This is a genomic window from Streptomyces sp. A012304, assembly GCF_026008495.1.
In the GTDB taxonomy this organism is placed as follows: Bacteria; Actinomycetota; Actinomycetes; order Streptomycetales; family Streptomycetaceae; genus Streptomyces.
The window spans coordinates 56,659-164,735 of sequence record NZ_BQUN01000001.1 but is presented as its reverse complement, the minus strand read 5'-3'; the positions used below and the strand labels follow the sequence as shown (position 1 = coordinate 164,735).

93 protein-coding genes, 1 tRNA gene and 1 pseudogene are annotated in these 108,077 nt (G+C 69.4%); 40 read left to right on the top strand and 55 right to left on the bottom strand.

All coding sequences use genetic code 11. The features are described 5' to 3' along the window. Positions 1-2 precede the first annotated feature (2 nt). Positions 3-76, bottom strand: a tRNA-Met gene (locus tag ALMP_RS00755). Positions 77-288: 212 nt separating this feature from the next. On the opposite strand from ALMP_RS00755, the gene ALMP_RS00750 reads away from it, so the two are divergent. The 5 genes from ALMP_RS00750 to ALMP_RS00730 all read left to right on the top strand — a co-directional run bounded on the left by ALMP_RS00750 (position 289) and on the right by ALMP_RS00730 (position 3,571). After that, entirely contained in the window at positions 289-1,449 is a 1,161-nt protein-coding gene (locus tag ALMP_RS00750; RefSeq protein ID WP_264923886.1) for a hypothetical protein, read from the top strand. Between the two features lie 187 nt (positions 1,450-1,636). After that, entirely contained in the window at positions 1,637-1,792 is a 156-nt protein-coding gene (locus ALMP_RS00745) for a hypothetical protein (protein WP_264923885.1), read from the top strand. Positions 1,793-1,804: 12 nt separating this feature from the next. Then, positions 1,805-2,608: a hypothetical protein gene (locus tag ALMP_RS00740; RefSeq protein ID WP_264923884.1), complete on the top strand. Its 804-nt coding sequence runs from the start codon at positions 1,805-1,807 to the stop codon at positions 2,606-2,608. Positions 2,609-2,703: 95 nt separating this feature from the next. Further along, the gene (locus ALMP_RS00735; protein ID WP_264923883.1) at positions 2,704-3,267 is read left to right on the top strand and encodes a hypothetical protein; all 564 of its coding nucleotides are present in this window, start codon (positions 2,704-2,706) and stop codon (positions 3,265-3,267) included. Positions 3,268-3,331: 64 nt separating this feature from the next. Then, positions 3,332-3,571: a hypothetical protein gene (locus ALMP_RS00730; RefSeq protein ID WP_264923881.1), complete on the top strand. Its 240-nt coding sequence runs from the start codon at positions 3,332-3,334 to the stop codon at positions 3,569-3,571. Between the two features lie 96 nt (positions 3,572-3,667). On the opposite strand, the gene ALMP_RS00725 is transcribed toward ALMP_RS00730, so the two are convergent. The 8 genes from ALMP_RS00725 to ALMP_RS00690 all read right to left on the bottom strand — a co-directional run bounded on the left by ALMP_RS00725 (position 3,668) and on the right by ALMP_RS00690 (position 9,611). Beyond that, positions 3,668-4,651 (bottom strand): hypothetical protein, encoded by a 984-nt coding sequence (locus ALMP_RS00725; protein WP_264923880.1) that lies wholly within the window; start codon positions 4,649-4,651, stop codon positions 3,668-3,670. Positions 4,652-4,848: 197 nt separating this feature from the next. Beyond that, positions 4,849-5,367, bottom strand: coding sequence for a hypothetical protein (locus tag ALMP_RS00720; RefSeq protein ID WP_264923878.1), 519 nt, complete (start codon positions 5,365-5,367; stop codon positions 4,849-4,851). A gap of 352 nt (positions 5,368-5,719) precedes the next feature. After that, complete coding sequence (locus ALMP_RS00715; protein ID WP_264923877.1) at positions 5,720-6,445, bottom strand: hypothetical protein; 726 nt, start codon at positions 6,443-6,445, stop codon at positions 5,720-5,722. A 42-nt stretch (positions 6,446-6,487) separates the two neighbouring features. Further along, complete coding sequence (locus tag ALMP_RS00710; RefSeq protein WP_264923876.1) at positions 6,488-7,486, bottom strand: hypothetical protein; 999 nt, start codon at positions 7,484-7,486, stop codon at positions 6,488-6,490. 226 nt (positions 7,487-7,712) lie between these two features. After that, the gene (locus ALMP_RS00705; RefSeq protein ID WP_264923875.1) at positions 7,713-8,051 is read right to left on the bottom strand and encodes an SH3 domain-containing protein; all 339 of its coding nucleotides are present in this window, start codon (positions 8,049-8,051) and stop codon (positions 7,713-7,715) included. Positions 8,052-8,183: 132 nt separating this feature from the next. Beyond that, positions 8,184-8,663: an OmpA family protein gene (locus ALMP_RS00700; RefSeq protein WP_264923892.1), complete on the bottom strand. Its 480-nt coding sequence runs from the start codon at positions 8,661-8,663 to the stop codon at positions 8,184-8,186. A gap of 51 nt (positions 8,664-8,714) precedes the next feature. Next, complete coding sequence (locus ALMP_RS00695; protein ID WP_264923874.1) at positions 8,715-9,254, bottom strand: hypothetical protein; 540 nt, start codon at positions 9,252-9,254, stop codon at positions 8,715-8,717. Between the two features lie 111 nt (positions 9,255-9,365). Then, a complete protein-coding gene (locus ALMP_RS00690) occupies positions 9,366-9,611 on the bottom strand; it encodes a hypothetical protein (protein ID WP_264923873.1) in 246 nt (81 codons plus the stop codon). Positions 9,612-10,118: 507 nt separating this feature from the next. On the opposite strand from ALMP_RS00690, the gene ALMP_RS00685 reads away from it, so the two are divergent. Continuing rightward, complete coding sequence (locus ALMP_RS00685; RefSeq protein ID WP_264923872.1) at positions 10,119-11,321, top strand: IS110 family transposase; 1,203 nt, start codon at positions 10,119-10,121, stop codon at positions 11,319-11,321. Here the strand turns inward: ALMP_RS00685 and ALMP_RS00680 are convergent. The 18 genes from ALMP_RS00680 to ALMP_RS00595 all read right to left on the bottom strand — a co-directional run bounded on the left by ALMP_RS00680 (position 11,305) and on the right by ALMP_RS00595 (position 25,939). Continuing rightward, positions 11,305-11,676, bottom strand: coding sequence for a hypothetical protein (locus ALMP_RS00680; protein WP_264923871.1), 372 nt, complete (start codon positions 11,674-11,676; stop codon positions 11,305-11,307). The genes ALMP_RS00685 and ALMP_RS00680 overlap by 17 nt on opposite strands. 138 nt (positions 11,677-11,814) lie before the next feature. After that, a complete protein-coding gene (locus ALMP_RS00675) occupies positions 11,815-12,423 on the bottom strand; it encodes a hypothetical protein (RefSeq protein ID WP_264923870.1) in 609 nt (202 codons plus the stop codon). Positions 12,424-12,464: 41 nt separating this feature from the next. After that, positions 12,465-13,304 (bottom strand): tryptophan synthase subunit alpha, encoded by an 840-nt coding sequence (trpA, locus tag ALMP_RS00670; protein WP_264923869.1) that lies wholly within the window; start codon positions 13,302-13,304, stop codon positions 12,465-12,467. Then, on the bottom strand, positions 13,301-14,572 hold the full coding sequence (locus ALMP_RS00665; RefSeq protein WP_264923868.1) for an MFS transporter: 1,272 nt from the start codon (positions 14,570-14,572) through the stop codon (positions 13,301-13,303). The genes trpA and ALMP_RS00665 overlap by 4 nt, the downstream gene beginning before the upstream one ends. Further along, positions 14,569-14,778, bottom strand: a complete 210-nt coding sequence (locus tag ALMP_RS00660) for a hypothetical protein (RefSeq protein WP_264923867.1) — start codon at positions 14,776-14,778, stop codon at positions 14,569-14,571. Before ALMP_RS00660 ends, ALMP_RS00665 begins: the two co-directional genes overlap by 4 nt. 132 nt (positions 14,779-14,910) lie before the next feature. Further along, positions 14,911-15,288, bottom strand: a complete 378-nt coding sequence (locus ALMP_RS00655) for a hypothetical protein (RefSeq protein ID WP_264923866.1) — start codon at positions 15,286-15,288, stop codon at positions 14,911-14,913. 212 nt (positions 15,289-15,500) lie between these two features. Then, entirely contained in the window at positions 15,501-15,758 is a 258-nt protein-coding gene (locus ALMP_RS00650; protein WP_264923865.1) for a hypothetical protein, read from the bottom strand. A gap of 137 nt (positions 15,759-15,895) precedes the next feature. Further along, positions 15,896-17,128 (bottom strand): glutathione synthetase, encoded by a 1,233-nt coding sequence (locus ALMP_RS00645; protein ID WP_264923863.1) that lies wholly within the window; start codon positions 17,126-17,128, stop codon positions 15,896-15,898. A 39-nt stretch (positions 17,129-17,167) separates the two neighbouring features. Beyond that, entirely contained in the window at positions 17,168-18,439 is a 1,272-nt protein-coding gene (locus ALMP_RS00640) for an acetyl-CoA carboxylase biotin carboxylase subunit family protein (RefSeq protein WP_264923861.1), read from the bottom strand. A gap of 54 nt (positions 18,440-18,493) precedes the next feature. Then, on the bottom strand, positions 18,494-19,603 hold the full coding sequence (locus ALMP_RS00635) for a GNAT family N-acetyltransferase (protein ID WP_264923859.1): 1,110 nt from the start codon (positions 19,601-19,603) through the stop codon (positions 18,494-18,496). 70 nt (positions 19,604-19,673) lie between these two features. After that, on the bottom strand, positions 19,674-20,366 hold the full coding sequence (locus tag ALMP_RS00630) for an HAD-IA family hydrolase (protein WP_264923858.1): 693 nt from the start codon (positions 20,364-20,366) through the stop codon (positions 19,674-19,676). Then, the gene (locus ALMP_RS00625) at positions 20,363-21,532 is read right to left on the bottom strand and encodes an MFS transporter (RefSeq protein ID WP_264923856.1); all 1,170 of its coding nucleotides are present in this window, start codon (positions 21,530-21,532) and stop codon (positions 20,363-20,365) included. The genes ALMP_RS00630 and ALMP_RS00625 overlap by 4 nt, the downstream gene beginning before the upstream one ends. A 116-nt stretch (positions 21,533-21,648) precedes the next feature. Next, on the bottom strand, positions 21,649-22,911 hold the full coding sequence (locus ALMP_RS00620; RefSeq protein ID WP_264923855.1) for an MFS transporter: 1,263 nt from the start codon (positions 22,909-22,911) through the stop codon (positions 21,649-21,651). 245 nt (positions 22,912-23,156) lie between these two features. Continuing rightward, the gene (locus ALMP_RS00615; protein ID WP_264923854.1) at positions 23,157-23,696 is read right to left on the bottom strand and encodes a hypothetical protein; all 540 of its coding nucleotides are present in this window, start codon (positions 23,694-23,696) and stop codon (positions 23,157-23,159) included. Positions 23,697-24,023: 327 nt separating this feature from the next. After that, positions 24,024-24,365 carry an SH3 domain-containing protein gene (locus ALMP_RS00610; protein WP_264923852.1) on the bottom strand — a complete coding sequence of 114 codons (342 nt, stop codon included), beginning with the start codon at positions 24,363-24,365 and terminating at the stop codon, positions 24,024-24,026. Positions 24,366-24,459: 94 nt separating this feature from the next. After that, positions 24,460-24,816: an SH3 domain-containing protein gene (locus tag ALMP_RS00605; protein WP_264923851.1), complete on the bottom strand. Its 357-nt coding sequence runs from the start codon at positions 24,814-24,816 to the stop codon at positions 24,460-24,462. A gap of 226 nt (positions 24,817-25,042) precedes the next feature. Further along, positions 25,043-25,402: a hypothetical protein gene (locus ALMP_RS00600; protein ID WP_264923850.1), complete on the bottom strand. Its 360-nt coding sequence runs from the start codon at positions 25,400-25,402 to the stop codon at positions 25,043-25,045. Positions 25,403-25,585: 183 nt separating this feature from the next. Continuing rightward, complete coding sequence (locus ALMP_RS00595) at positions 25,586-25,939, bottom strand: SH3 domain-containing protein (protein ID WP_264923849.1); 354 nt, start codon at positions 25,937-25,939, stop codon at positions 25,586-25,588. A gap of 1,279 nt (positions 25,940-27,218) precedes the next feature. Between ALMP_RS00595 and ALMP_RS00590 the strand changes: the two genes are divergently transcribed. After that, entirely contained in the window at positions 27,219-28,205 is a 987-nt protein-coding gene (locus ALMP_RS00590) for an ATP-dependent DNA ligase (RefSeq protein ID WP_264923848.1), read from the top strand. Positions 28,206-28,251: 46 nt separating this feature from the next. Here ALMP_RS00590 and ALMP_RS00585 read toward each other — a convergent pair whose 3' ends face one another. Further along, positions 28,252-30,165 (bottom strand): helix-turn-helix domain-containing protein, encoded by a 1,914-nt coding sequence (locus ALMP_RS00585; RefSeq protein WP_264923847.1) that lies wholly within the window; start codon positions 30,163-30,165, stop codon positions 28,252-28,254. An 869-nt stretch (positions 30,166-31,034) separates the two neighbouring features. On the opposite strand from ALMP_RS00585, the gene ALMP_RS00580 reads away from it, so the two are divergent. Together ALMP_RS00580 and ALMP_RS00575 are read left to right on the top strand one after the other, a co-directional pair. After that, the gene (locus tag ALMP_RS00580; protein WP_264923846.1) at positions 31,035-31,427 is read left to right on the top strand and encodes a hypothetical protein; all 393 of its coding nucleotides are present in this window, start codon (positions 31,035-31,037) and stop codon (positions 31,425-31,427) included. Positions 31,428-31,502: 75 nt separating this feature from the next. Beyond that, positions 31,503-32,192, top strand: coding sequence for a hypothetical protein (locus tag ALMP_RS00575; protein WP_264923845.1), 690 nt, complete (start codon positions 31,503-31,505; stop codon positions 32,190-32,192). 55 nt (positions 32,193-32,247) lie between these two features. Here ALMP_RS00575 and ALMP_RS00570 read toward each other — a convergent pair whose 3' ends face one another. Beyond that, the gene (locus ALMP_RS00570; RefSeq protein ID WP_264923844.1) at positions 32,248-33,438 is read right to left on the bottom strand and encodes a cytochrome P450; all 1,191 of its coding nucleotides are present in this window, start codon (positions 33,436-33,438) and stop codon (positions 32,248-32,250) included. 717 nt (positions 33,439-34,155) lie between these two features. On the opposite strand from ALMP_RS00570, the gene ALMP_RS00565 reads away from it, so the two are divergent. Next, the gene (locus ALMP_RS00565) at positions 34,156-35,688 is read left to right on the top strand and encodes a serine/threonine-protein kinase (RefSeq protein ID WP_264923843.1); all 1,533 of its coding nucleotides are present in this window, start codon (positions 34,156-34,158) and stop codon (positions 35,686-35,688) included. Between the two features lie 175 nt (positions 35,689-35,863). Here the strand turns inward: ALMP_RS00565 and ALMP_RS00560 are convergent, their stop codons facing one another. Further along, positions 35,864-36,820 (bottom strand): transcriptional regulator, encoded by a 957-nt coding sequence (locus ALMP_RS00560; RefSeq protein WP_264923842.1) that lies wholly within the window; start codon positions 36,818-36,820, stop codon positions 35,864-35,866. A gap of 413 nt (positions 36,821-37,233) precedes the next feature. Between ALMP_RS00560 and ALMP_RS00555 the strand changes: the two genes are divergently transcribed. Continuing rightward, a complete protein-coding gene (locus ALMP_RS00555; protein WP_264923840.1) occupies positions 37,234-37,509 on the top strand; it encodes a hypothetical protein in 276 nt (91 codons plus the stop codon). Between the two features lie 696 nt (positions 37,510-38,205). Next, a complete protein-coding gene (locus ALMP_RS00550; protein ID WP_264923838.1) occupies positions 38,206-39,858 on the top strand; it encodes a hypothetical protein in 1,653 nt (550 codons plus the stop codon). 43 nt (positions 39,859-39,901) lie between these two features. Here ALMP_RS00550 and ALMP_RS00545 read toward each other — a convergent pair whose 3' ends face one another. The 6 genes from ALMP_RS00545 to ALMP_RS00520 form a co-directional block, all read right to left on the bottom strand. Next, positions 39,902-40,033 (bottom strand): hypothetical protein, encoded by a 132-nt coding sequence (locus tag ALMP_RS00545; protein ID WP_264923837.1) that lies wholly within the window; start codon positions 40,031-40,033, stop codon positions 39,902-39,904. Positions 40,034-40,093: 60 nt separating this feature from the next. After that, positions 40,094-43,705 (bottom strand): DEAD/DEAH box helicase, encoded by a 3,612-nt coding sequence (locus ALMP_RS00540; RefSeq protein WP_264923836.1) that lies wholly within the window; start codon positions 43,703-43,705, stop codon positions 40,094-40,096. Continuing rightward, positions 43,702-44,508: a DUF1837 domain-containing protein gene (locus tag ALMP_RS00535; RefSeq protein ID WP_264923835.1), complete on the bottom strand. Its 807-nt coding sequence runs from the start codon at positions 44,506-44,508 to the stop codon at positions 43,702-43,704. The genes ALMP_RS00540 and ALMP_RS00535 overlap by 4 nt, the downstream gene beginning before the upstream one ends. A 272-nt stretch (positions 44,509-44,780) precedes the next feature. Then, positions 44,781-46,064, bottom strand: coding sequence for an SWIM zinc finger family protein (locus ALMP_RS00530; RefSeq protein ID WP_264923834.1), 1,284 nt, complete (start codon positions 46,062-46,064; stop codon positions 44,781-44,783). Continuing rightward, positions 46,061-48,934, bottom strand: coding sequence for a DEAD/DEAH box helicase (locus tag ALMP_RS00525; RefSeq protein ID WP_264923833.1), 2,874 nt, complete (start codon positions 48,932-48,934; stop codon positions 46,061-46,063). The genes ALMP_RS00530 and ALMP_RS00525 overlap by 4 nt, the downstream gene beginning before the upstream one ends. A gap of 327 nt (positions 48,935-49,261) precedes the next feature. Then, positions 49,262-50,251: a TnsA-like heteromeric transposase endonuclease subunit gene (locus ALMP_RS00520; RefSeq protein WP_264923832.1), complete on the bottom strand. Its 990-nt coding sequence runs from the start codon at positions 50,249-50,251 to the stop codon at positions 49,262-49,264. Between the two features lie 123 nt (positions 50,252-50,374). Here ALMP_RS00520 and ALMP_RS00515 point away from each other — a divergent pair, with 123 nt between their 5' ends. Next, entirely contained in the window at positions 50,375-51,040 is a 666-nt protein-coding gene (locus tag ALMP_RS00515; protein ID WP_264923831.1) for a hypothetical protein, read from the top strand. Positions 51,041-51,390: 350 nt separating this feature from the next. Continuing rightward, a complete protein-coding gene (locus ALMP_RS00510) occupies positions 51,391-53,208 on the top strand; it encodes a helix-turn-helix domain-containing protein (protein WP_264923830.1) in 1,818 nt (605 codons plus the stop codon). Between the two features lie 53 nt (positions 53,209-53,261). Here ALMP_RS00510 and ALMP_RS00505 read toward each other — a convergent pair whose 3' ends face one another. Next, entirely contained in the window at positions 53,262-54,182 is a 921-nt protein-coding gene (locus tag ALMP_RS00505; protein ID WP_264923829.1) for a hypothetical protein, read from the bottom strand. A gap of 161 nt (positions 54,183-54,343) precedes the next feature. On the opposite strand from ALMP_RS00505, the gene ALMP_RS00500 reads away from it, so the two are divergent. The 3 genes from ALMP_RS00500 (at position 54,344) to ALMP_RS00490 (ending at position 55,830) form a co-directional block, all read left to right on the top strand. After that, on the top strand, positions 54,344-54,859 hold the full coding sequence (locus ALMP_RS00500; protein WP_264923828.1) for a hypothetical protein: 516 nt from the start codon (positions 54,344-54,346) through the stop codon (positions 54,857-54,859). Between the two features lie 9 nt (positions 54,860-54,868). Continuing rightward, positions 54,869-55,123, top strand: a complete 255-nt coding sequence (locus tag ALMP_RS00495) for a hypothetical protein (protein ID WP_264923827.1) — start codon at positions 54,869-54,871, stop codon at positions 55,121-55,123. A 248-nt stretch (positions 55,124-55,371) separates the two neighbouring features. Beyond that, a complete protein-coding gene (locus ALMP_RS00490) occupies positions 55,372-55,830 on the top strand; it encodes a hypothetical protein (RefSeq protein ID WP_264923826.1) in 459 nt (152 codons plus the stop codon). A 388-nt stretch (positions 55,831-56,218) separates the two neighbouring features. Here ALMP_RS00490 and ALMP_RS00485 read toward each other — a convergent pair whose 3' ends face one another. Genes ALMP_RS00485 through ALMP_RS00475 form a run of 3 tightly spaced genes read right to left on the bottom strand, consistent with a single transcriptional unit; the run spans position 56,219 to position 57,524 of the window. Further along, positions 56,219-56,689 (bottom strand): hypothetical protein, encoded by a 471-nt coding sequence (locus ALMP_RS00485; protein ID WP_264923825.1) that lies wholly within the window; start codon positions 56,687-56,689, stop codon positions 56,219-56,221. Beyond that, a complete protein-coding gene (locus ALMP_RS00480; RefSeq protein ID WP_264923891.1) occupies positions 56,686-57,087 on the bottom strand; it encodes an ATP-binding protein in 402 nt (133 codons plus the stop codon). Before ALMP_RS00480 ends, ALMP_RS00485 begins: the two co-directional genes overlap by 4 nt. 8 nt (positions 57,088-57,095) lie before the next feature. Further along, a complete protein-coding gene (locus ALMP_RS00475) occupies positions 57,096-57,524 on the bottom strand; it encodes a hypothetical protein (RefSeq protein ID WP_264923823.1) in 429 nt (142 codons plus the stop codon). Between the two features lie 159 nt (positions 57,525-57,683). On the opposite strand from ALMP_RS00475, the gene ALMP_RS00470 reads away from it, so the two are divergent. From ALMP_RS00470 to ALMP_RS00460, 3 genes are read left to right on the top strand one after another with little or no spacing between them, the layout of a single operon-like run. Next, a complete protein-coding gene (locus tag ALMP_RS00470) occupies positions 57,684-58,787 on the top strand; it encodes a DNA-binding transcriptional regulator (RefSeq protein ID WP_264923822.1) in 1,104 nt (367 codons plus the stop codon). A gap of 17 nt (positions 58,788-58,804) precedes the next feature. Then, the gene (locus ALMP_RS00465; protein ID WP_264923821.1) at positions 58,805-59,470 is read left to right on the top strand and encodes a YdcF family protein; all 666 of its coding nucleotides are present in this window, start codon (positions 58,805-58,807) and stop codon (positions 59,468-59,470) included. A 19-nt stretch (positions 59,471-59,489) separates the two neighbouring features. Further along, positions 59,490-60,203 carry a WbqC family protein gene (locus ALMP_RS00460; protein ID WP_375803407.1) on the top strand — a complete coding sequence of 238 codons (714 nt, stop codon included), beginning with the start codon at positions 59,490-59,492 and terminating at the stop codon, positions 60,201-60,203. 90 nt (positions 60,204-60,293) lie between these two features. Here ALMP_RS00460 and ALMP_RS00455 read toward each other — a convergent pair whose 3' ends face one another. Next, entirely contained in the window at positions 60,294-61,121 is an 828-nt protein-coding gene (locus ALMP_RS00455) for a sugar nucleotide-binding protein (RefSeq protein ID WP_264923819.1), read from the bottom strand. Between the two features lie 607 nt (positions 61,122-61,728). Between ALMP_RS00455 and ALMP_RS00450 the strand changes: the two genes are divergently transcribed. Further along, complete coding sequence (locus ALMP_RS00450; protein WP_007490505.1) at positions 61,729-62,871, top strand: ParA family protein; 1,143 nt, start codon at positions 61,729-61,731, stop codon at positions 62,869-62,871. Then, on the top strand, positions 62,868-64,085 hold the full coding sequence (locus ALMP_RS00445; RefSeq protein WP_264923818.1) for a hypothetical protein: 1,218 nt from the start codon (positions 62,868-62,870) through the stop codon (positions 64,083-64,085). The genes ALMP_RS00450 and ALMP_RS00445 overlap by 4 nt, the downstream gene beginning before the upstream one ends. A 503-nt stretch (positions 64,086-64,588) precedes the next feature. On the opposite strand, the gene ALMP_RS00440 is transcribed toward ALMP_RS00445, so the two are convergent. Next, entirely contained in the window at positions 64,589-65,899 is a 1,311-nt protein-coding gene (locus ALMP_RS00440) for a Fic family protein (RefSeq protein WP_264923817.1), read from the bottom strand. 918 nt (positions 65,900-66,817) lie between these two features. Here ALMP_RS00440 and ALMP_RS00435 point away from each other — a divergent pair. The 4 genes from ALMP_RS00435 to ALMP_RS00420 all read left to right on the top strand — a co-directional run bounded on the left by ALMP_RS00435 (position 66,818) and on the right by ALMP_RS00420 (position 72,699). Continuing rightward, positions 66,818-69,106 carry a hypothetical protein gene (locus ALMP_RS00435; RefSeq protein WP_264923816.1) on the top strand — a complete coding sequence of 763 codons (2,289 nt, stop codon included), beginning with the start codon at positions 66,818-66,820 and terminating at the stop codon, positions 69,104-69,106. Positions 69,107-69,263: 157 nt separating this feature from the next. Continuing rightward, the gene (locus tag ALMP_RS00430; RefSeq protein ID WP_264923814.1) at positions 69,264-70,373 is read left to right on the top strand and encodes a bifunctional DNA primase/polymerase; all 1,110 of its coding nucleotides are present in this window, start codon (positions 69,264-69,266) and stop codon (positions 70,371-70,373) included. Further along, positions 70,370-71,884 (top strand): phage/plasmid primase, P4 family, encoded by a 1,515-nt coding sequence (locus tag ALMP_RS00425; protein ID WP_264923813.1) that lies wholly within the window; start codon positions 70,370-70,372, stop codon positions 71,882-71,884. Before ALMP_RS00430 ends, ALMP_RS00425 begins: the two co-directional genes overlap by 4 nt. After that, positions 71,881-72,699: a DUF6009 family protein gene (locus tag ALMP_RS00420; RefSeq protein WP_264923812.1), complete on the top strand. Its 819-nt coding sequence runs from the start codon at positions 71,881-71,883 to the stop codon at positions 72,697-72,699. Before ALMP_RS00425 ends, ALMP_RS00420 begins: the two co-directional genes overlap by 4 nt. A gap of 437 nt (positions 72,700-73,136) precedes the next feature. Here ALMP_RS00420 and ALMP_RS00415 read toward each other — a convergent pair whose 3' ends face one another. From ALMP_RS00415 to ALMP_RS00370, 10 genes are all read right to left on the bottom strand, one after another. Next, on the bottom strand, positions 73,137-73,577 hold the full coding sequence (locus ALMP_RS00415) for a GFA family protein (RefSeq protein WP_264923811.1): 441 nt from the start codon (positions 73,575-73,577) through the stop codon (positions 73,137-73,139). Positions 73,578-73,605: 28 nt separating this feature from the next. Further along, a complete protein-coding gene (locus ALMP_RS00410) occupies positions 73,606-74,703 on the bottom strand; it encodes an NUDIX hydrolase (RefSeq protein WP_264923810.1) in 1,098 nt (365 codons plus the stop codon). A gap of 10 nt (positions 74,704-74,713) precedes the next feature. Then, positions 74,714-75,529, bottom strand: coding sequence for a PIG-L deacetylase family protein (locus ALMP_RS00405; RefSeq protein ID WP_264923809.1), 816 nt, complete (start codon positions 75,527-75,529; stop codon positions 74,714-74,716). Continuing rightward, positions 75,526-75,690 (bottom strand): hypothetical protein, encoded by a 165-nt coding sequence (locus tag ALMP_RS00400; RefSeq protein WP_264923808.1) that lies wholly within the window; start codon positions 75,688-75,690, stop codon positions 75,526-75,528. The genes ALMP_RS00405 and ALMP_RS00400 overlap by 4 nt, the downstream gene beginning before the upstream one ends. A gap of 126 nt (positions 75,691-75,816) precedes the next feature. Continuing rightward, entirely contained in the window at positions 75,817-76,479 is a 663-nt protein-coding gene (locus tag ALMP_RS00395; protein ID WP_264923807.1) for a 3'-5' exonuclease, read from the bottom strand. A 185-nt stretch (positions 76,480-76,664) separates the two neighbouring features. After that, positions 76,665-76,832 carry a hypothetical protein gene (locus ALMP_RS00390; RefSeq protein WP_375803406.1) on the bottom strand — a complete coding sequence of 56 codons (168 nt, stop codon included), beginning with the start codon at positions 76,830-76,832 and terminating at the stop codon, positions 76,665-76,667. A 127-nt stretch (positions 76,833-76,959) separates the two neighbouring features. Further along, positions 76,960-77,223: a GNAT family N-acetyltransferase gene (locus ALMP_RS44280; RefSeq protein ID WP_375803405.1), complete on the bottom strand. Its 264-nt coding sequence runs from the start codon at positions 77,221-77,223 to the stop codon at positions 76,960-76,962. 251 nt (positions 77,224-77,474) lie between these two features. Beyond that, the gene (locus ALMP_RS00380) at positions 77,475-77,753 is read right to left on the bottom strand and encodes a hypothetical protein (RefSeq protein ID WP_264923804.1); all 279 of its coding nucleotides are present in this window, start codon (positions 77,751-77,753) and stop codon (positions 77,475-77,477) included. A gap of 37 nt (positions 77,754-77,790) precedes the next feature. Next, the gene (locus ALMP_RS00375) at positions 77,791-78,024 is read right to left on the bottom strand and encodes a hypothetical protein (RefSeq protein WP_264923803.1); all 234 of its coding nucleotides are present in this window, start codon (positions 78,022-78,024) and stop codon (positions 77,791-77,793) included. 92 nt (positions 78,025-78,116) lie between these two features. Further along, entirely contained in the window at positions 78,117-79,538 is a 1,422-nt protein-coding gene (locus ALMP_RS00370; protein WP_264923802.1) for a hypothetical protein, read from the bottom strand. A 288-nt stretch (positions 79,539-79,826) separates the two neighbouring features. Here ALMP_RS00370 and ALMP_RS00365 point away from each other — a divergent pair, with 288 nt between their 5' ends. The 12 genes from ALMP_RS00365 (at position 79,827) to ALMP_RS00310 (ending at position 101,323) form a co-directional block, all read left to right on the top strand. Then, complete coding sequence (locus ALMP_RS00365) at positions 79,827-81,821, top strand: carbamoyltransferase C-terminal domain-containing protein (protein ID WP_264923801.1); 1,995 nt, start codon at positions 79,827-79,829, stop codon at positions 81,819-81,821. Between the two features lies 1 nt (position 81,822). Further along, entirely contained in the window at positions 81,823-83,010 is a 1,188-nt protein-coding gene (locus ALMP_RS00360) for a cytochrome P450 (protein WP_264923800.1), read from the top strand. Between the two features lie 32 nt (positions 83,011-83,042). After that, a complete protein-coding gene (locus ALMP_RS00355; protein WP_264923799.1) occupies positions 83,043-86,138 on the top strand; it encodes an amino acid adenylation domain-containing protein in 3,096 nt (1,031 codons plus the stop codon). Beyond that, on the top strand, positions 86,138-87,385 hold the full coding sequence (locus tag ALMP_RS00350) for a Zn-dependent hydrolase (protein WP_264923798.1): 1,248 nt from the start codon (positions 86,138-86,140) through the stop codon (positions 87,383-87,385). The genes ALMP_RS00355 and ALMP_RS00350 overlap by 1 nt, the downstream gene beginning before the upstream one ends. Then, a complete protein-coding gene (locus ALMP_RS00345; protein WP_264923797.1) occupies positions 87,382-88,338 on the top strand; it encodes a TauD/TfdA family dioxygenase in 957 nt (318 codons plus the stop codon). The genes ALMP_RS00350 and ALMP_RS00345 overlap by 4 nt, the downstream gene beginning before the upstream one ends. Continuing rightward, entirely contained in the window at positions 88,331-90,907 is a 2,577-nt protein-coding gene (locus tag ALMP_RS00340) for an FkbM family methyltransferase (protein ID WP_264923796.1), read from the top strand. The genes ALMP_RS00345 and ALMP_RS00340 overlap by 8 nt, the downstream gene beginning before the upstream one ends. Beyond that, positions 90,904-92,553 (top strand): condensation domain-containing protein, encoded by a 1,650-nt coding sequence (locus ALMP_RS00335; protein WP_264923795.1) that lies wholly within the window; start codon positions 90,904-90,906, stop codon positions 92,551-92,553. The genes ALMP_RS00340 and ALMP_RS00335 overlap by 4 nt, the downstream gene beginning before the upstream one ends. A 13-nt stretch (positions 92,554-92,566) precedes the next feature. After that, a complete protein-coding gene (locus ALMP_RS00330) occupies positions 92,567-93,382 on the top strand; it encodes a hypothetical protein (protein ID WP_264923794.1) in 816 nt (271 codons plus the stop codon). Positions 93,383-93,473: 91 nt separating this feature from the next. Then, positions 93,474-94,727: a hypothetical protein gene (locus tag ALMP_RS00325; protein ID WP_264923793.1), complete on the top strand. Its 1,254-nt coding sequence runs from the start codon at positions 93,474-93,476 to the stop codon at positions 94,725-94,727. Positions 94,728-94,737: 10 nt separating this feature from the next. Further along, complete coding sequence (locus tag ALMP_RS00320; protein ID WP_264923792.1) at positions 94,738-95,001, top strand: acyl carrier protein; 264 nt, start codon at positions 94,738-94,740, stop codon at positions 94,999-95,001. After that, positions 94,994-100,351, top strand: coding sequence for a condensation domain-containing protein (locus ALMP_RS00315; protein ID WP_264923791.1), 5,358 nt, complete (start codon positions 94,994-94,996; stop codon positions 100,349-100,351). The genes ALMP_RS00320 and ALMP_RS00315 overlap by 8 nt, the downstream gene beginning before the upstream one ends. 141 nt (positions 100,352-100,492) lie before the next feature. Further along, positions 100,493-101,323: a class I SAM-dependent methyltransferase gene (locus tag ALMP_RS00310; RefSeq protein WP_264923790.1), complete on the top strand. Its 831-nt coding sequence runs from the start codon at positions 100,493-100,495 to the stop codon at positions 101,321-101,323. A 295-nt stretch (positions 101,324-101,618) separates the two neighbouring features. On the opposite strand, the gene ALMP_RS00305 is transcribed toward ALMP_RS00310, so the two are convergent. Then, the gene (locus tag ALMP_RS00305; RefSeq protein ID WP_264923789.1) at positions 101,619-102,563 is read right to left on the bottom strand and encodes a carbon-nitrogen hydrolase family protein; all 945 of its coding nucleotides are present in this window, start codon (positions 102,561-102,563) and stop codon (positions 101,619-101,621) included. Positions 102,564-102,840: 277 nt separating this feature from the next. Here ALMP_RS00305 and dnaE point away from each other — a divergent pair, with 277 nt between their 5' ends. Next, the gene (gene dnaE, locus ALMP_RS00300) at positions 102,841-106,443 is read left to right on the top strand and encodes a DNA polymerase III subunit alpha (protein WP_264923788.1); all 3,603 of its coding nucleotides are present in this window, start codon (positions 102,841-102,843) and stop codon (positions 106,441-106,443) included. Beyond that, positions 106,440-106,823: a DUF6300 family protein gene (locus tag ALMP_RS00295; RefSeq protein WP_309299406.1), complete on the top strand. Its 384-nt coding sequence runs from the start codon at positions 106,440-106,442 to the stop codon at positions 106,821-106,823. The genes dnaE and ALMP_RS00295 overlap by 4 nt, the downstream gene beginning before the upstream one ends. Positions 106,824-107,030: 207 nt before the next feature. On the opposite strand, the gene ALMP_RS00290 is transcribed toward ALMP_RS00295, so the two are convergent. Together ALMP_RS00290 and ALMP_RS00285 are read right to left on the bottom strand one after the other, a co-directional pair. After that, positions 107,031-107,726, bottom strand: a complete 696-nt coding sequence (locus ALMP_RS00290) for a M15 family metallopeptidase (RefSeq protein WP_264923787.1) — start codon at positions 107,724-107,726, stop codon at positions 107,031-107,033. A 64-nt stretch (positions 107,727-107,790) separates the two neighbouring features. Then, positions 107,791-107,940 (bottom strand): annotated as a pseudogene (locus ALMP_RS00285) (hypothetical protein); the annotation flags it as partial. Positions 107,941-108,077 lie beyond the last annotated feature (137 nt).

The following is a 108,077-nucleotide window of genomic DNA, read 5'->3' as shown; positions in this document are numbered from 1 at the left end:
AGTAGCGGGGACAGGATTTGAACCTGCGACCTCTGGGTTATGAGCCCAGCGAGCTACCGAGCTGCTCCACCCCGCGTCGGTGCCCCTGACTATACGGGAAAGCCGAGACCCTCAAACTGAATATTGCTTAATTGGTTTTACTATGGTAGACTTGAGATCGCTCGGGCGGACAGCGCGCCACGCCGGCTACGGCCCTACACAGTCCGAGGGAAACCGCCGATCCAGGAGAACCTCTTGTCCTTCCACTCACCTACCGAGCTACGGCTCGTTCTCCGCCAGGACGTTACCGTGCCCGCCGTCGGGATGTTCGACCGATTCACCGGGCATGCCCGCTATCAGGTCACCGGTGACGAGATCCGCGGCACGTTCATCGTCGTCCCCGAAACCGCCCCCGGAAGCGACACCTGTCTCGTTCGGGTCGTCTACGGCGATCATCCCGAGACGCCGCAGCGCGAGCGGGTGGACGAACCCCGCATCCGCCGGACCCGCGTGCGCGGCGAGTGCGGGCCGCTCGCGGTCGATGCGCTTCCTGATGCGTCCCGGCTGGACGCGCGCGGCCAGTGGGTCAGGTCGGACGGGACACTGCGACCCGTTCCGCGCAGCACAGCGCGGTCGCTGGCCGAAGTCGTGCGCGCCGTGGTCGCGCACTGGGCCACCCGGCCCAACCGACTCGGGCTTGTCAGGGCCGCCGCGCGCCATGCCCAGCAGCAGCCCGACACCCCGAGCCAGGCGGCACGGGAGGCGGTGGAGCGGGAGTTGGAGAGCATCCGCGCCCAGATCAGGCAGCACTGGTCCGTCCTCCAGGAGCTGGAGGCGGTCGCTCAGGCCGACACCCCGACGCTGCCGGTTCTGCCGCCGCTCCTCCACATCAACTACCTCGACCCCATCAGCGGCAGCACCGGTATCCTCTCAGCCCGCCCCCGGCTCAACCCTTGCGACGGGACGATCACCTACACCGTGACGGGGGGTGCACGGGTGCGCGGAGACTTCACGGTCGGCCCGGTGCGCCTCAGCCGCGACCCTCTCCCCGGCGGGGTGAGCGTCCAGCTCGGAGCCGGTCTGCTCCCCGACGGAACGGGCCGGGAGGACGAGCCGGTGGTCAACGGCATCCGGCTGCGAGGCTCGTGGAACTGCACCGACGCCGGGGCGTTCACGCTGGCGCTGCCCGAGTCGATTCCGGGTGTCCGGCGGGCCGACCGCCCCGACCGTCCGCTGCCCGCCCACACGGCCGCGTGGATCAGCAGCGTGATCCGGGCGCTCGCGGTCGCTTACCGCGACCGCAACGACGTGGACGTGCTGCGCCTGGTCGCCGGGAAGAGCCGGGTGGACCAGCTGCGCCAGGCTCCTGCGCAGGCAGTCGCCGAACTCCGTCGGCACGAGGCGGCCGCAGAGGCACGCCTCACCGCCGCCCGAGAGGCCGAAGCCGCCTTCGCTTCTCTGTCCGCCTGACGCCGGGCGGGGCCGCCGCGCTCCGGGGAACGGGACAACGCGGCCCCATCAATTGTTTAATTGGATTTATTGCGGTAGCATTGTTGTAGCGGGCGTGAGACGCCTCATCTCCCTCACGTGACCGCAGACCCGCGCTCCGCACTCACCCAGCTGATCAGCCGGCCCACACCGAAGCCAGGAACATCTCGTGAGCGCACCCATGACCATCATCGTGGTCACCGCCGATGACCTCTGGGCAGCAGCCGCAGAGATCGAGCAGCACGGCCGAGTCGAATGGGCAGACCAGGGTGGCAACACCGTCCGCCTGGAACTCCCCCGCATGACAACGGCCGCCGACTCGTAACAAGGAAGAACCATGCACACACCCGATGCGGCGGAAGCCACGTCACTCTCCGCCGAGGTCGCCGCACTGCTCCCCGAGCGCCACAACACCGGCTGGACCGTCAGCCCGGCCTCGGTTGCCGCCTGTCCGGCCGCGCGCCTGAGCGACGGCCCCCGCCACTTCCTCCTAACGACGGACAGCGGTCGTACCACGCTGCTCACGGGGACGCCGCACACGGCCGAGGTGTCGCTCACCGTCGCGGGCAGCGCTCCGGCTGCGGTGGCGAGCGCGGCACTGCGTTCCCTGCTCCCCCGCATCGACGGTGCCGTCGATGCGCCCCCGTCCAAGCAGCCGCACCGTCTCGCGTACCTCGCCGAAGTCGATACTCGGCTCCGCGAACTCGGCACCCTGGCCCAGCAGTTCGACCGCGCCGACAACACCACTGGGCTGGCCTGGCAGTGCCACGACGCGACCGTGAGCTTCACCCTGCACGGCGCGTGCGCCACAGGGGCGGTGAGCTTCGCCGGAGGACTGGAAGCCCTGGAGCGGTTCCTTGCCCCGTTCCTCCCGCCACATCCCGGGCCGGGCCGTGTCCGCGCCGCTGTGCAGCGCAGCTGCGGCGGCGTCGCCCGGCGCGTCGTGGCCGCGTACCCGCATGCCGTCGAATGCGATGCAGACGGCTTCGTCCGGTTCGCGGACGCAGACGGCGGGCCGCTCCAGGGCTGGGTGATGCCGCGCGACGTGAACGGGCTGGTCGGACCGAGGACACCGGTCAGGGCCGGAATCATCGGTGTCGGCGTCGACCTCGTACTTTCCGCGCTGCCCACGATCACCTGAGCCACGTCCTCGCGCGCAAGCAGGGCCGGTCCGTCACCACCCGGTCCGTCGTCCACACAGCAGCACCGCACCACTCGATCCGAGGAACCCCCGAAGTGAGCACCGCAGTCGTCACGAGCACGTTCACTCATCCCGACGTCGTGGCAGCGATCGACGCCGGAACGAAAATGGCCGCCGACGAGTCCGGCCGTTCCCTCACCTCCGAACGCTTCACCTGGGCCACCGCAGCCGCCCTGACCTACCTCGACAACACCGAGGCGCCGTGGGCAGACGTACAGGCCCGGCACCTGGAGATCACGGCCGCGCAGGCCGCCGCCGGCCGGGGCGACGAGGTCGAGGACACGTCGGACCTGTACGAAGGCATGCGCTACAGCCGGGGGCAAGTCTCGGCTGCCGTGAACGCGGGAGTCGACGCCGCCGCCGAAACGATCCGCGAGCAGTGCGCGGACGACATCGACAACCTGACGGTGAACGCCATCCTGACGCTTCTGGACCACCCCGACGCCTCCTTCGCCGACGTCGTGGCCGAGTGCTACGACGGCGAAGGCGCCGATGACGTCAGCGGCTGGCTCACCGATGTCCCGGCCGACAGCGACGCCGACTTCGAGGCCCTCCAGGCGGCCCGGATCGACGCCTATCTCCGATCCGTCGGCCTGTGACCATTCCGCGCATCCCTGGCGCCGGGCGGCAGCCCGCCCGGCCCGCCGAAGGAAGGAATCTGTCGTGTCCGTAGTCCTGATCGGCCGGTGGGACGCCGAAACCCTGGAGATCGAGGAGTCCCACACGGTCGGCGACGGAGACCAGGAAGCGATCGACGCCCTGCTCAGCGGGCGCACCGGCGACTGGTGGTCATGCGAGTACCTGGTCGACCGTCACCGTGACGCCGTTCAGCTCGCTTACGAGGGCCTTGCCCCCGGGCAGGCTCTCGTCGACGAGGCCGAGGGCTTCGATCCCTCGCCTTGAGTCCGGCCTGCCTGCGCTATGGGGCGCCGCGCGGCGGCCCCGTCTTCTGCCGGTTCACGTTGTCCACGGGGAGCGTGCAGTGCTGCTGCCGCGCCTTCAGGCCGCCTCGATAGCGGGCGGCAGAGCGATGGCGGCGGCCTCCTTCGCGGTTTCCAGCGCGGCGGTGAACGTGGCCGCGACGGCCGCCGCCTGGGCGTTCATGCCATCGATCTCCGCTACAGCGTGATCATGGCGAGCAGTGCGGGCCAGGAGTTCGAGAACAGCTGCGCTGCCCTCGGTGAGCTGCTGGATCTGCTTCAGTTCCTGGAAACGGTCGTCGGCCCGGCGGACTTCGTCGGCGTACGCCTCCAGGGCAACGACCCGGCGTTGGATGCCTTGGAGACTGGTGGCGAGGGACTTGCGGCGTACGTCGATCACTGCGGCGACCATGCTGCCCCTGGGCTTGTCGGGTTCTGCCTTCATCAGACGGCTGTACTCACGCAGGGCCTCGGCGATCTCCCACTCCTGGTGGGGGAGGGCCACCTCGTTGCGCTGTCGGTCGATCAGGTCGCAGCGGTGCACGGACGAGCCGAGTACGGTCCTTCTCGCCTGCTGGGCACGGGCCAGGAGCGTTCGGGCCTCGTCCGTCAATTGCGATGGCTGTACGTACCGTGCTCGGGACTCGTCCAGTTCCCGCAGCGCCGCGTTGTAGGCGGCCGTCTCCATCACCCTGAAGACAATGAGGACCGCGAGCCCGGTGACCGCGAGCGGCCAGAGCCGCTCGATGCCGCTGTGCAGCGCCTCGAGCGTGTTCCCCACCGTCTCGTGGAGGGCGTCGGAGAGGCTGGCCGTCGGCAGGTCGTCTGGAGGCTTCTGCGTCCGGTCGGCGCCGGTGGCCCGCCACATCAGTGCGGCACCCGCCGCTACGACGCCCCCGCGTACGACCTCGGGCGCCGCCGCCCGCCACAGGCTTCTCCGGCGGCCGCTGTAGCGGTGCGGGTGTTTCTCCGCCTCGCGCAGCAGCTGGCGGGCCGACTCGGGCAGTTGCGGATCGGCGACCGGTTCAGCCGCCTTGCCCGGCGGCGGCACGGCCTTCGTCACGGCCCTGATCTTTCGCTCGAACGCCTTCGCCGGCGCATGCGTCCGTGTTCCCCGCAGGAGGGGGCGCGCTCGTCTGACCGTCCGCCCGCTGTCGCCTGCGCCTCCTTCCGCAGCGGCGGGCCGGGGCGCACCCGGCTTCCGCACGATGACCTTCGGCAGAGGCCGGGTGCGCCTGGCCGTCCGGCGGGCCCCGCCCTTCATGCGTGGGTGATCATTTCGGTGACGAACCACACCGCCCAGATCAGGGGCAGGACCGCGACGTACGCCATCGGCCGCTGGTGGACGGGCTTCCCCTCCTGGATGCAGGAGACACCGTGGGCCGGCGGACCGGGCGTCGGCAGGGCGGCGAGCTTGCGGCTGGCCAGGAGGTTCCAGACCAGAGTGAACGGGCTGAAGAACACCAGCGAGAACGGAGACCACCAGCCCTGCCACAGGGTCTTGGTCGTCAGCTCGCGGACCAGCGCCGTGCCGCACGACCGGCAGAAGGGTCCGTCGATCTTATGGAAGCGCATCATCAGCAGCAGACCCTGGTGCGCGCGCACGGTGACGGCTGCGGCCGGCTGGGCGCCGCAGATGCGGCAGGCCAGTACACCGCTGTGCCAGCCGGGGTGGGCGGATGACGCGGAGGCCTGCGCTGCGTCGGGGGCGGGCATCGTCCACGGCGGGGGCGTGTAGGCGGGGGCGTGGGAGTTCGGCTGCGCGGCCGGGGTGCTCATCAGACGGTCTCCTGGAATTGGGGCGGTTCGGAAGGGACAGAGCCGGTCCACCTGTACCGGGTGGCCGGTGGGCGGAAGGGGCTGCTGAGCCAGTCGCTGCCCGTCGGTCTCGCCACGGCGGTGAGCGCGGCCACGGGAGTGGTGACGGGCTCGGTGAACGGGGAGGAGCTGGGGCGGGGAGCCTGCAGAACGAGGCGAGGCGGTGGCGCGGCGGCGTGTGAGAAGCGCGGCTTCAAGGCGTCGGACGGGGTGCGCGGGGCCTGCCGAGCAGGCCGCGCCTGATATGCGCGGCTGCGGCCGGTGAGGTTGCGGTACCGCGGTTGGACGGCGGGGCGCGGCGGGGAGAGCATCGTCATGCGCGATCCCTGGTCAGTCGTTGCAGCAGGCCTGCGAGGGTGGCGTGGTCATAGGGGGTGATGCGGATCAACGCGTGAGCGGCCGCGAAGCCGGCCCCGCCGGGGCTGGTGTCGCGGTCGGAGTGGAGCCAGGCGGCGACGGCGTTGTTCAGGCTGCGACGGCTCTGCTCTTGAGGCCCGCCGAGCCGGTGGGTCGCGACGGCGGCCTCCGCGTAGAGAGAGGCCGCGGCAGCATTGTCTCGGGCCATCGCTGCGAAGTGCGCCTGTAGTTCGGTACCCATCGCCACGTACGGGTGATCGCGGCCGTGCTGGGTGATGAGGTGCTGGGTGGCGCGGCGGGCGGCCTGCTGCGCGGCACGCCACTGCCCGGCGCGCTGGGCTGCTCGGACGGTGGCCAGCAGACCGGTTTCCTCGGGGATGCCCTGGTTCCAGAGCGGGTCGACGGCGGGTGCGTCGGTGGGCGGGTCCTGGTCGGCGTGGACCGTGCCGCCGGCGGTTATCTGCTGGCGCTCGACGTGCCCGTTGGAGTGCCCGATGGACAGCCGGATCGGTCGGTTGTGCCGTGCGGCGGCGGCACGCAGCGGTCCGCGCACACGTTCGATGAGGGCCTCGAGCTGGTCGGGCGGGCCGTCGTGCAGGAGCCCTTGGGCATGGATGCCGCCGCGGGGCAGGACGATGAGGGTCTCGTGGATGTCGGGGGTGGGTGACAGGCCCAGGTGCATGGTGCGGCTTCCTCGGTAGGGGGCTGGCGGGGGCTTGGGCCGTCAGCGTGAGTCGACGAGGGCGTAGCGGTAGTCGAGGATCTCCGGCTTGCCCTGGCGGGGCAGGTGGACGACGGCTTCACCTTGGAAGCTGTCCACCACCAGGGAACGCGGCGTCTTGTTGTAGACCGACTCCCTCTTGCCGGGGGAGATCTGCAGGCCGGCGTTCGTGACGAGGGACTCCTCCTTGTGGGCGAGAGCGGTGATCGCCAGGACCCCGGAGGAGGTGGTCAGGGTGTAGGTCTTGTTGTGGGTCGGCGTGATCGGGAAGAAGTTCACCGTGGCCTTGGACCCGAGGTGGTCGCGGCGTTCCTTGTACGTCTTGAGGATGGCCTTGGCGTTGTCGTTGGCGTGGGAGAGTTTGCTGCCGTCCTTGGTGCCGCCGGTGGTGAAGAGGTCTTCGATGGCGTTGGTGACGCCGCTGGGCACGAGGTTGCCGACCGGGGCGTCCTGGTCGGCGGGGACGGCCAGGCCACCCTTGATCTGCGGAGCCGGAAGCGGTTGCTGCGGGAACAAGGAGATGACCTTCTTCCAGGTGCCGCCGGTGTCGGCGGACTTCTCGAAGATCATGAATGTGTGATTCGTGCCGTTAGTGGAGGCCGCGGCCGCGAACCAGTTGCCGGTGGGCGGAATGTAGAAGGTGCGCCGGGTGAAGTAGAAGGGGACGCTGTATTCCTTCTTCTCCTTCGCGCTCAGGGTGTCGAACTGCTCGTAGTCGGCCTTGCTGCGGGCGTAGAGCTGGCCGGCCTCCACCGTGGCGAGGAGGCCCGCGTCGCGGGTCTTGTTCGCCTTGTTGTTGATCTCTTGGTAGTGGTCGAGGATCTGGTCGGCCTCGGCGCGGGTCACCGTGCCGTTGGGAGTGCTCGTGGGCGATGGCTTGGCCGGGGTCTCGTGGGTATTCGTGCCGCCGCCGGCGCAGCCGCTCAGTACTGCTGCGGCTACCGCGGCGAGCACCGGCACCGTGCGCAGGGATCGGCGAGGTGCCGTGGAGGGGTGGGCCATGGTCGGGATTCCTTCCGCGGGTCGTGAGGGTGGGAGCTGCGCTGCCCGCGTGATCGTCGGCACGCCGGTGAACTCCTTCGGGTGTCGGCAGCGGCGCAATGAGCGGTGTGGAGGGCGGCTGGGGCCGCGTGGCCGGGGCTGGTGGTGTGTGCCCGGGCACGCGTGAGGAGCCATCCGGCGGATGTTCAGTGAGGCGCGCGGGGGCCGCTCACAAAGGGCGATCCGGTCAGCTGGCGAAGCCCCAGAAGTAGGCACCCCACATCCAGCCGGTTCGGCCGGCGTTGGCGCCGCTGGTGACCTTGACCCGGTACCACTGGTACTGGGACTTGCCGTCGTACCAGAGGCAGTTGGAGGTGACGCGGGTGCCCTTGCTCAAGACGCCGAGGGCCGCCGAGCCGGTGGAGTGGTTCGACCGGAGTTTCACGGCGGTGGTCGTCTTGCCCTTCTGCGTCCAGGGGGTGCAGGAGGCTGCCGACGCCGCCGGGGCGGTTGTCAGTGCCCCTCCCAACAGGGCAGCGGTGACTGCTGCTGCGGCGACAGCACTGCGGATCTTGGTCTTCGCCATCGGGTGAGCTCCTTCTTGCATGCGATGGGGGTGGGTGGCGGGGGCTGTGAAGATGACTGCGACAGGCAGGCCGCGGCCGGCGGGTCCTGGCATAGGTGACCCGCGATCGGGTTGCTGTGGCGGACCTACTGGTCAGGTTCGGGAGATGACGATCTCCACCCGCCGGTTCTTGGCGCGCCCGCTCTCGTTGTCGTTGTCGCCGATCGGGTTCGTCTCGCCGTAACCGGTGGCCGTGAAGCGGAGCTGCGCTATCCGCGGGTCCTTCTTGAGGACCTTCAAAACCGCCTCGGCCCGTGCACGGGACAAGGCCAGCCCGTGGGCCGCGCTGCCGAGGTTGTCGGTGTAGCCGTTGATCCTTACCGGGCTGCTGGTTCCCGAGTGGAAGATCTTTGTGGCGAGGTCGTACAGGCGGTCCTGGGCCTGGGCGGAGAGGCGGGCGCTGTCCTTGGCGAACAGGACCTTCGACTGCAGGGCGTAGGTGGTGCGTTGGTCCTGGACGATGGTCCTCTCGGTGCCGTCCAGGTTCTCAACGCGCGAGATGATGTCCGAGTGCCGGCCGGGGATGTCGGCCACGCTCGTGCGTTCGTCCGCGTGTGCGTTAGCCGAGGTCATCACGAGCACAGCGGAGAGAGTGAAGGCGGCGGCGATCCGGCGGTGCACCGTTCAGCCCTCCTGCAGCGGCACGGTGACTACGCTCAGGTTGCCCAGCGCCAGATCGACCTGCTTCACGTCACTCGGTGGCGCTTCGAACTGCGCGTACAGCTGTTTGGTCTGGCCCTTGTCAATGGAGCCGGTGTGTTCGCTGCACAGGCACCGACCGCTTGAGTCGATCAGCGCCATGTAGCGCTTCTTGTGGGTTCGGTCGACGATCGAGGAGCCCGCCAGCGTGTACACATCGCTGCCGTCGCGCCAGTCGACGGTGAGGTAGTTCTTGCTGCCGCGGTTGGTGACCTCGAACCTCACCAGCACCATGCCGTCCTTGCGCTGGACGCTCTGGATCTTCGCGTCGATGCCGTTGTCGCCCTTGAGCCGGGCCACGGCCGCGGGGGCAGCCTGCGACTCAGTGCTAGCCGGTGTGCCGATGGTTGCGGCGGACTGGATGGGCCGGGAGGTGCCGCTGTCGTTATCGGAGCAGGCGGCAACGGCTAGGAGTGAGGATCCGGCCATCAGCGTCGCGACGACGCTGTGGAGGGCTCTGTTCACGAGGGTGGTCCCTTCGTGTCACGGTTGCGGGCAAGGGGCCGGCGCCGGAGAGTGGCAGCCCGGCACGGGATGAGCTTTGTCGCGGTCAGGCACGCGGCGATGCCGTCTCTCTCAGCGAGTCAGGGCGCTGACGATGAGACAGGCGGCCCCGAGAATGGGGATGAGCGCGAGATACGACAGCGGACGGTGCAGGACCGGCTTGCCAAGCGAGGGCTGACGCATGCCGGCTATGGGGACGGCTGGCTGGAGCCGGCGCAGTTTGCGGTATGCGGCCCAGTTGGACATCAGGGCGTACGGGGCTCCGACGATCAGGGAGCCGACTCCCCACCAACCCTGGCAGAGCGTCTGAGAGGTCATCTCTCGCACCAGGGCGATACCGCATATGGCGCATAGAGGGCCATCGATCTTGTGCCATCGCATGACGAAGATGAGGCCCTGGTGGGCGCGGATCGTTACAGGGGCAACAGGGGTAACCCGGCACACTCTGCACCCAATCGGGGGAGCCGGCGCGAATGCCGGCGCTGCCGGCGGGCTCTCCGCGTTTGTGCTCCGCGGCGCCTGGTGGGCGTTGTACCAGGCTGGCACCTGATAGTCGGGGACGAACTGAGAATCGGTACCGAAGCGCGGGCCCGGCTGAGGAGGCGTGGTCATGCGTGGGTCCTTAAGAATGTTGGGCGGTCCGGGAGGACCGGGTGTGGCTGATGCGTGGTTGCCCGCGATGGCTTCAGGAGAATGGCCGCCCGGTCCTCCGGGACGCTCCGACTGCTGATTGAGAGCTGCGAAGCATCGCTGGTTAAGGACCTGTTGGCGGAGTGTTCCCCGGGCCGTGAAGGCACTGGTCGCGAGGGAACGGAGCGGACGGGCTTGAGCGCGTCTCACACGGGGATATGGGTCGGCATAGACGCCGGCAAGGGGCACCACTGGGCGGTCGCGGTCGATGGCGACGGCGAGACGCTGTTCTCGACGAAGGTGATCAACGACGAAGCCCAGATCCTGACGCTGATCGACACGGCCCGGGAGAAGGCTGACGAGGTGCGGTGGGCGGTGGACATCTCCGGCCGGGCCTCCGCCCTGCTGCTGGCCCTGCTGATCGCGCACGGTCAGCAGGTCGTCTACGTGCCCGGCCGCACCGTCAACCGGATGACCGGCGCCTACCGGGGCGAGGGAAAGACCGACGCCAAGGACGCCCTGGTCATCGCCGACCAGGCTCGCATGCGCCGGGACTTCACCCCGATCGAGACTCCGCCGGAACTGGTCTCCACGCTCCAGCTGCTGACCGGTTACCGGCGCGACCTGATCGCGGACCGGGTCCGGCTCATCAACCGACTCCGCGACCTGCTGGTCGGCATCTGCCCCGCGCTGGAGCGGGCCTTCGACTACTCCGCGGCCAAGGGCCCGGTGGTCGTGCTGACCGAGTACCAGACCCCAGCCGCTCTGCGCCGGATCGGCGTCAAGCGGCTGACCACCTGGCTGGAACGCCGGAAGGTCCGCGGCACCGACGCCGTCGCGGCCAAGGCCGTCGAGGCCGCCCAGTCTCAGACCACTGCCCTGCCCGGGGAGGCCCGGGCGGCCAAGCTGGTGCGCGACCTGGCCCACCAACTCCTGGCCCTGGACGAGCGGATCAAGGACAACGACCGGGAGATCCGCGAAACCTTCCGGACCGACGACCGCGCCGAGATCATCGAGTCCATGCCCGGCATGGGCCCGATCCTGGGCGCTGAGTTCGTCGCCATCGTCGGCGACCTGTCCGGCTACAAGGACGCCGGCCGCCTGGCCTCGCACGCCGGCCTGGCACCGGTGCCCCGCGATTCCGGCCGCCGCACCGGCAACTACCACCGGCCCAAACGTTACAACCGGCGCCTGCGCTGGCTGTTCTACATGTCCGCGCAGTCGTCGATGATGCGGCCGGGCCCCTCCCGGGACTACTACCTCAAGAAGCGGGCCGAGGGCTTGATCCACACCCAGGCGCTTCTCGCGCTCGCCCGACGCCGGGTGAACGTGCTCTGGGCGATGCTGCGTGACAAGAGGCTCTTCACCTCCGCCCCACCAGTCACGCAGACGGCTTGACACGGTCATTGAGATTCTCCGGAAGGGTTTGCAGGGCCGAGGCCTGGGGATGGAAGGCGGGCTCCCAACCGGGAGCGCCTCGCCATGTGCTGTGGGCGATGCAGCGCAGAGCCCATCCCAGGGCGCTGACTTGCACACTGAAAAGGTCGTTGTCTGTGCGGGCGGCCAGTTCGCGCTTCTCGTCCCATTCCGCGAAGACCTCGCCGAGGCCAGCCACCCACCTGCGTTCGTCGGTACAGCCGGTCGCGTCGGCATGGGCCAGACGTGAGCGGACGAACGCGGCGAGCCGGGCGTCGCGTGCCTGTTCCCAGGCGGGGTCGGGGGCCTGGAGGGTGAATTGGTGGGGGGAGGGCATCTGAATCGCTCCTGGTGAAATCGAGTAAGGGACGTGGTGCTCCGCGCCGGCAGGCGGGGCACCAGTGCTGTAGGGGCGGTAACCCGGACGGTCTTTGCGTTCGGCTAGGAGGGCGGGGGTAGTTGGAGCGGCGTCCGGTCAGCTCTTCACGGCCCACTCCAGCGGCTTCTTGTAGAAGCCCTGGGTGAGCTCGACCGCGGCGGCCTTCTGGCCTTGCGGAATGAGGAAAGCGCTGCAGATGCTCTGTGACTGGCCGGCCACCAGCTTCTTGTCGGAGTCGAAAGCCGGGCAGTTGGGCCACTTCGCCTGGCCGAGCAGCACGATGAGGGCGCGGGTGCGCTGGCCTGCGTCCGTCCTGACCACCAGATCGTCATCCATGTCGCCGAGCGCCATGGGCTTGCCGCTCTTGTGGGTGAGCGTCGACCAGACGTAGACAGGCACCTGAGGGCCGTCTTCCTTGTCCTGCTCGAGCCCGGAGTTTTCGAAGTCGGCCTTGGTGCCGGTGACCACCTTGGTGGGCGTAACCGTGTAGGTGGCCCCTCGGGAGTTCTGCATCTGGCTCTCTTGGGCCGGGCTGGCGTCACCGAGTCGGAACGTCGGACTCTGCTTCGTCGGGGCGGAGCTCTTGTGGTCGCGGGATGCGCCGGAATCCGAGCTCGCACCGCAGGCGGTGAGGGTGATCGCCGTGGTGATTCCGATGGCGAGCGCGGTCAGGTGGCGCGGGCCCGGGGGCGTGGGACGGGACATGGTGGGTTGTTCCTTCTCCTGGACGAGTGGGGGTCTGCGGCTCAGGCTGCGGAGCGCCGGGCGCTGCGTACTCCGGCGGCGAAGTCGCGGGCGATCTCGGCGGCGGCGGTCGCGGACGCGTCGGGCTGGTCCCGCATGCGCCGGATGACAGCCGAGCCGACCACGACGGCGTCCGCGTAGGCGGAGGCCTGTGCGGCCTGGTCTGGTGTGCTGATGCCGATGCCGACCGCGACTGGCAGGTGGGTCGCGGTGCGCAGCCGGTGGACCAGCCTCGGCAGGTCGGGGCTGAGCGGGCTTTGGGAGCCGGTGAGGCCGGAGGTCGCGGGGGCGTAGGCCATGCCGCTGTGGGATGCACCGATCGCCGCCAGATGGGCGGTGGAGGCATGGGTCGGGATGAGGGGGATGGTGTGTAGGCCGGCCGAGGCTGCCGCCGCTCTCCAGGCATCCGCTGCTGACGGGGGCAGGTCAGGGATGAGCACGCCCGATCCGCCTGCGGCGGCCAGCTGGTTCGTGAATGACTCGATGCCGTACTGCGCGATCGGGGTCCAGTACGACATGACCAGCAGCGCGGCAGACGTGGACGTGGTCAGTTCGGATGTGGCCGTGAAGACGTCGTGCATCTCGAAACCCCCGGCCAGTGCCTGGGCGGCGGCTTCCCGGATCACGGGGCCGTCCATGACCGGGTCGCGGTGCGGGATGCCGATCTCCAGCACGTCGGCGGACTGGGCCATCAGCTGGAGGGCATCCAGGCTGGCTGTGCGGGTGGGATAGCCGAGTGGCAGGTAGAGGCCGAGCGCGGCTCGCCCCTTGGCGCGGCTGGAGGCGAGGGCGCGGTCGAGGCGACCGGCCGGCGGCCAGGTCGGCGATGTGGATGTGCTCATGACTGCCTCTCGGGCGACGTGTGCAGGAAGCGGGCGGTTTCCGTGCGGAGCGCAAGGTGTTGACAGACCGGGACGCAGAGAACGAGGGCGAGCGCGGCCGTGGCCGCCGGCAGGATCCAGGGGCCCGCGAGCAGTCCGGCGACCGCCGTGCCCAAGGCCTGGCCCAGCCCGAAGGCGGCGATGAGCCAGCCGTACGCCTCGACAAGCGTGCCGGGCAGTGCCAGTTCGGCAACCACCTGATAGGCGCACGTCAGCAGCGCTCCGAAGGCCATGCCGGGCAGCACCGCCAGGAGGAGTGCGGCATATGGGGGCGGGTCGAAGCACAGCGGCAGCCAGGTGACCGAGAACAGTGCGGCAGTCAGGCCGAGTTGTCGGCCGAGAGGAAGCTGTAGCGGTAGAGCGGTCCACGCGGCTGTGCCCAGGAAGGCCCCTACCGATACTCCGGCGGGCAGGACGCCCGCCAGCCACTCAGCTGCATGACGTTCGCTCGCCGTCAGGGCGGCCACCGACAGCTCGCCGAGCGACGCGCCGACCGCGGTGAGGACGAGCAGCATCCACCGCATGCCGGCCGAGCGCAGAGCACCGAGCGGTCCGCGGCGAACCGGAACGGGCCGCCATGTGCGGGAGGGAGCCGACACTGCGACGACGAGGGCCCCTGCCAGTCCGAGGCCGGCGGCCAGGGCGAAGGCGAGTCCGGGCGGCGCCGCCGACGCGGCAACGGCGGCGGCGAGAGGACCAGCGACGTAGACGAGTTCCTGACATCCGCTGTCGAGGGACAGAGCCGCACGCAGGTGTTGCGGGGTGGGGGTGAGAGCGGGCCACATGGCCCGCAAGACCCCCTCGCTCGGCGGGGCCGAAATGCCCGCGACGACGACGGCTGTGGCCGCGATCAGCAGATTGGCCGTTTCGGCTGCTGCCAGGACGAAGAGCGCGGTTGCCGACAGAATGGAGCCGCCCAGGAGGATGAGGGTCTGTCCGCGCCGGTCGACCAGGCGGCCAAGCAGCGGCTGCCCGACGGCTACCGCAAGCCCGTACAGGGAGGCGAGCGCTGCTCCGGCACCGTATCCGTGGCCGTTCGCCCGCGCGGCGATCAGCAGCGCGACCGGCGTCATGCCCAGTGGCACCCGGCTGACGAGCGTGGCGGTCAGCAGTCTGGCGGCATACGGCAGCCGCAGCACGGCACCCCAGTGCACGGGTCGCCGCTGTTCGGAGTGGCGAGCGGGCGGGGTGTGTTCGAGGTGAGCGGGAGGCGTCTCGACCACGCTCATGCGTGCGCTCCCCGCTCCAGTCCCTCGCGCTCCCAGGTCCCCATCTGGCAGTAGTCCGCCTGGGAAGCCTTGGATCCGGCGATGGTGAACGGGGCCGGGTGCGCGGCCGCGACCCACTCGCGCGGGACGGCGTGCCAATTGCGGGAGCCGGCGTCCGGGAGCGGAACGGGATGCATAGCGTGCGCTGAGCCGTCGGTGGTACGCATCGTCGTCTTTCGGTTGGAGCGGGAGGCCCGAGACCGGGCCGTGGCCTGCAAAACGTGCAGCTGATCGGCCGCACGCGGAACTTCGGGCGGCCTTGAGCGCACGTGTCAGGCCCGGCCGCCCGGAGGGTCAGATCAGACGTAGAACCGGTGGGCCGGCGAGCACTTAGTCGGCTTCTGGCCGCTCTTGACGAGGCAGACCCTGATCTTGTGCTCGCCCTCGAAGAGCGTGGGGGTCCGCCAGGAGCAGGCGCCGTTGTTGAGCTTGTCGACGACGCTGGTCAGGAGGTAGCCGTCCTTGGTCAGGATCTGGGTGACCGCGCTGTAGCCGTCGGTCTTGATGTCGCACGCGATGACCCGGCCGTTGACGTGGTTGTAGAAACCCTTGGCACCGCCCCCGTTGGAGTACCACCAGCCGGAGCTAGCGAAGGCCGGCGTCGTGAGGAGCGTGACGGCGAGGGCGCCACCGAGGGCGAGGGGCGCCGTGCGCTTGAGGGCGCGGGAGATGAGCATCGAGGGGTTCCTTTCCTGAGGAAGGGTGCAGATGGCGGGCAACGGCATCCGTCGCGGCGTCCTGTTCCGTCGGGAAGATGGGCGGGCCGCTCGGAGGCCGCGGGCCGGGGCTGGCGGCGAAGGGCGTAAACGGTCGCGGGGGCGTGGGTCGCCGGCGGGGCGGGTCGTCGCGGCTGAGGCGCTGAGGGCCGAGCGGGCCGTGATGGTGTTGGTCATGGGCGGTCTCCCGTGTGCAGGAGCGAGAGGCCTGCGCTGGGTGACCATGGGCCGAGGATGCAGCTCGCTGGCAGAGCCGTCAGGCGCAGGTGATCGTCCAGTGCTTCCTGGTACTGGGCCAGTTCGGCATCGGACACGGGCGGGTGGGGTGCCTGGTTGGCGGCCTCGTCGAGGGTGGCGAGGACTTCGCCGTCGATGTCGTGCGGGCCGTCCCAGCGCAGCGCGAGGAGGTTGTGTCCTTCGCCGGTACGCACCGGCAGTCTGTGGCCGGCCGGCGGTGCGCTCCACACGGGCAAGGGGTCGAGGACAACCAGAGGGAACAGGAGACCGAGGCCGCGGCAGGCGATCTGGACCCGGGAGGCGGGGGCTGGGGGGCTTATGGCAGGCGAGGTCATGCGGCGCTCCCGTATAGGCCGAGGTTTTCGGCGGCTCTGACTACCTGGTGGTCTTGGTTGATGGCGCGGCTGTCGCGGGCGATGAGGAGGAGCCATCCCGCGATCTGGCCGGCTCGGACCGGGGCGCCGCCGGTGAGGGCGGTGGTGGCGGCGACGGTGGGGAGAGCGGTGATAGTTCGGAGCAGGGCAGGGTCCAGGGCGCCGTCACGTCGCGGCAGCAGGGCGATCTTCGTGACGTGGGCGTGCGGCTGGTGCGGGGCCTCGGGGCGTCGGCCGGTGGCGAGCAGCAGCGCGGTGTCGCGGATGGGATCGTGGCCGGTGGCCAGGCGCAGCGTGTCCGTGGCGAAGTCGGCATACGGGTCGGTGCGCAGGGACAGCAGGGCGGGGCCGCGGTCGGGGATGAAGGTGACCGTGGCGTGGGCGGGGCCATAGCGGACGCCGAGGGCCGTGAGTGCGCGCATCGTGTACAGGGCGAGGGCGCGGGCCAGTAGGCCTTGGCGGCTCAACAGGTCGGCTCGGCATACCTGTTGCTCGGGGGTGCGTAGCTCGGACCAGATCGAGGTGATGGTGTGCTCGGAGGCCCCGGCGCGGTCGGGACCGGTGAGGGTGTGGATGCGGTACTGGGCGCCGGCGAGGTGCTCACGCAGGACCAACGGCTGGGTGCTGGAGTCTTGGAGACGGTGCCAGGCGACGCGGATGTCGTCTGCGGTGCGGCAGAAGTGGAAGGGGCGGGGGTGGGTGGGGTCGGGGTGCTGGAGGACGAGTTCGGCCGTTTGTGTGAAGGCGGCCCACTCCAGGGCGTTGGACAGGCGTGCGGTTCGGATGCTGCGTGGTGCGGTGATGCCTGATTCCAGGAGCGCGGCGCTGGTGAAACCGGTGTCGCGGCGGATGTCTGCGGTGTCGAGGGCGTTGCCGGGCAGGTTGAGGCGGGTGGCGAGGAGGTCGGCGAGTTCGGTTCCGGCCGGTGATCCGGCGAGGACAGCTTGGACGCCGAGGCGGTTGAGGTGGGCGGCAGTGCGTCGCAGGCTGCCTCGGTGGGTGATGTGCTGGAGGTAGCCGGCGCTGTCGCCCGGCTGGTGAGCGGGCTCGGTGACCGCGATGGAGTTCCAGCCGTGCCGGGCCAGCGCGGGCACGTACCGGTCGCCGGCGTCGGCGGGAGCGACGACGGCGGCCGTGCCGGTGCGGTACGCGGGCGAGGCTGCCGCGAGGAGGGGTGCGGCGAGGGCCATGGTGCGGGACTCCTGTGGAGTTCGGGCGGGCCGTGTGGTTCAGGCGACGCAGGCGGTGGAGACGGTGTCGGGCTGGATGTGGACGCCGCTGCGTTCTTCGACGAGCTGGAGTCGCTGGTGGCAGGTGTCAGGGTCTGGTCCGATGACCACGGCGAGCGCCAGGCGGTCCAGCAGCGTGGCGCGGGGTGGGGCGTTGACGTGGCTGCCGGGTGTGGCGGTCCACTCGAAGCGGTTGAGCCAGGAGGCGAACGTGCCGGTGTTCAGAGCCGTGACGTGGCCGGTGACGGGCGGGTAGAGGAAGCGGACGGCAGCGCTCTGGCTCTGGCTGAGGACCAGCTCGGGGTCGGCGCCTACAGCTAGGTCGGCGGCGATCTGCGGCAGGTTGAGGCCGGTGGCCAGGTGGACCAGGTGCGGGATGAGGTCTCCGCCGAGTCGGGCGTTGATCTCGACAATGCGCGGGCCCTGGCGGGTCAGGCGCATCTCGATGTGCATGACGCCGCACGAGATACCAACCGTGCTCACGGCGCCAAGGACGACCTCGCGGATCCGGGGGTCGGCCAGCAGGGGGTCGGATGCGTCGACGAGGTGGCCGGTCTCCTGGAAGCCCGGTTCGTCACCGAGGTATTTACGGGTGATGGCGGCGATGTGGACGGTGTCGTGTCCCAGGACAACGCACTCGACGCTGATCTCGGGACCGTCGAGGTACTCCTCGATCAGCACGCCGGCAGGTCCGGTCTTCTCCAGGCCGAACAGGGATGCGCCCCGGGCAGCATGGAAGGCGTCGCGGACCTGGTCGGGGGTGTCTGCGCGCCGGACGCCGGCGCTGCCCCCCATCGACCTGGGCTTGAGGACGACCGGACCGCCGAGGAGAACCGCGTACTCGACGGCGGTCTCGGCGTCCGGGACGAGGTAGGAGCGGGCCGAGGGCACGTTGGCCGCGGCGAGCAGGGAGCGGCTGAGGTACTTGTCGCGGCATGCCTCAACGGCGCTGGGGGTGTTGCCGGGCAGCATGAACCGCTCCGCGATCCTGGCGGTGAGAGCCAGGTGCTGCTCCATGTAGGTGAGCACACCGGCAACGCTCTGCTCGGCGGCCAGCGCGGCGACGGCCTGGGCGACGGCCTCGGTGTCCGCCAGATCAACGGCCATGGAGACGGCTACGTAGTCGTTGGCCCACGCGGGAGGATGCTCGTCGAGGAGGGCGACGCGGTGGCGGGCGGCGATGTGCTGCAGTCCGTATCCGCGCCAGACGCGGCTTCCGGCGCCGATGACGACGAGCAGCGGCGATCTCGAGGGGTGCGATGCGTGGGGCACGGTGATGTCCTGACGTGGTTCGGGAAGGGGGCGTCCGCAGCGATTGGGCAGGGGTCAGGCCTTGTTCCAGGCGCGCAGTACGTGCTGGTTCAGGCCTGTGTGCAGGGCACCGAGTCGGCTGACGAGGTGGGGGTTGGGCCTGGTGAGGTAGACCGCGGATGTGAGCGCGACGGGGAGCATGCCGAGGCGGGCCTTGTAGGCGTAGTCGCAGCGGCCGGCGTCCAGGACGCTGGCGCCGGTATCGACGGCGAACTTGACGCTCTCGTACATCAGCCAGCTGTAGATCGGCAGGTCGCCGTTGCGGGCATCGTCGATGGCGGCGGTCCACAGGTAGAGCGCCGAGCCGTAGCGGAAGCAGAAGAAGCCGCCGGCGAGGCTGCCGTCGCTGTGTTCGGCCAGGAGTCCGACGGCGCCGGGTACTCGGGTGAGGGGAGCGAGCATGTCTGTGCCGTAGAGGGCCGGGCTGTGGCCGTCGCCAGCCCTGACGGACTGCGCGGCGAACTCCGGGACGTAAGGCAGAAGTTCGGGTCCACGGGCGATCTTGAGGGTGAGGCCGGCGTCGTTGCCGCGGCGGTGCTGGCTGCGGAATTCGCGGCTGGTGCTGGCGGAGGGGAAGTTCGCGATGAACTCGTCGACGGACGCGCCGACACGGGCGCGGTGGGCCCAGTACAGAACGACTTCGGCGTCGGGCGTGCGGGCCTGGCGCCACAGGGTTCGCTCCGCTGGTGGGATGTTCGCGATGACCAGGGCCTCGGTGCCGATGTCGCGGGCCAGCGCGCGGCCTCGGTCGACGGCTTCGGCCAGGACGGGCACGGTTGCGCCGGGCAGTCCGCCGTACTCGCCGTAAACGGACGGGCCGTACAGGACGTCGGCTTCGAAGGTTGGACGGGTGACGCTGGCATCGTCTTCCATCGCGTGCCACAGCGGGCTGTTGCTGACCTGATAGAAGGACATGCGGTGCTGGCTCGGGCCGTCTTGGAGGAAGAGGTGGTGACGGCTGCGGACCTGTTCGGTGCGGACGGCCTGCCAGGCGGCGGCCCACTCGCGGGTGTGGAAGGGAGTGGCGGCGCGACGCTCGGCGGGCAGTGCGACCACCGAGGAGTGCCAGGTGCTCGTAACGGCAGAGGAGTGCGGGCGCAGGCGGCGCAAGGTGGTCACGCTCATGGTCGGATCTCCGGTTCGGCGATCGGGATGCGGCGGGTGCCTGGTCGGCGGGACATCGCCGCGGGGTCGGTCATGCGCTCGTGGCAAGGGCGCCGATGGTCGTTGCGGCCGGCGGCCGGGGAAGATGGCGCGCGAGTACGGACGGGTCGCCGGTGTAGTGCAGACCCCGCAGGCCGAGCTGCTCGGCGGCCTGCACGTTGTCCAACCGGTCGTCGACGAACAGGGTCTTCGACGGCTGCGGCCATCCGGCGGCTTCGAGCGCGGCCTCGTAGGCCCGTCTGTGGGGCTTGTTCACTCCGATGCGGGCCGAGTAGACAGTCCGGCTGAACAGGGTGGCGCACCATTCGGCGTCGTCGAGCGTGTTGGCCAGCGGCTTCGGCGCGTTGGACAGAAGCACCAGAGGCAGCCCGGACGCGTGAGCCGCACGCAGGAGGTCCAGCACGACGGGGTCCGTGGCGGTCCACATGGCGACGTCGGCACTTGCGAGGGCGGCCAGGTGGGTACTGCCCGGAGGTGCTGTGCGGCCGTTGCGCAGCAGTCCGCTCCAGAACGTGGAGGTGATGACGGTGCCCTGGTCGTACGGTTCCCGCCGCTGCCAGAATGCCTGTTGGAAGGCGTGGGTCTCGTGGGGGTGCCATCCCGCGAGTTCGGCGAGCTGGGTCCACTGGGCGAGGCTCGGCTGTCGTCCGAGGACTCCGTTGTAGTCGAGGATCACGGCCTCGAGGCCGGAGTCATTGTGGGTGGTCGGCATGTCAGCGGTCATCGGGACTCCAGGGCTCGGTGGGAAGCGAGGGCAACGGCCGCCGCCAGGACGACGGGCAGGGTGAGCGCGGTGGGCAGGCTGGTGAGCGAGGCGAGCGCTCCGATGGCGGCGGGACCGGCGAGCAGGCCGAGGTAGCCCGTCGCGGCGACCGTGCCCACAGCGCGCGGTCCTCCTCGCCCGGCGGCCGTGATGAGGGAGGGCATGGCCGTGGACAGGCCTGCTCCGAGTGCCATCCAGCCGATCAGAGCGGCTGGGGCGCTGCCGACGAGCAGTGCTGCCCCGAGTCCGGCGGCGGCCACCGTGGCGCCTGCACGCACCAGCGCGGGCGCTCCGTAGCGGCTGGTCAGCCGGTCGCCAGCGAGGCGCCCTGCGGCCATGGCGGCGCTGTAGAGGGCGTAGGCGGCTGCCGCTGTTGCTTCGGAGCTGTGGAGGGAGTGCAGATGCACCGCCGACCAGTCCGCGGCAGCGCCTTCAGCCAGCAGGCACGCGGCGGCCAGAGCGCCCAGCAGCCATACCGTGGCATGGGTAGTGGGGGCTGGCTTCGCATCGTCCGGAACTGCCTCGGTGCGCTCGGGTGCGTAGTCGAGAAAGGTTGCCGCTCGAACGCTCGGCACGGCGGTGATGGCGGTGAGCACCGTGACGGCGCCGATCGTTGCGAACAGCACGTTGTGGGGCATCCAGGTGGTCGCGGCTGCGAGCGCCGCCCCGCACAGAGCGCCGATCGAGTAGGCGGCGTGCAGACCGGACATGATGGGACGTCGGTAGGCGAGCTCGCAGTGGACTGCGGAAGCGTTGCAGCCCACGTCCAGCAGCCCGTGGGCGAGGCCGAAGACGACGGCGCTTGCGATCAGGGTCGGCAGCGTGCGGCACTGGCCGAGGAGGGCCAGGGCGAGGCCGAAGCCGATGGCGGGGGCAATCAGCAGTCGGGAGGGACCGTGCCGGTCGGCCAGACAGCCGCCGAGTTGGAGGCCGCCGACCATGCCGGCTGCGGCGCCGAGGAGGACAAGCGAGAGTTGGCCCGGGCCAAGCTGTGCCGCGTTCTGGACCGCAGGCATCCTCGTACCCCAGACCGCCATGACGAGACCAAGCACGCCGAAGACACCGAGCAGCAGTCGGCGGTCGCTCGTCGGCGGTGCGTAGGGCGCGGCCGGAGCGATAGCGGTCATCGTGCTACCCCTGGCGCAGGCCGGGAGGTCGCGAACGAGGGCCGATAGCAGTGGCTTGCCGATGTCTTGGGCTGCGTGCTTTTTCGTCTCATGGTCGGTTTCTCCGGTTCGGCGGTTCAGGCTGTGGGGAGAGGCTCGGTGGTCACGCGGGCGGCCGGGCTGCGAGATGTGAGCCCGGCGAGCGGCAGGCACAGGGCGGCGCCCACGACGCCGGCGGCGAGGGTGGTGATGGCAGTGAGAACCCCACCGCCATAGGTCAGGGAAGCGGCCGCGAGAACGGGGGCGATGATCACGGCGACGGCGAGGGTGGATCCCCAGATGCCGGCGTAAAGGCCCCGCGCGGGCTCTGGTGAGATCTTGTTGAGCACGTCGGATGCGGCGATGAAGAAGGCGATCTCGCCGGGGACGGCGACGGCGACGGCAAGGCTGTAGCCGAGGGTGGTTTCGGCCAGGCCGGCACTCCCCATCCCGACGCCCAGGAGGAGGGCGCTGGCCGCGAGCGTGCCGATCATGGGCCGCTGGCCTCCGCAACGGCGGCTGAGCCACGGCGTAAGCAGAGGGGTGAGAGCGATCACTGCTCCGGCATTGGCGACCTGCGTCCACCCGTAGGCGCTGGCGGCCAGGCCGTCGTCCGCCATGAGCATCGGAAGCGCTGAGAACATCCCGGCGGCGCATGTCAGGGCGAAGACACTGACCGCCCACAGCAGCCACAACTGCGCGTCTCGTGTCACAGCCCGCACGTCGGTGCGCCTGGAGCTCGCAGTGGCGACCGGGATGTCGGCGGACAGGCAGCGGTGTGCGATGAGTGCACATGCTGCGCACGCGGCGGCGTTGAGCCAGAACAGGACCTGGAAGCCGACGTGTCCGGCCAGGAAGCCGCCGAGCGCTCCGGTGAGGGCCGCGCCGATGTTCACGGCACCGTGGCGCCATCCGTTGACTGCGGCGCGCTGCGTGTCGTCCGTGATGAGGTCGGCGATGACAGCCGTGACGACCGGACGCGCCGCGTCGTAGACGACGCCAGCGATGAGAGCCCCGGTGCACACTGCGGCGAAGTCGTGTGTCTGCGCCAGCAGGGGCAGAAGGACGGCTGCAGTCGCCATCGCGGTCACGAGGGTGCGGCGTCGGCCGAGGCGGTCGGCGGCCCATCCGGTCAGCAGCTGTCCGAGGAGCCAGCCGATGCCGAAGACTGCCAGGACCTGGCCGACGGCCTCGGTGGTATAGCCCAGGTGCTTGAGGTGGTAACTGAGGAACGGGTAGGCGAAGCCGAAGCTGCGTGCCACGAGCGTGGTGAGCAGCAGAGCCCAGATGGCGGGCGGCCATTGGCGGGGGGCGGGTTGTTCGGGAACGTTGGCGGTCACGGGCAGGGTGATGGCTGACACAGACGCTCCAGGAAAGACGGACGCAGGGCGGTCCAGGTGAGGCGGCCGGCATCAGCTGGTTCGGGCGCCGGACTGGATGTGGGGGGCGTCGCCGTTGCGGACGACGCCCCCGCTGAGCAGCTGGCCACGCCCGCGCCGGAAGGACACGGGGGTATCGCCCCAGGGGGATGAAGGCGAGGGCCGGGCTGCGCCTGGTGCCGGGCCGACGGGAAGAGGCGCGTCGGTCCCGGGAGCTGGGCGGGCGTCTACACGGTCGGGGATGCGGTGAACTGGATGGGGGCCTTGTAGTCCTTGCCGTCGCCCGACCAGTCCAGCTGTATGTAGCCGTCGGCGAGGTAGCGGCCCGATCCGGCCTTGTACTTGAGCGTCCCCGTCTTGTAGGAGCCGTTGCCCGCGGCGCTGCTGTTCTCGAGCGCGCCCTCGAGTCCGGTGTAGTTGGCAGACTTCACGACCGGGTCCGGGCCGCTCACGCTCTTCTTGGTCTCGAGGTGGAAGCGCGCCTTGTTGAAGGTGAAGCTGTTGTTGGTGCCGGACGAGTAGGGGCCGTCCCAGTAGACCGTGGCGGTGGTGTAGATGTAGCCGCCGGACCGCATGGCGCAGAGCTTGACGTCGAACTCCCAGTTGTCGGAGTCGGGCCCGTTGTACGACGGATCGTCATAGGAGCCGCTGCTGCTGGTCTTGCAGGAGTAGCTGGCGGCGGAAGCTGTTCCGGCGGTGGAGAGTGTGGTGCCGGCGACGGCCGCGGCGGCGAGCAGGGTGACGGCGGTGCGCTTGAGCGCGGGCATGGTGGCGTCCTCCGGGAAACGAGTGGCGTCGGCAGACCGTTCGCGGCCGGGCCGTTGATGGGGGTGGTGAAAGGTGTAGGTCCCGCCTTGGGCTGTCCGCTGGCCTCGTCCTGACCAGGGGGTTCCTCAGCAGTTCCACCGTGTGTCCTCCAGTCCGCACCAGCTGCCGTGTCAGATTCCTCGGGTCATGTGCAAGCTCGCAGGCGGGCTGCGGTGCAGAACTCGGCATCGCAGCCGGCGGACTCGGGAAAGGCTGGAATCGCAGCTGAGCAAGGGAGGCTGTGGGCGTCCCGGCCTGAGGTGGGTGTCCAGGGCGCCGGTCCGCGGTCAGAGCGTGAGGTAGTTGTAGTAGACCCAGCCCCACTTCCCCGCGTTGGCACCGCTGGTGACCTTGCCCCATGCCCAGTTGTTGCCGCTGGGGTACGCGATGCAGTAGTGGGTGAAGCCGGTGCCCTTGGCGAGGATTCCGGTCGAGGTATAAGACGTACTCGGGCCGGTGCGGAGGTTGACCGCGGTGGTCGTCTTCGCGTTGTGCGGGGTGTTCCACTCGTACTGGCACCGGGAGGGCGTGGTTACGGCGGACGCGGTCGGTGCGACCGCGAGAGTGGCCCCGCCTGCCGTCAGCAGGACGGCGCTGGCCAGTGCTACAGCGCGCGCGGCTATGCGCATGCCTTCTCCTTGCGATGTGTTGCTTGGGACACCGGTCGTGCATCGGACGCACGGTTCCTGAGCTGCGGCTGAAAGCGGGATGCGGGCCGGTCTGTCAGCCGGCCAGCTGGTACAGGCCGTCGTCGCGCACCCAGCCCTTCGTGCCCTTGGGAATGCCGGACTTGGACCGCTGGGTGAGCTGGCTGTAGTCCCAGACACCGCGGCTGCACAGCACGGTCAGCTTGTCCCCCCGGTACAGGTAGCCGCGGCTGGCGTAGGCGGTGGACGGGCCGGTGCGGAGGTTCCAGCCGTTCTTGGCCACGGTGGCGCCGAAGTTCGACCAGTTGACGGTGCACTTGCTGTGCTCACCGACGGCGTGCGCGGCGGGGGCGGTCGTCACGGTCAGGGTGGCAGCGGCCGCGAGTGCGAGGGCAGCGGGGGCGACCGAGCGGAGAGCGAGCTGGCGGATCATCGTCGAGCGACCTCTCGAAAGGGAAAAAGGGGGCGGGGGCATTGCCCGCGCCCGGCAGGGCGCGTGCGCGGGCGGTGACCCAAGAAGGCAGCTCGGCCGCCTTCAGGGCCGGCCGTCCTGCCGAGGAAGTGGAAACGGCGTGTCGAGTGCTGGGCGCGGGGTGATGAACAGTCGGCCGGGGCATTCGCGCGGGGTGCCGCCGGGAACAATGCCGGTTGCCCTTCGCCTACTTGGGGATCGGCGGCGTGGGCGCGGGGTTGGTGCCGTAGGGGTTGGCACACTGGTAGACCATGTAGCCGCGGACCTTCTTGCCGTCCTTCCGCGTGACCGTTCCGCGGGTGTACCACTGGCGTTCGGCGCGCTTGTAGGCCCACTGGTCGTAGGCGACCTTGTCGCCTCGGTAGCCGATACCCACCACCGTGGCCGTCTTCGCGGGTGCCTTGCGGATTTTGACCGCGCTGCAGCTGACCTTCGTGTGGCCGGTGTCAGCCGCATGCGCCGTTGAGGCTGTGACGACGCCGCCCGCGGCGACGGCCAGGCCCATCGTGGTGGCCAGGACGGTGCGCTTGACGCGCTGGGTGATCACGGTGGACTCCTTCGAGTGGAGGGAAAGCTGACCGGGAAGCCGGTCAGGGAAGCCCCCAGTGGGGCGCAAGGAGTTGCGCTGCTGGGTAGTGCGAGGCGGTGGCTGAGACGGTGTCTGCCCGCCGAGCCTTGAGTTGCCCGACGCATCCGGACGATCGGTGCGGGCAGCCGGACCACGACCGGGTCAGTCGAGCTGCATGGGTACGCAGTCGTAGGCGTACTTCTTGGCGACCCAGCCGGTGCTGTTCTTGGCCAGGCCGGTCTTGGACTTCTGGCCGAGCTGGAGCTTGATCCAGGACCCCTTGGTGGCGACCTTCTTGCCCCAGTCGCCCTTGTAGAGCAGGCCCTTGGAGGCGTAGCTCGTGGAGGGGCCGGTCCTGAAGTTCACGGCGTTCGTGTTGATCTTGTAATAGACGCGTGGCTTGCACGGCATCTCGGCGGCGCTGGCGGCCGGGGCGGCGGTTGCCGCCATACCGGCGGTCACCGACAGGGCCAGCATGGCGGAGGCGGCAAGACGAGCTGAGGTGCGGAGCTGCACGGAGATCCCTCACTTGATGTGTGAATGCATGACGGGATGAGGCGTCGCGGGGCCCGCCTGATGCGCGGATGCGGGTGCTCGGCATCAGTGCCGTCGGGCGGGTCGGCAACACCGATGGCGGGTGGGCCCCGTCGGCCGAGGGAAGTGGAGCGCGCCGACTGCGCCGACCGGCGGCAGAGCGGGGGTGCTCAGGCCAGCAGCGGGTCGGGCGTTGTCCGGCTGGCGAGAGGCCAGGCGCAGGGGCCGCAGGCATTTGCGGCGGCGCGGCATGTGCGGCGCGGCAGGAGCAGCTGCTGGGAGGCCGCCTCGCTCCTGCCGCGCGCCGCTCGCTCAGGGGAAGGAAGTCTTCCCCGGGCGGGAGGCCGGCCGAGGATCTGGTATATCCGTGACCGGCTCGGACGCGCCGTCGGGCGTGAGCGGGTGCTAACCGCTCAGCCCGGCTGCGCCGAGGTTCTGCATACGAGCCAGATCCGCCCGGGGGCATCGGCGGTGAGCCGACACGGTGGTGCGCGGTGTCGACTGGTCCGTCGCGTACTTGGAGGTCATATGGTTCGCCCCGTCTGGCTCGGGGGGCCTTCTCCCAGGAAAGTCCAGTGGTCAAGCTGTTTTCGCGTGGCGCACTGGTCTATCCTGAGCACCGCCGGCGTGCTCCAACACGCCGGTGGAAGGCCCCAGTGGGTTCCTCAGATCTGCTGGTGGTGACTCTGCTGAGAGTCGTTTTGCACAGGCCCTGGCAGGGGCCTGCTTTGCGCTGGCGAGAGCGGGTGCCAGGACGGTGGCTCCAACCACCTTCCGGTGCCCGCCTCCTGGTGCATGCGACGGGTTCGCCGCCGTCACCGGGCCAGCTCGCCGCTGGCCTGATCGGCTTCCCCTCGGGGACGGGTTCGGCTTGAGCCTCACTCGTCCTGTGGTTGGCCGGGCTTGCATCGGTAACGCTAGGCATATGCGTGAAGCGATGCCATTTCGCCGGTGCACAAACTGGCCGGTGACACCTGTCGGCATTGCACCAGTCGGCCGCATGCCGACACGGAAGTGCACCTTCCTCATGACGGTCGTTTCGGGGGTGCACATCTCTGGGCGACGCGGGTGGCTCACCTATCACTTGGCAAACTTTGCGCCTCACCTCTAACACCGCCTCGCCCTAAGCGAGTTGGTTGAGAAGGAAACATCTTTCGCTGGGCCTGTGCGGTGGCGTGGGGGGTGAGCCTACCCCTGCCTGATGAGCTGCTTTCCTCGTGTCCTCCTTCGTCCGGCGAGGCGTTAGTGGTAGCCCTCGGATGTGATCGACCTTCCCGCCGAGCCGATGCTGGCGACTCCCGTAGAAACGTTTGCACTTCCTTTAGATTGGTTTGCCGAACCGAAGTGGGACGGCTTCCGGGCCTTCGCGGCACGCGATGCTGCCCGCACTACAGTGCTGCGCTCACGCACGGGCAGTGACCTGTCGCCAGCCTTTCCGGAGATCACCGCGGCTCTTCAACGTCTTCCCTGTTCTGTGGTATTTGATGGTGAACTAGTCGTATGGGAGGAGTCCAGGCTCGCGTTCGAGCGGCTCACGCAGAGGCTGCACCGCCGGGGCGCCGCTGCTCAAAGGGCCGCGGCGGCCCGGCCGGCCCACTACGTCGTGTTCGACCTGCTCCACGTCGACGACCAGAGCCTGCGTCAACGTCCATACGTCGAGAGGCGGCGGGAGCTCGAGACCCTATTCCGGCGGGAGGGCCTGGGCGCGCCCTGGACGTTGTGCCCGTCGACCGGCGATGCCGAGGTGGCCCGAGGATGGCTGGCCTGGTCCGTAGCCGGCGTGGAAGGCTGCGTGTTCAAAAATGGCGGCGAGAGCTATCTGCCGGGAGCACGCTCTTGGCGGAAGTTCCGGGTGCGCGACACCCTGGAGATGATCGTCGGTGCGGTCACCGGAACGCCAAGCCGTCCGGCGAGCCTGTTGCTCGGCCGGTTCGGCTCAGCCGGCCAACTGCGATATGCAGGGCGCACAAGTGCCTTGCCAGGAGCTCAGGCTCAGATTATGGGCGGCCTCTTGCGAACGGCTGAGGCGGATCACCCGTGGGGCGGGCGGTCTTTCTCCGCCGGGTGGGGATCGCAGGAGACGCTGGAGGTGTCTCTGGTCGTTCCGGGGATTGTCGTCGAAATCAGCGCGGATATCTCCCGGGACGCCCGCGGGCGGCTGCGCCACCCTGCGCGTTTTGTGCGGGTGCGTGCAGACATGGCCGTCGAGGACGTGCCCCCCTTCGAGGCAGGGAGGCCGGCCAACTGAGGGAAGTGAACCGGGTTGCGCGCCGAGCGCCGGGACATCGCGGCGGTCAGCATGCGACGACGGACAACCCTCGCTGATCTGAGCGCAGGTCGGGCCGGCCCGTGACGACATGCAGAGAGAACTGCAGATCGCGTACGCCTGCCAGGGTGGCGAGATCGCGCTGCATGTAGTTCTCGACGGCTCGCAGGTGGGAACGCACCGTAACCTCGGAAAGACCGAGCGCGCGGGCTGCGGGCTCGACGTGCGTGTCGAAGGTGAGCCAGGCGAGGGCCGTGGACAGGAGGTCGCGTCGGTCTGCCTGGATCGGTCTGACCAGGGTCTGTGCCCAGGCGTGCACCTGGGGAGTGGCCAGCAGCCGCGCCAAAGAGGGCGGTTCCGAGCCGGTCAGCCGCGGCGAAGCGGAGACCTCTCGCTGCGTGACCAGTTCCATGGCCAGCGCAACGGCTATGCGGTCGCTGATGGAAGCGAAGTCCATGCGCAGGAGTTCGGCAGCTCGCGAGGCGCGGCGCATGACCGTGTTGCGATGCAGGCTCAGCCGGCGGGCCGCCACCGTGTACGGGTAGGCGAGGGCAGCCGGGAGGGTCTCGCGCATGGACTCCCACTGCGTCTCGTCACGCATCAGCGGGTGCAGCAAGCGGCGGGCCCAGTGCTGCGCCTCAGTCTGGGGCAGGAGACCGACAAGGTCGGAGCCGTGCACGGACAGGGCCACGGAGTCCGGTTGCAAGGCGGCGAACCTCTGGGCGGTGATGGCCTCGTGAAGCGCGTCTGCGAGCAGGGGCATGGAGTAGACCCCGCTGCCCCCCAGGGACGAAGGCGGTCCCAGCGCGCCCACCAGGCGGGTCAGTTCGGCAGAGACTTCTGCACCGGTGTCTTCGTCCGAGCGAATCGGATGCACGATCAGTATCCGCCGGTCGTTTCTCGGGTCGGGAACGACGAGGGTCTGCTGGCCGACCGATGCGCTACAGCGGCGCGCAGCCAGGTCCCGGCGCGCCTGCTGGGTCTCCACAACAAAGACACGGGCGGTTTCGGTTTCCAGAAGTCCGGGCGCCAGATTCGCCATGACGCGCCTCGCCTTGTCGACCTCGCCGTCCAGAAGAAGCTCGAACGCCGCGCTGCGCGCCGCGTGAGAGGCGTCCGAGGCTGCCCGGTACTCGCGGTGCGCCTGGTCGACGAGGCCCAGCAGTTTCGCCGCATGGCGCAGCAGCCGCAGGTCCGCCTCGTCGAAAGGAGTTCTGCGAGCCACCGCAAGGACGGTGTCGGCAGCCGAGGCTGGAGCCAGGGAGATGAGCTGGGTGTGGGGTCCGGAGAGCGTCTCGGGGAGAACTCCGTCCACGGACTGGCGGATGATGGCCTGTGCCAGCTGCTCGGCGGCAGTGGCCGGTGAAGCAGCGAGGACGCGCTCCGGCTCGCTGACCAGAACCTGACAGTCTAGGACCCGGGCGAGCCAGTCCGCGATGCGCTGCATGGCCCGGGGATCGGCCAGCTGCGCTGGCAACTCTTGTACGAGTGAGCTGAGTTGGGCAGCACGGCGCTCTGCGAACATCAGGCGGGACTGCTGGATCTCCTCGTGGACGCCGTCCCAACACTCGGTGGGCGCGGACGTGGCCAGGAGGGCGATGCCCAGGCGGGCGGCCCCGTCCACGATTGCCGGAGGGAACGGCTGGCGCGTGCCGGGAGCGGCGCTGACAGCCAGACCTGCGCTGCCGTGCCGGCGCATCCGCTGGAGGAGCTGCTCAAGCACCGCCGTTATGCGTCCGCGGAGACGGAAGGGTGACTTGCCGGTGATCAGGACGAGCGAGCCGTCGGGCAGAGCCGCGGGGACTCCGTTGTCCAGCAGCTCCTCCGGCGTCAGCGTCACCACTCCGGTTATCTCCGTGGAGTGAGACCGCTGAGAACCGTCTGCCACGAATGCCAGTTCGAGTTCGGGTTTGTCGGTGGGCAGTGAGCCCAGGGTCGGCATGTGTACTCCTCGAGAGATGGGACGAGGACGTGAAGTGCCCTCGGCGCCGGCTGGCCGGCTTGGGCACGAAGTGATCACGGCCTCATGACTCCACTCCCGTCGATTCGCGCCGCAAGCCCCGGATGCGCACTGCGCCGCGCCCGTCCCCCAGCGCGGGGAACCCGGAGGTACGGCCCAGCCCCATTCTCGAGTTGGCACCCCGCTTGAGGTGCCGCGGTGCGTGCGAGGAGCTCGGCTGGGCGGCCCCCCTCGCGCCGAGGTGCACATGCCTGGTGGGGGCCGTGTGACGTCGAAGATGATCCGGCCGCTCTCCCCCAAAGGCCGCCCTGCCGGATCGAGCTCGGCGGTGCTCCCGAAGAGCACGCGGCATGGCCGACGCCCCGTTTCGCGCAATCCCGCCAGCATGGTCACTGCTGCTGGATGCCAGCTCCATCCTCAACTCTTCCCCCTGTCGGTGCAGCGCCCCGTCACGCACGAGCCGCAGCGCGGCACACACCAACGCCGTTTCCACCGCCGTCGCGTCCAACTCTTCGGGCTACTAGGGATCTAGGGCCCAGGAGAGCAGCCCTGCATTCGGTAACGCTCTGTAGTCAATCCGCTGCACAGGGTTTCCTTCTCCCTATCGTGATCCTGCCTTGCACCCCCGGCCATGTCAACTAAAGTACACAGCAACGAGTTCCCGACTGAGTGAGAGACCGATACGTGGTGGTGTGCAGTCTTGAGCAGGTTGGCTCACGGGCCATGTCCGGTCATTCCTGCCAGTGCTGAGGCGCAGCCGCCGCCCCTTGGCGGAGAGACTCAGTGCCCTCATGGCCAGCCGACGGGACGCCAACGGCCGTACGTTGTCGTCTCGCACACTGTCTGCTGCCGTGGACGCGTTGCCAGGCGATCACCCGTCGGTGTCTCACGCTGCCATCGCCAAGTTGGCCAAGGGTTCGCAGGACAACCCGACTGTGGGCACCATCCTGGCGCTGTGCGAAGCTCTGGGCGGCGTGCCACCCGCATACCTTCTGCCGCACGAGAGCTACGGCGATCTGAGGGCACTGGAGGCGTTCGAGGACCCTAAGGCGCGTCGCATTCTGGCGTTGCTGAACGGCCTTCCGCCCGATGAGATGCAGAACGTCATCGCGGACCTGGAACGGCGTCGAGAGGACCTCGGCCTGGAGCCGGTGCCGGACGACGAGGCTCAAGGCAAGCCTCAGCGGCGCCGGAGCATGGACGACGCCGCACGGTATGCGGCAGATTCACTGGAGGGGCTGTAAGTGGTTGACGGCATAGTCTTCGGGACGTGCACAGTGGCCGGACTGGTGGTCACCGCGCTCTGCACACGGAGGGCTGTGGGCAATCCGCGTGTCTCCACATGGGCGATCGCCCTCGCCTTCGGGGTGTGCACGCTGGGCGTCCTGTGCGCCGTCCCCTCGGTGGCCGACGCGCTGCAGAACATCACCGGCCTCCACAACGCCGGCAAGCTGGTGGCACACATCTGTGCGGTCTTGTGGTGCGCTTTCCTCCAGATCACGATGGTGGATCTGGCGTACCGGCCCGAGTATCTGAAGGCCGCGATGTTCCAGCGCGGCTTCGCAGCCGCAGTAGAACTCGCGATTCTCGTGCCGCTCTTCCTGGCCGCGAACCGGCCCGACGTCGAGTTCACCACCGAGTACGTCAACGACCCGAAGGTCGCCGCCTACTTGCTGATCTACCTCTCCTACGTCCTGGTCACCTGCGGTGAGCTCGCGTTCATGTGCGGCAGGACGGCTTGGCGCAACTGGGGCATCAGACCGTGGAGCAGCGCCGGCTTCGCCTTGTCCTGCGTCTCGGCGGCCCTCGGCCTGGCGTACGCGTTCTCCAAGGGCTCGTACATCATCTTCTACACCCTGGACAATCCATGGCCGCTGGAGGCTGAGGAGGTCGTCAGCCCCACGCTGAGCGGACTGGCCGTGCTGTTCCTCTTCTCCGGACTGACGCTCCCCATGATCGGCTCCCTGCGTGAGCGCCTTCGCCAGAAGAAGGCTCTGGCCGGGGAGTAGCTAGCTGCCCGGCCCCGCACGGCTCCGGGCAGCGGCGTTTTCGACAGGTGTCCCGTCAGGACGAGTGCCTGGTGGCCCGGTAGCGCACCGGCAGGTCGAGGAGGCCACGGGCGCGTAGCGAGGGCCGCCACCGTGGTTCCTCCCCGGTGAGCTCGAGTTCCTCGAACCGTTCCAGCAGTGCGGCCAGGGCGATCTCGGTCTCGGCTCGTGCTAGGGGTGCGCCCAGGCAGTAGTGGATGCCGTGGCCGAGCGCCAGGTGCCCGGCGGCATCGCGGCCGAGATCCAGGCGGTCTGGGTCCGGGAAGCGGTCCGGGTCGCGGTTGGCGGCGGACAAGGAGAGCAGGACGGTCTCGCCTGCCGGAATCCGGATGCCGCCGATCGTCACGTCCTGGGTGGGGAAGCGCCGGATGGCGAGCAGAGCCGGGCCCTCGTAGCGGGCGAACTCCTCGACGGAGGCGTGTATGCGGGATGGGTCCTGCCGCAGTACGGCCATCTGCTCGGGATACTGCAGCAGGGCCAGGGTCGCGTTGCCGATCAGCTGGACGGTGTTCTCATATCCTGCGAAGAGGATAAGGAAGGCCAGGGACATCAGCTCGTCCTCGGTGAGCCGGTCGCCCTCCGCGTCCCGCACGGCGATCAAGTCGGAGAGGAGGTCGTCGGCCGGCTCGCGCCGCTTGTGGGCCATGAGTTCCTTGAAAAAGCCCAGCATGGCCACGATGGCCTCTTTGGCGGCCTGAGGACGGCCCGGATCTGGGGCGATCAGCGCCGTCGTCCAGCCGCGGAAGTCCCGCCGGTAGCTGTCCGGGACACCGAGAAGATCACAGATCACGGTGATCGGCAGGGGGGCCGCGTAGGACGCGATCAAGTCTGTGGTGCCCTGCTCACCGAGAGCGTCCAGGAGCCGGTTGGCGGTCGCGCGAATCGGCGTGCGCAACTGCTCGACCCGTCGCTGAGTGAAGGCCCGTCCGACAAGCCGACGCAGACGGGTGTGGTCGGGAGGATCCATGTTCAGGAGGTTGGCGTCCAGGGCCGGAGGCAGTGACAGCCCGCGGTAGTTGCCCTCACGCGCATGTGTCTTGTCCAGCGACAGGCGCGGATCAGCAAGGGCGGTGCGGACATCGTCGAACCGGGTGACGAGCCACGCAGGTTGCCCATCTGTTCCCGTGATGCGGTGCACCGGAGAAGTGCTCCGCAGCCGCTCGTAGACGTCGTATGGGCGGGTCATCAAATCGTCCGCAAGATCCATGCGCCCACCCTAGGACGCTGCTCTCGCTCGGCCCCTTCCGGGCTCGATCCCGCTCACCGGACAACGCTCCCGCGGGCTGCGGCCGGTCCATCCACCGCTTCCCATGCCTCCACCCGTCCCAGATGGCGGTCACGTCCGGCCATTGCCCTGGGGCGAGGGCTACACACCCCGCTACCAGCATGCTGGGCGATGCCGTCCAGCTCGGCCTGCGAGCGCAGACCCGGCCCCGTTCGGCCTGTTCGAGGAAGACTCCGGGAAGTCGGCCGGACCGGACCTGGCAATGCCATCAGATCCCAGACTTCCTCCCCCGGTGATCAGTTCGCCGCCGCCCTGCCGCACGTGGGCTTGCCGCAACTGCGCCTGCCAGAAGTGGTCGCAGCCTCGACCGAGGGGTCGGCTCAACGAGCGCAGCAACGATGGGTCGGCCGTCACACTGTCTGGCCCACGATGGAGTTGCCGACTGACACAACCGCACTTCCTCGACCGAAGCAGCGACTCCCGTTGACCGCCTCCCGCCCGAACTTCTGTCGCCTACGGGCTGTTTGTGCCGATATGGAACACTGGTCCAGCGGAGACAGTCCGGTCCACTACGGACGCCCGACAGATGGGGCGTCGGCGGTCGTCCGGGAGCTGCCGCGGCGTGCACGCATCATGCCCGGCGGCTGTGTCGTCGCGCCGCCCGGGCTGCGGGACTGCTGTCGCCGGAAAGGGAATGTGGTGGTCAGGGGCACGCGGCTGGTCGGCCGCTACGTGCTGGGCGAAGTCCTGGGCGCCGGCGGCATGGGTGTGGTCCACCGGGCCCTCGACGTCCGGCTTGGCCGCGAGGTCGCGATCAAGGTGGTCGACCTGTCCGCGGCTCCGGAGACCGACCGTGCCCGGTTCGAGCGCGAAGCCTTGGCCGTAGGACGGCTGCACAGTCCGCATGTCGTCACCGTTCACGACGTCGGTGAGGACGTCACCGGGGGCAGCCGGGTCGGCTTCCTGGTGATGGAGCTGCTCGAAGGCGTCCCACTGCAGGCAGTGCTGGCGAACGGCTTGCCGACGGTGGAAGACGTGGTCGCATGGGGTCGGCAGATGTGCCGCGGTCTGCGCGACGCGCACGCTGCCGGGGTCGTACACCGGGACGTCAAGCCGTCGAACGTGATGCTGTCGCCGCACGGTACGGTCACGCTTGTCGACTTCGGGATCGCACGAATGTACGCCGCCGACGAGACGCTCACCCTGCCCGGCAGGGTAGTGGGGACCCCGGCCTACATGGCGCCCGAACGGTTGCGGGGAGAGTCTTCGGACGCGTGGTGCGACCTGTACTCGCTGGGGTGTGTGCTGTACGAACTCCTCACCGGCCAACCGCCGTTCGGCCGGGGCGTGCCCCGGCCGAACTCGCCGCGGCCGCTGCTGCTGCCGCTGCGGACGGTACGCCCCGACGTGCCTGTGGCCCTGGAGGCCCTCGTGCTGGAGTTGCTGTGCCTCCATCCGGGCGGCCGCCCCGATGCCGCGGAGGCCGAGCGGCGCCTGGCCGCGGTCCTGGAGCCGCTTCCGCAGGGCGCATCGGTGGCGGGAACCGCAGTGTGGGAGGCAGTGACGCAGACGGCGCCCCGCCGAGTGAGCGCGGCAGCACCGCCCGCCACTCCCCTGCCCCGGCCGGCCGCCGCAGCGCCGGGTCCGGCGTCTTCAACCGTTCCACCGCCACGGCTCGCCGGTCCTGCGTGCGATGACGGCGGGGGGTGGTCTGCGCTGGCGGGAGCTGCCGGACTGTGGGGGCAGCTGTCGCTGCTCACCGGGATGCCCGGGTGGGCGGCGGCGGCCCTGGCCGCGGTAGCGGGCGTAACCCTGTGGGTCCTGTGCGGGCCGCACGCCAAGGACGAAGCCGCCTCTGGTGGAACCGTGCTGATGGCTCTGGCGGCAGACGGCGTGCTGAGCCTGTACTTGGCGTTCTGGTCGCGAACGCCGTGGTGGGTCGCGCTGACCGTCCTGGTGGTCGCGGGTCCGGTGCTGCTCGGGGGGTGCACGCTGATCGGCAGACTGGTCTCCCGGTTGATCGTCGGCCAGCGGGCTCAGGTGGAAGCCGGCGCCACGGCGGGTATGGCCAACGCGGCGGTGCTGGTTGTTCTCACCGGGCAGTTGCCGGTAGCCGCAACCGTGACGATGGGTATCGGGGTCTGGTTGCTGGTCGCACTTGTCGCCGCGGCCCCGGGACTGCTGCCGAAGCCCCAACGACGAGCTGGACGAAGCAAGGCGGCTTGCCTGTAGAGGCGGCCGCGAGGCCACAGCGACGAGTAGGACCCGCGAAAAGCACCGCGACGGCTGCCGGCGATGGAGGCGAAGCGATATCCGCCCACCCGAGCATGTGCTCCCTTCCGTCCAGAATCCCAGGTACCCAGCGGCAGATGCCCGGCCAGGGAGTGCGTGTCGGGAGGTACGGAGGTCAGATGGGGGACACCATCGTGCGCTGCGCGTAGTCGCGCAGGCCCTGCAGATTGGGGCGCAGCTCGACGACCCGGTCGGTCAGCGCGCGCACCGATGGCCGGCGGGCCTCCAGCGGAGCGGCAAGTTCGACGATGCGCAGTTGAGCGAAGGCGCCCGCCGTGTCGCCGAAGTCGAGCAGGGCACGGGCGGTGTCGGTGGCAGCGCGGGCGCGTCGCTCGGCGGTGGGCAGGTGGGCGGGGCGCAGTAGGCGGCTGTGGGCCAGAGCCGTGTCAAGGTCGCCGAGGTGGCGGTAGATCCCAATGCGATACAGGTTGCACTGGCCAGCGGTCAGCTCCCGGAGGCGGCCGGCGGTGAGCGGGTGACGGTCGAGGCGGTGGGCGATCTGCTCGGCCTGGGCAGCGAAGTCGCAGGCGGTGGCGGCCCGCTGGGCCTGGGCGGCGGTGTAGGCGGCGGTGAGCGCCGTCATGCCTGCCGCCTCCAGCTCGGCGTATGTGGGCCGGGGGGCAGACGTCAGGTGGGTGTGCGCCTCGTGGAGCAGGAGCAAGGCTTCGTCGGTGCGGCCGGTGCGGCGCAGCGGGGTCGCCGCCGCACGGGCGGCGGCGGCGAGCACCACCGGGTTGCCGGAGCGGCGGGCGGCCGTGCCGGCTTGTTTCGCATAGTCACCGGCGGCCGCGGTGCGGCCCTGCTTGGCGGCGAGCTGTGAGGCAAGCACCCGAACGTCGGCGGCGCGGACGGCGCCGGCTGCGCTCTGCTCGATGCTGGGCTCGGCGGCGGCCAGGAGCGACGGCAGCGTCTCGTCAAGCCGTGTATAGGCGCTGGCAGTGAACAGTCGGCGGGCCGCGGCGACGTCGGCGGCCGACAGCCGCGGCGCCGGAGCTGCCACTGCCGACACCGGGGCGGTGAAGAAGCCGGTCCCCAGGGCGACTCCCGCTGCCAGCATGCTCCGTCGCTTCATACCGGACTCCTCTCGTCCTTTGTCCCCGTCGACGGCCCACTGCGGCGTCGTCATGACGCTACGGCCAGCGAGACGGTCCGAGAAGGGCGCACGAGTCGGCCGTACGCGCCCCGTCGAGCCTGTGCGGGGATGGGCGGGGCCAGCCGTGACTAGTCGGTCGGCTCCTCATTGAGCGCTCGCCGCGTCCGGCACCGAGACCTACTCGGGCAGCAGGATCACGGCATCGAGGGCTTCGGAGGTGAGGGGGGATCTCTTCGAGGAGGCACTCGCCGCGGTCGGCCTTCCCCCACGGTGTCCCACAGGCCGGCACTATCGACTCCGGACCTATTGTTCCGGGATTCCGCGACTCGCTGGCCGCCCGGGGGGCCGCACCTGCATGCTCGTCGGCAATCACATTTCCGGGGAGGCAACCAGTGCTGCAGATCGACCAGCGTGAAGCGCTCGCACGCTACGAGCAGGAACTTGTCGAGGAGCAGCGCCGCCGGAAGGAGAGGGAACGGGAGCTGTGGGAGCGGATCACCGCTGCGACGCCGTTCGACCTGACTGTGCGGACGGACACCCACTCCAAGCTGGACGCCCCCTTCGGCACGCCGCAGCAGCCATCGACCTGCTCACCGGAGCCCGCCGACAGCACCCGGCCGGGCGGGCGCTCTGCGAAGGCATCACCCACACGAACCTCATGGCCCTGAGCGAACCCGTCGACGCCCACGCGACGGGCCACCGCTGCGTCCACGCCGCAGCGGTGGCCCGGCCCTCCAGCGGGCCCGAACCACCGACCAAGAAGGAGCGCCAGGAGCTCGAGAGAGTCGAGGCCGGAGCCGTGTTCACCGTCGAGCACCCCCAGGGGCGCGAGATTCGGGACGCCAGCGAGCAGAGCCGGAGCCCCGGCGGAGACTATGGTCGGGAGGTGACCGCCGTGATGAAGCGGTTGCACGCCCGAGGCTGGGTCGTGAGTGACGCCGAGACAACCGATTCCCCGTGGGGCGGCCGCAGGTGGCGGTGGAACCTGACGAGTCTCGGAGCTGCCGCACTCGCCATCCCCGCCGTGCCTCGGTGGGTGGAAGCTGCGCCGAGCGCGCCCACCGCAGCATGAGGTTCCCATACCCCGCTGACACGCGGGTGGCGGTCGACGAGCTCGAGGACGATGCTGCGGATCGCGGGATGGTCCCGTACTTCTCGGGGCCGGCCAGCCTTGTATGCGACCTGCAGGCTGCGAGCGGTCTACTCGCGCCGGCCCAGCGCGGTGATGCGACAGCCAGCAGCTCGAACAGCAGCTAGCAGCTTCCGGCACTGGGCGGTGGCCGGCGCGGCGGTTACGGCGCTCGCGCCAGGCCACACCGGCTTCCGCATCTGGGTGGGTGCCAAGCGCCCCGTAGAGTGCCGACGTGACTCCCAACGTGTCCCGTATCCAGCGCCTGGCTGGATTCTTGGAAGACGAGTGCCGCCGACGTGGGGTTGACCTTGTTCCCGGACAGGCCGGTCACGTGCTGCGCCATCAGGCCCGGGTGGTGGCTGCCGCACTGCACATCAGCGAATCGTGGGCCCTGCGTTCCTACCTTGATGAGGACGCGGTGCGGGGGCTCGCGGCGAATCTGGTCCGTGAGGTGAATGCCGCTCGCCCTGTGCGGGAGCTGGTGCTGGACGTCTTGGCGAAGGTCGGCGGCTGGGCGAGGGACGATCGCCGGGCACGCGATTGCGCCCACCCGCAGAGGCCGGCGGAGGGCCCTGAACTGGGACCGGCGATCGTCGCGGGCCTGCGGGCACTGGCGTCGGTGGCGGCACAGCAGATGGCGTGGGATCTGTACACGGACGCCGTGCGCCTCGGAGACCAGCCCTACGCCTACTACGCCGACGAGCGGGACGGTGTGCTTCTGCGGCTGCCGCGGGTGTGCGACGGGATGGATGCCAGCTGGCGGCTGCGGTTCGCCGGGATTCTTGATCAGGTGGCCCAGCAGCTTCGAGCCGGCACCGAATTCGTCCCGGTCTGCCACGCCTCGACGGTGGCGCTCGCTCTCGCTGTGTCCGCGGCTCCCGAGCTGATGGACGACATGGACGACATGGACGACTACGAGGCTGCGGAGTCCGTAGGGCTTGGCGAAGGCTGGTCACCTCGTACTGCGGACCTGCAGATCGGTAGAGCGCTGAGGGCGATCGCCTGGAACAGTCCGGCGTTGATCGCCTACGACCCGGAGATGACCTACAGCCTGGAGCCCTCCACCAATGGCATTCACGGCCGCGATGACCTTCGCCCCGAGGCCTGGTTCACGCCGTTCACCGATCTCGTGCCGGGGCCGCCATCACCTCCTCATTGGGTGGTCGATGTCCTGGCCGGCGGGCTTCCTGCCCGCGAAGACCCGCCGCCTTTCGGCGCAGACGAGGCGGAGCGTGCGGCGCTGGTCGACCTGGCGACCGGCATCGTCGAGCGGGAGGCCGCATGGGGGCGCCACTGCGACAACTCCGGTGGCGTGGAGGAGGCACCGGTGGAAGCTGTCGTCCTGCTGCGCCCGCAGCAGCTGGATTACATGACGCGGAAGAGGGCCCGGTCGGAGCAGCAGGCTCTGGTTGTCGAGCAGAACGGGCGTCTCGTGGAGTCTGCCGCTGTGCGCTACCAGGTCGAGCACGACCTGGACGACGACCGCGACATGTTCGACCCGCTGTGGTCGCCTGCCGAGCAGGACGCGGCACCGCTGTGGGCGATCACGCTGACGCTGGAGGACTTCTCCGGCACGTCGGCGCTGCTGGAGCGGCTGCCGCGCCAGGGCCTCGGCAGCCCGTATGACGGCGGAAACAACTGGCAGTTCGCCTCTTCCGCCCAGCTAGCCGACCGGATCGCGGGCGCCGCCTTCTCACGGCCGGTCGACGGCGTCATCGTGCACGCACCGGAGAGTCACGGAGACGGGGTCCACGCAGCGCAGGCCTGGGGGTTGGTCGTCACCCGCAGCGGCCACACCTTCTGCACGGGCTGCGCTTCATGGGGAGTCGAGGCGGCCCATCACAGCCTGATCACCGCACTGGCGCAGGCACTGACACAGCCCTGAGGAAGACGCGCAGTGGCAGGCGGCGTACGGCCAGGGCGGCAGGTTATCCGAGGCGGAACCCGAACCCGCGGTCGGGGTGTGGCGCCTGGTCCTCCCTGAACGGCTCGAACCACTCGTCGGGGGCAAGGTTCACCAGCCCCATGGCCTGGTGGATGCCGTTGTCTGGGGCTTCCATGCCGTCCCGGCCGGGATGGCCGCCGCCGGGATCGGGTTCCCCCGCCCGGGCGGGGGCTGGTCACCGCGATGTGCGCCTTCTGCGGTCTTCCGGCGCTGGGCTGATGGTGATGGCGAGCTCGATCTGGTCGTGGTCGGCCAGCTGGCCGGTGTCGGCGAAGGGTTGGGGGTCGGTGTGCAGGACGGCGGTGACCAAGGGGACGGGCCGCTCGTCGAGGGCCAGCGCGAGCGGCCGGGCAGTGGCCTTGGCGATCCAGCCAAGGGGGAGCCCGCTGTGCTCGACCCGGATGGCGTTCGGGTCAGCCGGGTTGCTGGGGTCTCGTACCAGGTCGAGAGGGGTTCCCGCCGAGAGTCTGGCGAGAAGCCAGACATTGTTGGCGTGCCGGACGCCGCGCAGGGGGGTGGTGAACGTTCCCCGGCCGCTGAGGATGGTCTTCTGGACTGTGCGGGGGCTGCGGCGCTCGGTGCTGCGGATGAGCAGGGCCGCGATGCTGGGGGTGGTGATGGCGGTGATCTCGTCGGTGGTCAGGTCGGCGAGCCAGCCGGTGAAGTCGGAGAAGGACGGCTCGGGTACGGGGCAGCGTGCGGCCAGGTTGATCGCGGCGCTGCGCTGGTGGATGCCGAGGCTGGCGGCGTAGCAGGCGGGGGCGGTGTCGACGCCGTACTTGAGCATGGCGGGCAGGGTGGCGAGGGGGCCTTCGGGTGTGATGCCGTGGCGGGTCTCCAGGATCTGCAGGATCGAGGAGACGGCCCAGGCCAGGTCTTGGGTGATCACCTTGTCGATGTAGTCCGAGGTGACGGTGATGTCCTTGGCTGCGAGGAGCAGCTGGTAGTGGTGGTGGATCTCCTGGAGCGTCCAGCCGGCGATCCAGTCGCCGGCGAGAGGGACGACCGCTCCGATCGGCCGGTTCTTGTCGGTGGCGCTGCGGCGGAGTTCTTGGATGGTGGTGGCGGCGGTCAGGACGGTGTCGCGCAGGGCTGGCCATGTCGCGGGGGCGAGGAGGCCGGGGTGTTCGGTGAGGGTGTTCGCGACCTGTTCGGCGGCGGTGATCGCGTCGAGGCCGCCTTGCAGGCTCAGTCCTGTGCGCAGGATTGCCGCGCGGGCGGCCGGGTCGGGGAGCTGGCGGGCGAGTGCGGCGACTCGGCGGGCGGTGAACCGGGCGAGCGGTTTGAGGGACCAGTCCTGGGCGCCGATCTGGTGGCCGCCCAGGGTGTGTGCGAGCAGGTCGTGCGCGGCGTCTTCCAGCAGGTGCTGGTCGGGGGTGTCGACGACCTCTTCGGCGAGCATCGTCAGGAGTTGGAGCTCGAGTTCCTGCGCCCAGTCGGTGAGTTCTTCCTGCTCGGGGTCGGGCAGGTCGATGTCCGTCAGGTTCTGTCCGGGGGTGGGGCGGACGCCCAGTCTCGTGATGGCGAGGCGGTAGTAGAGCGCGCCGATGGTGGACAGGACCGCTTCGATGTTGCCCTTGTCGAGGTAGCGGCGCTGCAGCTTCTGGGCGTCCTGGGCGTCCTTGGCGATGAGGACGACGTGGCCCTCGGTCTCCTGGAAGGCGCGGCCGGCACGGCCGGCAGTATTCCAGAACTCGCGGACGCCGATCTGCTCCTGGTTGCGCCAGGTGCTGTGCACCAGGACGGTCTTGACCGGCAGGTTCATGCCCTGGGAGAGGGTGCTCGTGGCGCACAGTACGCGCAGTGCGCCGTCGCGGTAGGCGCGTTCCAGCAGGTGCCGGACGGGCTGGGGCACGGTGCCGTGGTGGTAGGCGATGCCCTGGGTCACCATCACAGCGAGCTCGTGCTCGGCGCCGAGGTGTTCGGCGATCCGTTCCGAGAGCGCCAGGCGCTGGTCCCGCTGATTTCGCGCGCCGAGCACCGGGGTGTCGGTCTTGTTCAGTGCCGTGTGCAGGGCGCGTGCGGCGGCCTGCGCGTAGGCGGGCTGGGTGGTGGAGATCAGGACCGGGCCGAGGCGTTCGAAGTGCAGCGCCAGCGAGGCCGCGACGTCCTTGAGATCGCGCGGGAACAGCCGGGTGCGGGTGAGGCGGCGGGTGAGGACCCTGGGGACGAAGAAGTCTCTGCCCTGAGCGGTGCCGTAGTGGATGCTGCCGGTCTGTCCGTCCTTCTCCTGTCCCTGCCAGGAGAACACCCCGGTGCGTAGCTGGGAGGGTGACCAGTCGATCTTGGCGTGGTTGGTGCCTTCCGCAGTGGGCTCCAGCCAGCGGGCGATGTCCTCGCCGTTGGGCAGGACCGCGGACAGCAGGACGATCCGCGCCTGAGGGGTGGTGCGGCGGATCCGGGTGAGGACCATCTCCAGACGCAGGCCGCGGGCGGAGCGGTCGATGGAGTGACCTTCGTCGACGAGGACCAGGCGCAGCCGGCTCGCGAGTTCGGGGGTGTTGCGCAGGAGCAGGTCGAGTTTCTCGGTGGTGACGACGAGGACGTCGGTGTGGTCCAGGAGCTGGTTCTCGTAGCGGACGTGTTCGGCGCCGCCGAAGAGGGAGGAGACGCGCAGGCCGACGAGTTCGAGGCTGGCGGCAAGGTGGCGTTCGACCTGGGCCGCGAGCGCGCGGGTGGGCACCACGTAGACGGCCAGCGGCGGATCGAAAAAGCGCAGGATCAGGCCGAAGGGGTTGCCGTCGGCCTCGCCGGTGTCGGCGAGGGCGTGGAGGATGGCCCATTCGGCGATGTGGGTCTTGCCCGCGGAGGTGGGCATGGTGACGGTGAGATTGTGGGCTTGGGCGTCGAGGAGTCCGGCGTCCAGGGCGGTGCGCTGGGAGGGCCAGACCTGGGTGAGCGGGCGGTCGGAGACGATTAGGGCCTTGAGGTAGCGCTCCCAGGTCCTTGACCAGGTGGAGGCGCGGCGCAGCAGGAGCCACGGGGAGGTGGCGACGATGTCTTCGACGGCGTGGGCGAGGGAGTCGACCAGGGTCCAGGTGTCCACAACGGAGGCCTGGAGGAGGATGGTCGCGGCCTGCTTCAGGTCGGTGATCGCGGCGCGTCCAGCCGCGCGGTCGCCGGTGCGCCACAGGGTGGCCAGAGAGCGGGCCGAGCGGCCGACGAGGCCGTAGGCGGCCAGCACGGCGAGGTCCGCCTGCTCGGCCCGGCCTGCGGCGAGCGCGGCGGTGAGTGCGTGGCCGAGGCGTGGGAGTTCGCTTGCTGCAGCGGCGCCGAGCTGGGCGACGGTGTCGATGTCGCGTTGCAGGATGGCGCCGGCGGCCTCGGCGATCCGGTAGGGGGCGGCGGCGGTCAGTCCCTCGGGACCGGGGATGTCCCCGAAGGTGAACAGCTCGCCGACCTCCTTTTGGAAGGTGCGGGCGATGGCGGTGGCGTTGGCCTGGTAGCCGGCCAGGCTCCACATGGTCGCCGAGATCGCGAGCAGTTCGATCCGTGTCTCCGGCTCGTTCGCCTGCGCGGCGAGGTCGGCATAGGCCTGGGCGATGTCCGGCAGCGGCCCCGGGTCCGTGCGGCGCTCGCGGGGGGTGCGGGCCAGTTGCCCGAGCCGGGCGAGGGAGAGGCCCCGGCGCAGTGCAGCTGGGTCGTAGGTGTAGGCGGCTGTGCCCTCGGTGCTGATCTGCTCGGCCAGGACGTGGGAACGCAGCTGGCCGCGCAGGCGGGCGGACGCCTCTCCGGTGGCCAGTGCCTGGTCGCCCAGGCGCCGCATGGTCCCGTCGCCGTCCCTCACGCTGCTCCCGCCGTTCCGTTGTCCTTGCCGCGGCTCGTGGTGGTGCCGGGGGCTGTCTCTGCCGCGTCGTAGACGCGGCCGACGAACTCCTTGAGGTCGTCGATCGTGACGACGGTCAGCTCGGTGCGCTGGGTCACCATCGCGCCGAGGCCGGTCACGATGTCTTCTTTCCACGATCCCGCGTCGTGGACGAAGAGCATGTGCCGCTCCACCTGGCGCCGCCCCGGATCGCGCAGCAGCGCGCCGAGTCGGCGTACGAGGAACGCCTGCCCGCGGTCGTTGCAGCGCGCCATGAGGAAGTGGATGCTCTCGTCCAGCCTGTCCAGGACCTTCTCCAGGCTGCTGTACGCCTCCTCCCCGACCCGGTTGTCCCGGGAGGCGCGGGTCTTCACCTCCGGCACGGCGATCGCCGGAGGGTCCTGCCGGAAGCGGAACGCCAGCACGTCCGTGCCCTGCACGGCCTGGGCCGGGGTCTGCTTGTAGCGCAGTTTCAGGACCGGGACGCACCACCGGCGCACCCTGCGGTAGAGGGCGCCGGTGATGATCTCTCCGAAGTCCCCGTGCCTGATCTTGCGGTCCGTGGGGAACTTGTTCGTCCGCAGGTAGCCCGCGACGTCCGGGGCACCCAGGTCGTCGAAGACGTTGGCGAGCTCGTTGGGAGCCAGGTAGTTGCGCATCACCTCGTGGCCCAGCCGTTCAACGAGCTCGTCGTCTTCGATCAGCCCTTCGTCGGCGAGCATCTGGTACTCCAGCAGCCCGTCTGGTTGGTCCACGGCCTGCGGCCTGAGCCACTTGTCGAACACGCGCCCTTGCCTCTCCCCCGGCGCCACGCCTGGTCGGCAAGCGCACCTGGGGCAAGGCTAGGCCAGTGTGCATGCCATCGGTCTCCATTCCTGGGACGCTGGCGGCCGATGGAGTAGCAGTCATCTCGGGTGCGCAGCAGCAGCGCGGCTGCTGCGCGGAGTCTGCCCCGTCCCACGACGACGGTAGCCGTGCCGGTCGCGGCGCCGAGCACGGCGCCGACGGGCGCCGCACGCGGCTGTGGTCCGGACGTGCTCGGCCCGTGGTGCACCAGCTACTCAGCCATCGGCTCGAGCAGGTCGCTCAGCACAGTCGTGACGTCCCGGTCTGGGAAGCCGGCCGGCCACCACGTGCCGTGCTTCTTGCGGTAGGGGTACCAGAGGTGCCCGCCGATGCCCAGGCGCAGTTGGGCGTCGTGCCCGCTCACGGTGAGCCAGTTCCCCGTGATGCGTATCGCCGGGGCCCGTGATGCACCCCAGGCCTGTTTGATCTCCTCGCGCACGGCACGGAGGTAGGCCGGGTCCGGATTCCATGCCGTGTCGAGGATCTCCATGGCCGCGGCCCCGCCGTACTGCCAGGCGCGGGCGGCCCGGGTGAGGGAGGCAGGGGTGCGGTGCGCGCTCCAGCACAGCCGGGTGAAGATCTCGGCCGGCGGTGTGGCGGCGGCGAGGCGGACGAGGTCGTCGTCGGTGCTGAGGGTGGTGGGGGCGAGGTCCTGCGGGTGTGCTGGGGAGGGCGCGAGGGCCTGGTTCAGCATCTGGCGGGCGCGGGTGGCAGTGTCGGCGGCCAGGAACCGCAGGGCGGCCGGGTCGAGGCCGGGTGCGGGGGCGACCTGAGAGGTCAGTTCGGGTACCTGGCCGGGGCGGTCGACGGGTGGTGGCGGTGCGGGCAGCGGCGGGAGCCCGGCGCGGGCGGCCGCGAACACCTTCCGGGCGGGCACGCCCGGCGGTGACGGAGCCGGGTTGTGGGCGGCGTTGCGCCGGTGGAGGTCCGCCATGAGTTCGCTCTCGCCGCGTCCGCGAAGGAGGAGCAGGACAAAGGGGTCGCGGTCGAGGAGCCGGGCGACCTGGTAGTAGAGGGCGGCGGCGTGCTTGCACGGCTCGCCCCAGTCGGGGCACGAGCAGCTGGGGGTCAGTTCGTAGGGCCGGGGCAGGAGGCGCACACCGGCTTTGGCTGCGGTGTCGGCAAGGGTGGTGGGCATGTCGCGGTCAAGGAGGGCGGCGAGGTGGCCGGCCTGGGCGGCGGCCGCGTCGAGGAGGATGTCCCAGGCGCCCTGGGTAAGGGTGGGGATGTCCATGGAGGTGCGGTAGGGGCGGGGTTGGCTGCCTTGTACGTGGGCGGTGGCGCGGCCGGGGGTGACGGTGATGGGGCCGACGTTTCCGGCGCGGGCGTAGGTCCGGCCGCGGGCGAGGCGCCCGGTCGCGGAGCGGGTCGGGCCTTCGAGAGCTTGGACCCAGGCGTTGCCCCACCAGGATTCGGCGAAGGAGCGGCGGCCTCGGGCGGTGGGCAGGGGCGGGAAGTCCCGTCGCCGATCGTCGGGGGCTGGTGTGGGGGTCATCGGCGTGCCTGCTTCAGCTGGACGAATTCGGCGAGTTCGGCGTCGCTCAGTTCCGTGAACGCGCTCTCTGCGCCGCCCAGGACCGCGTCCGCCAGAGCTCTCTTGGTTTGAAGGAGTTCGGCGATGCGGTCTTCGACGGTTCCTTCGGCGATCAGCCGGTGGACCTGGACGGGCTGGGTTTGGCCGATGCGGTAGGCGCGGTCGGTGGCCTGTTCTTCGACGGCGGGGTTCCACCAGCGGTCGTAGTGGATGACGTGGCCGGCCCGGGTGAGGTTCAGGCCGGTACCGGCGGCCTTGAGGGAGAGCAGGAACACCGGGACCTCACCGGCCTGGAAGGCGCGCACCATCTCCTCGCGGCGGGCCACGGGGGTGGCGCCGTTCAGGAACTGGACGGGGATGCCCCGGCGGGACAGGTGGTCCTGGATGAGGTGGCCCATGGTGACGTACTGGCTGAAGACCAGGACGGAGCCTTCCTCGGCGAGGATGGTGTCCAGCAGTTCGTCGAGGAGTTCCAGCTTCCCGGACCGGCCGGCGGTCTTCGCTGCGGAGGGCTCTTCCTTGCGGAACTGTGCGGGGTGGTTGGAGATCTGCTTCAGCGCGGCCAGGAGTTTGAGGACCAGGCCGCGGCGGGCGATGCCGTCGCTCTCGCGGATCGCGGCCATCGTCTCGCGGACCACCGCCTCGTACAGGGTGACCTGTTCCTTGGTGAGGGTGACCGGGTGGTCGGTCTCGGTCTTGGCCGGCAGTTCGGGCGCGATGCCCGGGTCGGACTTCTTGCGGCGCAGCAGGAACGGGGCGACGAGCGCAGCGAGGCGGCCGGCCGCCTGGGGGTCCTGGCCGCTCTCCGCGCCGCGGGCGTACTGGTCGCGGAACGTCTTCAAGGGGCCCAGCAGCCCGGGCGTGGTCCAGTCGAGCAGGGCCCACAGTTCGGAGAGGTTGTTCTCGACCGGGGTGCCGGTGAGTGCGACCTTGGCCCGGGTCCGCAGGGTGCGCAGGGCTTTCGCGGTCGCCGAGAACGGGTTCTTCACGTGCTGTGCCTCGTCCGCCACGACCAGCCCCCACAGGGGCTGTGCGAGTTCGGTCGCGCGCAGGCGCATGGTGGCGTAGGTGGTCAGCACGAAGCCCTCGCCGGCGTCGGCCAGGGAGCGCTTGGTGCCGTGGTAGCGGCGGACGGGGGTGCCGGGTGCGAACCGTTCGATCTCGCGGGCCCAGTTGCCCATCAGCGAGGTCGGGCAGACCACCAGGGTCGGCCCGGTGGTCGCCGGGTCCTGCATGCGGTGCAGGTGCAGGGCGATGAGGGTGATCGTCTTGCCGAGGCCCATGTCGTCGGCGAGGCAGCCCCCCAGGCCGAGTGAGGTCATCTGGTGCAGCCAGGTCAGGCCCCGCAGCTGGTAGTCGCGCAAGGTGGCGTCCAGGGCGGCGGGCTGCGGCACTGGCGTCCGGCGGGCGGCGGCCTCGGGGTCGGCGAGGCGCTGTTTCAGCTCCGCCAGCCAGCCTCCTGCGGTGACCTCCACCCGTTCGCCGTCGATGTCCGCGCTCCCGGCCAGGACGGTGCCCAGCGCCTGAACGGGGGTGAGGTCGCGGGCCTTGCGGTCCTGGGCGCGGGCCAGGACGGCGGGGTCGATGAGCACCCACTGGTCGCGCAGCCGTACCAGGGGGCGTTTGGCCTCGGCGAGGCGTTCCAGCTCGGCCGGGTCGAGTTCCCGGCCGCCGAGGGTGATCTGCCAGCGGAAGGAGAGCAGGGCGTCGGCCGAAAGCAGGGACGGCAGGTCGGATGCGGTCTTCTCGGCCGGTTCGACGACGGCGCGGGCCAGCAGCTGGCGGGCCAGTTCCTTGGGCCAGTGGACCTGAACGCCCGCCGCCGCCAAAGCAGCGGCGCCGTCGCCGAGAAGGTCGGACACCTCCGCATCGGACAGGGCGAGTTCGGCAGGTACACGCATCTCAAGCAGACGCGCCAGCGGCGGCCAGGCGTGGGCGGCACGGCCCAGGGCCAGGAGCGCCTCCGCGCGGTCCGACTGGCCGAACGGCGCGGCCACGTCCGACTGGCCGGCCCAGACTTCGCGGGCGTCGGCGACCACGGCCTCGGCAAGGTGGTGCAGCTGGACAACCGCCCGCACCGCTTCCTGCGCGCCGTCGTCCTCACCGTCCCAGGGGTAGCTCCCGTCGCCCGGGCCGGGCAGTTCGATCCGCAGGGATACCGCGGTCCCCGCGTCGATGCCGGCTGCGACACCGGCCGCCCACTCGCGCTGATGCGGCACCTTCTGCGGGGCGGTCGCGGTCCAGGCCTCGTCGCCCGCGGCGAGCGGGCCCGCCGGAGTGCGGGCCAGGACATCGGCGACCGCGTCCAGAAAACCCCGCAGCAGCGGCTCGGCCGCTGGCAGCTCCAGCGGTGCCACGTTCTCGGCGGGCACCGCCCGGGCCTCGGGTGGCATCGCGGCCGCCAGCTCCCTGATCCGCGCCATGTCCTCTGCGTCGTAGGGGCCGATCCGCCACGCGTCGAACCCGGCGGGGCTCACACCGGGCAGCAGTCGGCCCCGGGCCAGCAGCTGCAGGGCGAGCACGGTGGCCGCACCCCAAAACGCGGCCGCCGGATCCGCGCCCGGCATCCGGCGTGCCTGGGTGAGAACCTCCAGTGCCTCGGCCACCGGCATCACGGCGGCCGGCACTTCTCGCCGGCGTACCGAGGTGCCGTGGGGGCGCACCACACTCAGAGACTCTCCAGCCCCTGGTGGAACCGCCGCGTCCCGGCGCCAGAACGCCACACGCCCATCTCTGGGAGGATCCGACGGGATGAACACCGCGGCGCACTCGGCCAGTGCAGTCATCCGCGCCGCCGGCGGCTCGGCCGGACCACCGTCGGTCTTCGTCATGGCTGACGGTACGGATCCCACGGACTGCAGCCTCCCCTGCTCCTTCACCGCGGGCCACAAGGGCCGGGCCCCGCGCCCGCTGAGCGTAGCGGCGAGACGAGACGGGGCGGACGGGAATGCAACCACCCCACCCCATCGAGCGGCCTGCCCCTCCGTAAACCCCGTCACCACCATGACTTGTGTCTGACATCGGCCGTGGCCGGGGCCACCGTGACGGACACCAAGAGGAGTCGCTCGGCTGCCCCTGGGCGACGGCCGAGACTCGAGCAACGCGGTGCCTGAGTCGGGATTCCGTACTAGCCGGTGGCGCCCGGCTGGGTATGCCAATCAGCGGGGCGCCGTGAACGGCTGGGCCGGAAGAAGCGGGCGCTGGTAGGCAGTGGGAAGAGCGGTCGCCTTCTCGGCGAGATCGTGGCGGCTGAAGCTGCGTTCGCCTTGCCCGAACCCGGAGGGGTCCAGACCGACGACAAGCTCGTCGCCCTCGCAGCGGACGATGGTGCCCCGGTCGTATCCGAGGATCAGGCGGGTCCCGACCTGCCACTGGTCCGGTGCGGGCCTGCGGGCCGCCGCGTCGGTACGCAGGTGGGTGCCGGTGGTGATCGGGCGGTGAAGGTCGGTGGTCAGGTCGCCCCACCACAGCAGGTGCTGGATCACGGCCCGCACCATGGGCTGGGGCATCTTCTCGTGGGTGAGGTTCTCCTCGACTGCGTGGATGGGGAGTTCCGCGTCGGCGCACAGGGCGAGGATGGGTCCGATCAAAGCCTGCTGGACCGGGTGCATGGGCCGGCAGAAGCCCCCCAGGGCCTTGATGTTGGTGTAGTGCTGTGCGTCCTTGGGGCCCGTCCACCACTCGTAGGTCCAGCCCCGGGCGTTGACGACTTCCTCGGCCCAGTCCAGCACCCGCTCCGAGGGGCACAGCTCACCGGCCGTCGGAGAGCTGTCGATGAGGGTGATCGTGCCGTCGCTGCTGATCAGCATCAGGTCGGGAATGTAGCCCGCCTTGCCGGGGCCTTGTTCGGCGCGGAGTTTGAACGGCTGGCCGATCATGGACCGCACGGTGGGGTCGAAGTCCGCCAGTTCCATGCGTTCCCAGATACCGTCCGTGGCCACCGGATTCTGGCCGGTGCTGATCGCGGCATAGATCCCGAGGTCGAGTTGCTCGCCACGGTAGGTGAGGTGGCGCCGCCAGGGTTGTGCGCGGACCAGGTCGTGGACGTCGACGTCGGTGACGGGCATCCACTGTGCCGGTCGCCCTTCCTCGAACCGCAGTCCGATCTCTACGCCGTCGAGAATTTGGTGCGCCCTCGTTCGTGTCACCGTTTCATGCTGGCAGAGCCGGTTTTGCGTTGCGTGGTGCTTTACCGAATCCACGGTGCAGGGCTTTGCCCTTTCTCGGCCTACGCACGCAGAAGGTGCTTTCAGCGGCCCTAGAATCCGGGCATGAACGCCGAGACCGCCCACACCATCAATCCGTCGGCCGAGGAGGCGTGGCGCCTGGTCGGCCACTACCTGCACCGGCTGTCGCATGAGCTCCCCGAGCAGTGGCGGCTACGCGATCATGAGGCGTCGCAGTGCCGCGAGCGGGTGTGGTCGCTGCCCACCGAGAACGGGAACGACGCGCAGGTCGCGTTGTGGCTGCGACTGTCCGACACCGAGGTGCCCTGTGACGATCCCGGGTGCGCGGCGCGCGAGATGTACCTGACGAGCGACGGCAGCGACAGTGTGCCGGCATCCGGCCCGCTGCCCGCGTTCGCCCGGCGCGACGGATTCGGCTACTTCGAGTACCGGACGCATCCGCACCACAACGGGTGGGCCTGCAGCATTGACCCGGTCTCGGTGACCTGGATGTCGACGGCGCTGGCCCTGTATGGCGGGTACATGCGCATCAACTGGTTCGACATGGGCGGCGCGGACTCGATGGCAGCGGGGCACTCCCTGTGGGAGGTCTCCGCCCACCAGGTCCGTGAGATCAGCCGCTGGACGGCCATCGCCGGGCCCGACGGTGTCCACGACGAGGGGCCGACCAACCCGGGCACCACGCCCGTCCTCCCACTCCCGCCCGAGGTCGAAGCCAAGCTCAAGGCAGCCGCGGAAGCCCGCCGCTGACGCGTCCCCGGCGGGCGGGAGCGGGTATGTCGAATGGAAGATGAGCGACATCCGGCCTGAGGTGGTGTTCCCGGCCGCGGTGGCGACTGCGGATTTGCGGGACCCGCGATTCGCCACTGCCGTCCCCGCGACCGTGGCGGAGGCGCTCGTCCATGCCCGCCTGACGACCGAACATGCGGTCACCTACGCCGAGCGGGCCGCAGACGAGGTCCGGTGGGAGAACGAGCGCCCTCTGGCAGTCAGCACGCCCACTACACCGCGGCGCGTGCTCGCGGGCATGTGCGCGGACAGCGCTCGTGAGCATGTGCAACCCGGCCGCAGAGCCTGGTGCTGCGATGGATACTGCCGGGGTGCTGAACGATCTGAAGAGCGCCCTGGCCGCGCTGGAGGCCCACCGACCTGGCTCTCTGCTCGGCCTGCGCGAGACGCAGTGGCTCGACGCGAAGAGCGGCCCGTACCATCTGGCGGACCCCAGGGCGGTCGAGGAGCTCACGAAGGACGTCTCGGCGTTCGCCAACGGGGGCGGCGGGGTCATTATCGTCGGCATCGCCACCCGCCTCGAGCACGACGAGGAGGTTCTGGACCGCATCGTCGGCCTCGACGCGACCTCGGTGAACGTGGACCAGATCCGCAAGCTGATCCGCCAGCGGATCACCCCCACTCCCCGCGGCGTGCGCGTCGGATGGTCTGGTGCCGACGGCGAGCGGGTGCTGTTCATCGAGGTCCCCGCGCAGGCTGCCGACACGCTCTTCGTCCTGCCGGCCCCGGTGGGCAAGCCCGGTGCACCGCGCCCGGACACCGTCGCGGTGCCGATGAGGGACGGGGACAGCACGCACTGGCTGCCGCGGGCCGAGATTCAGCAGCTGCTCTCCGCCGGCATCCGCGCCTCCGGCATGCCCACTGCCCAAGCCCTCACCGAGCTTGTACGGCAGGCCGTTTCCGAAGCCGGACCCGGTGCTGGGCTGCGGGTCGGCCAAGGGCTGCCCGACCGTGAGCGGGAGATGAGGGCGGCCTACGAGCAGCTCGTCGACGCGGGGCTGGGGGAGCCGACCGGGGAGGCATGGGCGCAGGGCGCGGCCGTGCTGCAGGATCTGCGGCACGAGGTCGATGGCGAACCAGGCTGGGTGTTGTGCCTGGTGCCGGGGCGTCCCGCGGTCGCCGTTGCCGAGCCGGTCTGGCAGGCGATCGTCGAGACCGGCCGGCGGGCTCCGGGCGGTCGGGATCCGCTTGCGGCCGTCGGCTTCCCGCGCGCTCCTGCGGGCACGAACGCTCCGTGGGTGCTCCCGGCCGACGCCCGGCGCGTGGACCTCGACGGCGGAGCGTGGGGTCCGGGCCTCTTGGCGTGCTCGGGGCGTGGCGTGTGGCGGTGGCAGCCGCTCCCCCGCTTCAGCCTGAACCAGGGCCGCTCTGCCGACATCGGCACTGCCGGCCAGACGCCGGCGCTACGCCTGCGGGCGCTGGTGAACCTGCCCTGGGCCGAGGTGAGCACGCTGGAGATCAGCAAGTCCCGGCGTACGCAGCTGGAGCAGATGCTTCCGCACAGTGCGCTAGCGGGTGCGGTGACACTGCTGTCCCGCCGTCGGGGCGCCGAGCTGCCCGCCGCTATCTGGGAGCGGGGGCCTTTCGGTAACTCAGGCCGGTCGGCCGGATACACGTGCTCGATCGCCGGGCCCGACGGCGGCGCGGCTGTGAAGGCCTCCGTCATGCTCGCGCTGCCCACCACGATGGAGTCCACCGTCGTCGCCTGCGCGGACGTCCTGATCGAGAGCGCGGAGGCGTGGTCGGCGGCCCTCGGCCCCGGATGGGACACGCAGTTGGGTCTCGACGAGGTCCAGGCCGTGCTGCTCGCCGCGTGGGAGACGGCCGCCGAGCTGCTGCCCGAGGCCGTGGGCGACCCGGCCGCGCTGTCGTGGGCCGCCCCTCCCACGACCGAGCTGCGGATCACGTGCGAACAGCCCGCTGACAACGGCGTCCGGCCGGCCCTGGACACGCTCGTCGACCTGACGCCGCTCGGTCCGAACGACGGCGGCTCCAGGTCGCAACTGGCCGTCGCCGTCACCGCGGCGCCGGCCATGGACCGCGCCGAGCGACAGCGTCTGCTGCGGGAGGCACTGGTGCACATGGCCCACGCGTTCGGGTACGTCGACGCCGAGGTGGATCTGCTGTAGGGAGGAAGCCTCGGCCTGCTCTGCCAAGGGTTGTGGCGGATCCGTCCGTCGAATCAGCTGGCTGGGCCGGCCAGCCACAGCACCGGGGCGCGGCCGGTGTCCTGGGCCTTGGCGGGCGGCCAGTCGGCCGCGGGCTCGGCTCCGGCCACGACGGCCGCGTCGAACGGTGTCGTGCGTTCGGAGGCCAACCAGTCGGCCGCCGCCACCCAGAAGGCGTTCTTCTGCGCGACCAACCGAGCCGCCTCGTCGACGGCACTGCCCGGTGAAATGTCCGGGAGCGTCTCCGTGCCGAGGACCGTGTCGATCCCTGCCTGGAGGGACAGCACGGTTCGTCGGGCGGCCTCCGTCACGGTGCCGCCTTCCAGATGCAGGGGCTGGACGGGGATTCGGTCGAGGGCGGCGGTGGGGGCGACGTCCGGGGCGATGCGCAATTCGGCGCGCTGCTCTCGTTCGTCCCACTCCAGGTGGAGGAAGGCGCCCAAGGCGCCGTTGGGTGCCTCGGAGACGACGTAGAGGCCGTGGAGGGGCCAGCGCTGGGGCAGATCTGCGGGCATCCGGTCGCCCGCCTTCCTCAGCTCGAGGATCGTGGCGTCGTGGATGTTGACCATGTGGCGTCCTGCGGCTCGCCATGCTCCGATCGCTTGCAGTCTGGCTGCATCGCCTGCGGCCAGAGCGGCGAGTCCCGGTCCGGTGGCGCCGGGGGCTCGGGTGGTGCGGTGGGGGTAGTGGTCGGTAAGGACCTGCTGAACGTGGGTCACAGGGAGCCAGCACCAGGTCGGGATGGTGTCGCCGGCGGTGTCGCGCGCCTGGTCCAGGCGGTCGAAGACGCCGGGGAACTGTCGCTCGGCCTGCCTCTCGAGCTTTTCCAGCCGTGATGCGGCGGCCCGGTACATTTTGGGCACCCATCGGAACTGTTCGGCCAGTTCGCCGTCTCGGCGCTTGGCGAAGTTCTTGGCGTAGGTGTCGCGATCCATCACTGCCCTCGTGCGTGGCGGGGCGACGCCGACAACTGCGCCGCCCCGCCACTGTGCCGTACGCCGCTGACACTGGTGGTGGCTTTCCGCCAGGTCGCGGCTGTCAGCCGGAGGCCGGGTATTCGGCTCGCAGGTCGGCGATCAGCTGGGCTCGTTGCTCGGTGAGCGGCATCCGCCGGCGATGGCGGCCGCGGCTGACCGCGCTCCACCTCAATGTGCTGGCCCGGGTGGACGAGCACGGGGCACTGTCAGCTGTGGACCTGGCCCGTGCGCCGTTCAGCCAGGACCATCAGGACTCTCGCTGGTTGATGGTGCGGCTGGCCCACCTGTTCGACCACCACCTCATCGTCGGCGTGCGCGACGGCGGTGAGGAGGTCCGGGGGCGCGTGCGGGCCACCAGCGACCTCGAGCGGGACCTGGTCGCCCAGCTTGATGCGCTGCACACGCCGGGGCCGGTCTGGGACGGGGAGCGGGTGCTCGAACCCGCGCCGCCCTCGGGCTGGGCCGAACTGCGCGACAGGGCCGATCAGGAGGCTGCCCGGCTGGACCAGGAGGCAATGCGGCGGCGGGCGGATCATCCAGTGCCGGTCCCTGCGGTTGCTGGGGATAGCGGCCGGCACTCCGTCGTGGTGGATGATTCCCCGCCCGCAGAGGTCACAGCGACGGTGACTTCCTAGGATGAGCGGATGACTCGCTTCAGCGTGGACCTCCCGGTCCCCTCGATCGACAGCGAGTGGGCTCCTGAAGCGGCAGCCGCTCTGGTCGGCACACGGTGGCCTCTCAAGGCAACCCTCGTCGAAGGCCAGGTGGTGAGCATCCCCGCGCGCGTGGTCGGTGCGCAGACGTCCCCGGACGGAGTGACGATGCGGCTGGACCTGGAGACGGATGTCTTGATGGAGGGCAACTTCTCCGTCAGCAACATCAGCGTGGACGACGACTGACGCTGCCGTGCCCCCGTCTTTTGAGCCACGTGGCACCGGGCGGCGCACATGCTGCGCAGTCTTCCTCTCCGGTACGGGCGCACCGTAGGCGGTCGGAGCCCGGTACGTGGGCTGGCACTGGCAGGGCTATCTCGCGTGCGGTGGCCGCACGTTAGCGTGGTCCGGCGCCAGGGGGTCTGTTCGTTCGGGTGACGCTTGTGGCACCACGGCGACGCGGGCAGGCGACGTCTGACCGTAGGGTGCCTTGCATGCCCGACCTGACCGAACAGCAGACGAGTGAGCTGAGGGCGGCTGCCGCGGCCGCGGCCGTGCTCCCGTCCCAGCAGGCGGTGATTCCGGTGGTGTGCCGGATGGCCTCCGTGGACCCGGTGACCGGGCGGAAGGAGAACACCGCGTCGCTGCTGAAGCTCGTGCTGGGCGGTGAGGCGGACATGCGGGCCGCATTCGAGGTGGCCGGCCGGATGCTGGCCGGTGATGCCCGGCCTGATGGTCAGGTCGTACCCGTCGGAAGTGCCGCCGGTGATCCGATGATGACGCTGGCGTGCGACGTCATCCGGATGGGCATGCGCGGGGAGCCGGAGCGTGCATGGGCCCAACTCGAGCAGCAGCATCCCGCCCGGCGGGCGGCGGTCTTCTCCATTCTGATCTCCTTCCTCAACTACCACTTCGCGGGGCTCGACCCGCTCGCCCTGGCGGCTGCGGAGTAGGTCTTGCCGTGCGCGCGGCCGGCTCGGTCCGGGATCCGCCGGGCGAACGCGTGCCCGTGCAGGGCGGCCGAGGGTCGGCTGTGCTGGGGGCTGTGGACTTGCCGGTGCAGGTGGCTGAGGCGGGGATGGCGAGCGAGCTGCCCGCCGGGGCGGGCTGGGCGTTCGAGTGGAAGTTCGACGGTGACCGGGTGGGCCCGCCGGACGGGTTCCGGTCGTGAGGCGACGAGGACTGCCGGGGCGGCGCCGCTGTCGGCGCCGCGGGGGTGCCGGGCGGCCGGAAGGTGGCCGGCGCTGCTCCGCGTGAGACGTCTGCCCTGACCTGGAGCATTGGCCAGCTGCATCGCCCCGGCCCCGGGGTGCTTGCGGCCGGGCGGACGAGCTGGCGGGTTCAGCGGGTTCGGGCTCGGCCGAAGAGCAGCCGGTCGGTGGCGAGCGTGGCATCCAGGTAGGCGTCGATCCGCGCGGCGTCGGCGGTCTGCGGCAGCGGATCCAGTCCCAGAAGCAGGACCGCCTCTGCGTTGCGTGCGACCAGTTCGGTCCAGGGCCGGCGGGTGGGCAGCCGGAGCCGGCGGGAGACCCCGGGCACGTGCAGCAGCACCTGGTCGCCGACGATCTGCAGGCAGCGCTCCAGTTCCGGAACGACCTCCCGGGCGCCGGTCAGGCCTCCCAGGCTGGCGGACAGCCGCCGCATCCCGGCCTCGGCCGTCTCGGCGGTGCCCGAGCCGGTCAGGGCGGGAGCGCGGGTGATCAGGATATGCGCGGTCTCATGCCCGTCCGGGCGGGTGTCGGCCCAGGTCCAGGTGGCAAGGGACACCAGCAGCCGCAGATCAGGGGCGGGCGGCGTGAGCAGGACTGTCATGCTGTCGTGCCTCCCGCGGCCTTGAAGCAGCACCAGACGATCTTTCCGGTCGGGGTGCGGTCCTGGACTCCCCAGCCGTCGGCGAGCGCGGCCACGAGGATCAGGCCGCGTCCGGAGGTGTCGGTGTCGGCGGCCTGCCGGGCCTTGGGGTGCCGGCGGCGGCTGTCGTGCACTTCCATGCGCACGGTTTCCTCCTGGGCGTCGAGCTTGACCAGGAAGCCGTGTCCGGGAACGGTGCCGTGGACCATGGCGTTGGTGGCGAGTTCGGAGACGCAGAGGCGGATGTCTTCGACACGGTCCGGCAGGCCCCAGTCGGTCAGGGCCTCGGAGGTGAAGGATCTTGCCTGGCTGATCGACTCGGGGCGGGCCTCGAAGAATTGTTGGGTCGTCAGGGCCATCGTGGTCCTCATGACTCGGCGTCCAGGACGCGGGTGGTGCCGGGGTGGCGGTGGCGGACGGGACCGGTGCGGGCGGCGGCGTGGTGGGTGGTCCGGGGCTTTCGGACCAGCAGCAGCCGTGAGCCGGCCGCCTCGATCCGCCGCCTGCGTTCGGCGGCTATGGCCTTGGGTCCCAGGTGCGACATGGCCGGGGCGATCACGCCGTAGACGTCCGGCAGCGCGAGCACGTCGAGCAGCCCGGTGAACGCCGCCGAGGCGGCGCCCGCCGCGGTGTCCCGGTCGGTGAAGACGCCGGACAACTGCAGTTCGTGGCTGCGGCAGTACTCGGCGAGCGAGCCGACCAGTGCTTCCTGTCGTGCTGGGGAGACCCGCACCAGCCGCAGAAGGCCGTACACGACCGGGCCGTTGACCTGGCGCTGCTCGGTGAGGGGTTCCATGCTGGGGACCATCCAGAAGACTCGACAGAGAAGTGACGCTCTGAGCGTGGCCGCTGCCCAACTTGTCGCCAACCACCCGTCGTTCTACTTCCGTTCCACTTCCGTCCCGCCGCCTGCACGGACCGTGCTTCGATGACGGGTGGAAGGGAGTGACGACGCGTGGCGACGGTGCACCACTGGACCGGCCTGGAGGCCAAGGCCCTGCGGGGCGCTCTGCGCCTGAGCGTGCGGGCCTTCGCCCAGCAGCTCGGCCTGGCCGTCGCGACCGTGTCCAAGTGGGAGAGCAAGCTCGCCGACACCGCACCCCGCCCCGACACCCAGGCCATCCTGGACACCGCCCTCAGTCGCGCGGACGCCGCCGTCCACCTGCGCTTCGAGACGATCCTGTCCGAGATGACCAGCACCGGGGCGAGCGCCGGCCGGCACCGCGTAACCGCCTGCGGTCCCAGAGCCTGGGAGTACGAGAGCTGGGCCGACGACCTCGACCGCATCGTGGTCGCCCTGTCCCGGCAGAACTTCACCTTCGCCGACAGCCTCCTGAACCGGTGGCTCACCCGGTTCAAGGCGTCCGAGCTGGACGAGAAGGGCCTGTATCTCTTCGCCCGGTCCACCGCTCTGCTCGGCGACCTCAAACGCGACCAGGGCGCCGTGCTCGGCCCGCTGTCCGCCCGCCGCTCCTACGCCGACGCCCGCGCCATCTTCACCCAGCTCGACATCCCCCGCCGTGTCGCCCAGCTCGACCTCTCTCTCGCGGTCGTCACCGAGATGTCCGGCAAGCTGGAGCTCGCCGCCCGCCACTACGAAACCCTCGCCGTCGACGACCGGCTCTCCCGCCGCGACCGCGCCCGCGCGAGGCTGTGGGTGGGCACCTCGCTGAGCAAGGACGGTCAGCACGACTACGCGACCCGCGTCATGCAGGCCGCCACCCGCGACTTCGAAGACCTGACCGAACCGGACGACTGGTCGGTCGCCCACCAGAAACTCGCCCTGGCCCGACGCGGCGCCGGCGACCTCACCCAGGCCCTGCACTTCATCGATATCGCCCGCAGCAGCGGCACCACCGAGTCACCGATGCAACGCGTGCGACTGGACACCGCTCATGGCCACATCCTGCTCTCCGATCCGGCGACCCGGGATGATGGACACCTCGTCCTCGACCAGGCCGCCAGGCAGGCCGCGCAGTACGGACTCGTGCACCAACTGCGCAGCATCGAGGGCATCAGGGCCATGAGCGAGGGGCCGACCGGCCCCCGGCAACGGTGACCAGGGAGAACACACGCGTGAGCAACGACCAGCAGGCCATCACCGAGGACCAGTGGCGCCGGGCGAAGCTGATCTGGGACTACCACCAGATGCACCACGAGCTGCGGCCCGCCGACGCGGCGATCGGACTGGGCAGCCACGACCTCGGTGTCGCCACGCACTCCGCCGAGCTGTACCGCGCCGGTCTCTTCCCGACCCTGGTGTTCACCGGCGGCAACAGCCCGACCACCGCCAGGGTCTTCCCCCGGGGTGAGGCCGTCCACTTCCGCGAGCACGCCATCGAGCTCGGCGTCCCCGCCGAGGCGATCCTGCTCGAGCCGAACGCGGCGAACACCGGGCAGAACATCACCCTCTCCCGCGAGGTCCTCGCCGCCGCCGGCATCCGCGCCGCGACGGTGCTGCTGGTCTCCAAGCCCTACATGGAACGGCGGTCGTTCGCGACCGCCCGCAAGCTGTGGCCCGACGTCGACATCCGGTGCGCGTCGGAGCCGCTGGAGTTCGACGACTACCTGAAGTCCATCGGCGACGAGAAGCTCGTGCTGGACATGCTCGTCGGCGACCTCCAGCGGGTCATCGAGTATCCGAAGCTCGGCTTCGCCATCGCCCAGGAGGTCCCGGAGGACGTGCATGCCGCGTACGAGTCCCTCATCCGCGACGGCTTCACCAGCCGCCTCATCTCGTGAGCTGTCCGAACTGGGCGGGCTGTGCGCGGTCCATCAGCCGAACCTCTTTCCCCGGCTGAGCACGCTGGCCAAGCTGTTCGCGGCGGATACCTGGATCGTCCTGGACGACGTCCAGTTCACCCGCCGCGACTACCAGCACCGGGCCCGTCTCGCCGACCTCGACGACCCGGCCCGCCAGCGGTGGCTGACCATCCCCACCCGCCTGCCCAGCGGGCGCTCCACCCTCATCCGGGACGCGCTGATCGACGATCCAGTTCTCGCGCGCCGCAGGACCGAAGGCATGCTGCGCCAGCACTACGGGAACAGCCCCCACTGGCCGGCCCTCGCCCAGGCTCTGGCTCCGGTGCTGGGCGCCTTCGGCACCGAACGGACCGCGGCCGTCGCCGAGACGTCCACCCGTCTCCTGCTGGACCTGCTCGGCTGGCGCGGGCAGATCCTGACCAGTAGCAATGTGCCCGCCCGGCCGGACCGCTCCCAGCGGCTCGCCGACCTGGCTGCCGCGACCGGTGCCCGCGCGTACCTGTGCGGGACGGGCGGCATGACCTACCTCGACCCCGCTCCGTTCGAGGCACAGGACATCGCCGTTGCGCAGTTCCGGCCGCCGACGACCGGGATCTGGTCCACCGGCCGACGCGTCAGCGCCCTGTGGGCGCTGGCGGCGCTCGGTCCGCAGACCGTGGCCGCCCGCTGCCGCGCACTCGCCGCGGCGCCCGAGGCCATGCTGAAGGCCTGACCCGGCCGCTCCCCTCACCGAACCGGTTCGGCCCGTGATGGGACGGGACGAGCCGGAACCAAGCCTCCCCAGCCAGAAGGCCCCTGGCGCTCAGGTCCTGGCTGCGAGGAAATCGCGAGCGCCGCGCAGCGGGGTCCGTAGTTTGCGCTGGGTAGCACGGCTATCGAGACGAACGTCGAGAGCACCGGGAAGCGCCACGTCGGCCCGCAGGCCCGGAACCAGCCGAGAGGCGTCGAGCCCGTCACGTCGGGCAATGAGTAGCCCAAGCTCGTGCCGACTGACCGCGTGCGCACCCCCGAGATGATGCACACCACGCTCGTCAGAAGCGGCAAGTTCCAGCAGGGCCGCCGCCAGATCGCCAACGTGGACGGGACAGCGGAAGTCGTCGGTGAACAGCACGCCGCTCCGACGGCCGGCCACGAGGTCGTGAACGAGGCGGACGTGTTCAGAGCCGATCCCCCCGATGATGAGCGAGGTCCGGGCGATGACCGCGTCGGGCGTCAGGTAGCGGACGCTGGTCTCGGCCGCGGCCTTCGCAGCGCCGTAGGGGGTAACGGGGTCGGGATGGCAGATCTCGTCGTAGAGGCCACCACGAGTGCCAGAGAAGACTGCGTCACTACTGACGTGAACCAACCGACAGCCGTACCTCGCCGCTGCCAGTGCGAGACGCGCCGGCCCCTCGGCCGTGACCTCCCAATCCGCCCCTCCGCTGGTCGCATTGATGATCACGCTCGGCACAGCCTCGGCGACCACCGCGTCCGCACGATCGGGGTCGCGCAGGTCCAGAGCGTGCCATGTGACGGGGGAACTACCCGGCCTGGTCGCGTAGGTAGCCGCGATGGTCCGACCGTCTGCCGCCGCCTGGCGCACCAACTCAGCTCCGAGAAACCCGCTGCCACCGACAATCAGGACCGTCATGTTGCGTAACCGTAGACGGCCGGGCCGCATTGCGGAGGTGGTTGCGGATGCCCGCGCCTGGCGGCATTGCTCCGGTGGTGACCTTCGAGGGTGTCGCACCCGTCCGCTGCTCGGTCGATCCCTTGCATAGCTGCACGTTCGAGCGCCGGTGAATGTGTAAATGAATAAAGATTGCGCCTTTGTGAAGGCCCCGTTGCGCGGTCAGCGGTGCAGATACTGGCGCATCGTTGCCCGCTGCAGGATGGAGAACGACGCACCAGTCGAGCCTCGACAGACTTGAGTCTAAGTTGACACCCACTCTGACCTGCACTTTCACAGAATCACAATCTTTATTCACTTACACATTCACCCAGCAGGAACCATTTGAACCTACCCGTCAACAGAGGGGGAGGTCGGCGAGGAGGGGGGTCGCGCGGTCCGGGGAGTCCAGCATGGAGCCTCGAAGCGAAGGAGCCTCCGCCACCACCCCTCTAACGGTCCGTGACACGCGTGACCGTCTCCGTGTACCGTGCCCGATGCAACCGAAGGGGTACATGCACGATGAGGACGCTTTCTTCACGAGCACCGACGTGTGCACCCTGACGCATCAGAGATCAGTGGAGGAGCCTTGGACGAGTCCTTGGATGCGCCCGTACAGAGGACGCTTGATGACCTACTGGAGCTCGTGAGCTTCACGGACTTGAAGAGTCGTCTGGAGGTAGTGCGACGCTTCCCGGCTCATTACGAAGATGAGCACGATGAGATGCTGGCCGAGGTGGTGCGCCAGATTCGACCCTACCTTCGGAACGTCATCGGGGTCACCATCGGAAAGGGAGGCCAGGGGAAGACGACTCTCTCTGCGAACATGGCAGGCATGCTCGCTGCAGAGCAGGAGAAGCTTGCGGAGCAGGGAAAGAAGGCACTGCCGATCCTGCATCTCGAGCTCGACCTTCAAGGTGACGGCCTCTCTCACGACTTCGGTCTTGCCCGCTCCAAGTTCAACGACAGGGGTGCGGCCCTCGCAAGTGCTGTCACCAATGACGGGCCCCTCCACGTCATCAAGACTGATCGCCAGTTCCTGCATGTTGTCCCTGCCGGCGCCAACAATGCGCGGATCACTGATGCACTAGGGGCACTTGTTGCCACGCACGGGCGGGCTGCCCACCTCTTGCTCGCTCTCCTGTTGGCTCAGATCAGCCATCTGTACCGCTGGATCGTCATCGACTTCTCGCCTGGCGATCGGAGCCTGCAGCAACTCGGCCTGGCCGCGGCGACGCACCTCACTGCTCCGTTGATGGACTCGGACAACGCGTCCGTCAGCGGTCTTGCGAACCTCGCTGTGTTGGCCAAGAGCACCCGTAAGACCAACCCTGAACTCGGCGTGGCGGCCATGTGCTTCCTGGGCTTCAGGAAGGTACAGGGGAAGCCCACCAGCGACCTGACCATCGTCTGGCAGAAGCTCGGCAGGGCTCTCCAGCAGTACAACGTCTCACCCGATGTCATCCTCGAGGACTATGTTCGCGAAGGCCGCGTACTAGCTAAAGAGGCTCGCAACTCCGGCATGCTCGCCCACGAGTTCGCTAGGGCAGCCGCTGGTCAGTGGATTGACCCGCGAACAGGAGAGGTCGCAGAGCGTCCCAGGGATGAGAACGGACGCCTCATTGACGCCAAGCGGGCCATTGAGCTCGCAAACGACCACGCAGCCATGGCTCGCGCGGTAATCACCAGGGTCCGTGCCCGTAACCAGCAGCTGAAGGAGGCCACCGCATGAGCAGCGGGCCCAGCAAGGATTCGGCCAAGAAGGGCTCGGGGAGGTCACGAGGAGGCTCCGCGGCGCAAGGCAAGGGAGCATCCAACCTGAAGATGCCCGACCTCGACTTCGGCGGCTTCGGTGATGCCGACGAAGACGAAGAGCTGACACCGGGTCTGCCCGCAGACGTCTTCGGGGCCGCACCTGTAGCGTCCTCACCGGCTGTAGAGAGCCCGGTCGAGTCGAAGCCTCCGCTGGTACCTCACCAGCCCGTCGAGGAGCCGGGGTCTGCCCCCCAAACTCCCGCTGAGCAGGAACTCAAGGCACCAGCTGTCCCCCCGGCCAGCACCGAGATCCCTGCCGACACCCTTCTCGCGGCTCCAGAGGAAGCTGATGGTCGCAGCGAGCTGAAGGCAAGCACGCCCGAGGGCGCTGGCCCAACCACCCAGCCTCCGGTTGCCGAGCCCATCCCGAGCCGGTCAGCTCCGGAAGCAGCTCCGCCCGTCGATCCAACCCCGGCGTCGGCCGCCGTGGCGCGTCGAGAGTCGACGCATGCCGTTGCCAGTTGGGGGGCATCCACCGGTCTGCCGGCGCGACGACCGCGTCGCAACAGCTCTAAGCCCTTCACGGCTGACCAGCGGCAAGAGAATCGCGAACAGAGCATGCGGGAGCTGTTCGAGAAGGCTCCGCGTTATGCATCACTTCTGAATACGTACGCGGTGGTGAAGAAGACCGATTCGAAGCCGCGGAACATTCAGCTGTACGGCCTTACGTTTGAGCGAACCGCCACTCAGATCGCCATCGATACGGCGGTCATGGCTCGAGTCACGCCGCGTATGCCGACGCCCCGGCTCATCGCGGGGCACTATGTGGACACTGCGCTTCAGGGGGCGCTCTCCGCGCTCAATCCCGCAGAGGCTGACGCGGAGCGCATCGAGGACGAGAAGGATGTCGTCTTCGCGTTGGCGGACCGGGCCATCGCCTATCGGAACTACATCGCCGATGACGAGTACGCGTCCCAGCTGCGGCACAGCCGAACCATCTGTCCCCTGACCGAGTCTGGGGACGCGCTCCTGACACGGCTGATGACGCTGCTGCGGACCATGCCGTCTGTGAAGGTCCAGCCCTTCGAGATCGTGAGTGTGGCGGTCTCGGACCTCCTTGACGGCATGGCCCAGGAGCAGGACGCCTTCGAAGGATTCCTCGCGCGCAGCGTGGCAACGAGTATCCAGTAACCGATGTGGGCATCCGGGCGCGAAGGGTTGTGGCGACCTCGTAGCCGCCGTGGGTTTGGTCGCCAGCTGGGGCCCGGCCTCTTCTCTCTGAGGGGGCCGGGCCCCGGCGCGAGGTAGGTGGAGCCGCCGGGGTTGCATGGCGGCTGTGGGCGAGTGCGACGGGCGGCCTGTCAATGGCAGCACCCGTGGTTTCGTAGCGGCGCCGACTGGCTTGGTTCACAAGCCCCGGCGCGGGCCAGTGTCGATGGTGGCCGCGCGGCCTGCCGAGACTTGCCTCTTGAGGGCTGGCCGGCCGCGCATGGCTGGGTAGAGGCCACGTCTGCCCGCTAAGCGCGACGTGCAACACGCTGTGGCTTGCAGCAGGGCAGAAGCAGCAGCCGTGCAGTTACCCATTACTATGGTCAGAGCGGCACGCAGCGGCTCCGTTACTTTAAGTGACGCTTTCCTTTAATCAGGTGCCAATCGCGTTAAAGGAAAGCGCCCCGAAGGGGTCCCGCAGCCCTTCATGGTCGATCGGCCGATTCGACCTCGAGGTCCGGAAAAGACCACTTCGTGTATGTAAGGCGCCTCTCGGCCCCGTTGATGAGGTCGAGTACATCACTGGCCAGGAAGGCTCGCGTGCCCCGTTCGGCGTCTTTCACCTGAACGATGCCAGCACCTGCCAGCTCCTCCAACGCCTTGGACGCGGAGACAAACGATGTCTTGAGCAACGATCCGGCCGCGCGAGCCGTGAGGACCGGGACACCCGGAAGCTGTTCCATCAGCCGCACCACTGCCGCACCCTTCCGCGGGTGAGGCCTCAGTCCACAGCTCTCTCGATAGTTCGCAAGGCGGGCCTGCCACAGGTCCCTCATTTGGCCAAGCTCATCTGTGAAGCGCCGCGCCTCGGCGACGGCGTCACGCGTGGCCGCCAAGAACACTCGGATCCAAGCCTCCGTTCCGTCCATCGCTGCAGCGCTGTCTGCACTCCCGTTGTATCGGTACGCCTCCAGGCCGGCAATGTACTCACGAGCATGCGCGAGGAGAGACATCGAGATTGGCAGCACGTGCCCTACAGCCAGACCCTGACGAGCAAGCACGGTGTGGATCAAGGCGCGCCCCGTCCTCCCGTTACCGTCCGTGTACGGGTGAATGGTCTCGAATTGAGCATGCACGAGCGCAGCTTGAACTAGGGGCAGCGGCTGATCCTCCGAGATGAACGCCGCGAGGTCCTCCATGAGTGGGCCTACCAGTTCCGGGGCGGGCGGAACGTACTCCGCCCCATGAGGGCCGTACGCATTGCCCCCAACCCAGTTCTGAACCTCACGGAGCTTGCCGGCCAGGTCGTGCTGTTCGGTCTCTACCATGAGGGCGGCCTGCAAGCCGTTGATGTCATCAACAGTCACGCATGGGGTGCTGGTCAGTGCTGTGACGGCCTTACGCAGAGCAAGGACGTTGTTCACGACCTCCCGCGCACTATCGCCGATTCCGGCCCGCGGTTCATCGCCGGCCTTGGTCGCGAGCATCAGCTCAAGGTGTGCGATCGCCCGGGCCGATGCGACAACGCCTTCGATCCGCGATGAGGCAACTGCCTCAGACCGCAGAAGGAACCGCGCGAGAGACTCGAGGTGAGGGCTGGTGGGCGCTGAGTCGTTGAACTCTCGAACCAGCTGGTCGACCTCAGAGACTTCTGCCGCGAGTTCCGCCGAGAGACGGACTTGTCGCCCGCGGAGGTAGTCAGGTGTATACGCAGCGTAAGCGCGGGGTTGCTGTTCGCTGACGCCAGGGGCGAGGCCAGGCTGTGATTGCCAGCGCCGCTCCGTAAACCTTGCCACCAGACACGCTCCAAAGGTTCAACCTCGGGCCGATCCATTTAAGGATAGTCTGTGCCCGTGATGTTTGGTTTGATGCTAGGGGACGGTGCAGTCGGCGCGGCTTCCGCGCTGGCTGCCATGCCCTCTCCATCTGGCCCGGTGTCACACGCCTCTCGACTTGTGGAAGCGCAGCCACGCCTTCACAGCACCAACAGGGAGATCCCAGCCAGGGTCACCCAACGAGAGCGCGAAAAAGGCGACCCGCAGGTCGCCTCGTGGGGCGACTCAGCCAAGTCGCCCATCGCCACTGCTCGGGGTGCCACCCCGAGCCTCCACATGTCCATCACATCAGCCCGACGCTGTCGGCCCGACTTGCCGATCCACGGAGCCACCCGTGTTCGGCGAGGGGAGGAAACACCAACGACTTGACCTGACCCAGCCGTCCATGACGGTTACAAACCTCACCCCCGCTGACCAGGCAATTTGATGTCCTAGGCCGAGCGGTCGGTCGTTTTGTGCCTTCATCCCTGTGTTGTTCTGGAGCAGATCATAGCCGCCAGCCGCAGGGCTAGTCCCGTATTGCCAAAAAGAGACTCATGCGAGTCTCCGCCGGACTATGCCCAAACCACACCAAAAAGGCCGCACGAGCCTGATCGAGGCACGCCCGCTCATCGCTGGCCATTGACCTTGTCCAGCGAAGCTGCGGCACTTGCGCTTCGCCAACCGCTGCTGCTGCGAGACAGCATGCGGCAGCGACTCTCGGTCGCCGTTGCGAGCTTGCTCTCAGACCAGTCGCTTCACCGACGTCCTGCGGCAGAGGCCCTGGCAGCTGTAGTGCTGTTGGCGAAGTCACCAGCGGGGGGGTCGCGGCTGGAGCTGTCGGCGGGTGAGCTGGCCCGGTGGCTAGGCGTGTCGGAGTCGCTAGTTGATCACCGGGTCTTGCCGGGCCTGCGTCATTCCGGCGCGGTATCGACCGAAGTGGTGACAAGAACCGTGGACCGGGTACGACGAGTGGCCGGCCTGCGTTGGGAACTGTTGCCGCTGACGGCCGCGCACTCTCGTCGGGGTCATCCGCTGGTGCTGGAGAAGCGTGAGTTGGCCGTTCTGCTGTCGTTGTGCGAGGCGCTGTTCGCGCCGGGGTGGGCGCCGGTGGGCAAGCCCGCGACGGCAGCTGGTCTGCTCGGCGAGCGGCGGGGGCGGGGGGCGGCGCGTGAGCGGCTGGCTCTGTTGCGGCTCGTGCTGGCGGCGCGGCCTAACGGCCGGGTGCGGCTTGTTGGCGGGGCTGTGGCGAGGGGGTTCGACCGTGCTGATGCGACGGTTGCCCGGTTGCTGGGGTGTTCGCTGGCGGAGGCGGCTCAGGTGGTGGACGGGATGGTTCGCCAGGGGCTGTTGGAGGTTCCTGGCCGGGGGGTGCCTGGGGCTCGGGTGAAGTTGGTGGTCCCGGCGGTCGCGGCCGCGTACGGGCGCGAGCCTGCTGAGACGGTGCGGGCGGTGCCCGGCGGCTATTCAGGCGGGGAGACGCCGGAGGACGAGGTATTGAGCGGCGAGGTGCGGTGCTGCGTGCACTGCACGGAACCTGTGGACGAGCCGGATCCCGGGGAGCCGGGGGAGGGGTGGGTCCAGGGGAGGTTCTTCGAGGTCCTGGACGGCGGTCAGCTGGACGAAACTGGTGCACTCAGGGATCAGGAGAGCGCCAAGGGCTCGGAAGTTGAGCCTGAGGTTGCGGTTGACCTGCATAAACGTGAGACCTTGGCGACATCGGAAGACGAGCTTGGCGGTGCACTACACCACGCCGACCACGCTTCGGTGGTTGCTCAGGGTGGTTCTAGTGCAGCTTCGTCTCGCTTTTCCGGCGAAGCCGCATCGGGGTCCTCAACGTTGCCGGGACGCGCGGGCGGGCGCGAGGAACAGCCGCACACGGTCGTCGACGCGGCTGATGCATGCAGTGGGTCCGGTGGCCCGCTGCGCGGGGAACAGCACCAGGAGGTCGGCGGCCAGACCGGTCAGGGAGTAGTGCCTCCGGCGGCTGGCCGGGGAGTGCCGTTGCGGTGGTCGTTGCCGCGGGGGCTGGAGCGGGTGCTGGCGCCGGTGCACTTCGAGTGGGCCCGCATCGGGCGTTCCGGGGGACGGTCCCGTGTCCGGGCGGCGGTAGCAGCCGAGTTGCGTCGCGTCGGCGGGGTCGTCGGGCCGGAGCGGGCCGAGGTGGTGTTGGCCGAGCGACTCGAGAGGAGGCTGTTTGCCCAGCAGGGTCAGCCGGTGCGGGATCCGGTCGGCTGGTTCCTGGGCCGCGGGCTGCCGCAGCGGGCCGAGTGCTACGCGACCTCGTGCGACGACGGCGTGCGGATGGACACCGGGCTGGTGTGCTCCAGCTGCGAGCTGCTGATCGGCGACCGGAGGGCCTTGCGTAGGCAGGTCGCGCGCGCCATCACCGAGGCAGAGCCCCATCTGTCGCCCGAGGAGTTCCGGGCGAAGGTGGAACGGCGGCTGAGCCTGGAGGTCGCCCGGCAAGCGGCCGAGGCTGCCGTCTGTCGGGAGCGCGCCGTGGTGGAGCGGGCGCGGCGCGAGGAGACGTGGGCCCGCCACCGTAAGGAGCTGGCGGAGGCCGAGGCGGTGTTGGCGGCGCGCCCGTGCGGGGTGTGCGGGGTGCCGGAGGCCGGCGGGCTGTGCCTGGTGTGCTCACAGGTGCGTACGGCCCAGCAGGCCTTGGAGCGCGCCGCCGAGATCGCGGCCGCGGTCAGTGGCCCCGTTCACGACCTGGGTGAGGTGGCCCGTCGGCTAGCCAGCTGCCGGTCCCGGCTCGAGGATGCGGCCCGCCGGGCGGAGCAGCGGGCGCACGAGCAGGGGATGCCGGAGGCCGTGGTGGCCTGGGAAGTCCGAGAGAGGGCCGAGGCGTTGCTGCGCGAGGAACGCGAACGCGCCCTCGCCGTCCTGGCGGTCTCGGCGGAGGCGCAGGAGGAGACCGAGCGGGTGAGGGCAATCGAGCGGGCCCGGCGGCGTGACGAGCAGCAGGCTGTGGCCGCCGGAGAGGTAGCCCGGCGGCGGTGCGCGGAGGCGCTGCTGACGCAGCAGCTCGGTCACGTGCGCACCGCCGTCCAGGCGCCGAACCCGGAGCCGATCGGCGGCTGGCAGGAGCGGCTGGTCGCTTTGGCGCAGCGTCCCCTCGTCGGTGAGACCGGGATGCCGCCACAGTGCGCCAGCGAGAGCCGGAAGGCGGTGAGCGCGGCGTGAGCCAGGTGCCGGCCGTGCTTCGGTCCGGAACGCGGGCGCCGGAAGCCCCTGTTCTGGGACTCGACGAGGGTCGGTGGTGTTGGGTGAGCGGTGCATGGACGGCCGCGGTGTTTCGGAGCGGTCCCGCGGTCGGCGGGTGCCGGGGAAGGTAGGCGAGGTGAGTGCGGGCGAGGTCGAGCCGGTGCGGGTCGCACGCTGGTTCGCGGGGCGCGGGTATCCGGTCTTCCCGCTGGCGCCGGGCCGGAAGACGCCGATGCGGGGCTGCCACCGGTGCAGCCAAAACAGTGCCGAGTACGTGGCGCACCCCGCGCAGGAGTGCGCGTGCCTGGCTCGGGGCGGGTTGTGCCACGGCTTCTACGCCGCCACCCTGGACCCCGACTTGATCGAGCACTGGTGGACGGTGGGCGACCGCGGCGTCGCGGTGGCGACCGGCCCCGCGAACCTCGTCATCGTCGACGTCGACTGCCACAGCAGCACCCCGTCGCAGCAGGCCGACCAGCTGCTGCCCGGAGTCGACCTGACACCCGCCCAGGTCGCTCAGGTGAAGGACGGGGTCGACGTGCTCCGCCTGCTCGCCCAGAGCAGGAACCAGCCCGACCCGAGCACGGGCGAGCTGACCATGACGGTGCGCACCCCGAGCGGAGGACTGCACCTGTGGTTCCGTGCCCCGGCCTGCACCGCGTGGCGCGGGTCGGCCGGCGGCGATCACCACGGCCCGGTGCTGGGCTGGCAGTTGGACGTACGGGCCCGCGGCGGCTACATCGTGGCACCGGGAACGAGCACCGCGGCCGGCACGTACCGGGTGGTGGGGGAGCGCCGGGAGCCGGTGCTGCTGCCGAGCTGGCTCGCCGGTGAGCTGACCCGCACCGGTCACCTCCTGCCCGGCGCGGCCGACGAGCGGGAAGAACCAAAGGTGCCCAACCGGGCCCGGGCCGCGGCGCTCACGGCCCGGCGGAGGAGTGGCAGCGGCGGGTCGTCGGAGCCTGGGCGATGGGCGGAGCGGACGGCCGCTACCGTGCTGGACGCCGTCGCCGACTGCGGCCGCGTCCCCGAGGGCGCGGGCTGGTCCGGCGTTCTCAACCGGGCCGCGTTCACCCTCGGCGGCCTGGTCGCCGGCGGCCACATAACCGAGGAAGCGGCGCGCACGGCGCTGCTCGACGCCGCCCTTCGCGCCCGGCCGGCCAAGCAGGCCGCGGCCTTGGGCATCATCCGATCCGGTCTGGCCGCGGGCACGCGGCAGGCCCTGCACCCGAGAGACGAACGATGACGACCACCGATGCGGCCGCGGCCGGGGAGACCGCACCCACCGTGCCGGCCAGCCGCGCGCCCGGCCCCGACACACCGACCGCGGCGCCGCCCGTGTCCGGGCCCAGCGCGGCGGAGCCGGAACTGCTGATCCCGCGGTCCCTGACCGACCGGGGTAACGCCGCGCTGTTCCAACGGCTGTACGGCGAGGACTTCCGCTACGTGCCCGGCATCGGCTGGTACCGGTGGGCCGACTACCGGTGGGCGATCGACCTGGAGGCCCGCGCGGTCTCAGAGGCGGCCTTCGAGCTCGGCGAGAGCCTCGCCACCCGCGACCCCCAGGAACGCTTCACTCGTCAGCAGCTGCGCCGACACATCAACCGGACCCTCAACGACCAGGGCAACCAGGCCCTGATCCGGGTCGCGAAGAAGATGCCCGCCTTCCACCTGCCGGCCGACAAACTCGACGCCGACCCGTACGCACTGTGCACACCGGACGGCGTGGTCGACCTGCGCACCGGCGTGCTCCGCCCGGCGCACCCAAGCCAGTTCCACACCCGGGCCGCACTGTGCGCGCCGCACGAGATGCCAACCCCACTGTGGGACAAGTTCCTCACCGACACCTTCGGCCCCGGCCCGAAGGGCGCAGCCCTGGCCGGCTACATGCAGCGCGTCATGGGCTACACGATCACCGGCCTCACCTCCGCGCAGATCCTCCCCTTCCTCCACGGCCAGGGCGGCAACGGCAAGAGCGTGCTCGCCGCCGTCGTGCAACGCCTCCTCGGCGACTACGCCGACACCGCCCCGCACGACTTCCTCATGGCCAAGCCCTACTCCGACCACCCCACCGAACTCGCCGATCTCCAGGGCCGGCGGCTGATCGTGTGCAGCGAACTCAACCCCGGCGCCCGCTTCGACCAGGCCCGCATGACCCTGCTCACCGGCAGCGACCGCATCAAGGCGCGCAAGGTCCGCCAGGACTTCTTCAGCTTCTGGCCCACCCACACCCTCTGGCTGCTCGGCAACCACCGTCCCGCAGTCCCCGCCGGTGGCCGCGGATTCTGGCGCCGCCTGCGCCTGGTCCCGTTCGAGTACACCGTCAGCCGCGTCATCACCGACCTCGACGTCCACCTCGTAGAAGCCGAGGGCCCAGGCATCCTCCACTGGATCATCCAGGGCACCTTGAAATACCTCAACGGCGACGACCCGCACCTGAAGAACTCCGACGCCGTCACCGCCGCCACCCGCGACTACGCCCAGGCCGAGGACACCTTCGGCCGCTTCCTGTCCGACTGCTGCAAACTCGGCGACCCCTCCGCCCTACGCACCGAACAGCGCACCCTGCGCCTCGCCTACGAAGCCTGGTGCGAGGACGAAGGCGTCGACCCCATCAAGCCCCGCCACTTCGGTGAGAAGGTCCGCCTGGCCATCCACCACCCACCCGGCACCAACCTGCCCACCTCCAACGGCCGCAAGATCTACAAGGGCATCGAGATCATCAACCCGCCCGCTGGCCTCCAGGGACCGTCATGACCGAGCCCACCGACCACGACGAGAACAGTCCCTGCCCACGAAAGGCCAGGTCAAACCCCATGAACCCCCGCGTCCAGGGACCAACAGAGACCGACTTCCGCAATGTATCCCCCACGGAGAACGACGACACCACACCAGCGCCACACACTTACGGAGAACAGTCCCTTTCCGTCCCTCACCCCCGCATCGAATCAGGTTTGACCTGCGAAAACACGGCAGGGACCGACGAAGGTACTCACCAGGGACCGAACACCACCAAGAGTTCCGCCGCACCCACCACACGCCTGACCCCCGAGCAGCTGGCCGCCGAGACCGAGATCGTCTGGACCGTGCCGATCGACGACCTCGACTACGTCCGCGAGAGCCTGGACATCACCAAACGCCGCTCCGGAAAGCCCCCGTACCACCAGCCCGGCCGCCTCGTCGGCTACGCCAACCTCGCCCCCAACACCACCGCCACCCGCGACTCCGGCCGCTACGACCGCCGCACCTTCTGGCTCCTTCCGCGCGACCGCAGCGAATCTGACGACTCCCCCTACACCACCTACGCGCCCCTCGAAGCGGTCGACCCCCGCACCGTTGCGCCCGGCTGCCCAGGTCGCCTTACTCGCCGAGCTCTGCGAGGCGCCGGGCCTGAGCCTGGCCTAGATCCCAACGACTTCTCGCAGTCGTCGCTAGAGCCGGAGAGGCCGGGAACAGAGGCCCCAGGCGACCGAGAAGTGGCTGCCCCGGGCGAGGAACGAGATGGTGTGCAGCACCCACGACACGGAGCCCCGGCAGGAAGCACTGACAGCCCTAAGGAAGAACGCACGTAACTCCGGCTGATCTCCCCGGTCATCCGTGGCGTTTGAGGAGCCCGCCACCGCAGAGGTGATCGAGACCATCTGCCAGCAGGTCTTCGAAGCCTGGCCTCGTTCACCACCGCCAAACGAAGGACCAATTCCCGCAATAACCAGTGCGACTCCGCCCCTGCCATCCGTGGCCGAGCGGCTGCGCGCCAAGCACGGCCCGGAGCTCAGCCTCGGCGAGGACTGCGGCCTGCCCGACGACCTCGTGGTCGAGGATCGACCCCGGCGCCCACCTGACCCTCGGTAACTGGGTTTCGATCCGCTGCGGCTCCATCATCCAGGTCCACCGCGGGGCCACTTTCGTGCGGTCTGGTCCTCGCCGGCGAGCGGCAAGGCCGCCGTGCGCGGAGCGACACGCGAAGAGAAGCCGCAGCCATGCGAGTTGGTGTGCAGGGCGGAGGTGGTCAGCTGGCCGCGCTGGCCTCTGTCTTCGCGACCGAGGGCAGCCATTGCACGGCGTTGTGATGGAAGGACGCGTGGATCGGGACGAGGTCTTCGCCGTTGGTGTCGTCGAGGGCCGTGACGTTGATGCCGATTTCCGGGATGTCCCGGTCGATCGCTGCGACGCGGCTGCCACAGGTCGGGCAGAACCCACGCTTCGCCTCACCGGGGAAGGTCTCGTACCAGGTTGGCTCGCCATCCTCGCCGATCCAGGCGATCGTTTTGAAGCCCACCCACCACATCACGGGGGTGCCGCCGAGCTTTTGGCAGTGTTCACATTCACAGGTGTGGGGGAAGACTGCCGGGCCCTGGGCAGTGAAGCGGATACGACCGCAGAGGCAACCGCCGGTGCGATCCTCGGCTGACTCGGTTCGCTGGGTGTCGGAGGTGGGGATGGCGTTCATCAGCTTCTCGATTCGTGAGGTGGGGGAGCTACCAGGAAGTGGGGTCGGTGAGTTCGGTGACGGGCTGGTGAGTGGCTTTGGGGATGCCGAGGAGGACTCGGGCCTGATGCGCAGCTGAGAGCTGCTCTTCTGCCGCGGATGGCCCCCAGTCGAAGAACTCCAGGGCCTGCTCGGGGGTGGCCAGGATGCGGACGTAGGTACGACCGGTCGCCGGATCGACCGAGGCAGCGTCGAGGCTCTTGAGGACGGCGGCGTATCGGGCTCGCGCACACGAGGCGTCGGGGTCGGACAGGTACCCGAGGTACCGGAAGCCGGCGAGCTCTGCTGCAGCTTCCTCCCGGGCTTCACGGACGGCGGTGGCCACGGGGTCGCCGCCGTCTTCGGGTTCTGGGGTGCCACCGGGTAGGACGGCTGCACCGGTGTCGGGTTCGAGGAGGACGAGGACTCGCCCGTCCGGGGCGAAGGCCCATACCCAGGACTGGCGGACCGGAAGGTTGGCGGGGGTGGGGGCGGGGTGGAAGGCCAGGTGGTGGCGGGCCCGGGCGGTGCGCAGGATTCCGACTCGGTCGAGGACGGTGGGCGCGATCGGGATTCCGTCCTCCAGGAAGACGGGTCCGGCGCCGTTGATGCGGGCGCGGAGTGCGGACAGGGCGCGGCGGGCGTCATCTGGAGCCATCAGCGCGGGAAGGTCAGCAGGTTCGACGAACTCGATGTCGTCGATCTCGCCTGGTGCGGGCCGGATTGCCGCGATCTGGTCGTCGTCCCAGACACCGCCGTCGAAGACGTGGAGGAGCTCGCCTGGGAATCTCATGGCCGGGGGCGTTGTCCGGCCGGTGGGAGAGACCCAGTCGACGGCCAGTCCTCGGGTGATAGTCGCCGTGACGCCGAGCTCCTCTGTGAGCTCGCGGCCGGCGCCCCGGGCTGGGGGCTCGCCCTTGTCGAGGGCGCCGCCGGGAAGCAGGCGAGTGGGCCGGTAGCTGATGCGCTGGACCAGGATCTGACCGCGCCGGTTGGTGATCAACACGGAAGTGCCGGCCCACAGAGCATGCGACGCGCGCAGTGACCCGTACGCCTCATCGCTCATCGCCACGCTGGGACGTTCGTCGGGGGCAGAAGTCGTGGTCATCTCTCTCCGATCATCGGGGGCTTGCTCGTGGGCGGTGAAGGTGTGGTGGGGGGCAGGTGGTCAGCTGGGCCGGGGCGCCCTTCGTGGGACCGGGGGTGAGGCGGGTGAAGTGTTCGGTCTGGATGATCTGGGTGCGGTCTGCTTCGGGGAGGCGGGCGAGGATGCCGGGCAGGGGCCGCTCGCGCGCGACCTCGCCGCGGTGCGCGAGGATCGCCTTCCACTTCTCGTTGGCCCAGGGGGTGACGTCGACGCTGGTGGTCACGTACGAGTCCGGCACCGCGAGTACCTCCTTTCCGACCCCTTCGAGGAGCCTGCGGAGCGGGTCGACGCCGGACTCGGGGTGCGTGGCGGCGTACAGCGCGACCGGCTGCCAGGGCGGGCCCGCTTCGGGATGCAGGTGGGCCAGTCCGGCGGCTTCAACGGCGAGCAGCGTGATCTGGTGGGTGCGTACGTGGTCGGGGTGGCCGGTCAGCTGGCCGACCGCGTCGTGGGTGACGACGATGTCGGGACGGAAGTCCCGGATGTGGGCAACGAGGCGGCCGATGGCCTCATCGAGGGGTGCGTCGACGAGCCGGGGCTGGCCGGGCGCGGCCCCGGGGTTGCGGGCGTCGTTGTAGCCGAGCAGGCGTGGGTAGCCAGCGCCCAGGACGGCAAGGGCGTCGGCGAGTTCGGGCGCTCGGCGGCTGTCGGGGGCCCAGGTGGCGGTGACGACCGCTGTGCGGGCGCCGGCGGCGTGGTGCTGCGCGAGCACACCGCCGGCAAGAAGGCTTTCATCGTCAGGGTGAGCGAACACCCCCAGCAGCGACGGCAAAGATGGGTGGTTCATGGCGACGGGGTCTCCTCGAGGCGGTGGACGGGAGGGAACTCGGCCGGATCGCCTGCGTCGCGCAGCGCGTTGACGCCGGCGTCGCGACCGCCGGGGATACCGAGGTTCTTGGGCAGGCACGCGGTGGCTGCGTCCGGAGCGGTGAACACCAGCGTGGTCATGGACAGTTACCTCATCTCGCGTCGATCTGATCAGCAGCCTTGGGTTGGCAACTAGCACGGCCGGCTCTACGAGCACTAGCCCTGAAGAGGCTGACCGCGTCGCCTCCCTCCTGCCGAGACGCTGCTTCAGAACAAGGCACGTTGCTCCGCTTCAGGCACCGGTCGACGACTGGGCTGCAATCCGGCGACCGCGTCCAGTTCGAGGAGGGTGCTCCACCGCCCGTCGGCGCATCCGTCGTCCAGGAGCCGGGCCAGCACCTGGGGGGTGACCTCGACATCCGGCATCGCCCGGTGCCGTCCGGCAGGCTTCGGGATGCCGTAGTAGCCGAGCAGGCCGTCCAGCCCATAGGAGCGGAGTCCGGGCACCACGGCCTTGGCCAGACGCAGCGTGTCCAGCAGTGGCGTGCCCCCGAGCACGGGACAGTGCTCGGCCTGTCGGCCGATGATCCCGGCCTCTGTGAAGGCATGGTGGGCGATCAGCCGGTACGGCGGCGCGGTCAGGTGGGCGTCGAGCCGCGCCAGCACTTCGGCGGCCGGACGTGCCGTGGACAGCATCTGCTGCGTGATGCCCTTGAGCTGAACGTCCCGCGCGGTCACGGGAACGTCGGCGGGCGGCCGCATCAACTCCTCGAACCGGCCGACCTCCACCAACCGGTCGCCTACGGGGCGCAGGGCCAGCGCCGCGACCTCGATCGGCTCGGCAGGCCGTCCCGCCGGCGTGAGGCCTTCGAAGTCGACCACCAAGAACGTCGTGGCGGCGAAGCGGGGATCGTTCACCAGCGCTTTCACGGTGCCACCTCCTGCCGGTACGCCCCGGCATCCGAGCGGGTGCGGCAGTAGGAGACACAGATCCCTCGGGTGCGGTTTTCGATGTTTGGCACCGGATGCTTCCTTCTGGTCACGGGGTCAGGGCCGCAGGGCCTAGCAGCGCAGAACGTCGAGGTCGGCGGTCCCTCCGCAGGACCAGCCGGTCGTCAGCAGTGCGGCGTCAAGGGGTGAGATCCCGAGCTGCTGGAGGGTTGGCTGGTGGTCGTGCGGCGGCCGGCGATCTCGGTGACGACCCAGAGGACTCCGCCGGGCGCGAGGATGCGCCGGATCCGGTCGAGGAAGGTCGGCTTGTCGTCGATCCATCGGTAGACCAGGCGGCAGGTGATGAGGGCATAGGCGGGGTGCGCAGGAGCGGTGAGGTCGACGGTGGTGATGTCCAGGCGGACACGACGGCCTTCGGCAGCGCCGCGGCGTACTTCTCGGGATCGAGCCTCTTCTCGTTCATCGCGCGCCCTCGTCCTGGGCCTGCGGGGGCTTCGTCATCCGCATGAGGGCCGGATCGCGCGCGAAGCCGAACTCCCCATACAGCGGCGCGGCCTCCTTGCTCGCGTGCAGCTCGTAGAGCGTGACCCCCTCGCGCTCCAGCACGTCCAGCAGCGCGGACACGGCCGCCCCGGCGAGGCCCCGCCGCCGGTGGGCGGGTTCGTCTTGCGGATCGCGGAAGAGCTGGCCACGGCCTTCGGCAGGCTTCCAGGCCCGCCGCAGCTTGGTTCGATGGGCGTCAATGAGTTCCCTCTCGTGGACATGGCGGTCGTGTCGTCGTGCTCAACGACGCCGCACCGAGTTCGAACACCTGCGCTTTCGGACGGGTTGGACACCCCGGAGTTGTGCGGATTCTCGAAGGTGTGTGCTGCAACGACCCCTGCCGCGCAAGAGCACACGCCCGGTGGCGGGTTGGCCGAAACGCCGACGCTCAGGCAGAGGCGTTAGCAAGGTGGGCCTCTTTGACTCGCGGCTCAGGGTCTGGGGCTAGCAGCGGTGCGCTGCGCGGTCAGCAAGACCGCCGCGAGGGTGCCGGCTTCGGTGATCCGACCGGCGCCGCACATCGCTACCGCATCCTCCAATGCGACCCAGCACAGTTCCATGTCGGCCTCACTCGCGTCCGGATGGTGTTCACCGATACTCAAGTGCCGTGCAAGGAAGAGGTGCTCACGCGTGCGCGCGCCAGCAGGCATCCGCGACATCGTCGTCAGCGGTTCGACCTCGGCGGCACGGATGCCCGCTTCCTCGGCCAATTCCCGGCGTGCAGCCGCCCGCGGATCCTCGCCGGGCTCATCCGCCGCCGGGGCACATCAGCAGCCGCTGACCGCACACGTAGACGTTCTCTTCCACCAGAGCGATCCGGCCTCGGTCGTCGAGAGCTACAACGCGCACGCCGTCGACCGACTCGGTGTACTCGTAGGTCCCCAGACTCTGGTCTGTGCGCCTGACCGAATCGCGGCGCACCACCACCCGGACTCCCGCGTACTGAACGGTCGACGAGACCGTAGTCCGGCCGCTGATCATGCGTACTCCTCCAAGTGACGGTGCTGTACCAGCAGATGCGTTGACTGGTACAGGTTCTGACGTAGTGACGCGTGACTATCGGTGGGTGGCGCCTAGCGCAGACGAAGGCGCTGGCAGTGGCCGTGAATGTCGTGAACGATCGTGCGGGCTCGTGGGTATGCGGCGCTGTGCCGGTCCAGCACGAAGGCAAGATCGCGTAGCAACATCACGCTTCGGGTGGATGCAACGGTCGGCAGTCGGGTGAGGGCAATCTCGGCTGCATCAACGGCGGCATCGAGGTTGCCGAGCTGGGCCTGAGCCAGGCTGTAGAGGGCTCCGTGACGTAGGGCGGAGCGTTGATGATCGCCACCCAGCGGCGTCTGCGCCCGGGCCTGTAAGAGCTTGGATGCCCGGGGCAACACGATCAACGGGTCAGCGGTGCGTTTGGCGGCCAGAATGACCAGGCCGCGTCCAGCGATGGCGTCGAGTTCGGTCCGATCGGCGTAGCTGGCCCAGGAAGAGGCTTCGCCTTGACGAGCCGCTTGTTCGAAGAAACGGTTGCTGTCGTCAATCGACGCCTCGAAGGCGTCCGGTTCGCGGGCGCTGGCGTGGGCGATTCCTTTGCGAGCCGCAACGAGGGCTCGCACGCTCGGCGCGGCGTGCGCGGCTGCCTCGGTGGCCGTCGCGGCGAGTTGGACGGCATCGGCGGCCTGTCCGTAGTCAGCCGCTTGCCCTGACATGCGAGCGAGAATGCTTGCGACGAGGGCGTGATCGCCTGCGGCATGGGCGGCTCGCAAGGCCATGAGGTAGAGGCGCTGGGAAATGCCAGCAGCGAGTTCGTCATGATGCATGGAGGCCAGGGTCTGGCAGACCTGGGCAAGAGATCGGGCCAGGTGTGCCCCGGCTTCGGGGGAGTAGTCGCCTTCTTGGAGCAGCTTCACGATGATCGGGACGGACATGCTGATGGTCTGCCTGGCCGAGCTTCCTTCCCTGTCGTCAGCAGCCTGCGCGGAGGAGACCAGGCTGTCCACGATCCGCAGTGCGGATGGCGGGACCGCGGTGGTCGGCTTGCGGGGGGCGATGAGACGGGGAATCGGGGCGGCGAGGGATTGCCAGGCCAGCGTTGTCAGGACGGTTCCCGTGGCGGCCAGCACTACACGGCGGGCGGACACCGTGTCCAGTTCCTTCAGCAGCTTGTGCAGGCCAGTGATGTCCCAGGGTTGATCGAGCCCTTCGTGTGCGCGGATCACCTCGGTGACGGTAGTCGGGCCGCGATGCACCCAGACGTCATCGAATGTGAGATCCCTACCCAACGCAGTCGATAACGCTCGGACGACGAGAGCCGGCACCGGGCCGCTCGGGACGTGCCCATGCAGCCACTTGTACGGGGTAGTGCGGTGGATCACGCGGCGGCTGCCGGCCTGGTGGAGTAGCCGGTTCACGCGGTCGGCGAGAACGCCGACGTTGTCCCATCCAGTCTCGGCTATCAGCTGTCCGAGCCGGTGATTGGGTGAGAGCTCTTTCGATCGAGCCATGGGGCAGCCCTTCAACACGGTGGTGCATCAGAGGGTGACGAAGAATGTACAACGCGTAGCTAATTGTCCCGGGGTGCTTCCAGGAAGTGGCTCGATCGTCCCGGCCCTCGGTGCCGCCGGGGAGGGGCCTCAGCGAGTTGCACAGGTTGCACAGCATCCAGCTCTAGCGGCTACGCAGACGCGCCCATCACCCTCAAAGGGCTTGCCCAGCAGTCGGGTTGACGGTCACTCAGGTCCCACTTGCACCGGTGGCCTCCTGCTGCTCTCCGCCTGTCCAAGAGGAGCCTCATGACCGTCATCGTCGGCTTGAACATGAGCCACGACAGCGCTGCGGCGCTCATCGTGGACGGCCAAGTTCGCGGGGCCTTAGCCCTGGAGCGCATCACCGGTGTGAAGCGCGGCGTCGTCGCCCACCACGCCTACCCCGCCGCTATGGCCCGCCTCATCGACACTGTCCTCGCTGACCAGGAACTCGGCCGACGGGACGTCGATCACTGGATCGCGACCTCCACCGAGACCCGCAGTCAGGACGAGGAAAACCGGCTGCTGGAAAGTCTCGGTCTGCTCACAGACCCGGCATCGGCGCTCGCCCTCCCCCATCCCGGGCACCACCTCGCCCATGCCAGCGCCGCGTTCTACTGCAGCACCGCAGACCGTCCGGCCGCCGCGCTCGTCATCGACGCCTACGGTTCACGTATCGGCCAGGAAGCCCGCGAGCAGGAGAGCGCGTTCCTCTTCCAGCCGACCGGGGAGCCCCAGCTGCTGTGGCGAACCGTGCGCCCCTCCAGCAGGATCGCCGGACGACGCAGGGACGGCGATCTGTGGATCCCTACCGATCTGTCCGGCATCGGAGAAGTCTACCGGGCTGTCACGCTCGCTCTCGGCTTCGCCGAACCTGGGTCCACCTACGACGACGCCGGCAAGACGATGGGACTGGCCAGCTACGGCAAACCCTTGTCGAAAGAGCCGCTCTTCATCCGCGCCGACGGGGACCGAATCCGGTTTGACGGGGCCGCCGACCACCTCGCCGACCTCGGCTTCGCCACCCGCACCACCGACGGCTACCTGCTGCGCCCCTCACACAACGGGGGCGGGTTCGACCACCAGCACTTCGATCTGGCCGCTCAGCTCCAGCAGGAGTTCGAGGCCGCCTGCCTGGCGCTGGCCGCCCGGACGATGCAGGAGGCAGGCACCCGCCGCCTCGTGCTGGCCGGCGGCTGCTTCCTCAACAGTGCCCTGAACACCCGCATCGCCGCGGAACTGCAGCCTGAGGATCTGTTCGTCTTCCCCGCTGCGACTGACGATGGCAACGCCGTCGGCGCTGCCCTGTACGCCGACCGTGTCCTGCTCGGCCGCGCCGCCACCGCACTGGCCTCACGTATGACCCACGTCTACCTCGGACCGTCTCAGGTCACCGGCCAGCAGGACACCATCCAGGCCCTCGCGCAGAAGACCGGGCTGGAGCCGGTGACCCACACCGACGAGCGCGGCGCCGCCGAAGCGGCGGCCGCCGCCGTCGCCCGCGGAGAGATCGTCGGCTGGTTCCAGGACCGCGCCGAGCTCGGCCCGCGAGCCCTGGGAGCTCGCTCGATCCTGTGCCACCCAGGGATCGCCGGGATGAAGGATCGTCTGAACGCCCGCGTCAAGTTCCGCGAGGGCTTCCGGCCGTTCGCTGCCTCGGTCCTCCAGGAGCAGACGACGCAGTGGTTCGACCTGCCCTGCCACGACAGTCCGTTCATGCTCCTCGTCTGCCCCGTTCGACCTGACAAGGCGCCGCAGGTGCGGGAGATCACCCACGTCGACGGCACCTGCCGCCTGCAAACCGTGGCCGCTGACCTGCCCGGCGGTTTCCGGCTGCTCATCACGGAGTTCGAGCGGCTCACCGGTATCCCGATGGTGCTGAACACCAGCTTCAACGTCCGGGGGAAGCCCATCATCGAGGACCCTGCGGAGGCGATCGACTGCCTGTTCGGCAGCCAGCTCGACCGGCTGTTCATCGGCACGACCGAGATCCCCGCCCCAGATCGCCTCGATCTGCGACCAGTCCGTTCACCGGGAGCCAGCACCACCGGTCTCGACCCGGACGAGGCGCTCCTGCTCAACCTGGCCACGGGCGAGCACCCGCTTCGAGAGGCCGCCGAGCACCTCGGCTGGCATCCGGACCGGGCGGTCGCGATGGCACTCGACCTGCGCCGACGGGCGCTGCTGAACTGGGACGCCATCCCCGCCTACACGGCCCCGGAACTGCCGATGGCGCAGTACGACCCCCACCACGGGGGCTGATGTGCCCGGTATCGACCTCGCCGACCCGGACATGTTCGCCACCACCGGAGGTCTGGAAGAGCTACGGGAATTGCAACGCAGTTGCCCGGTCTACTGGAACTCCGGGGCTGGTACCGGGTTCTGGGCGCTGACAAGGTATGTCGACGTCGTCGAGCTGTACCGGAGTCGGCGCCAGCTCTCCAGTCAGTACGGCATCCACGTCGGACAGCTGCACGAGGCCGACCAGCCGGCCCGCGGCCGGATGCTCGTTCAGTCCGACCGCCGCACACACAGCCGGATGAAGGCAGCGCTCAGCCGGGCCATGACACCCCAGGCCCTCTCCTTCGTCGAGGAGCCGCTGGCCGAGACGGCGCGCAGGGTGGTCGACGAGGTACTCCAAGTCGGGAAGGTCGATTTCGCTACGGCCGTGGCCACACGGATGACCCTGACCCTGACCGGTCTGATCCTCGGCATCCCCGCAGCCGACCGCGCGCAGGTCTCCCAGTGGACCGCCGCGGCCTTCGGCGCCAGCTCCGGCCCGCTTCCCGCGCCCGAACCCAGCCAGCAGGACGTGGCCGAAGCCAACACTGAGCTGTTCCTCTACTTCCAGCAGCTCCTGCACCGCCCTGGCGCGGGCGAGGGAGTACTTGCCCGGCTGCGCGCCGACAAGCAGGAGGATCTCGGCCTGGAACAGATCCTCTACAACGCGCATCTGCTGCTCGCCGGCGGGCACGAGACGACACGGCAGGCCTTGGTGGGCGCGGCCAGCACCTTCATGGCGGCGCCCGAGCAGTGGCAGCGACTGCGCACCGACCGGCAACTGATACCGGGCGCGGTGGAGGAGATCCTGCGCCTCAGCGCGCCCAGCCTGAACGTGATGCGGACAGCAACCGAGGACCTCACCATCGGCGGCACCACGATCCGAGCCGGGGAGCGCATCACGGCCTGGCACCCGATCGCCAACCGCGACCCCAGCGTCTTTCCCGCCCCTGACCAGGTCGACATCGGACGCCAGCCCAACCACCACCTGTCGTTCGGGATGGGCTCACACCACTGCCTCGGGGCCTGGCTTGCCCGGCTGACCCTCACCTGCCTGCTCGACGCGATGGCGCAGCGCGTGACCCAGCTCGCCCCGGCCGGCCCCGGGCGACGGTCCCGTTCTCTGCGCACCTGGGGCCACGACTACCTGCCCGTCACCCTGCTCAGCTGACCGGCTTTCACACACTGCCGAAAGAGAGCACCATGACCACCTCCGCAACGTCATCGGCCCTGGCCGGGACCCTGGATGCGGACGAGCTGACGCTGCTACGCGTAGGTGTCCGCGCCGGGGCCGCCGTCGTCCACCTCCAGCTTGCCTTCGTCCCCGACCCCGGACGCCTCGAATCCGCCTACCGTGCCGCTGCCACGGATATGCCCGGGCTGCGCAAGGCGCTGACCCTGCGCGAGACCACGCCTGTGTGGCGGTTCCTGGACGAGCCGCAGCCCCTGACCGTCCACGACCTCGGCGATGCACCCGCGGAATCCCTGACGAAGGCCGTCGGCGCGCTGGCCACGGCCTGGGGGAGCGAGGTCACCCAGCTGGATCCCGACCCCGAGACACTCTCGCCGGCCGTACGCCTCGGGCTGATCACCGGCCCCGGTGCCGCCGCACTCCTGCTGGTCCACAACCCGGCCGCACTGACCCTGGAGCAGCAGACTCAGACGCTGGCCACAGTCCTGCACCGCTACCACCAGCAGGCTGCCGCCGTCTCCCACCGGAACGCAGCCGATCTGACCCTGCCGTCCCCCGTACCGTCTGTGGCAGTAGCCGAGGTGCAGGACGGGGCGCAGCAGCCCCGGTTCTGGATCACCGAGCCCACGGACTCAGCCTGCGACACAGCCGCATCCTCGCCGGGTGACCAGGTCCAGGTCCGGGTCCGGGTGCCGGTCGGCACCGGCCACTCGCTGGAGTCCTTGATCAATGCGCATCTCGCGACGGTGCGTATCGCCACTGGCCGCCCGGCCCCGAACATCGCCATCCAACGGAGCAGCCGCCACCGCCTGATCGTGACCAGCGCCCCCGTGTCGCCGACCGACAGCACCGGCCGCCTCGACGACGATCAGACCGGTGCTGGCCGCGCCCTGCTGGCTGCAGCAGCTTCGGCCACCCTCTACGAGATCGCTCGGAGGCTCGGCGTGGGGGACGTCCTGGACGCCCAGGTACTCATCGACGCACACGGGCCCGCCGCCGACCTGGCCGATCCCGAAACCAGCGAGCTCATCCCCCTGGGTGGCACGACGCTCGGACCAGTCACCACCCACCCGGCGGACGCAACGGTGCTGCTGCACCTGATCCACTGCCCCAGCACCGGAACCACCGAGCTGCAACTGGTCTCCACGCGCCTGAACCCGGCGCAGATGCGGGCACTGGACGAGGTCCACCAGACCGCCCTGGCACGGCCGCCCCGCTCCGCTGAGCCGCAGGTCCCGACGCGGCCGCACGAAAACCTGACGATGGCCGCCTGGCAGGGACCGCAGCGTGGCTGGGACCTACAGACTCCGCTGCACCGGCTCTTGCAGGACCAGTCACACCGCACGCCCAGCCACATCGCCGTCCAGGACCCCGACCAGCAGCTGACGTTCCGCGACCTGGACGAACGCGCTGCCCGAGTCGCGACCCGGCTCGCCCGGCTCGGCATCGGCCCCGGGGCGATCGTCGCAGTCCGGGCGCGCCGGAACGCGGACCTGCTGGTGGCCTTCGTCGCGGTCATGAAGGCCGGAGCCGCCTACCTCCCGCTGGACCCGCTCGCGCCGGAGAGCCGGACCGTGCACATGCTGCATGACGCGAAGGTCACCCTGGTGCTCAGCGACGCCACCTACGCCGCCAGCACCCCAGAAGGCCCGTGGACGGCCTTGGAAATCCGGGACCTGGCCAGTGGCCACGCCGAGCCCGACGCCCCGACGGAGCTTCCGGACGTCACCGGTGACGACCTGGCCTACGTCATCTACACCTCCGGGTCCACCGGTCTGCCCAAGGGCGTCGAGGTGCCACACCGCGGCCTGGTGAACTACCTGCACTGGTGCATCGAGCAGTACATCGGCGAGCGCACCGGCGGCGGTGCAGTGTTCTCCAGCGTCGCCTACGACATGGTCGTGCCGAACCTCTATGCGCCACTGCTCGCCGGGCAGCGCGTTCTGATGATCCCGGAGAGAGCCGACCTCTTCCAGATCACCGAGACGCTGGCGGAAAACGCTCCGTTCGCATTCTTGAAACTGACCCCCGGACAGCTCGACGCGCTGGCCGAGCTCCTCACCACGGACCAGGCCAAGGAACTGACCGGCATGCTGGCGGTGGGCGCGGATGCATTCACGACCCGCACCCTGACGCACTGGCGCGACCGGGAACCGACCCGGCACGCACGGATCCTGAACGAATACGGGCCCACCGAAGCATCCGTCGGCAACAGCGTCCACACGATCGACGACACCGCCGATCTCAGCGAGGAACTCGTCCCCATCGGCCGCCCGATCGCCAACACCACCATGTACGTCCTCGACGAGGACCAGCAGCCGGTTCCCGTCGGTGTCCCAGGCGAGCTGTACATCGGCGGCGCCTGCGTGGTCCGCGGCTACCGCGGCCGGCCAGAGCTGACCGCCGAGAGATTCCTGCCCGACCCCTTCGCCGCCGACCCCGCTGCCCGGATGTACCGCACCGGCGACATCGGCCGCTGGCAGCCCGGCGGGAGCATCGAGTTCCTGGGGCGCCGGGACCAGCAGGTCAAGATCCGCGGATACCGCGTCGAACCCGCCGAGGTCGAGGCCGCGCTGACCAGCCACCCGCAGGTCACCGAGGCCGTCGTCACGGCAGTCGGCAGCCGCCGCGAACTCCTGGCCCTGGCCGGCTACTACGTCGCCACCACGCCGATCGACAGCGGCCAGATGCGCCAGCACCTGGCCACGCGGCTGCCCGACCACCTGGTCCCCACCCACCTGATCGCCATCCCTGCCGTTCCACTCAACGCCAACGGCAAGGTCGACCGCTCCGCGCTCCCGGCGCCCGGAAAGGCCAGGCACCACGCCACCGGACATGCCTCCGTGGACAACGCCATCGGCCGGCAAGTGGCCGAGGCCCTGGGCCTGAAGCCGACCGCCGACGCCGAGAGCGAGTTGCCCAACACGCTGGCCTGGACGACCGGTGCCGCCCTCGTGCTCGCCCGCACCCTCTCCCTGCCCGCCCTGATCACTCTCAATGCCGTCGACCGGTCGCCGCGGCTGGGGGAGCTGTGCGCTCACACAGCCGAGTCCCACCAGCTCCACCACGCGGCCGCGCCCACAGCCCCGGAAGGAGAGGTGAACTGATGTCCGCCCAGCCCGTAAACCGAGACCGGCTCCTGCGCCGCCTCACGGAGCTCGCCCAGATCGGCCGGTCCGAGAGCGGCGGTGTGACCCGCCCCGGCTTCAGCCCTGCGGACCTCGAAGCACGCCGCTACATGGTCCGAGAAGCCGAGAACTCGGGCCTGCCCACCGCCGTGGACGCCGCCGGGAATCTGTGGCTCGGGCCGCGCCCGCACCCGGGCACGACCACGCTGGTTCTGGGCTCGCATCTGGACACCGTCGTCGACGCCGGTCCGCTGGACGGCGTCTATGGGGTGGTCTCCGCCCTGGAGGCCGTCGAGAACATCACCTCCCTCGACCTCCTCGCGCACCCGGTCACCGCGGTCGCCTTCGCCAACGAGGAAGGGGCGCTGCACCCACAGCCGTTCTGGGGATCGCTGGCCGCCAGCGGACAGCTGCCCACGCCCGCCGCAGCGCCCACCGCCTACGACGGCACCCTCCTGCGGGACGCACTCACCCGGGCCGGCGGCAACCTCGACGCCATCGACCAGGCCCGCCTGGACCCGCATCAGCTCCTGGCCTATCTCGAACTGCACATCGAGCAGGGCCCGGTCCTGGAACGCGAGCGCATCCCCATCGGCATCGTCGACGCCATCGTGGGACGTGTCCAACTGGAAGTCGAGCTCACGGGCGCGGCCGCCCACGCCGGCACCACCCCGATGCCCGGCCGCTCCGATGCGCTCGGCGCCGCTGCGGAGATCGTCCTCGCTGTCGAAGACCTGCCCGCCGCCGACTGGTGCCAGGTGGCCACAGTCGGCCGGATCGAGGCCGCGCCCAACTCGCCGAACACCATCGCGGGCCTCGTGCGCCTGACCGTCGATGTGCGCGATGCCGATGAAGGGCAGCTGCACCAGGCGGCCGATGAGGCCGTGCGCCGAATCGAGAGCATCGCGCAGCGCCGCACGGTGAAGGCCTCATGTACCCGAGCCGCATCCTCCAAGCCAGTACTCACCGACGCGGCCCTGCGCCGGTCGATCGCCGCGGCGGCCGCCCGGCGCGCGGTGCCGACACTGCTCCTCACCAGCGGAGCCGGGCACGACGCTCAGATGATGGCGGCCATCACCCCCGCCGCAATGATCTTCGTGCCCAGCATCGGTGGCGTCAGCCATGTCCCGCACGAGGACACTAGCCCCGATGACCTGGTCTTGGGCGCACAGATGCTCCAGGACACAGCGCTCGCGCTCACCTCACACCCGGGGAGCCTTGCATGACCATCCCGCGCACCCTCACCGCACCGACCTCCGTCCCGCTCGCCACCTGGACCGGCCAGCACGCGGACCAGGTAGAGCAGGCGCTCGCCGCCACCGGCGCGGTCCTGCTGCGCGGGTTCACCGTGAGCGGCCCGCAGGAGTTCAGGCACGCCATCCACCCCTTCATCGGCGACCTCCTGCCCTACGTCCACGGCGCTTCCCCGCGCACGCCCGTCACCGACGGCGTCTACACCAGCACCGAATGGGACAGCACCCAAGACATTCCGCCGCACCACGAGCTCGCCTACAGCCCGCTGTGGCCGGCCCGGATCGCGTTCTACTGCGCGGAGCCACCGGCCCTCGGACGGGGCGGACAGACTCCGCTCGTCGACGGCCGCACCGTCTTCGCCCGCGTCACCGCCGCCGCGGGCGAGATACCCGACCAGGTCACCTACATCCGGCACCAGACAAGCGCAGACGGGCCTGGCATCAGCTGGCGGCAGTCGTTCGGCACCGACGACAAGAGCGAGGTCAGCCGCTACTGCACCGAGCACGGCATCGACCACGCCTGGCTGCCCGACGACACCCTCCGCACCGCCCAGAGCCTTCCGACCGCGATCCACCACCCGGTCACCGGCGAGCCGGTGTGGTTCAACCAGATGCACCTGTGGCACGCCTCCCAGGGCGGTCCCGAGCGCGAGGAGCTGTGGCGGGACCTGTTCGGCGAGCAGATGCCGATGCACGCGCGCACCGGCGCCGACGCGGAGATCCCCACCGAACTGCTCACTTTGACCCGTACCGTCCTGCGTGAGGAGGCCCACCAGTTCGACTGGCAACTCGGCGACGTCCTGCTGCTGGACAACATGCTGACCGCCCACGGCCGCCGCGCCTTCCAGGGCGAGCGCACCATCCTGGTCGCGATGGGCGGCCCGGTCACCGCCGCCGACGTCAAGGCGGTGACGTTCCATGCCTGACCAGCCCCGCGCCGACCTGATCGCCGCGCTGCAGACCGTCGCCCGCGCCCAGCCCGAGGCCTCCGCGCTGCGGCTGCCCGGCGACCGACTGACCTACGGCCATATGACCGATCACATCCGCGAGCACGCCGATGCCCTTCGCCGGCAGGGCTTGACCCCAGGCGCCCTGGTCGGCGTGGACGTCTCACGGTCCGTGCCCGCGCTCCTGGATCTGCTGGCCGTCATGGCCTGCGAATGCGCCTACCTCCCGCTCGACCCCGCTCACGACCCGGAGCAGATCACCGGCCGGGCCAAGCCGCACTTCCTCCTCCGCGACGCCACCCTCGTCCCATTCGCGCCCGACGAGGCCCCGGTCACCGGCGGCATCGCCTACGTCATGCCGACATCCGGCACGGCCGCGGCCTCGAAACTGGTGGAAGTTTCGCACCAAGCGGTCCTGCACAACCTCGCGGCCCTGAACCAGCTCACCGAGATCACCCCCGAGGACCACTGCCTGCTCCTGGCCCCCCTCAGCTTCTCCTCCTCGGTCCGGCAACTGTTCCTTCCCCTGCTCCACGGCGCGAGCGTCGTCGTCGCCGACGAGACGCAGCGCCAGGATCCCGACGCCCTGCTCGCGCTCATCGCCACCGAGCACATCACCAGCCTCGACACCGTCCCCTCCCTTCTAGCCCTGCTGGCCGACACCCAGGCGCCGGACGCGCTCGCCGCCACCGGCCTGCGCCGGATCATGGCCGCCAGCGAACCCATCCCCGCGGCTCTCGCCCGGCGCTGGACCACGCTGCTGCCCGAGTCGCGGTTCTTCGCGATGTACGGGCTGACCGAGACAGCCGGCATCGTCGCAGCGCATCTGGTGACCGCGTCGGCCCTGCCGGGAGACGGCTACCTCCCGATCGGCGACCCGCTGCCCGGCACCCACGTCGCGCTCCACCCGCAGCAGGAGGAGCCCCGTGACGGACGAGGCCAGGTGCTGGCCGTGTCCGGCCCTGGCCTGGCCCGCGGCTACCGCTACCAGCAAGGCGAACAGGACACCCGGTTCGTGACCAGGGAGGGCCGCCGCTGGCATCTCACCGGCGACCTCGCTCGCGTCGACGAGGCCGGCCGCATCGTGCTGGCCGGCCGCGCCGACCGCCAGGTCAAGGTGGCCGGAAAACTCGTCGACCTGAACGCGGTCGAAACAGCTCTGCGTACCCATCCGGCCGTCCTGGAGGCCGTCGCTGTCCCGCTCACCGCCCCCAACCAGGACCCGCGCATTCACGCCGCCGTCCAGCTGCGTCCCGGACACCTGATCGACGACACTGCCCACCAACTGCGGCACCTCGAAGCACAACTGCTCATCCTCGAGGCCAACCCGCCCGAAACCACGCACATGCACGAGGAGATCTACCAGCACCGCGTGTACGAGCGGCACGGCATCGTCGTACCGAGCGAGGCCACGGTCGTCGATGCCGGAGCGAATATCGGGCTGTTCTCCCTGTCCGTGGCCCAGCGTGCCGCCCGGGTCCTCGCCTTCGAACCCTGCCCGCCCACCTACCAGCTGTGCGCTGCAAACCTGCAGTTGAACGCGGCCGCCACCGTGCAGCTCCTCGGAGCTGCCCTCGGCAGCCACAGCGGAACCGCCGAGATCACCTGGTACCCGGGGGCGACAGGGCTGTCCACCCTCCACCCCGACCCCAGCGTCGAGGCCGCCACCTTGCACGCCATCGCCCGCCGCGAAATCGAGACGGGCTCGATGGACGACGCCGAGGCATGGCGCGAGCAAGCCGCCGACATCATCGAGGGGAAGCTGCGCGGCCACCTGTTCCCCTGCCGGGTCCTGCGTCTCTCCGACGTGCTCGACACCGCTGGGGTGAACGAGGTCGATCTGCTGAAGATCGACGTGCAGAAGGCCGAGGCCGACGTCCTGGCTGGCATCGACGAGCGCCACTGGCCGCGCATCCACCAGATCGTCGCCGAAGTCCACGACATCGACGGCCGGCTCGCCGACCTCGTACACCAACTCCACACCCGCGGCTTCCACACGGTCACCGAAGCCGACCCCATGTCACAGGGCGTCGGCCTGCACTACCTGTACGCTCGCCGCCCCGGCTACGCCAAAAGCCCCGCCTTACCGGCCGCCAGCCCGGGCACGGCCTGTGAGACCGTCCTCCTCGACGAGAGCGACCTGGTCTCCTGGGTGGACAGCCGCCTGCCGCGCACCCATCGCCCAGCCGCCGTCACCGGGCTGGCCCGGATGCCGCGTACCCCCAGCGGAAAACCCGACCGCCGGGCGGTGGCACGTCTGCTTGCCGCCTCTCCCGCGGCCGGACAGAGCGCAGCCGGCCGCCATGACGCCGAAGACCCACAGGTCCAAGCGGTCGCCGCTCTGTGGTCCGAGATCCTCGGCCGCCCGGTTGCCCCGGGGCAGCACTTCTTCCTCAGCGGCGGAACCTCTCTGTCCGCGGCCCGTGTCGTCAGCAGGCTGCGCCGCAGCGGGCATCCGCAGCTGAGTGTGCGCGCCTTGTTCGACCATCCCGTCCTCGACGCGTTCTGCGCCGCGCTCACCCGTTCCCAGGAGGACCCCGCCCCATGACGGCCTCAGCCACCAACCCGCCGCATGCCAGGAGCCGCCCGCTCACCGCCGGCCAGCGAGGCATGCTGCTGCAGACCGCTGCGAGCGGGCCGGTCGCCCTCAACGTGCCGACCGCTGTACACCTGACCGGGGCCCTCGACTTTCCCGCTCTCCGGCGGGCCCTGGACTGCATCGCCGAGCGGCAAGACGTGCTGCGCACCACCTTTCCTGCCATTGAGCCGTCATCACTCGAACCGGACCGGTTGCCCGCACAGCTGGTCCACCCGGTGAGTCCAGTGCCGCTGCCCGTGGTCAACCTTGAGTCTGTCCCGGCCGCCGAGAGGCTGGCGGCGGCCCGCAGCATCATCGAAGCCGAGGCCGCGCGCCCCTTCGACGTCGCCGGCGAGCCCGGATTCAAGGTCATGCTGCTGCGCCTGAGTGCTAACGAGCACGTGCTGTTCTGGCTGATGAGCCACCTGGTGTGCGACGGCTGGTCGAAGTCCGTCTTCGCCCGGGAACTGTCCGCCCTCTACACCGCCCACATCACCGGCGCCACCGCGGACATCCCGAAGCTGTCCGTGGACTTCGGCGACTACGTCACCGAGACCCGAAACCGGCCGCGCATCGCCACGGATCTGGCGTACTGGCGCGAGCAACTGCGCGGCGTCGCAGACCAGCCCCCGTTACTGGCGGCCGAGGAGACCGACGATCCGCCGGGTAGCGCCCGAGAGATCCAGATCCCGTCCGTCGGTGTGTCCCGCAGTCAGCTGCTCGAGCTCGCCCAACGCACCGGCTCCACCGAGTTCATCGTGCTGCACGCGGCCTTCGCCGCTGCCATGGGCACCGCGCTGGGCCGTCAGGACCTGATCGTCAACACGCCGCGAGGCGACCGTCCCACAGCCGACTTCGAGAACCTCATCGGATTCTTCGTCAACGTCCTGCCGATCCGCAGCCGCATTGCGCCCACCACCACCTTCACCGCCCTGGTCGGGCAAGTCCGCGAAGAGGTCATCGACGCGCTCGACCACGCAGACGCACCCATCGCCGAGATCGCCGCGCAACTCGCCGCTGACCATGCCGGCCGCATCGGCCCGCTGACGCACCTTTCCTTCGCCTACGACAATCTCCCCGCCGCCGACCTCAGCCTCCACGCCCTCAGCGTGGCACCTTGGCCCATCGACCGCGCCGACACCAGGTACCCGTTCGAGCTGCACCTGTGGCCCAGCAACCAGGTGATCGCGTGCCGGGCCACCTACCGAGCCGATCAGCTCACCGCCGCCACCGCACACCACCTCCTCGACCATTTCCAGGCCGTTCTCACCGCGGTGCTCAGCGAACCGGACGCCCCCCTCAACCAGCTCCCGAGCTCCGCCCTCCACGACGGCCGACAGCCCGCCAGCCAGGTGACATCGGACGAGCTCACCCCAACCGAGCAGCGCCTGGCGGGGGTGTGGACCGAACTGCTGGGCACCGACGACATCAGCGCCGACAGCCACTTCTTCAACATCGGCGGAAGCTCCCTGCTCGCGGCACTCCTTGTTGCAGCCATCAGGGAGACCTTCACCGCGCAGATCCACCCCCGCGACCTCTACCAGGCACCCACCCTGCGAACCCTCGCGGCCCTCATCGACAACCACACCGCGCCGGCGACGCCGGTCCAGCACTGACGAAAGGGAACCCGTGACCACCACCGGACAGACCACCACCGCCCACCCCCGCCTGGCCCGCTACCTCGACGGTTACCAGCGGGTCATCGGCGCCGACATCCCCACCAGTGCCGCCGAGCTCCTCCCCGCCCTGGACCGCATGGACTTGCACGACGCCCCGTTCCCGTTCGCCACCGTCGACGACTTCCTGCCCGAGGACCTCTACCGCAGCGTCCTGGCGAACTGGCCCTCGCAGTCCGGCTTCGACCCGGTCGCCCGGTTCGTGGAAGGCCAGCCCAAGGCCTACCTCGGCAACCGCAAAGAGCGCATCATCGAGAACTTCGCGGGCAGCGACGCGCCGATGGCCACCGAGACGTGGAACCGAACGCGCCTGGCGCTCCGTCACCCCGAGTTCGTCCGGGCGCTGTTCGAGCGATTCGCCGGCCCCCTGGAGGAACACCTGGGCCTGGACCGGCTCCAGGACCGGGACCAGCCCAACTTCAAGCTCTACGCCAACCAGGACACCGGCGCCACCGAGGCGCTCGGCGCACACCTGGACGCCGCACCGAAGCTCCTGACGATCGTGGTCTACCTCCAGCTCGAGGGCAACGCCGACGAGACCAGCGTCAACCGCTACGGGACCGCACTGTACGAGTGCCGCGCCGGGGAACACGACTTCCTGAACTTCAGCTCCAATGCCGCGCACCGCACAGCCCACCAGGTGCAGTTCGCCCCGAACCGGGCGTTCATCATGCCCAACTCGCCCGTCTCGCTCCACGGCGTCGCCGGCAGCCAGGACGGCGTCCTGCGCAAGACCCTGATGACCGGCTACTGGGCCAACAAGCAGTGATCCCGTCGGCGGCCCTTGGGAGTGCTGCTCGCGGCCCCCGGCATCTGCCGGCGCCATCCACCGGCCTACCAGCGCGGGATCGAGGATCCAGGTGACACAGCCACGCACACTGTCAGCTCCGCAGGAGGCCATCCTCGAAGCCGACATCAGCAATGCGGACCCCGCCGCCTACACCATGGTCAACGCGATCATCGTCGACGGTGTCCCGGCGAAGGCGCTGCGGCAAGCCGCGACTGACACCGCCGCCCGGCACGACGCCCTGCACTGGATCCTCAACCTCGACGACCGCTACCACATCAGCGCCAGCGCCGGGCTGGGCCCGGCCCTGGTACCCGTCGAAGAGACCGACCTGCGCTCTCTCGATCCTGCTGACGCCATCGCGACGGTCGAAGCCTGGATGGCCACCCAGCGGGCCGCAGCCTACGACCTCTGGGGCAGAGGCCCCCGCATCCGCTTCGCGCTCTTCCACCTCCCTGAGACCCCAGCCGGCCCCAGCACCGTCTGCGCACTGACGACGCACCACCTGTACACCGACGAGCATGCACTCCAACTGCTGTGGACCGAGATCGTGCGCCGCGCCGGTAACCCGCCAAGCTCGACGCCCCCCAGCCCCGACCTGCGCTACAGCAGGTGGGCCGAGGCCAGCACCAGTCCCGCGGCGGCTACCAGCGCGCGCACGGCTGCCGAAACTGTCGCGCAGCGCTGCCAAGCGCACGAAACCCGCCCCTACACCGAGTACCTCGAACGGCCACCGACCCCAAACGGATATGGCCAACAAGCTCGCGTCCTCGGCCCCATAGACACCGCCGATGTGTCCGCGCGTCTGAGCGTCGGCCCGGCCGCGGTCTACGTCGCAGCCGTCGCCCAGGCCGTGGCCGAGCAAACCGGGCACGGACGCATCGTGCTGCACATGCCGATGAGTCTGCGACGGACAGCCGCAGAGGCCGGCATCGTCGGCTGCTTCGTCGCCTCCGCCCCCCTGCCCATTCGTGTCGAACCCACCGGCGACCGCCTCGTTCAGCACTGTCAACAGGCCCTCGACTTCGCCTCCCGACATGCCCACGCCCGACCGGGACTGCTCAGCCGCTCCGTCGGACGGCCACAGATCTCCCTGGCCATCGAGCAGCCAGCCACCACCCGCCGGCTGGGCCCGGTCACCTGGAGCAGCTTCGCCGCACCGAACGCCGGGCCGAAACACCCGCTGAGCCTGCAACTGTCCGCCTCGGCCACCGGCCCAGGACGCCTTCGTGCGTCCTGGACATCCGCCACCCTCACCCAAGAGCAGGCCATTGACCTGCAGGAGCGCACCACCGACCACCTGAAACGCCTGACCGCGAAGGGATGAGAGCACGCCCATGGATCGGACCGACCCGCGTCAGGGCCTGCCCACAGACGACCGCGCGTGGCTGCTGGACACCTGCGCGGCCATCACCGACCAGCCCGTCGACGCAGACGCCAACCTGTTCGAACAGGGCCTGACCAGCCTCGGCGTGGTCAGGCTCTCCGGCGCGATCCAGCGCCGTCACGGCTTGCGCCTGGGCGCCGTCGACCTCCACGACCACCCCACCGTCACGCAACTGTCCGCGCTGATCGAGGAACGGAAGGAATCCGGTGTCTGAACTCGCGGCACACCCGGCGCAGATGTCTCTGCTCGCGGCCCGGCGGCTCGGCAACCCGACGGCGAACTCGGGTCGGATCTTCCGCCTGGACGGGCCCCTCGACCAAGACCGGCTCGCCAAGGCATACCGCGCTGCCGCCCAAGAGCACGACGCGTTGCGACTGCACCTGTCCGGCCGAGACACCTGGCAGACCTGCGCCCAGGCACGCATCGACGTACGGCTCCTCGACCAGCGGCGGAGCGGACAGCCCATCGAGCCGACGATGAAGGCCATCCTCTACGACTTCCACCAAGAACTCGGCCGCCGCTACGACCTCGCTCACGGCCCGATCGGCCACATCGCCGTGCACCGCGTCGCCGAACGCACCTGGGTGGTCACCGAGATCATCGACCACGCCTTCGCGGACGGCCGCTCCATGAAGCTGCTGTTCAACACCGTGGCCGCGATCTACCGGGGCGACCGGTACGACCGCCCCGGTTCCTTCGCCCAGGCCCTCGCCGACCAGGCTCCCAACGAAGCGGCCGACCTCTACTGGCGCCGCCGGTACACAGGCTTCACCGCTGCTCCGCACGCCCGGCTCTTGCCCGATCCGGAGCCGGCACAGACCGTGCCCCGGCTCCGTCTGCACCTGGCACCCGCTCAGACAGCCGCCCTCGCCCACGCCGCCCGAGCATCGCGCGCCACCGTGCCCGCTGCCCTGCTGGCGGCCCACGCCCACACCACGGCTCGCCTCCAAGGAACCGGCGACCTGAGCATTCACGTGGCCGTCGACACCCGCACCGACGAGCACCTCGACACCGTCGGCCAGTTCGCTCACATGCTCCCGCTCCGGTTGAGCATGCCCTGGAACTCTCGGCTCCCGGAATACATCAGGATGACGCACCGCGCCATCCTGGAGGCACACGACCACGTCATGGTGACTCCCGACCAGTTGCACGATGCCGGAGCCCCCACTCTGGCCGCACCCGGAGCCACCGCGTTCGTGATGCAGGCCGTCGCCCCGCCCGGTGACCCGTCCCTGCCCGGCATCACCCTCTCCCCGGTCACGGCCGACAGCACGCCCCAAGGCGCGGCGCTCAGCACCGTCGTGCGCACTCTGGACGACGGCTCCACAACTGTCGAGCTGACCGGCCGCGCCACCGACCCGCTCGCCGCCGACCTCGACCGGTGGGCCAGCACCTTCCGCCAGTTCCTCCATGCACTCGCCGAAGAGCCGGACACCCCGCTCTGCTCCGACCTCCTACTCAGCCCGACGGACCGCACCAGTGTCCAGGCCCTGGCCACCCCGGCACCCGGCTACACCGGTCCGCCGCTGCACGAAGCCGCGGTCCGGCAACTGAGCCGCACCGACCGGATCGTCATCCTGGACACGGATGCCGCCTGCACCGGCCCGCAACTGCTCGGTCTGGCCACCGCCACCGCCGAGGCGCTGCTGCACGCCGGCGCGCGCAAGGGAAGCGAGGTCCTCGTCGGCGGACTCCGCCTCACCGACCGAGCCGCGGCCTGGCTCGCCTGTTTGCAACTGGGCTGCACCTACATCCCCTACGACGGCGACACGCCACCCGACCGGCCCGCCGCGCTGCGTCTGAACCCCGACGGCGTCAGCCCCGCACGCCTTCCTTCTACCGCGGCCCAGGACGACCTGCCGGACCCACCCGCCTACGTGATCCACACCTCCGGGTCCACCGGACGCCCGAAGGGCGTCGCGGTCGGGCTGGCCGCGCTCACCAACCTCATCCACGGAGAACAGGACCGGTTCGGCCTCGACGCCACCAGCCGCGTGCTGCTGGTCGCCCCGCCGACCGTCGACCCCTGGATCTGCCACGTGACCACGGCGCTGGTTCTCGGAGGGACCCTCATCCAGGGCAACCCCACCGGGACTACGACGCTGACCGAACAGTTGCGGCACCACCGCATCACCCACGTCTTCCTCCCGGCCGGCCTACTCCGAACCCTCGACGCCGACGCGCACCTGCCCGACCTGAGGATGATCGCCTCTGCCGGGGACGGCTGCCGCAGCACCGACCTCGACCGATTCGCCCCGGCCCGCACGTTCAACATCTACGGGCCCACCGAAGCGACCGTCACCGCGACCGTCCATGAGTCCACCCCCGGAGCCGGCGACCCCGTGCCCATCGGCCGGCCCATCCACGGTCTGGCCGCCCGAGTCGTCATCGACCGGGCAGCCACCGCCCCTCCCGGAACCCCCGGCGAACTGGCACTGACCGGCGCCGGCCTCGCGGCGGGCTACCTGGACCGGCCCGACCTGACCGCCGAGTCCTTTCACCCACTGCCGGAGACCGCTGGGCACTGGTACTTCACCGGCGACCGCGCCATGCACACCCCCGCAGGACTGGTCCATCTCGGCCGCATCGACCGTCAGATCAAGATCCGCGGCTACAGAGTGGAGCTGGACGCCCTTGAGAACCAGGCCATCCGCACCGGTCTATGCACAGCCGCACGTGCCCTGACACACCGCCCCGACGACGACGTACGGCTGCTGCTCTTCGTGGAGAGCTGCCCCGATGTCCAGCAACTGACGGCCCAGCTGCGGCAGATGCTGCCGCCGACCCACTGGCCCCACCAGGTCCACCAGGTCGGCCAGATCCCCACCCGCCCCACCGGAAAACCCGACGACGACGCGCTCGCCAGCCTCGCCACCCCACCGACACCCACTTCCGCCCGGCTCGGTGCCAACGACACGGCGCTCGGCCAACTCTGGCGTGAACTGCTGGGCACCACGCCCACACCCGACAACCACTTCTTCCACGACGGGGGAGATTCCCTCACCGTCCTGCACCTGGTGACCCGACTGCGCCAGGCCGGACTCCAGCTCATCCCCGCCGACGTGTACGAGGCCCCCTACTACCGCGACCTCGAGCACCGCCTGGCACGCGCCCGCGCCCAGAGCACCGCCAGGCACACGAGCACGCGGTTTCCGCTCACCCCTACCGGCCGGTGGATGCACCAGCTGAAGATCCCCACCTGGAGGCGGTGGACCCTGCGCCACAGCATCGCCTTCGCCCGCACGCCCCCGGCGGCGCAGCTCGCCTCCGCGCTGGAACACCTCGTCGAGAGCACTCCGGCACTGCGCTGCCGCACCGACCGGTGCGAGCAGTCCCTCACCGTGGCGTCCCCGTACCAGCCGCTCGTCGCCGCCGTGGCCGAGATCGCCCCCGATCGGGACCTGCGACAGACGCTGGCCAGGGCTCAGCGCGCTGTGGACCCGGTCCCCGGACGCATGCTCGCCGCGGTCGCAGTCCAGCGGGACGATGGATCGGGACGCCTCGTCCTCTTCGGGCACCACCTTGCCGTCGACCCCTGGTCCTGGGCCGTGATCGGCCGACGGCTGGCCCTCACCCTGGACGGTGTCAGCCTTTCCGAGGACCACGCATATCAGCAATTCGCCGAGCTGACCGAGCAGCAGACTGCGGCCGGTCACTTCGACGCGGAGACCGGGCTATGGCGCGCGGTGTTGGCCGGGGGGCTCACCGCGCCCCAGACCCCGCTCGTCTCCCGGCTGGGGCAGACCAGCATCACGTTGCCGCCCCTGAGCGAGCTCACCCGGCGCTGGCAACACAGCCCGGCCGCGTACCTCCTCGCCGCGACCGGGCAGGCGCTGGGGCACCACAACGGTGGACAGCCCACCGTCATCGACCTGGAACGCAACGGGCGCAACCATCCAGAGCTGGATCTGAGCGACGCGGTCGGCTGGTTCGGGCTCCATCATCCCGTCCTCGCGCCCTACCTGCCCACAGCCGAGGCGATTGAGCACCTGGCGCTGGAGCTTGCAGACGTCCCGGATCAGGGCGCCGGCTACGGTGCCCTGCGCTGGAGCGGCCGGGCCGACTTCGGATCAGCGGTCGGTCACATCGCCGTCGACATCCAGGACGCCGACGCAGCGCCGGACGCACTGGATCGCCGAATCCAGGCGCTTGCCCCCGCCAACCCGGCGCTGCTCACCCCGTACCCCCTCGCGCTGACCTTCCGTGCTGGTGCGGAGGCCACGACCGCAACTCTGAGGCACGGCGGAACCACCTCCCCCAAGGAAGCCGCGAGCATCCTTGAATCCATCAACGCGGCGTTCCAACCGACACAGGAGCGGGGCGCCCAGGCCACCGGCCCGAAGCACACACGCTTGACCGGGCGACCTCGTCGCGCGTTGCAGGCCCCGGCCGGCGCCATGCAGCAGATGATGCTCCAGTTCGCCGCCCTCGGCCCGCAGACAGGGGTCTACCTGCCACGTCAGCTCCTCCACCTCGACATGCCCGCAGGTGAGCAGGCCAGGTTCCTCCAGCGGCTCGAACAGTGGCTGGGAGGGCTGGACATCCTCCACCGCCGGTTCCACACCGATTCCAGCACTGGCGCTCTCACCCAGCGATGGACACCGAGTGCCGGGCCACACCTGCAGGTCGAACCCGGCGACGGGGACGCGGCCTGCGCTTGGATGGCGGGGGCCGACCACCTGGATGTTCGACAAGCCCGCTATGGAGCCCCACTCGCCACCATGATGGCCTTCACCGGCAGCCACGGCCTGTTCCTGGGCATGGAGACCCATCACGCACTGGTGGACGGCCACAGCAATCGGCACTTCCTCCACCAGCTCACGCTACTGGCGGCAGGCGGCTCTCTCCCACCCGGCTCGCCTGCCGCCCCGGTCCTACGGCATCTGGGGTGCGAAGCAGCCACTGGTGCCTCAGCAGACCCATTGCCGCCGCTCACCTGGGCTCCGAAGCAGCCCGATGAGCACCACATCACGATCCCCGCGCAAGCCGTACGCGCGTGCCGCGCCCGTGCTGCGGCGCAGGGCACCAACCTCCGGGCCTGCCTGGCCGCGCTGACCGGGCAAGCTGTCACGGCAGGCGAGAACGTGACGCTCTACCTCGTTGCCAACGGGCGAGACAACGCGATCGCGCACGCCAACGACGCCTGGGGCATGTTCTGGTACTTCACCCCAGTGCCGCTGCACCCCGGCGAACAGCCCGCCCGACTCCAACAGCGGGTGTACGCCGGCGAGGCGGCGCCGTTCCCCAAGATCCGGGCAGCCGCATTGTCCTGGCGGCAGTGGAACCCCGATGCGGCGGTCTCCTTCAACTACGTCAGCGCGCCGCGCACCGCAGACGGTGCGAGCCAGGTGACGGTCCTGCAGTCCAGAGACCGCTTCCACTGGCCCCGGCAAATCACCGCAGTCCTCCGCGATGACGACCAGGTTGATCTCATGCTGTGCACCCTCGACGGCTCATCCGCCGCCCCCCTGCTCGAGCGCGCCGGGGAGAGCCTGCGGCAGTACGCGGCCGGACACCCGAGCGCCCCGGGCCAGACCCGTACCTGGTCGCGTAGCCCCAGCTGATGTTGGCGCGGGCTCCAGCCCTGATCTGTGCGGGGCGAACAGCGTAGTGACCGCTCAGTCGATCAGCACGGCTTGCGCCCCGAGCCGTTCAGTAGAGGGAGGGTCACGCTCTTGAGCCCTCTGACCCCATCTGGAGGATTCATGCCCATCCGAGGCCCGCAAAGCGGCCAGGGCCGTGGCACCGTCTTCGACCGAGCCGCCGCCAGTTATGGGCGCATCGGCGGGCAGTTCTTCGAACAAGCGGGACAGGCCCTGGTGCAGCTGGCCCTGCCACAGCCGGGCGAGGACCTTCTCGACGTTGGCTGCGGTCGCGGCGCCTCACTCCTGCCCGCAGCCGCGGCCGTTACCCCCTGCGGACGAGCCGTCGGAATCGACAAGTCATCAGAGATGGTCAGCCAAGCGAACCAGGCACTTGCTGCCCGCGGACTCACCCACGCATTCGCGGTAGTTGCCGACGCAGACTCTCTTCCCGCAAGGACGGGAACCTTCGACGTCCTCCTCGCCGGCCTCGTCCTTCAGTTCCTTCCAGAGCCACAACGCACCCTCCGGCAGCTCACCCACATGCTTCGCCCCGGAGGCCGCATCGCCATCTGCACCCCCGCGGCAGCACCTGACGACCTGGACATCGTCGACCGCACCGCAGACGCGGCCCTCATCGAGTTCATGGGTGCATCTGCACAGGAACGAGCGCCTATGCCGGGAATCGACAGCTCGGCCATAGTCGCCGCTATGTACCAACTTGAGTACGCAAAAATACAAGTGGTGAATATGTTCTTCCCGGTCTCGGTGCCGGTCTCGAAATTCTGGGACTGGCGCATGTCACACGGCAGAAGAACACAAATGGAGAGGATTCCAGAAAAGGACAGGGAGCGTGCGCGCGAAAAATTGGTGGAGAGCGTGCGCGCAGTCAGCGTCGCCGGTCACGTGTACCTTCCCATGCCCGTGTGCATGATCGCGGCATGCCGAACGTAGCGGCTTGCGATCCATCGCACGAGGCTGGCCTGCGGTCACGGTGGGGATCAGCGTTGAGACAGAGGGGTGGGCTTCCTCTCCGCTCAGCGGGGCGAACGGATCCGACAGTGAGCCTCGGTCCGTTGCCTTCATCGCGGCCGCAACCGCGATCTGCGTTGCCGACAGGCCTGTTCACAGTTGCCGTCTCGATACCATCCGCTGGCGCGAGCGGAATCCTCGGCGCTACAGCACCTGTGGTGCGGTCCATCCTGCATGGCGTGTGTCTCTCGGCTCTCCAAGGCGCGAAAGCAGGAACTCAGTCGAACAGCCCGGCCCCGCGGCTCTGCGCGCGTGCTAGCCGCCGCCAAGGCCGGGCCAGCCGCAGGCCGACAGTGATGTCATGGTCTGAGGCGTCCAGGTCAAGGTCCATGACAGCCAGGCCTGGACGGTCCGTAGCCGGGCAGCGGGCAAGCCACCGGCCTCCCGGACCGATGATCCCAGCGGGGGCTGTGCGGCCGAATTGCGCGGGCACCGAGTAGCCGATCCAGTAGTTGAAGAGTGTTCCGTATGCCTGGGCGACGACGGCGCGGGCGGCGTCGTCCACCATCACGGACAGGAGGACCGCGTCCACATCAAGCGCCTCATACTGGTCAAACAGCTCGGGGAAGTTCGCCTCGATACACAGCGCGCAGCCAATCCTCAGGCCGTCGACCTCGAATACCACCGGCTCACTGCCGGGGGAGTACAGGCGGGTGGCCTCGGTGTGGGAGAGAATCCGCTTGTCGTACCTGGCAACAATCTCTCCCCGGTCGGACACGACCAGCAAGGAGTTCCGGGGGGCCGGGGCTGTGGGCAGAGGACGGATGGTGCCGAACGCCACCCACACGCCGAGCTCGCCGGCGAGCAACCGGATCGACTCTTCCTCTTCGCCAATGACATCCCAGGCTGCCTTCGCCCAGCTCGCCCTCCCAAGGTCACCAGTCGGCATGGCATCCGGGTCGGGGTAGACGATCGCCCCCTCGGGAAACTGGACCAACCTGACTCCGGCGACGGCGGCATCACGCATCAGTGAGCGGATCTGAGCCCCGCTCGCCCGAAGGAGCGCAGGGTCGGCTGGGTCCTCCGGGACGTTGCTCTGCGCCACTGCCAGCCGTAGACGACGAACCGCGCCTGCGTGGTGCGGCAGATCCCATCGTGGCGTCGGTGGCGCGGACGAGCTGGCGGTGGAATGGGGCACGGTTGCCTTCCTAGATGTGGACATTACGACCAAATGTGCGGATCGTCACATTATCTAGCAAATCGAAATTAGGGCGCAATGTGGGTGGCGGCTCCCGGGCGTCCGATCCGCCGATGAGACGCTGTCGCCGGCATCTCCCCAGGCCGGAGCGGCCCTACCTAATTTGCGTGATCGCCACATCAACAGATGTGGCTCCTTCAGTGCCCATGGATGTGTGCGTCGCGTCCTGACGGATCGCCAAATCCCGCTAGGCTTGGGACCCTTGCTCGGGCCAGTCAATGCGCAAGGGAGCCACCGCACCGTGAGTAGCAGCTTCGTTCACCTGCACAATCACACCGAGTACTCGATGCTCGACGGAGCGCAGCGAATGAAGCCCATGTTCGAGGAAGTCGCGCGCCAAGGGATGCCGGCAATCGCCATGAGCGACCACGGCAACATGTTCGGGGCTTATGAATTTCAGTCAGTGGCTAAAGGATTCGGCGACGTGAAGCCCATTATCGGCATTGAGGCATACGTCGCCCCTTCGTCCCGGAGGCATAAGAAGCAGGAATTCTGGGGACCTGGGGGCCGCCGCGCGATGAGTGATGACGGCGAGGGTTCAAAGGATGTCTCGGGCGGTGGCCGCTTCACTCACATGACCATGTGGGCAGAAAATGTCCAAGGCCTCCGAAACCTTTTCTATCTCTCCACGGAGGCCTCCTACACGGGCCAGTTCCCTGCTGGCAAGCCGCGCATGGACATGGAGCTGATCAGCGAGCATCCCCAAGGGATCATCGCCACCACTGGCTGCCCCTCGGGCGCCATCCAGACCCGCCTGCGCCTGGGGCAGTACGAGGAAGCGCGCGAGACAGCCGGTGCGTACCAGGACATCTTCGGCAAGGACAACTACTTCCTCGAGTTGATGGACCACGGCCTGTCCATCGAACGCGAGGTGCGAGACGGCCTGCTTCGCCTTGCAAAGGAACTGAGCATTCCCTTGCTGGCAACCAACGACGCACACTACGTCCATCCGACCGACGCGGAGGCGCACGACAACCTCCTTTGCATCGGAGTGGGTAAAAACAAGGACGACCCCAACCGATTCAAATTCCAGGGGACCGGCTACTATCTCAAGACTGCGGCCGAGATGCGTGAGCTGTTCTCGGAACTTCCGGAAGCATGCGATAACACCTTGCTGATCGCCGAGCGCATCGGCTCATACGACGACGTATTTGACAACGTCGATGAAATGCCGCAGTTTCCTGATGTCCCCGAAGGGATGACGCAGGAGGAGTACCTGCGCAAGGACGTGCTCAAAGGGCTCGCCATGCGCTACGGCGATCCCATCCCCGACCACGTGATGGAACGCTTCGAGACCGAGATGAAGATCATCGGTCCGATGGGCTTCTCCTCGTACTTCCTCGTCGTCGCCGATATCTGCCGCTACGCGCGCGACAACGGAATTCCGGTTGGGCCAGGGCGTGGCTCGGCAACCGGATCCATCGTCGCCTACGCCACTCGGATCACCGAACTCTGCCCGCTTGAACACGGCCTTCTGTTCGAGCGGTTCCTCAACCCTGAGCGCATCAACCCGCCGGACGTCGACCTCGACTTCGACGACCGCCAGCGTGACCGGATGGTCCGGTACGTCACCGAGAAGTACGGTGACGCGTACACCGCCATGGTCAATACCTTCGGCCGGATCAAGGCGAAGAACGCGATCAAGGATTCCTCGCGCATCCTCGGCTACCCGTTCTCCCATGGTGAGCGGATCGTGAAGGCACTTCCCCCGGACCAGCAGGGCAAGACCATCACCCTGTCGGGCATCTGGGACCCCGAGCACCCCCGGTACGGCGAGGCCGGCGAGATCCGGGCCCTCTACGAGAACGAACCTGATGTGAAGAGGGTCATGGACACCGCCAAGGGTGTCGAAGGCCTGATGCGCGGCACGGGCGTGCATGCCGCCGCGGTGATCCTCTCCAAGACCCGCCTGACGGATCGCATCCCCCTGCATATGCGCGCCTCGGACGGCGTGAAGATCACAGGGTTCGACTACCCCAGTTGTGAAAACATGGGGCTGGTCAAGATGGACTTCCTGGGGCTGCGGAACCTCGGTGTCATCGATCAGGCGATCCAGAACATCCGGGAAAACCGCGGAATCAAGCTGGCGACAGTGGATCCGATGGACGGCGACCCAGAGACAGTCGTCATCCCCTTGGACGACACCAAGACCTACCAGCTCCTGTCCGATGGCAACACGTTCGGCGTCTTCCAGCTCGACGGCGGCGGCATGCGCGCCCTGCTGAAGCTGATGCAGCCCACCCGATTCGAGGACATCGCCGTAGCGCTCGCGCTCTACCGGCCCGGCCCGATGGCTGCCAACGCCCACACCAACTACGCACTTCGGCAGAGTGGCAAGCAGGAACCCGCTCCAATCCACCCGGAACTGAAGGACGCCCTCGACCCGATCCTTGGCTCCACCCACCACCTGCTGGTCTACCAAGAGCAGATCATGGCCATCGCCCGGCAACTCGCCGGCTACACCCTGGGCGGCGCCGACATGCTCCGCCGGGCCATGGGCAAGAAGAAGCCTGAGGTCCTGGCAGCCGAGTGGGACAAGTTCGCGGGCGGCATGAGAAGCAATGGCTACTCAGACGAGGCGATCAAAGCCATCTGGGACGTCATGCTGCCGTTCTCCGGCTATGCATTCAACAAGTCCCACACCGCAGGGTACGGCCTGGTCTCCTACTGGACGGCATACCTCAAGGCCAACTATCCCGCCGAGTACATGGCCGCGCTGTTGACTTCAGTCGGAGACGACAAGGACAAGGCAGCCGTCTACCTGGCTGATGCGCGTGCGAATGGCGTCCGTGTCCTGCAGCCGGACGTCAACGAGTCGACCGCAGAGTTCACAGCCATCGGCGACGACGTGCGCTTCGGCATGCGAGCCGTTCGCAACGTCGGCGACGCGGTGATCGAGGCCATCGTCGCTGCACGCCGTTCCAAGGGGAAGTTTTCCTCGTTCACGGACATGCTCGACAAGTGTGACCTCCCGGCCCTGAACAAGCGGGCCATCGAGTCGCTGATCAAGGCCGGTGCCTTCGATTCCCTCGGCCACTCCCGGCGCGGCCTGTGCGCGATCCACGAGGACGCTATCGACGCCGTCGTTCCCGTCAAGAAGGCAGCCTCCTACGGGCAGGACGACTTGTTCGCCGGGCTGGGAGGCAGCGAAGCCGACAACGCTGGGGCCGGGTTCGGGCTCGACTTCCCTGTCGACGAACAGGAGTGGCCGCGTCGGCAACTTCTCGCTACCGAGCGGGAGATGCTGGGCCTGTACGTGTCAGCGCATCCTCTGGACGGTGCCGAGCACATCCTCTCCGGGGCCAGGGACACCACGATTGCTGAGCTCTTGGCCTCCGGACGGACCCAAGGAGACGTTCAGCTTGCCGGCCTGATCACCGGCGTCCAGCGGAAGATGACCAAGCAGGGAAACAACTGGGCAATCGCCAACCTCGCAGACCCTACAGGGTCTATTGAGGTGCTCTTCTTCCCCGCCGTCTACCAACTCGTTGCTCACGCTCTGACTGAAGACAACGTAATTTCAGTCAAGGGAAAGATCGAGGACCGAGACGGCACCCTGAATATCTTTGGTAGGGAGCTCTCGGTCTTGGACGTATCTAGCGCCGAGCACGGCGGAAAACCCCCTGTGCGCCTAGCGCTTCCCCTTCATCGTGTCTCCGACCAGACTGTCGCGGACCTGAAACGCATCCTGCACGCGCACCCCGGCGACAGCCCTGTCCACTTGTCTGTCCGTGGCCCGCAGAAGACGACTGTCTTTGCCTTGGCAGCGCAAGTCGACGCTGCCTCGCTGGCGTCCGACATCAAGGGCACGTTCGGGCCGGATGCTTGGCAAGGTGTGGCGTGACCGACGGAAATCGGACTACAAGGACTTCTGTCCTCACCGGTCATGATGAGTTATTCGTCAAGATCGCTGATGTGTCGGACTGTCTGGCCTGCGGCACTCCTGGGCTACTTCTCGTCCAGTACAGGCACTCGTGGAAGAATCAAAGCGGAGACGATGTCCTAGGCATTCGCGAGACCTTGTTATGCCCCCAGTGTTCTCGCCGAAACTCGGCCGCAGCTGAGCTGATTGCACTATTCTCAGTGGACGAGAAGATGGGTCCAGAGAATCTTGATGTTTTCGGCGGGCTCGTTGCGGCATGGGTCGAGTCACTGCGCCAAGAACGCGTTGACGAGGAGCTGCTCGCAGCGGAACACGATCAGTGGCTGCGGGGCGCCCTTTGATGGTTGCCCCGCAGGCAGGATGCGGGCTGGCGCCCTGTCAGCCGTGAACAGGCGAGGTCATACGCGCCCGGTTTTCTTGGTAAGCCCGCGCATTGCTCTCGGCAACTGGTCAAGTATCGGCTGACCGAGTGTAGGCCCCTGACCGCAAGTCCCTTCGGGGTAGCAGGGGTGCAGCGGGGCTTGGCCTGGCATGGACGCCTCTGACGTTCAGTCGGATAGTCCCAAAGATTCCGCATGTGGATCGGCTATCACCCCGTACACGGATTTGTCCAGGTCGGACATTAGAGCCGCGAACCTCGTGCCGATCTCAAAGTGCCAACTCTCGTACCAATGAGGTATCCAGCCGCCGTGGGTCATAGCCGCAAGCAGCAGCATTCTGTTGGCGCGAGCCTCCTCAGGAAGGGCATGAGCATCCAGGAATGACATTTCGCCGGGCCTTGGGGGTGCGGTGTTGATCCGGTAGCCGATGTCCAGCTCGGTTCCGTCCGGGGAGGCGAGGGTGACATCGACCGCGCCGCCGCAGCTGTGCGGAGCGACCCAGGGCGGAGACACGTACCGTCCGGCCAACTCGGTGAGCTGATCGGACGTCAATTCCGGATGCAGGGCGGCCAGCCGCGACATCTCCTCCTGGAAATATTGGCTCTGCTGGGTCGGTGGCCGGTAGCACTCGACGACGCGTAGTCTTCGGCCGCGCTCGCGCAGGTACTTCTCAGCCATCCAGAGTTGGTCGACCAAGCCTGAGCGAATCATGGCAAACGTCTCGGTGGCTGTGGCCCTGCGCTCGTCGATCAAGAACCGGTCATCGTCGCGTAGAGACACCAGCGGCTCCCCACAATCGGCGACCCGCACGGCGACGACCCGCGGATCAGACATCGCAACGCCTTCTCCCGCGATCTCGGGCATGCGGTGAGCGGTGGGGAGGAACAGGCGGGGATCTTCTCTCATAAGTCAGCTGCCTTCGTTCCGTCTATTCAGGGGAGGTCAGAGATGGTGGGAGCAGGCGGCGGACACGGTCGGCTTCGTGTGGGCTGATAGATGTGTAGAGCCGGAGCGACTGTTCGAACGCTGCTCGGGCCTGGTCGCTTCGGCCGGCGTCTTGCAAGGTGCGTCCGAGAAGTTCGAGGCTGCGGGCCGTCCAGCGCGGAGAGCGGGCAGCAGTGCACTCGGCGACGGCCTGTCGTCCCTCGTTTCGGCGGTGTCGTGGTCACCAGACATGGAACGCGCGCGTCCGAGCCAGGCCAGGGCTCGGGCCGC

What these genes read in the sequence shown, in the direction of transcription:
- ALMP_RS00630 (WP_264923858.1), bottom strand. Translation starts at nt 20,366, where the DNA reads ATGACCGCTGACATGCCGACCACCCACAATGACTCCGGCCTCGAGGCC.
- ALMP_RS00715 (WP_264923877.1), bottom strand. Translation starts at nt 6,445, where the DNA reads ATGCACCTGGGCCTGTCACCCACCCCCGACATCCACGAGACCCTCATC.
- ALMP_RS00585 (WP_264923847.1), bottom strand. Translation starts at nt 30,165, where the DNA reads ATGCCGACCCTGGGCTCACTGCCCACCGACAAACCCGAACTCGAACTG.
- ALMP_RS00415 (WP_264923811.1), bottom strand. Translation starts at nt 73,577, where the DNA reads ATGAACGCCATCCCCACCTCCGACACCCAGCGAACCGAGTCAGCCGAG.
- ALMP_RS00705 (WP_264923875.1), bottom strand. Translation starts at nt 8,051, where the DNA reads ATGGCGAAGACCAAGATCCGCAGTGCTGTCGCCGCAGCAGCAGTCACC.
- ALMP_RS00710 (WP_264923876.1), bottom strand. Translation starts at nt 7,486, where the DNA reads ATGGCCCACCCCTCCACGGCACCTCGCCGATCCCTGCGCACGGTGCCG.
- ALMP_RS00625 (WP_264923856.1), bottom strand. Translation starts at nt 21,532, where the DNA reads ATGACCGCTATCGCTCCGGCCGCGCCCTACGCACCGCCGACGAGCGAC.
- ALMP_RS00655 (WP_264923866.1), bottom strand. Translation starts at nt 15,288, where the DNA reads ATGCTCATCTCCCGCGCCCTCAAGCGCACGGCGCCCCTCGCCCTCGGT.
- ALMP_RS00320 (WP_264923792.1), top strand. Translation starts at nt 94,738, where the DNA reads ATGGATCGGACCGACCCGCGTCAGGGCCTGCCCACAGACGACCGCGCG.
- ALMP_RS00545 (WP_264923837.1), bottom strand. Translation starts at nt 40,033, where the DNA reads ATGGAAGCCCCAGACAACGGCATCCACCAGGCCATGGGGCTGGTGAAC.
- ALMP_RS00720 (WP_264923878.1), bottom strand. Translation starts at nt 5,367, where the DNA reads ATGAGCACCCCGGCCGCGCAGCCGAACTCCCACGCCCCCGCCTACACG.
- ALMP_RS00345 (WP_264923797.1), top strand. Translation starts at nt 87,382, where the DNA reads ATGACCATCCCGCGCACCCTCACCGCACCGACCTCCGTCCCGCTCGCC.
- ALMP_RS00700 (WP_264923892.1), bottom strand. Translation starts at nt 8,663, where the DNA reads ATGACCTCGGCTAACGCACACGCGGACGAACGCACGAGCGTGGCCGAC.
- ALMP_RS00675 (WP_264923870.1), bottom strand. Translation starts at nt 12,423, where the DNA reads ATGTCCCGTCCCACGCCCCCGGGCCCGCGCCACCTGACCGCGCTCGCC.
- ALMP_RS00405 (WP_264923809.1), bottom strand. Translation starts at nt 75,529, where the DNA reads ATGAACCACCCATCTTTGCCGTCGCTGCTGGGGGTGTTCGCTCACCCT.
- ALMP_RS00410 (WP_264923810.1), bottom strand. Translation starts at nt 74,703, where the DNA reads ATGACCACGACTTCTGCCCCCGACGAACGTCCCAGCGTGGCGATGAGC.
- ALMP_RS00610 (WP_264923852.1), bottom strand. Translation starts at nt 24,365, where the DNA reads ATGCGCATAGCCGCGCGCGCTGTAGCACTGGCCAGCGCCGTCCTGCTG.
- ALMP_RS00370 (WP_264923802.1), bottom strand. Translation starts at nt 79,538, where the DNA reads ATGGCTCGATCGAAAGAGCTCTCACCCAATCACCGGCTCGGACAGCTG.
- ALMP_RS00375 (WP_264923803.1), bottom strand. Translation starts at nt 78,024, where the DNA reads ATGATCAGCGGCCGGACTACGGTCTCGTCGACCGTTCAGTACGCGGGA.
- ALMP_RS00455 (WP_264923819.1), bottom strand. Translation starts at nt 61,121, where the DNA reads ATGACGGTCCTGATTGTCGGTGGCAGCGGGTTTCTCGGAGCTGAGTTG.
- ALMP_RS00645 (WP_264923863.1), bottom strand. Translation starts at nt 17,128, where the DNA reads ATGGCCCTCGCCGCACCCCTCCTCGCGGCAGCCTCGCCCGCGTACCGC.
- trpA (WP_264923869.1), bottom strand. Translation starts at nt 13,304, where the DNA reads ATGAGCACATCCACATCGCCGACCTGGCCGCCGGCCGGTCGCCTCGAC.
- ALMP_RS00365 (WP_264923801.1), top strand. Translation starts at nt 79,827, where the DNA reads ATGACCGTCATCGTCGGCTTGAACATGAGCCACGACAGCGCTGCGGCG.
- ALMP_RS00425 (WP_264923813.1), top strand. Translation starts at nt 70,370, where the DNA reads ATGACGACCACCGATGCGGCCGCGGCCGGGGAGACCGCACCCACCGTG.
- ALMP_RS00485 (WP_264923825.1), bottom strand. Translation starts at nt 56,689, where the DNA reads ATGACAGTCCTGCTCACGCCGCCCGCCCCTGATCTGCGGCTGCTGGTG.
- ALMP_RS00480 (WP_264923891.1), bottom strand. Translation starts at nt 57,087, where the DNA reads ATGGCCCTGACGACCCAACAATTCTTCGAGGCCCGCCCCGAGTCGATC.
- ALMP_RS00290 (WP_264923787.1), bottom strand. Translation starts at nt 107,726, where the DNA reads ATGCCCGAGATCGCGGGAGAAGGCGTTGCGATGTCTGATCCGCGGGTC.
- ALMP_RS00490 (WP_264923826.1), top strand. Translation starts at nt 55,372, where the DNA reads ATGCCCGACCTGACCGAACAGCAGACGAGTGAGCTGAGGGCGGCTGCC.
- ALMP_RS00560 (WP_264923842.1), bottom strand. Translation starts at nt 36,820, where the DNA reads ATGAAGCGACGGAGCATGCTGGCAGCGGGAGTCGCCCTGGGGACCGGC.
- ALMP_RS00355 (WP_264923799.1), top strand. Translation starts at nt 83,043, where the DNA reads ATGACCACCTCCGCAACGTCATCGGCCCTGGCCGGGACCCTGGATGCG.
- ALMP_RS00690 (WP_264923873.1), bottom strand. Translation starts at nt 9,611, where the DNA reads ATGACCTCTCAGACGCTCTGCCAGGGTTGGTGGGGAGTCGGCTCCCTG.
- ALMP_RS00635 (WP_264923859.1), bottom strand. Translation starts at nt 19,603, where the DNA reads ATGAGCGTGACCACCTTGCGCCGCCTGCGCCCGCACTCCTCTGCCGTT.
- ALMP_RS00310 (WP_264923790.1), top strand. Translation starts at nt 100,493, where the DNA reads ATGCCCATCCGAGGCCCGCAAAGCGGCCAGGGCCGTGGCACCGTCTTC.
- ALMP_RS00335 (WP_264923795.1), top strand. Translation starts at nt 90,904, where the DNA reads ATGACGGCCTCAGCCACCAACCCGCCGCATGCCAGGAGCCGCCCGCTC.
- ALMP_RS00495 (WP_264923827.1), top strand. Translation starts at nt 54,869, where the DNA reads ATGACTCGCTTCAGCGTGGACCTCCCGGTCCCCTCGATCGACAGCGAG.
- ALMP_RS00615 (WP_264923854.1), bottom strand. Translation starts at nt 23,696, where the DNA reads ATGCCCGCGCTCAAGCGCACCGCCGTCACCCTGCTCGCCGCCGCGGCC.
- ALMP_RS00305 (WP_264923789.1), bottom strand. Translation starts at nt 102,563, where the DNA reads ATGTCCACATCTAGGAAGGCAACCGTGCCCCATTCCACCGCCAGCTCG.
- ALMP_RS00505 (WP_264923829.1), bottom strand. Translation starts at nt 54,182, where the DNA reads ATGGATCGCGACACCTACGCCAAGAACTTCGCCAAGCGCCGAGACGGC.
- ALMP_RS00400 (WP_264923808.1), bottom strand. Translation starts at nt 75,690, where the DNA reads ATGACCACGCTGGTGTTCACCGCTCCGGACGCAGCCACCGCGTGCCTG.
- ALMP_RS00420 (WP_264923812.1), top strand. Translation starts at nt 71,881, where the DNA reads ATGACCGAGCCCACCGACCACGACGAGAACAGTCCCTGCCCACGAAAG.
- ALMP_RS00530 (WP_264923834.1), bottom strand. Translation starts at nt 46,064, where the DNA reads ATGACCCCCACACCAGCCCCCGACGATCGGCGACGGGACTTCCCGCCC.
- ALMP_RS00605 (WP_264923851.1), bottom strand. Translation starts at nt 24,816, where the DNA reads ATGATCCGCCAGCTCGCTCTCCGCTCGGTCGCCCCCGCTGCCCTCGCA.
- ALMP_RS00445 (WP_264923818.1), top strand. Translation starts at nt 62,868, where the DNA reads ATGAGCAGCGGGCCCAGCAAGGATTCGGCCAAGAAGGGCTCGGGGAGG.
- ALMP_RS00475 (WP_264923823.1), bottom strand. Translation starts at nt 57,524, where the DNA reads ATGGAACCCCTCACCGAGCAGCGCCAGGTCAACGGCCCGGTCGTGTAC.
- ALMP_RS00525 (WP_264923833.1), bottom strand. Translation starts at nt 48,934, where the DNA reads ATGACGAAGACCGACGGTGGTCCGGCCGAGCCGCCGGCGGCGCGGATG.
- ALMP_RS00515 (WP_264923831.1), top strand. Translation starts at nt 50,375, where the DNA reads ATGAACGCCGAGACCGCCCACACCATCAATCCGTCGGCCGAGGAGGCG.
- ALMP_RS00570 (WP_264923844.1), bottom strand. Translation starts at nt 33,438, where the DNA reads ATGGATCTTGCGGACGATTTGATGACCCGCCCATACGACGTCTACGAG.
- ALMP_RS00350 (WP_264923798.1), top strand. Translation starts at nt 86,138, where the DNA reads ATGTCCGCCCAGCCCGTAAACCGAGACCGGCTCCTGCGCCGCCTCACG.
- ALMP_RS00660 (WP_264923867.1), bottom strand. Translation starts at nt 14,778, where the DNA reads ATGCGTACCACCGACGGCTCAGCGCACGCTATGCATCCCGTTCCGCTC.
- ALMP_RS00665 (WP_264923868.1), bottom strand. Translation starts at nt 14,572, where the DNA reads ATGAGCGTGGTCGAGACGCCTCCCGCTCACCTCGAACACACCCCGCCC.
- ALMP_RS00680 (WP_264923871.1), bottom strand. Translation starts at nt 11,676, where the DNA reads ATGCCCTCCCCCCACCAATTCACCCTCCAGGCCCCCGACCCCGCCTGG.
- ALMP_RS00740 (WP_264923884.1), top strand. Translation starts at nt 1,805, where the DNA reads ATGCACACACCCGATGCGGCGGAAGCCACGTCACTCTCCGCCGAGGTC.
- ALMP_RS00340 (WP_264923796.1), top strand. Translation starts at nt 88,331, where the DNA reads ATGCCTGACCAGCCCCGCGCCGACCTGATCGCCGCGCTGCAGACCGTC.